At 70.2% G+C, this 115,343-nt stretch carries 100 protein-coding genes, 1 tRNA gene and 1 pseudogene (2 of these 102 cut by a window edge); 61 read left to right on the top strand and 41 right to left on the bottom strand.

Annotated features, from left to right (window positions below; all coding sequences use genetic code 11):
• The 6 genes from AB0J80_RS12640 to AB0J80_RS12615 form a co-directional block, all read left to right on the top strand.
• On the top strand, window positions 1-1,268 hold the 3' portion of the coding sequence (locus AB0J80_RS12640) for an ABC transporter substrate-binding protein (RefSeq protein WP_364704093.1). It extends 352 nt beyond the left edge of the window; 1,268 of the gene's 1,620 nt are visible here — the last part of the coding sequence; the start codon falls outside the window, past its left edge; its stop codon occupies window positions 1,266-1,268.
• A 437-nt stretch (window positions 1,269-1,705) separates the two neighbouring features.
• The gene (locus AB0J80_RS12635) at window positions 1,706-3,349 is read left to right on the top strand and encodes an ABC transporter substrate-binding protein (protein ID WP_364704090.1); all 1,644 of its coding nucleotides are present in this window, start codon (window positions 1,706-1,708) and stop codon (window positions 3,347-3,349) included.
• 136 nt (window positions 3,350-3,485) lie between these two features.
• A complete protein-coding gene (locus tag AB0J80_RS12630; protein ID WP_364704087.1) occupies window positions 3,486-4,412 on the top strand; it encodes an ABC transporter permease in 927 nt (308 codons plus the stop codon).
• Complete coding sequence (locus AB0J80_RS12625) at window positions 4,405-5,376, top strand: ABC transporter permease (RefSeq protein ID WP_364704084.1); 972 nt, start codon at window positions 4,405-4,407, stop codon at window positions 5,374-5,376. Before AB0J80_RS12630 ends, AB0J80_RS12625 begins: the two co-directional genes overlap by 8 nt.
• A gap of 9 nt (window positions 5,377-5,385) precedes the next feature.
• Entirely contained in the window at window positions 5,386-6,423 is a 1,038-nt protein-coding gene (locus AB0J80_RS12620) for an ABC transporter ATP-binding protein (protein WP_364704081.1), read from the top strand.
• The gene (locus AB0J80_RS12615) at window positions 6,416-7,438 is read left to right on the top strand and encodes a dipeptide ABC transporter ATP-binding protein (protein WP_364704078.1); all 1,023 of its coding nucleotides are present in this window, start codon (window positions 6,416-6,418) and stop codon (window positions 7,436-7,438) included. The genes AB0J80_RS12620 and AB0J80_RS12615 overlap by 8 nt, the downstream gene beginning before the upstream one ends.
• Window positions 7,439-7,933: 495 nt before the next feature.
• Here AB0J80_RS12615 and AB0J80_RS12610 read toward each other — a convergent pair whose 3' ends face one another.
• Complete coding sequence (locus AB0J80_RS12610) at window positions 7,934-8,266, bottom strand: chorismate mutase (protein ID WP_364704075.1); 333 nt, start codon at window positions 8,264-8,266, stop codon at window positions 7,934-7,936.
• A 500-nt stretch (window positions 8,267-8,766) separates the two neighbouring features.
• Window positions 8,767-10,590, bottom strand: a complete 1,824-nt coding sequence (locus tag AB0J80_RS12605) for a bifunctional metallophosphatase/5'-nucleotidase (RefSeq protein ID WP_364704073.1) — start codon at window positions 10,588-10,590, stop codon at window positions 8,767-8,769.
• Window positions 10,591-10,817: 227 nt separating this feature from the next.
• Here AB0J80_RS12605 and pcrA point away from each other — a divergent pair, with 227 nt between their 5' ends.
• On the top strand, window positions 10,818-13,238 hold the full coding sequence (gene pcrA, locus AB0J80_RS12600) for a DNA helicase PcrA (RefSeq protein WP_364704070.1): 2,421 nt from the start codon (window positions 10,818-10,820) through the stop codon (window positions 13,236-13,238).
• Window positions 13,239-13,260: 22 nt separating this feature from the next.
• Here pcrA and AB0J80_RS12595 read toward each other — a convergent pair whose 3' ends face one another.
• Entirely contained in the window at window positions 13,261-14,097 is an 837-nt protein-coding gene (locus AB0J80_RS12595; protein WP_364704068.1) for a M23 family metallopeptidase, read from the bottom strand.
• A 407-nt stretch (window positions 14,098-14,504) separates the two neighbouring features.
• Window positions 14,505-15,236 (bottom strand): M23 family metallopeptidase, encoded by a 732-nt coding sequence (locus AB0J80_RS12590; protein WP_364704066.1) that lies wholly within the window; start codon window positions 15,234-15,236, stop codon window positions 14,505-14,507.
• A gap of 410 nt (window positions 15,237-15,646) precedes the next feature.
• On the opposite strand from AB0J80_RS12590, the gene AB0J80_RS12585 reads away from it, so the two are divergent.
• The 8 genes from AB0J80_RS12585 to mdh all read left to right on the top strand — a co-directional run bounded on the left by AB0J80_RS12585 (window position 15,647) and on the right by mdh (window position 25,008).
• A complete protein-coding gene (locus tag AB0J80_RS12585) occupies window positions 15,647-16,051 on the top strand; it encodes a cobalamin B12-binding domain-containing protein (RefSeq protein WP_364704064.1) in 405 nt (134 codons plus the stop codon).
• Between the two features lie 1,054 nt (window positions 16,052-17,105).
• Window positions 17,106-18,284 (top strand): ADP-forming succinate--CoA ligase subunit beta, encoded by a 1,179-nt coding sequence (gene sucC, locus AB0J80_RS12580; RefSeq protein ID WP_364704061.1) that lies wholly within the window; start codon window positions 17,106-17,108, stop codon window positions 18,282-18,284.
• Between the two features lie 4 nt (window positions 18,285-18,288).
• Entirely contained in the window at window positions 18,289-19,170 is an 882-nt protein-coding gene (gene sucD / locus AB0J80_RS12575; RefSeq protein WP_364704059.1) for a succinate--CoA ligase subunit alpha, read from the top strand.
• Between the two features lie 449 nt (window positions 19,171-19,619).
• A complete protein-coding gene (locus tag AB0J80_RS12570) occupies window positions 19,620-21,029 on the top strand; it encodes a DUF6350 family protein (protein ID WP_364704056.1) in 1,410 nt (469 codons plus the stop codon).
• A gap of 140 nt (window positions 21,030-21,169) precedes the next feature.
• Window positions 21,170-21,787, top strand: a complete 618-nt coding sequence (gene purN / locus AB0J80_RS12565; RefSeq protein WP_364704053.1) for a phosphoribosylglycinamide formyltransferase — start codon at window positions 21,170-21,172, stop codon at window positions 21,785-21,787.
• Entirely contained in the window at window positions 21,784-23,340 is a 1,557-nt protein-coding gene (gene purH / locus AB0J80_RS12560; RefSeq protein WP_364704050.1) for a bifunctional phosphoribosylaminoimidazolecarboxamide formyltransferase/IMP cyclohydrolase, read from the top strand. The genes purN and purH overlap by 4 nt, the downstream gene beginning before the upstream one ends.
• 1 nt (window position 23,341) lies before the next feature.
• On the top strand, window positions 23,342-23,941 hold the full coding sequence (locus AB0J80_RS12555; RefSeq protein ID WP_364704048.1) for a pentapeptide repeat-containing protein: 600 nt from the start codon (window positions 23,342-23,344) through the stop codon (window positions 23,939-23,941).
• Between the two features lie 116 nt (window positions 23,942-24,057).
• Window positions 24,058-25,008 (top strand): malate dehydrogenase, encoded by a 951-nt coding sequence (mdh, locus tag AB0J80_RS12550; RefSeq protein WP_364704045.1) that lies wholly within the window; start codon window positions 24,058-24,060, stop codon window positions 25,006-25,008.
• Window positions 25,009-25,049: 41 nt separating this feature from the next.
• On the opposite strand, the gene AB0J80_RS12545 is transcribed toward mdh, so the two are convergent.
• From AB0J80_RS12545 to AB0J80_RS12535, 3 genes are all read right to left on the bottom strand, one after another.
• A complete protein-coding gene (locus AB0J80_RS12545) occupies window positions 25,050-25,901 on the bottom strand; it encodes an MBL fold metallo-hydrolase (protein ID WP_364704043.1) in 852 nt (283 codons plus the stop codon).
• 97 nt (window positions 25,902-25,998) lie between these two features.
• Window positions 25,999-26,853 (bottom strand): hypothetical protein, encoded by an 855-nt coding sequence (locus AB0J80_RS12540; RefSeq protein WP_364704040.1) that lies wholly within the window; start codon window positions 26,851-26,853, stop codon window positions 25,999-26,001.
• A 16-nt stretch (window positions 26,854-26,869) separates the two neighbouring features.
• A complete protein-coding gene (locus tag AB0J80_RS12535) occupies window positions 26,870-27,241 on the bottom strand; it encodes a VOC family protein (protein WP_364704038.1) in 372 nt (123 codons plus the stop codon).
• Between the two features lie 76 nt (window positions 27,242-27,317).
• Between AB0J80_RS12535 and AB0J80_RS12530 the strand changes: the two genes are divergently transcribed.
• Window positions 27,318-27,758: a MarR family winged helix-turn-helix transcriptional regulator gene (locus AB0J80_RS12530; RefSeq protein WP_364704035.1), complete on the top strand. Its 441-nt coding sequence runs from the start codon at window positions 27,318-27,320 to the stop codon at window positions 27,756-27,758.
• Window positions 27,759-27,992: 234 nt separating this feature from the next.
• On the opposite strand, the gene AB0J80_RS12525 is transcribed toward AB0J80_RS12530, so the two are convergent.
• Entirely contained in the window at window positions 27,993-28,247 is a 255-nt protein-coding gene (locus tag AB0J80_RS12525; RefSeq protein ID WP_364704032.1) for a hypothetical protein, read from the bottom strand.
• Window positions 28,248-28,359: 112 nt separating this feature from the next.
• Between AB0J80_RS12525 and AB0J80_RS12520 the strand changes: the two genes are divergently transcribed.
• Window positions 28,360-29,574: an NADP-dependent isocitrate dehydrogenase gene (locus AB0J80_RS12520; RefSeq protein WP_364704029.1), complete on the top strand. Its 1,215-nt coding sequence runs from the start codon at window positions 28,360-28,362 to the stop codon at window positions 29,572-29,574.
• A gap of 611 nt (window positions 29,575-30,185) precedes the next feature.
• On the opposite strand, the gene galT is transcribed toward AB0J80_RS12520, so the two are convergent.
• The 4 genes from galT to AB0J80_RS12500 all read right to left on the bottom strand — a co-directional run bounded on the left by galT (window position 30,186) and on the right by AB0J80_RS12500 (window position 33,996).
• Window positions 30,186-31,277, bottom strand: a complete 1,092-nt coding sequence (galT, locus tag AB0J80_RS12515; RefSeq protein WP_364704026.1) for a galactose-1-phosphate uridylyltransferase — start codon at window positions 31,275-31,277, stop codon at window positions 30,186-30,188.
• Window positions 31,274-32,050, bottom strand: a complete 777-nt coding sequence (locus tag AB0J80_RS12510; RefSeq protein WP_364704470.1) for a DeoR/GlpR family DNA-binding transcription regulator — start codon at window positions 32,048-32,050, stop codon at window positions 31,274-31,276. The genes galT and AB0J80_RS12510 overlap by 4 nt, the downstream gene beginning before the upstream one ends.
• A gap of 81 nt (window positions 32,051-32,131) precedes the next feature.
• Window positions 32,132-33,046 carry a glycosyltransferase family A protein gene (locus AB0J80_RS12505; RefSeq protein ID WP_364704023.1) on the bottom strand — a complete coding sequence of 305 codons (915 nt, stop codon included), beginning with the start codon at window positions 33,044-33,046 and terminating at the stop codon, window positions 32,132-32,134.
• Window positions 33,046-33,996 carry a sulfotransferase gene (locus AB0J80_RS12500; protein WP_364704020.1) on the bottom strand — a complete coding sequence of 317 codons (951 nt, stop codon included), beginning with the start codon at window positions 33,994-33,996 and terminating at the stop codon, window positions 33,046-33,048. The genes AB0J80_RS12505 and AB0J80_RS12500 overlap by 1 nt, the downstream gene beginning before the upstream one ends.
• A 63-nt stretch (window positions 33,997-34,059) precedes the next feature.
• On the opposite strand from AB0J80_RS12500, the gene AB0J80_RS12495 reads away from it, so the two are divergent.
• Window positions 34,060-34,839, top strand: a complete 780-nt coding sequence (locus tag AB0J80_RS12495) for a WecB/TagA/CpsF family glycosyltransferase (RefSeq protein ID WP_364704017.1) — start codon at window positions 34,060-34,062, stop codon at window positions 34,837-34,839.
• Here the strand turns inward: AB0J80_RS12495 and AB0J80_RS12490 are convergent.
• The 8 genes from AB0J80_RS12490 to cysC form a co-directional block, all read right to left on the bottom strand.
• On the bottom strand, window positions 34,808-35,824 hold the full coding sequence (locus AB0J80_RS12490) for a glycosyl hydrolase (protein ID WP_364704014.1): 1,017 nt from the start codon (window positions 35,822-35,824) through the stop codon (window positions 34,808-34,810). The genes AB0J80_RS12495 and AB0J80_RS12490 overlap by 32 nt on opposite strands.
• A 5-nt stretch (window positions 35,825-35,829) precedes the next feature.
• Window positions 35,830-36,561: a methyltransferase domain-containing protein gene (locus AB0J80_RS12485; RefSeq protein WP_364704011.1), complete on the bottom strand. Its 732-nt coding sequence runs from the start codon at window positions 36,559-36,561 to the stop codon at window positions 35,830-35,832.
• Complete coding sequence (locus AB0J80_RS12480) at window positions 36,558-38,108, bottom strand: polysaccharide biosynthesis C-terminal domain-containing protein (protein ID WP_364704009.1); 1,551 nt, start codon at window positions 38,106-38,108, stop codon at window positions 36,558-36,560. The genes AB0J80_RS12485 and AB0J80_RS12480 overlap by 4 nt, the downstream gene beginning before the upstream one ends.
• Entirely contained in the window at window positions 38,105-38,983 is an 879-nt protein-coding gene (locus AB0J80_RS12475) for a sulfotransferase (RefSeq protein ID WP_364704006.1), read from the bottom strand. Before AB0J80_RS12475 ends, AB0J80_RS12480 begins: the two co-directional genes overlap by 4 nt.
• Window positions 38,983-40,209: a hypothetical protein gene (locus tag AB0J80_RS12470; RefSeq protein ID WP_364704004.1), complete on the bottom strand. Its 1,227-nt coding sequence runs from the start codon at window positions 40,207-40,209 to the stop codon at window positions 38,983-38,985. The genes AB0J80_RS12475 and AB0J80_RS12470 overlap by 1 nt, the downstream gene beginning before the upstream one ends.
• Window positions 40,199-41,575: a hypothetical protein gene (locus AB0J80_RS12465; RefSeq protein ID WP_364704001.1), complete on the bottom strand. Its 1,377-nt coding sequence runs from the start codon at window positions 41,573-41,575 to the stop codon at window positions 40,199-40,201. The genes AB0J80_RS12470 and AB0J80_RS12465 overlap by 11 nt, the downstream gene beginning before the upstream one ends.
• Window positions 41,572-43,320, bottom strand: coding sequence for a Wzz/FepE/Etk N-terminal domain-containing protein (locus AB0J80_RS12460; protein ID WP_364703998.1), 1,749 nt, complete (start codon window positions 43,318-43,320; stop codon window positions 41,572-41,574). The genes AB0J80_RS12465 and AB0J80_RS12460 overlap by 4 nt, the downstream gene beginning before the upstream one ends.
• A gap of 111 nt (window positions 43,321-43,431) precedes the next feature.
• Window positions 43,432-44,955, bottom strand: a complete 1,524-nt coding sequence (gene cysC, locus AB0J80_RS12455) for an adenylyl-sulfate kinase (protein ID WP_364703995.1) — start codon at window positions 44,953-44,955, stop codon at window positions 43,432-43,434.
• Between the two features lie 155 nt (window positions 44,956-45,110).
• Here cysC and AB0J80_RS12450 point away from each other — a divergent pair, with 155 nt between their 5' ends.
• Window positions 45,111-46,397, top strand: a complete 1,287-nt coding sequence (locus AB0J80_RS12450; protein ID WP_364703992.1) for a glycosyl hydrolase — start codon at window positions 45,111-45,113, stop codon at window positions 46,395-46,397.
• A 10-nt stretch (window positions 46,398-46,407) separates the two neighbouring features.
• Here the strand turns inward: AB0J80_RS12450 and AB0J80_RS12445 are convergent, their stop codons facing one another.
• The 8 genes from AB0J80_RS12445 to ppc form a co-directional block, all read right to left on the bottom strand.
• Entirely contained in the window at window positions 46,408-46,710 is a 303-nt protein-coding gene (locus AB0J80_RS12445; protein ID WP_364703990.1) for a hypothetical protein, read from the bottom strand.
• 92 nt (window positions 46,711-46,802) lie between these two features.
• A complete protein-coding gene (locus AB0J80_RS12440; protein ID WP_364703987.1) occupies window positions 46,803-47,513 on the bottom strand; it encodes an ABC transporter permease in 711 nt (236 codons plus the stop codon).
• 1 nt (window position 47,514) lies between these two features.
• The gene (locus AB0J80_RS12435) at window positions 47,515-48,426 is read right to left on the bottom strand and encodes an ABC transporter ATP-binding protein (protein WP_364703985.1); all 912 of its coding nucleotides are present in this window, start codon (window positions 48,424-48,426) and stop codon (window positions 47,515-47,517) included.
• A complete protein-coding gene (locus AB0J80_RS12430; RefSeq protein ID WP_364703983.1) occupies window positions 48,423-49,286 on the bottom strand; it encodes an ABC transporter permease in 864 nt (287 codons plus the stop codon). Before AB0J80_RS12430 ends, AB0J80_RS12435 begins: the two co-directional genes overlap by 4 nt.
• Complete coding sequence (locus AB0J80_RS12425; RefSeq protein WP_364703980.1) at window positions 49,279-50,193, bottom strand: ABC transporter ATP-binding protein; 915 nt, start codon at window positions 50,191-50,193, stop codon at window positions 49,279-49,281. The genes AB0J80_RS12430 and AB0J80_RS12425 overlap by 8 nt, the downstream gene beginning before the upstream one ends.
• 72 nt (window positions 50,194-50,265) lie before the next feature.
• Window positions 50,266-51,345 (bottom strand): lipase, encoded by a 1,080-nt coding sequence (locus tag AB0J80_RS12420; protein WP_364703978.1) that lies wholly within the window; start codon window positions 51,343-51,345, stop codon window positions 50,266-50,268.
• An 87-nt stretch (window positions 51,346-51,432) separates the two neighbouring features.
• Window positions 51,433-51,855: a hypothetical protein gene (locus AB0J80_RS12415; RefSeq protein ID WP_364703975.1), complete on the bottom strand. Its 423-nt coding sequence runs from the start codon at window positions 51,853-51,855 to the stop codon at window positions 51,433-51,435.
• A gap of 191 nt (window positions 51,856-52,046) precedes the next feature.
• Entirely contained in the window at window positions 52,047-54,842 is a 2,796-nt protein-coding gene (gene ppc / locus AB0J80_RS12410; RefSeq protein WP_364703972.1) for a phosphoenolpyruvate carboxylase, read from the bottom strand.
• 174 nt (window positions 54,843-55,016) lie between these two features.
• On the opposite strand from ppc, the gene AB0J80_RS12405 reads away from it, so the two are divergent.
• The gene (locus tag AB0J80_RS12405; RefSeq protein WP_364703971.1) at window positions 55,017-56,591 is read left to right on the top strand and encodes a lysyl oxidase family protein; all 1,575 of its coding nucleotides are present in this window, start codon (window positions 55,017-55,019) and stop codon (window positions 56,589-56,591) included.
• Between the two features lie 5 nt (window positions 56,592-56,596).
• On the opposite strand, the gene AB0J80_RS12400 is transcribed toward AB0J80_RS12405, so the two are convergent.
• From AB0J80_RS12400 to AB0J80_RS12385, 4 genes are all read right to left on the bottom strand, one after another.
• Window positions 56,597-57,643 (bottom strand): glycoside hydrolase family 6 protein, encoded by a 1,047-nt coding sequence (locus AB0J80_RS12400; protein WP_364703969.1) that lies wholly within the window; start codon window positions 57,641-57,643, stop codon window positions 56,597-56,599.
• Window positions 57,643-59,592: a galactose oxidase early set domain-containing protein gene (locus tag AB0J80_RS12395; protein ID WP_364703967.1), complete on the bottom strand. Its 1,950-nt coding sequence runs from the start codon at window positions 59,590-59,592 to the stop codon at window positions 57,643-57,645. Before AB0J80_RS12395 ends, AB0J80_RS12400 begins: the two co-directional genes overlap by 1 nt.
• Window positions 59,589-61,409 carry a glycosyltransferase gene (locus AB0J80_RS12390; RefSeq protein WP_364703965.1) on the bottom strand — a complete coding sequence of 607 codons (1,821 nt, stop codon included), beginning with the start codon at window positions 61,407-61,409 and terminating at the stop codon, window positions 59,589-59,591. The genes AB0J80_RS12395 and AB0J80_RS12390 overlap by 4 nt, the downstream gene beginning before the upstream one ends.
• Window positions 61,410-61,487: 78 nt before the next feature.
• Entirely contained in the window at window positions 61,488-63,272 is a 1,785-nt protein-coding gene (locus AB0J80_RS12385) for a hydrogenase maturation protein (protein ID WP_364703962.1), read from the bottom strand.
• A gap of 192 nt (window positions 63,273-63,464) precedes the next feature.
• Between AB0J80_RS12385 and mfd the strand changes: the two genes are divergently transcribed.
• Genes mfd through AB0J80_RS12355 form a run of 6 tightly spaced genes read left to right on the top strand, consistent with a single transcriptional unit; the run spans window position 63,465 to window position 71,639 of the window.
• Window positions 63,465-67,103: a transcription-repair coupling factor gene (mfd, locus tag AB0J80_RS12380; protein WP_364703959.1), complete on the top strand. Its 3,639-nt coding sequence runs from the start codon at window positions 63,465-63,467 to the stop codon at window positions 67,101-67,103.
• A 13-nt stretch (window positions 67,104-67,116) separates the two neighbouring features.
• A complete protein-coding gene (locus AB0J80_RS12375; protein ID WP_364703956.1) occupies window positions 67,117-67,908 on the top strand; it encodes a hypothetical protein in 792 nt (263 codons plus the stop codon).
• Window positions 67,908-68,873 carry a MazG family protein gene (locus AB0J80_RS12370; protein WP_364703954.1) on the top strand — a complete coding sequence of 322 codons (966 nt, stop codon included), beginning with the start codon at window positions 67,908-67,910 and terminating at the stop codon, window positions 68,871-68,873. Before AB0J80_RS12375 ends, AB0J80_RS12370 begins: the two co-directional genes overlap by 1 nt.
• 10 nt (window positions 68,874-68,883) lie before the next feature.
• Window positions 68,884-70,500, top strand: coding sequence for a DUF885 domain-containing protein (locus AB0J80_RS12365; protein WP_364703952.1), 1,617 nt, complete (start codon window positions 68,884-68,886; stop codon window positions 70,498-70,500).
• A gap of 54 nt (window positions 70,501-70,554) precedes the next feature.
• Complete coding sequence (locus AB0J80_RS12360; RefSeq protein WP_364703950.1) at window positions 70,555-71,394, top strand: hypothetical protein; 840 nt, start codon at window positions 70,555-70,557, stop codon at window positions 71,392-71,394.
• Window positions 71,391-71,639, top strand: a complete 249-nt coding sequence (locus AB0J80_RS12355; protein ID WP_364703947.1) for a hypothetical protein — start codon at window positions 71,391-71,393, stop codon at window positions 71,637-71,639. Before AB0J80_RS12360 ends, AB0J80_RS12355 begins: the two co-directional genes overlap by 4 nt.
• Before the next feature lie 13 nt (window positions 71,640-71,652).
• On the opposite strand, the gene AB0J80_RS12350 is transcribed toward AB0J80_RS12355, so the two are convergent.
• Entirely contained in the window at window positions 71,653-72,351 is a 699-nt protein-coding gene (locus tag AB0J80_RS12350) for a hypothetical protein (protein ID WP_364703945.1), read from the bottom strand.
• Window positions 72,352-72,429: 78 nt separating this feature from the next.
• Window positions 72,430-73,047, bottom strand: a complete 618-nt coding sequence (locus AB0J80_RS12345; RefSeq protein ID WP_364703942.1) for a hypothetical protein — start codon at window positions 73,045-73,047, stop codon at window positions 72,430-72,432.
• Between the two features lie 171 nt (window positions 73,048-73,218).
• Here AB0J80_RS12345 and eno point away from each other — a divergent pair, with 171 nt between their 5' ends.
• The 5 genes from eno to AB0J80_RS12320 all read left to right on the top strand — a co-directional run bounded on the left by eno (window position 73,219) and on the right by AB0J80_RS12320 (window position 77,163).
• The gene (gene eno / locus AB0J80_RS12340) at window positions 73,219-74,502 is read left to right on the top strand and encodes a phosphopyruvate hydratase (RefSeq protein ID WP_364703939.1); all 1,284 of its coding nucleotides are present in this window, start codon (window positions 73,219-73,221) and stop codon (window positions 74,500-74,502) included.
• 109 nt (window positions 74,503-74,611) lie between these two features.
• Window positions 74,612-75,238, top strand: a complete 627-nt coding sequence (locus tag AB0J80_RS12335; protein WP_364703937.1) for a septum formation initiator family protein — start codon at window positions 74,612-74,614, stop codon at window positions 75,236-75,238.
• Window positions 75,239-75,739 carry a DUF501 domain-containing protein gene (locus AB0J80_RS12330; RefSeq protein ID WP_364703934.1) on the top strand — a complete coding sequence of 167 codons (501 nt, stop codon included), beginning with the start codon at window positions 75,239-75,241 and terminating at the stop codon, window positions 75,737-75,739. It begins immediately after the preceding gene.
• The gene (locus AB0J80_RS12325; RefSeq protein ID WP_364703932.1) at window positions 75,736-76,248 is read left to right on the top strand and encodes an amino-acid N-acetyltransferase; all 513 of its coding nucleotides are present in this window, start codon (window positions 75,736-75,738) and stop codon (window positions 76,246-76,248) included. The genes AB0J80_RS12330 and AB0J80_RS12325 overlap by 4 nt, the downstream gene beginning before the upstream one ends.
• A 9-nt stretch (window positions 76,249-76,257) precedes the next feature.
• Window positions 76,258-77,163, top strand: a complete 906-nt coding sequence (locus tag AB0J80_RS12320; RefSeq protein ID WP_364703929.1) for a Ppx/GppA phosphatase family protein — start codon at window positions 76,258-76,260, stop codon at window positions 77,161-77,163.
• 10 nt (window positions 77,164-77,173) lie between these two features.
• Here AB0J80_RS12320 and AB0J80_RS12315 read toward each other — a convergent pair whose 3' ends face one another.
• Together AB0J80_RS12315 and AB0J80_RS12310 are read right to left on the bottom strand one after the other, a co-directional pair.
• Window positions 77,174-78,208, bottom strand: a complete 1,035-nt coding sequence (locus tag AB0J80_RS12315) for a polysaccharide deacetylase family protein (RefSeq protein ID WP_364703927.1) — start codon at window positions 78,206-78,208, stop codon at window positions 77,174-77,176.
• 45 nt (window positions 78,209-78,253) lie between these two features.
• Window positions 78,254-78,661, bottom strand: coding sequence for a MarR family transcriptional regulator (locus tag AB0J80_RS12310; RefSeq protein WP_364703925.1), 408 nt, complete (start codon window positions 78,659-78,661; stop codon window positions 78,254-78,256).
• Between the two features lie 189 nt (window positions 78,662-78,850).
• Here AB0J80_RS12310 and AB0J80_RS12305 point away from each other — a divergent pair, with 189 nt between their 5' ends.
• The 25 genes from AB0J80_RS12305 (at window position 78,851) to AB0J80_RS12185 (ending at window position 104,746) form a co-directional block, all read left to right on the top strand.
• Window positions 78,851-81,775: a LamG-like jellyroll fold domain-containing protein gene (locus AB0J80_RS12305; protein ID WP_364703922.1), complete on the top strand. Its 2,925-nt coding sequence runs from the start codon at window positions 78,851-78,853 to the stop codon at window positions 81,773-81,775.
• A 37-nt stretch (window positions 81,776-81,812) separates the two neighbouring features.
• Window positions 81,813-88,136, top strand: a complete 6,324-nt coding sequence (locus AB0J80_RS12300) for an RHS repeat-associated core domain-containing protein (protein WP_364703919.1) — start codon at window positions 81,813-81,815, stop codon at window positions 88,134-88,136.
• A gap of 3 nt (window positions 88,137-88,139) precedes the next feature.
• The gene (locus AB0J80_RS12295; RefSeq protein WP_364703917.1) at window positions 88,140-88,613 is read left to right on the top strand and encodes a hypothetical protein; all 474 of its coding nucleotides are present in this window, start codon (window positions 88,140-88,142) and stop codon (window positions 88,611-88,613) included.
• A 283-nt stretch (window positions 88,614-88,896) separates the two neighbouring features.
• The gene (locus tag AB0J80_RS12290; protein ID WP_364703914.1) at window positions 88,897-89,499 is read left to right on the top strand and encodes a hypothetical protein; all 603 of its coding nucleotides are present in this window, start codon (window positions 88,897-88,899) and stop codon (window positions 89,497-89,499) included.
• 136 nt (window positions 89,500-89,635) lie between these two features.
• Window positions 89,636-90,283, top strand: coding sequence for a hypothetical protein (locus AB0J80_RS12285; RefSeq protein WP_364703911.1), 648 nt, complete (start codon window positions 89,636-89,638; stop codon window positions 90,281-90,283).
• A gap of 96 nt (window positions 90,284-90,379) precedes the next feature.
• Window positions 90,380-90,904, top strand: a complete 525-nt coding sequence (locus tag AB0J80_RS12280) for an SUKH-3 domain-containing protein (RefSeq protein ID WP_364703908.1) — start codon at window positions 90,380-90,382, stop codon at window positions 90,902-90,904.
• A gap of 160 nt (window positions 90,905-91,064) precedes the next feature.
• Entirely contained in the window at window positions 91,065-91,325 is a 261-nt protein-coding gene (locus AB0J80_RS12275; RefSeq protein ID WP_364703905.1) for a hypothetical protein, read from the top strand.
• Window positions 91,326-91,513: 188 nt separating this feature from the next.
• On the top strand, window positions 91,514-92,017 hold the full coding sequence (locus tag AB0J80_RS12270) for an SUKH-3 domain-containing protein (RefSeq protein WP_364703903.1): 504 nt from the start codon (window positions 91,514-91,516) through the stop codon (window positions 92,015-92,017).
• Window positions 92,018-92,228: 211 nt separating this feature from the next.
• Window positions 92,229-92,873 carry a hypothetical protein gene (locus AB0J80_RS12265; RefSeq protein ID WP_364703901.1) on the top strand — a complete coding sequence of 215 codons (645 nt, stop codon included), beginning with the start codon at window positions 92,229-92,231 and terminating at the stop codon, window positions 92,871-92,873.
• Window positions 92,874-92,932: 59 nt separating this feature from the next.
• On the top strand, window positions 92,933-93,187 hold the full coding sequence (locus AB0J80_RS12260) for a hypothetical protein (protein WP_364703898.1): 255 nt from the start codon (window positions 92,933-92,935) through the stop codon (window positions 93,185-93,187).
• 68 nt (window positions 93,188-93,255) lie between these two features.
• On the top strand, window positions 93,256-93,660 hold the full coding sequence (locus AB0J80_RS12255) for a DUF4259 domain-containing protein (RefSeq protein WP_364703895.1): 405 nt from the start codon (window positions 93,256-93,258) through the stop codon (window positions 93,658-93,660).
• A 51-nt stretch (window positions 93,661-93,711) separates the two neighbouring features.
• Window positions 93,712-94,575, top strand: a complete 864-nt coding sequence (locus tag AB0J80_RS12250; protein WP_364703892.1) for a hypothetical protein — start codon at window positions 93,712-93,714, stop codon at window positions 94,573-94,575.
• The gene (locus AB0J80_RS12245; RefSeq protein ID WP_364703890.1) at window positions 94,572-95,726 is read left to right on the top strand and encodes a hypothetical protein; all 1,155 of its coding nucleotides are present in this window, start codon (window positions 94,572-94,574) and stop codon (window positions 95,724-95,726) included. Before AB0J80_RS12250 ends, AB0J80_RS12245 begins: the two co-directional genes overlap by 4 nt.
• Before the next feature lie 49 nt (window positions 95,727-95,775).
• Window positions 95,776-96,105: a PadR family transcriptional regulator gene (locus tag AB0J80_RS12240; RefSeq protein ID WP_364703887.1), complete on the top strand. Its 330-nt coding sequence runs from the start codon at window positions 95,776-95,778 to the stop codon at window positions 96,103-96,105.
• Window positions 96,102-97,043 (top strand): hypothetical protein, encoded by a 942-nt coding sequence (locus tag AB0J80_RS12235; RefSeq protein ID WP_364703884.1) that lies wholly within the window; start codon window positions 96,102-96,104, stop codon window positions 97,041-97,043. Before AB0J80_RS12240 ends, AB0J80_RS12235 begins: the two co-directional genes overlap by 4 nt.
• A gap of 7 nt (window positions 97,044-97,050) precedes the next feature.
• Window positions 97,051-97,389 (top strand): hypothetical protein, encoded by a 339-nt coding sequence (locus tag AB0J80_RS12230; RefSeq protein ID WP_364703882.1) that lies wholly within the window; start codon window positions 97,051-97,053, stop codon window positions 97,387-97,389.
• A 68-nt stretch (window positions 97,390-97,457) separates the two neighbouring features.
• Window positions 97,458-98,141: a uracil-DNA glycosylase gene (locus tag AB0J80_RS12225; protein WP_364704469.1), complete on the top strand. Its 684-nt coding sequence runs from the start codon at window positions 97,458-97,460 to the stop codon at window positions 98,139-98,141.
• Between the two features lie 45 nt (window positions 98,142-98,186).
• Window positions 98,187-98,891 carry a DUF4129 domain-containing protein gene (locus AB0J80_RS12220; protein WP_364703879.1) on the top strand — a complete coding sequence of 235 codons (705 nt, stop codon included), beginning with the start codon at window positions 98,187-98,189 and terminating at the stop codon, window positions 98,889-98,891.
• Window positions 98,888-99,490 (top strand): hypothetical protein, encoded by a 603-nt coding sequence (locus AB0J80_RS12215; protein ID WP_364703876.1) that lies wholly within the window; start codon window positions 98,888-98,890, stop codon window positions 99,488-99,490. The genes AB0J80_RS12220 and AB0J80_RS12215 overlap by 4 nt, the downstream gene beginning before the upstream one ends.
• 13 nt (window positions 99,491-99,503) lie before the next feature.
• Window positions 99,504-100,514: a MoxR family ATPase gene (locus AB0J80_RS12210; RefSeq protein ID WP_364703874.1), complete on the top strand. Its 1,011-nt coding sequence runs from the start codon at window positions 99,504-99,506 to the stop codon at window positions 100,512-100,514.
• A 41-nt stretch (window positions 100,515-100,555) separates the two neighbouring features.
• On the top strand, window positions 100,556-101,878 hold the full coding sequence (locus AB0J80_RS12205; protein WP_364704467.1) for a DUF58 domain-containing protein: 1,323 nt from the start codon (window positions 100,556-100,558) through the stop codon (window positions 101,876-101,878).
• Between the two features lies 1 nt (window position 101,879).
• A complete protein-coding gene (locus AB0J80_RS12200) occupies window positions 101,880-102,443 on the top strand; it encodes a hypothetical protein (RefSeq protein WP_364703871.1) in 564 nt (187 codons plus the stop codon).
• Window positions 102,444-102,556: 113 nt separating this feature from the next.
• A complete protein-coding gene (locus tag AB0J80_RS12195; protein WP_364703869.1) occupies window positions 102,557-103,912 on the top strand; it encodes an NAD(P)/FAD-dependent oxidoreductase in 1,356 nt (451 codons plus the stop codon).
• A gap of 208 nt (window positions 103,913-104,120) precedes the next feature.
• Window positions 104,121-104,202, top strand: a tRNA-Leu gene (locus AB0J80_RS12190).
• Window positions 104,203-104,512: 310 nt separating this feature from the next.
• On the top strand, window positions 104,513-104,746 hold the full coding sequence (locus tag AB0J80_RS12185; RefSeq protein ID WP_364703866.1) for a hypothetical protein: 234 nt from the start codon (window positions 104,513-104,515) through the stop codon (window positions 104,744-104,746).
• A gap of 369 nt (window positions 104,747-105,115) precedes the next feature.
• Here AB0J80_RS12185 and AB0J80_RS12180 read toward each other — a convergent pair.
• Window positions 105,116-105,385, bottom strand: a pseudogene (locus AB0J80_RS12180) (recombinase family protein); the annotation flags it as partial.
• Between AB0J80_RS12180 and AB0J80_RS12175 the strand changes: the two are divergent.
• On the top strand, window positions 105,311-105,952 hold the full coding sequence (locus tag AB0J80_RS12175; protein WP_364703863.1) for a hypothetical protein: 642 nt from the start codon (window positions 105,311-105,313) through the stop codon (window positions 105,950-105,952). The pseudogene AB0J80_RS12180 and the gene AB0J80_RS12175 overlap by 75 nt on opposite strands.
• Before the next feature lie 193 nt (window positions 105,953-106,145).
• Here AB0J80_RS12175 and AB0J80_RS12170 read toward each other — a convergent pair whose 3' ends face one another.
• Both AB0J80_RS12170 and AB0J80_RS12165 read right to left on the bottom strand, forming a co-directional pair.
• A complete protein-coding gene (locus AB0J80_RS12170) occupies window positions 106,146-106,511 on the bottom strand; it encodes a hypothetical protein (protein ID WP_364703861.1) in 366 nt (121 codons plus the stop codon).
• A gap of 1,012 nt (window positions 106,512-107,523) precedes the next feature.
• The gene (locus AB0J80_RS12165; protein ID WP_364703858.1) at window positions 107,524-107,700 is read right to left on the bottom strand and encodes a hypothetical protein; all 177 of its coding nucleotides are present in this window, start codon (window positions 107,698-107,700) and stop codon (window positions 107,524-107,526) included.
• Between the two features lie 708 nt (window positions 107,701-108,408).
• Between AB0J80_RS12165 and AB0J80_RS12160 the strand changes: the two genes are divergently transcribed.
• Window positions 108,409-108,972: an NUDIX hydrolase gene (locus AB0J80_RS12160; protein WP_364703855.1), complete on the top strand. Its 564-nt coding sequence runs from the start codon at window positions 108,409-108,411 to the stop codon at window positions 108,970-108,972.
• Here AB0J80_RS12160 and AB0J80_RS12155 read toward each other — a convergent pair.
• Window positions 108,969-110,345, bottom strand: coding sequence for a helix-turn-helix transcriptional regulator (locus AB0J80_RS12155; RefSeq protein WP_364703852.1), 1,377 nt, complete (start codon window positions 110,343-110,345; stop codon window positions 108,969-108,971). The two genes, AB0J80_RS12160 and AB0J80_RS12155, sit on opposite strands and share 4 nt — an antisense overlap.
• Window positions 110,346-110,534: 189 nt before the next feature.
• The gene (locus AB0J80_RS12150; protein WP_364703849.1) at window positions 110,535-111,278 is read right to left on the bottom strand and encodes a hypothetical protein; all 744 of its coding nucleotides are present in this window, start codon (window positions 111,276-111,278) and stop codon (window positions 110,535-110,537) included.
• A 168-nt stretch (window positions 111,279-111,446) separates the two neighbouring features.
• Here AB0J80_RS12150 and AB0J80_RS12145 point away from each other — a divergent pair, with 168 nt between their 5' ends.
• From AB0J80_RS12145 to pglW, 3 genes are all read left to right on the top strand, one after another.
• Window positions 111,447-113,240 carry a prolyl oligopeptidase family serine peptidase gene (locus AB0J80_RS12145; protein ID WP_364703846.1) on the top strand — a complete coding sequence of 598 codons (1,794 nt, stop codon included), beginning with the start codon at window positions 111,447-111,449 and terminating at the stop codon, window positions 113,238-113,240.
• An 83-nt stretch (window positions 113,241-113,323) separates the two neighbouring features.
• Window positions 113,324-114,109 carry a hypothetical protein gene (locus tag AB0J80_RS12140; RefSeq protein WP_364703844.1) on the top strand — a complete coding sequence of 262 codons (786 nt, stop codon included), beginning with the start codon at window positions 113,324-113,326 and terminating at the stop codon, window positions 114,107-114,109.
• 190 nt (window positions 114,110-114,299) lie between these two features.
• On the top strand, window positions 114,300-115,343 hold the 5' end (the start) of the coding sequence (pglW, locus tag AB0J80_RS12135) for a BREX system serine/threonine kinase PglW (RefSeq protein WP_364703842.1). Its footprint extends 3,096 nt past the window's final position; the window shows 1,044 of its 4,140 coding nt (coding positions 1-1,044); its start codon is at window positions 114,300-114,302; its stop codon lies off the right edge, out of view.

Raw genomic sequence — 115,343 nt, 5'->3', positions numbered from 1 at the left:
ACTTCGGTGCCTACGGTCCCCATCAGCAGAGCGGTGGATCGTCGTTCGAACGCATCGACGGCTACGCCGACCTGCAGTCGCGTGACCCGGACGGGCCCGACGGGCCGCAGGCGGCGCCGGCCCCGAAGGCCCGTACCCTGCGCGGCCTGCGGAAGGTTGACGACACCACCTTCAAGGTGACGCTGTCCGGTCCCTTCGCCGGCTGGGCTTCGACGCTCAACGGCCCCGCGTTCTACCCCCTGCCGCACGCGGCCTTCAGCGCGCCCGGTGTGCTGGCGAAGGAATACGAACGCACCATCGTCGGCAACGGGCCGTTCCGGCTCAGCGGAGCGCTGGACGGCGGCGACGAGATCAAGATGACCCGCGTCGCCGGGTTCCCCGGCACGGCGCCCCAGATCGGCGCGGTGACCTGGAAGATCTACCGTGACCTCGGCGACGCGTACGACGACCTGGTGGCCGGCGACCTGGACGTGCAGCCCGAGATTCCGGTCAACCGGATCGCCGACGCCCGCGGGCGCCTGGGCGACCGCCTGGTCACCTCGCCGAACTCCCGGCTGACCTTCGTGGGGCTGCCCGTGCAGCGACCCGAGTTCGCCAAGCGGGAGGTGCGGCGTGCGCTGTCGCTGGCGATCGACCGCGACCGGCTCGCCGAACAGCTGTTCCACGGTGCGGAGACTCCGGCGGCGGCCTTCGTCTCACCGGTGGTCCCGGGCTACCGGGCGAAGACGTGTGTGTACTGCGCCTACGACCCGGCCAAGGCCAAGGCGCTGTACACGGCCGCGGGCGGCCCTGCGGCGATCACCATCGCCTATCACCGGGCCGGCGGCTACGAAGCGGGTATCGACGAGCTCTGCCGGCAGATCACCACCGCGCTCGGCGCCGGCTGCACGGCGGCGGGCCGCGACAGCGTCTCGGAGGTGCTGGTCGACGCGGAGAGCCGGCGCGGCGACCTGACCCGGATGACCTGGACCATGAATTATCCGCTGATGGAGAGTTATCTCGCCCCGGTCTACGGCACCGGCGGCTCGATGAACATCCATGGGTACACCAACCCCGCGTTCGACAGCCTGGTGGCGGAGGGCTCGGCCGCTTCCACGCCGTCCGCCGCGGTGGCGGAATGGCGGGAGGCGGAGAAGATTCTCGCCGAAGATATGCCGATCATCCCGCTGTTTTTCGGGCAGAACGTGTATGGCCACTCCCAAAGGGTGACCAACGTCGTAATAGACTCCACTCAGCGGATCAATCTGCTCAAAATCGGTTTGAAGTGACGACCTGCGCCGTGTAAGGGAGTTCCGTCGTGCGCGATCGCCGGGTAAAAGCCGCGCAGAGGGGCGAACCGGCGGGGCCGACATGGTCGGCAGGCGGGGGGTACCGGCGATCAGGGGTTCGCGCCGGGTATCGGGTTGATAACACGCCTTTCCGTGGATGGCGGGCGGGTGTCAGAGTTGCTTCGACCTCGCGCGGCTGCGACTTGTGCGAGTCTGCACGTGCATCGCCGTCAATGGCGCCCCGCCCGCGCGACTCGTCCGAGAGAAGCCCGCCGGCCGTCGTGGTCTACCGGGCGACCCCACCGAAGTCGAACGGTACGGAGACGTGGCCGGCGACAGCTCGCAGTCAACCGGACGGCATAAGCCGGAGGGTGGCGGGCGCGCGAATGCTCCGAACGAACCCAAAAGGTAGAAAAATCTAGAGGAGGCCTTGGACAATGAGAGTCTCGAAGCGGGCGGGCGTGGTCGCCGTGACCACCGCCGTCGCGCTCGTGGCGGCCGGCTGTAGCGGTAGCGACGGCGACACCAATAAGGCCAGCGGTGACACCGCCAACGGCGCGATCACCATCGACGGCACTCAGCCCGAGGTCGGTCTCGTTCCCGCCAACACCACCGAGACCGGTGGCGGCAAGATCATCGACTTCATGTGGACCGGTCTCGTCCAGTACCCGAACGACGGCGGCGCCCCGCAGAACGCGGTCGCCCAGGAGATCAAGACCACGGACTCGAAGGTCTACACGATCAAGATCAAGCCGGACACGAAGTTCCACGACGGGACCGTCGTCAAGGCGAAGAACTTCGTCGACGCCTGGAACTGGGCCGCCTACTCGCCGAACGGTGCCCAGAACGGCTCCTTCTTCAGCGACATCGCGGGCTTCACCGACGTGCACACCGAGGACCCGGACGGCGACGGCCCGCAGAAGGCCCCGGAGCCGAAGGCCAAGACGATGTCGGGTCTGAAGGTCATCGACGACACGACCTTCCAGGTCACCCTCACGGCGCCGTTCTCGATCTTCCCGACCAAGCTCGGCTACAGCGCGTTCATGCCGCTGCCGGACGTCTTCTTCACGCAGACGCCGGAGGCGTTCGGCAAGAAGCCGATCGGCAACGGCCCGGTCAAGTTCGTGTCGTGGCAGGACAACGTCGAGATCAAGCTGACCCGCTTCGACGACTACAACCTTGACGACAAGGTCAAGATCAAGGACGTCACGGTCAAGATGTACCAGGAGGACACCGCGGCGTACAACGACCTGGTGTCCGGCACGCTCGACTTCCAGCAGCAGATCCCGGTCTCCTCGCTGGCCGGCGACAAGTGGAAGGCCGACCTGGGCGACCGCGCCATCGAGGCGAAGATCCCGGTCATGCAGATCCTGGGCATCCCGCTCTACGACAAGCGCTTCCAGAACGCCAACCTGCGCAAGGCCATCTCGCTGTCGATCAACCGCGCCGAGATCGCCGAGAAGATCTTCTTCAACACCCGCAAGCCGGCCACCAGCTGGTCCAGCCTGCTCGCCCCGGGCCACACCGACAACGACTGCACGGTGTGCAAGTTCGACCCCGCGGCGGCCAAGGCGGCGCTGCAGGCCGCCGGTGGCTTCACCGGTGAGCTGGTGCTCTACTACAACGCCGACGCCAGCCACAAGGAGTGGATGGAGGCGACCGCGCAGAGCATCAAGACCAACCTCGGCATCAACGCCCGGGCCGAGGGCATCCCGACCTTCGCGGTCTTCCGCCAGCAGATCAACGACCACAAGATGACCGGCATCTACCGCGCCGGCTGGCAGCAGGACTACCCGGACGTCGAGAACTGGATCGGCCCGCTGTACGTCACCGGTGGTTCGTCGAACGACGGTCTGTTCAGTAACAAGGACGTCGACAAGCTCTACAAGGAGGGCACCGCGGCTCCCTCCGTCGACGCGGCGCACGCGAAGTTCGCCGAGGCGACCAAGATCATCGACCAGGAGGTGCCGGCGATCCCGATGTTCGACGTCACCCAGCAGTCGGGCGTCTCGGACCGCGTCACCGGAGTGAAGACCACCAACGTCGGAGAGATCGACCTCTCCTCGGTCCAGCTCAAGTAAGGCGGATTACTCAGGTCCGGTCTACCCTCCAAGGGGTGGACCGGACCTGAGTTCTTCTCATGCCGGAATCACGCCGACCCCCGCGGGTTCCGGGTTCGTCATGGGCGTCACCACGCCCCTTCCAGGAGAAACATCCATGGGCCGATACGTGCTGAGGCGGCTGCTGCAGCTCATCCCCGTCTTCTTCGGGACCACCTTCCTCATCTATTACCTCGTCTGGGCAGTCCCCGGCGATCCCTTCGCCGGCAAGTGCGGCGAGCGCCCGTGCCCCCAGTCGTACGTCGACTTCATGACGCAGAAGTTCAACCTCGACAAGCCGGTCATCGTGCAGTACTTCACCTACATGAAGAGCCTGCTCACCGGCGACTTCGGCCAGACCTTCGGCGGCCGGCAGATCGGTGACCTCATCGCGGCCGCGTACCCGAACACCATGAAGCTCGCGTTCGTGGCGCTGGTCATCGAAGCGGTGATCGGCCTGATCGCGGGCGTGCTGACCGGGCTGCGCCGCAACGGCTTCCTGGACAACCTGGTCCTGGTCACCTCGCTCTTCCTGATCGCGCTGCCGATCTTCGTGCTCGGCTTCCTGCTGCAGAAGTGGCTCGGCGTCGACCTCGGCATCATCAAGCCGACGGTGTCCAACCCGCCGAGCATCGGCGAGCTGATCGTGCCCGGTTTCGTGCTGGGCAGCGCGTCGATGGCGTACATCGCCCGGCTCGCCCGGACCAGCATCGCGGAGAACCGCCGGTCCGACTACGTCAGGACGGCGATCGCCAAGGGCCTGCCGATGAAGCGCGTGGTCGGTGTCCACCTGCTGCGCAACTCGCTGATCCCGGTGGTCACCTACCTCGGCACCGACCTGGGCGCGCTCATGGGCGGCGCCATCGTCACCGAGGGCATCTTCAACATCAACGGGATCGGCCGCGAGGTGTACCGCGCGATCGTCACGAAGGAGGGCGCGACCGTCGTCTCGATCGTCGTGATCCTCGTTCTGGTGTACCTGCTCTCGAACCTGCTCGTCGATCTCCTGTACGCCGCGCTCGACCCGAGGATCCGCTATGAATGATCCGCTGCCCAGCTCGCTCGTCACCTCGCCGCCGTCCGCCGAGCCGACCGTCGGTAACCCGGTCGAGCCCGGTGGTTCCGCCGCGAAGAAGGACAAGCCGCGCGGCCTGCTCAGCGACGCATGGCGTGACCTGCGGCGCAAACCGCTGTTCTGGGTCTCGGCCGCGCTGATCCTGCTCTTCGTGCTCATGGCCGTCTGGCCGTCGCTGTTCACGTCGGCCAGTCCGACCGAAGGTGTGCTCTCCCGCAGCCGCGTCGGTCCGTCGGCGGACGCGTGGTTCGGCTACGACGTGCAGGGTCGCGACGTGTACGCACGAGCCATCTACGGCGCCCGGGCCTCCATCGTCGTGTCACTCGCCGCCACGCTCGGCACCGTGCTGCTCGGCGGGATGATGGGCGTCATCGCCGGATTCCGCGGCGGATGGCTGGACGGGGTCATCTCGCGGCTCGGCGAGGTCTTCTCCGGCATCCCGTTCGTGCTCGGCGCGATCGTCATCCTGTTCACCTTCAACGGTCCGGGCAGCAACCGCGGCTCCTGGGCGATCATGGCGATCGTCGTGGCGTCGCTGGTCATCCTGACCTGGCCGGTGTCGATGCGGATCATGCGCTCGTCGGTCCTGGCGGTGCGCGACGCCGACTATGTCGTGGCGGCCCGCGCCATGGGTGCCGGCCCCGGCCGGATCATCTTCAAGCACCTGATCCCGAACTGCCTGGCCCCGCTGCTGGTGTACTCGACGATCCTGATCGGCTCCTTCGTCGGCGCCGAGGCCACGCTCTCCTTCCTGGGCGTCGGCCTGCGGACACCGGTGGTGTCCTGGGGCATCATGATCAACGAGGCGCAGAACTACATCCGGGTCTCGCCGTACCTGTTGTTCTTCCCCTCGGCCTTCCTGGTCACGGCGGTGCTGGCCTTCGTCATGCTGGGCGAGGCCGTCCGCGAGGCCCTCGACCCGAAACTCCGGTAGGAGATCCCCTTGTCCGAAGTCGTCATCACCGACCCCCAGTACGCCCGAGCGGGAAAACCCTCCGGCAGGCTGCTCGAGGTCGAGGACCTGCGCGTCGAGTTCCGGACCCGGGACGGTGTCGCCAAGGTCATCAACGGAGTCACCTACCACGTCAACGCGGGCGAAACCCTGGCAGTGCTCGGCGAGTCCGGTTCCGGCAAGAGCGTCACCGCTCAGACCATCATGGGCATCCTCGACTCGCCACCCGGCTTCGTCACCGGTGGCAAGATCCGCTTCCACGGCGAGGACATGCTCGCCATGAACGCGGAAGAGCGGCGCCGGATCCGCGGCAACGGCATCGCGATGGTGTTCCAGGACGCGCTGTCCGCCCTCAACCCGGTCTTCACCGTGGGCTTCCAGATCGCGGAGCAGTTCCGCATCCGGAAGGGGCTGAGCCGCAAGGACGCCAAGAAGCGTGCCGCCGAGATGCTGGACCAGGTCAAGATCCCGAACGCGAAGCAGCGGGTCAACGAGTACCCCCACCAGTTCTCGGGCGGCATGCGGCAGCGCGTCATGATCGCGATGTCTCTGGCCCTCGACCCCGAGGTGCTGATCGCCGACGAGCCCACCACGGCGCTGGACGTGACCGTGCAGGCGCAGATCATGGACCTGCTCGGCGAACTGCAGCGCGAACGGCAGATGGGCCTGATCCTGATCACCCACGACCTCGGCGTCGTCGCCGACGTCGCGGACCGGATCGCGGTCATGTACGCCGGCCGGATCGTGGAGGAGGCGACGGTCTACGAGCTGTACGCCAAGCCGGCCCACCCGTACACGATCGGCCTGCTGCAGTCGATTCCCCGGCTCGACGAGAAGGGGCAGGAGCTGCGCACCATCAAGGGCCTGCCGCCGAACCTCATGAACATCCCGTCCGGCTGCCCCTTCCACCCGCGGTGCCCCATGCGGGTGGACAACATCTGCATCCCCCACGTGCCCCCGTTGCTCAAGATCGGCGCCACCCGGGCCAGCGCCTGCCACTTCGCGGAGGAACTGGTGAACCGTGACTGAGACCATCCTGAGCGTCGACAACCTGGTGAAGTACTACCCGGTCACCCAGGGCGTCGTCTTCCGGCGCACCATCGGACACGTCCGGGCCGTCGACGGCGTGTCCTTCGACCTCAAGGCCGGCGAGACCCTCGGCGTGGTGGGCGAGTCCGGCTGTGGCAAGTCCACCCTCTCCCGGGTCCTGATGAACCTGGAGAAGCCGACCAGCGGCTCGGTGACCTACCGAGGCGACAAGCTCTCCGGCCTCAAGGGCGCCGCGCTGCGCCGCATGCGCCGGCAGATCCAGCTGGTCATGCAGGACCCGTACACCTCCCTGGACCCCCGCATGACGGTCGGCGACCTGATCGGCGAACCGTTCGAGATCCACCCGGAGGTGGCCCCCAAGGGCGAACGCCGCCGCAAGGTCCAGGACCTGCTCGAAGTGGTCGGCCTCAACCCCGAACACATCAACCGCTACCCCCACCAGTTCTCGGGCGGCCAGCGCCAGCGCATCGGCATCGCCCGCGCCCTGGCCCTACGACCGGAGATCATCGTCTGCGACGAGCCGGTCAGCGCCCTGGACGTGTCCATCCAGGCCCAGGTGATGAACCTGCTGGACCGACTCCAGGGCGAGTTCGGCCTGGCGTACATCTTCATCGCGCACGACCTGTCCGTGGTCCGCCACCTCTCCGACCGGGTCGCGGTGATGTACCTCGGCAAGATCGTGGAGATCGGGTCGGAAGAGGAGATCTACGAGCGGCCGACCCACCCGTACACCCAGGCCCTGCTGTCCGCGGTGCCGGTGCCGGACCCGACGGTCCGGCACACCAAGCAGATCATCCGCCTCACCGGCGACGTGCCCAGCCCGGCGAACCCCCCGTCCGGCTGCCGGTTCCGCACACGCTGCTGGAAGGCCCAGGACATCTGCGCCACCGACGTGCCGGAACTGGTCACGAGGCAGGGCACGGACCACCCGAGCGCCTGCCACTTCGCCGAGCAGCGCGAGATCGTGGTCACGCACGACGCGGGCACGGTCTGATCGAAACCGCGGTTCCGCCCAGGTGGGCGGGCGAAGGGGTCCGTCCGGTGGGCGGGCCCCTTTTGCTTTCAGAGCATGCTTACTTGGGTCGGTTCCGGTGGCGGGTTTCTTTCGCTTCCAGAGCATGGTGACTCGGGTCCGTCGTGGTCCGAGACGTCGCTCCCGCCAGAGACCGGGCCCGGGCGGCCAGTCGCCTGGCGGCTCCTGAACGGCCACCCGCACCCTGCCACCTGCGTGAGCGGCTGAGCTCAACCCGAAGAACCAGAGCGGACCGCGCCCGGCGCGCCCAGTCAGGCCGGTGCAAGTGGCTGAACCCGCCGTCGCCACCGGGTTGACCGTTTGGTTCGGGTGGGTCGTGGGTGGCGCCGAGCCGTCGTTGTCGGTGGTTGGCTGCCTGGTTCCCGTGGGCCGTGGGGTGGCGCGGACACGTCGTCGGCGGGTTGGCCGCTTGGTTCGGGCGGGTCAGCCGCCGTTGGCGGCGGGTTGAGCGCTTGGTCAGAGGGGGCCGCGGCCGGCGCGGAGGAGGAGGAGGGCGACCTGGGTGCCGTCGGGGCCGAGGGCCTCGCGGAAGCGTTCGACGATCTCGCGCTCGCGGGAGAGCACCAGGCGGGTGCCGCCGGAGGCCAGGCGGGTGCGGCCGACCTGCTGCGACAGGCGTGACCGCTCCTGCCAGAGGTCGATCAGGGCCTGGTCGATCTCGTCGATGCGTTCGCGGATCGCCTTGATCTCGCCGGCCGCCAGCTGGTCGCTGGTGCCGGTGGGCTGGTCGCCCGCGGACCGGCCGTCGGCGTCCACGCTCGCCGGCTGGTCGATCAGGTCTGCGCTCATGTCGTGCTCCTCGGGTGCTGACGCCCCGGTCGGCCCGGCCCGGGCAGCATCAAGCCCCGGGCTGGGAAGCCCGGGGCTCGGTGTAGGCCTGTCGTTCAGACGCGTCCTACGGTCGCCGGACTTCCGGTGCCGTAGTAAAAAAATCGGACGCGCTGGATCACGAAGCGAGTATGCCCCCGGCCCGGCCCGCCCCGCAAGGAAACGGCCCGAAGCGTGGGATGACGCCGCTCACCGGGCCTCGACCGCCCGCCCGGCCGGCCCTGGCGACCACGGGCCGGTGGGCTTCGGCGCCTGCTTGGGCGCCAACGCTCGGGCCCGGCTCCGGCGCCTGCTTGGCCGCCAACGCTCGGGCCCGGCTCCGGTGCCTGGTCGGGTGCCAACGGGCGGCCGGCACGGGGCGGTCGGAAACGAACGCCCCGTGCCGGCGGTGGCCGGTGGGCTCGGGTGGGGTGGTCCGGGGCGACCTTGGTGCGGATGGCCCCGGACCGGGGGGGCGTCGTTCAGTCGGCCTTGGTGATGCGGTTGGCCGGGCCCGGGGCGACCGGGGTGCCCGTGCCCAGGTAGCCGACCAGGGCGTCGACGTCGAAGCCGGGGGCCGTCGTGCGGTCCGTGCCCGCGGTCAGCTTGGTGAAGCCGTCGCCGCCGTTGGCCAGGAAGTCGTTCGTCGTTACCCGGTAGGTGGCGGCCGGGTCGATCGGCGTGCCGTTGAGGGCCAGCGCAGACACCTTGGAACCCGCCGGGGCGGTGCTCGACCAGCTGTAGGTGAAGCCGTTCGAGACCTGCAGGATGCGCTGGGTGGTCTGGCCGCCGAAGCCCACGAACTGCTGCTCGAGCACCTCCTTGAGCTGGGCGCCGGTCAGGGTCTGGGTGACCACCAGGTTGTTGAACGGCTGGACGGTGAACGCCTCGCCGTACGTGACCTTGCCGTCCGGTTCGCCGCCCGCGGAGGCCTCGGCGTCGAAGTCGGCGCGGATGCCGCCCGGGTTCATCAGGGCGAGCTGGGCGTTGTTGCTCTTCGTCCAGGCGAGCTGGGCGTCCGCGATGACGTCACCCAGGGGCGACTCGCCGTTGGCGCCGGCCGTACGCACGATGTCGCCCGTGATGGTGCCCACCACGCGGTTGGCGATCGGTGCTACCGCCGTACGGTATTTGTCAGCGACCTTCTTGGCCTTGGGGTCCACCGTGTCGGGGTTCTTGAGGTAGACGCCCGCGGCGTCCTTGAGCCAGCCGCCCTTGCCGTCCGGGACGCCGTTCTCGACCACCACGTTCTTCGCCGTGACCTCGGCGAACCGGCCGGTGCGGCGGTCGATGGTGTAGTCGATGTCGGTGATCAGCTGACCGTTGGTGCCGGCGCTGGTGACCACCGAGGTGCCCTTCGAGTTGGGCAGCGTGCACGAGTAGAACCGGTGGGTGTGGCCGGAGACGACCAGGCTGAACTCGGGGTTCAGGCCCTTGACGATGTCGACGATCGGGCCGCTGAAGTTGTTGCAGTCGTCGACGCCGGGGACCGGCACCTGCTCCGAGGCGCTCTGCTGGCCGCCCTGGTGGATGAGCAGGACCTGGGCCTTGATGCCGAACAGCTTCAGCAGGCTGCCCCACTTGTTCGCGGTCTCCACCTCGTTGGCGAAGCGCACGTCCTTGATACCCGCCGGGTTCACGATGCCCGGGGTGCCCTCGAGGGTCAGGCCGACGAAGCCGACCGGCTGGCCCTTGACGAACCTGATGTCGATCGGCGGCAGGATCGGCAGGCCGGTCTTCTTGTTGATCGTGTTCGCGGCGAGGTAGGTGAACTTCGCACCCTTGAACCCGTCGCCGTCCTGGCACCCGTCGACCGGGTGGCAGCCGCCGCGGTCCATGCGCAGGAGCTCGTCGACGCCCTCGTCGAACTCGTGGTTGCCGACCGAGGAGACCTGCAGGCCCACCTCGTTCATGAGCTCGATCGTCGGTTCGTCGTGGAAGGCGGCGCTGACCAGCGGGGTGGCGCCGATGAGGTCGCCGGCGCCGACGGTGAGCGTCTGCCGGCCCTCGGCGGCGGCCTCGGAGCGCAGCTTGCGCAGATACGTGGCGAGATATTCGACACCGCCCGCGGGCGTGCCGTTCACGACGGCGCCGGACCCGCCGGGCGGGTCGATGGCGCCGTGGAAGTCGTTGTAACTGAGGAACTGACCCTTGACGACCTGCCCGTGCGGCAGTCCGTAACTGACGCCGGCCGGGGCCATGCCGGGCTGGTACTGCGGGGTGGCTTGCGCTTGCTCGGAGCGTGTCATCGGCAGGGTGGCGACGACGGCCAGTGCGAGGGCGGGTGCGGCGAGATGACGCAGCACGGCCCGACCGCGACGGCGGGGGTGGTCCATAGTATTCGGTCTCCCGATTCGGGTAACGGTGCAACCAACCCCGACAGCCTGGTGTATCGACGCTGGTCAGCGCTACCACTTGTGGATGACAGCTTGGTTGCGCCCGACCGTTCGGAGGCGGATTGCCGGGGTTATCCACAGCCCCGCGCCGAGCCCGCAGAAGATTGTCGGACCCCCGGCATAGACTTGTCCGCGCGATGCGAGCCCTCCCAGAAAACTCCCAGCCTCTGTTCGCCGTGCCTCCGGTCCAGCAGGAGGCGCCCCGGCGGCCGGCGCCACGGCGCCTCGATCCGGAGACCCTGCTCACCGGCCTGAACGGGCCGCAGCGGGACGCGGTCACCCACGCCGGCTCACCGTTGCTCATCGTCGCCGGAGCCGGCTCCGGCAAGACGCGGGTGCTGACCCACCGGATCGCATACCTGCTCGCCGAGCGTGACGTGCATCCCGGGCAGATCATCGCCATCACCTTCACCAACAAGGCGGCGGGGGAGATGAAGGAGCGGGTCGCCGCGATCGTCGGCAACCGCGCCCGGTTGATGTGGGTCTCGACGTTCCACTCCGCCTGCGTCCGGATCCTGCGGGCCGAGCACGAGCACGCCGGGCTCAAGAGCACGTTCTCGATCTACGACGCCGACGACTCGCGCCGGCTGATGCAGCTCGTCGCCCGCGAGCTCGACCTCGACCCGAAGCGCTACACCGCGCGTGGCCTCGCCGCCCAGGTGTCGAACCTGAAGAACGAGCTGGTCGACCCCGCGGAGTTCAAGGACAAGGCGAAGGGCCCCAACGAGCGGGCGGTCGCGGAGGCGTACGAGCTCTATCAGCGCCGCCTGCTGGAGGCGCACGCGCTCGACTTCGACGACATCATCATGGCGACGGTCCACCTGTTCCAGTCGCACCCGCACGTCGCGGAGGTCTACCGGCGCCGCTTCCGGCACGTGCTCGTCGACGAGTACCAGGACACCAACCACGCGCAGTACATGCTGGTCAAGGAGCTCGTCGGACCCTCCGGCGGGGAGCTGCCACCGGGCGAGCTGTGCGTGGTCGGCGACGCCGATCAGTCCATCTACGCCTTCCGCGGCGCGACGATCCGCAACATCCTCGAGTTCGAGCGCGACTACCCCGACGCGCGCACCATCCTGCTCGAGCAGAACTACCGCTCGACCCAGACGATCCTGTCCGCGGCCAACGCCGTCATCGACCGCAACACCAGCCGCAAGCCGAAGCGGCTCTGGAGCGACCAGGGCGCCGGCGAGCAGATCGTCGGCTACGTGGCCGACACCGAGCACGCCGAGGCCGACTGGGTCGCCCGCGAGATCGACCGGCTGTGCGACAACCACGAGGTGCGCCCTGGGGACGTCGCCGTCTTCTACCGTACGAATGCGCAGTCCCGGGTTTTCGAAGAGGTCTTCATCCGCGTCGGCCTGCCCTACAAGGTCGTCGGCGGCGTCCGCTTCTACGAGCGCAAGGAGGTCCGCGACGCGCTGGCCTACCTGCGCGCCGTGGTCAACGACGACGACACGGTGAGCATTCGCCGCGTGCTCAACACGCCGAAGCGAGGCATCGGCGACCGCGCGGAGGCCTGCGTCGAGGCACTGTCCACACGCGACCGGATCTCGTTCGGGCAGGCGCTGCGGCACGCCAAGGACGCCCCGGGCATCTCCACGCGAGCCGCCAACAGCATCGCCGACTTCGTGCAGCTCCTCGACGACCTGCGCGAGCTCTCCCGCACCGCGCCGCCCGAGGAGGTGCTGGAGTCGGTCCTGCAGCGGTCCGGCCTGCTGTCCGAGTTGGAGGAGAGCCTCGACCCGCAGGACCAGGGCCGCGTCGAGAACCTCCAGGAGCTGGTCAGCGTCGCCCGCGAGTACACCGAACGCGTCGAGGCGCAGGCGGAGGAGGACGACACCCAGGCCGCGACCCTTGCCGGCTTCCTCGAGCAGGTCGCCCTGGTCGCCGACGCCGACCAGGTGCCCAGCGACGACCCCGAACACCAGGGCGTGGTCACCCTCATGACGCTGCACACCGCGAAGGGCCTCGAGTTCCCGGTCGTCTTCCTGACCGGCCTGGAGGACGGCGTGTTCCCCCACATGCGAGCCCTCGGCGACAACACGGAGCTCGAGGAGGAGCGGCGCCTCGCGTACGTGGGGATCACCCGCGCCCGCCAGCGGCTCTACCTGTCCCGGGCGGTGACGCGCTCCGCGTGGGGCCAGCCGCAGTACAACCCGCCGTCGCGCTTCACCGACGAGCTGCCGTCGGAGCTGGTGCGTTGGGAGCGGACGGCCGGCTCGTACACGTCCTGGTCCGGCACGGGCGGCGGCGTGGGCGGCCGAGGCGGCGACTACGGCCGCGACTACGGACGCGGAGGCGGCTTCGCCGGCGGCACCCCCAAGGCTCAGCGCCTGGCGGAACGGCTCGGCGTGGACGCGAGCAAGCTCACCACGGCCAGCGAGATGAAGCAGCCGCCGAAGGTGGCGGCCGGCGACCGCGTCAACCACCAGCGGTACGGGCTGGGACGGGTGGTCACGGTGGAGGGGCAGGGCCCGGGAGCCCGCGCCCAGATCGACTTCGGCGATCAGGTGATGTGGCTGGTGCTCCGGCACGCCCCGATCGAGAAGATCTAGGCGGTGCGAGGCTCCGGCGGCATCAGTCCTTGAAGGTCACGCAGCCCTGGATGTCGACGCCGTGCTCGTGCATCCACTGGGTCGGCTCGATGGGGTTGTGGTACGAGCCCTTGTGCACCTCGAAGTGCAGGTGCGGACCGGTGGAGTGGCCCGTCGAGCCCTCCTCGCCGATCTGGTCGCCGGCCTCCACGTGCTGACCGAGCTTCGCGGTGATCACCGACATGTGCCCGTAGTGGGTGAGGTACCCGTTCCCGTGGTCGATCAGGACCGCGTTGCCGTAGCCCTCGGCCGGGCCCGCCGCCACGACGACGCCCTTGCCGGCCGCGCGGATCGGCGTACCCGATGCTGCGGCGAGGTCGACGCCCGCGTGCAGGCGACCCCAGCGGGGACCCATGCAGGAGGTGACGGCGCCCTCGGGCATGGGGTTCACCCACAGCGGCATCGGCTTGGCCTTGAGGCGCTGCGCGGCGAACGGCGAGGCGGTGTTGGCCAGGTCCGCCGCCGCGGCGTCGCCCTTGACCTGTACGGGCGCGGCGGCCGCGGCGGGGATCGCGGTCGCGTCGGACGACGTTGTGGTGGTCGCGTCGGATGTTGTGGTGTTCGACGAGGCGCCGGCCGGGGAAGGTGAGGCCGGGAAGGGCTGCGAGGCCGCGTGGGTACGGGAGGTGCCGACCGCACCGGCCGCGGAAGTGCCGCCGCCCGCGGTGGTGACGCCGGTCACGCCGACGCCGGCCACCAGGGCGGCGGCCACGGCGTAGCGGCCCTTTTCGGTGATCGGCTCACGCGGGGCGCGGTGGCTGTGCAGCGGCTCGGTCCTGCGGTGCCGGCCGGGCGTGTTCCGAGGGGCTCGATGCTGCACGGTGGGTTGATCCTCCAGGCTCCGGCTTTGCGTCCGACACCTGCCTGTCGGCATGGCCCTGGAGACATTGAGCCCGTCCGCCGAGGTGCAACCGCCGCGGTTGCCGCCGGGTTGCGAAGGGCCCCCAGCGGCGTCGAACGGGGTGGTGGCGGTCACGTGCGGGGGACGGACCGTGACGGGGAAGGGCGCCTTGGAAGGGTCAGCGCCGGCGCCTGAAAGGGCGACTTCGTGGGAGGGGAGGAGCCGCGGGGAGTGATGCAGCCGGCGTGAAGGGAGAGAAGGCCGCGGCTCAAGCCGGGCCGTGGAGGACGGCTGTCCGGGAAGAAGCCGCCGAGAAGCGGGCGGGAACCCTGCGGCGGCTGTATGAGCGGCCGCTATGTGAGCTGTTGCTGCAGGTCCGGGCCCGGTCAGGAGGCCGCGAGGGCTCCGTACACCGACTCGATCTTCAGCTTGATGTCGACCCCGTGCGCCCGCAGGAAGACGATCGGGTCGGTGGGGGAGCCGTTCACGTAGACGCCGATGTGCAGGTGGGTCCCGTACGAGTGGCCGGTGTTGCCGACCTCGCCGATGACCTGTCCCGCCTGTACGCGGTCGCCGTCCTGGACCAGCAGGCGCCGGGAGTGGGCGTAGATCATCTCGGTGCCGTCGTCGTGCTTGATGATGATCGCGTAGCCGTAGCCGCCCTGGTATCCGGCCGAGGTGACCGTGCCCGCGTGGATGGCCTTGTAGGGGGTGCCTTCCGGGGCCGCGAGGTCGATGCCGGCGTGGAGCTCGCCGAAGCGGACACCAAACGGGGAGGTGAACTCGTAGTCCGAGAGCGGCAGGAGCCAGGCCTCGGCGGCGGCTTCCTCTTCGCTGATCTTGGGAGCTGTGCCGCGCTTCTCGCCGCGGGAGGCGCGGTCGTTGTCGGTCGAGCGGTCCGCGAGGGCGTCCTGGGCGACTGCGGCCTCTTGGAGGTTCTTCAGGACGTTGGGGCTGACGGCCTTGGCGTCGGGCAGCTGCGAGGCGGCTCCGATGGCCATGACCCCGGCGCCGACGAAGGCGGAGGTGACGACCGCGGCGTAACGGCTCCTCGGAGGGGTAGGCACGCGGCGACGGCCGCGATAGCGGTCGGGCTCAGACGACAAGCGCTGACGCACGAACAACCCTCCGTCGGTGGCAAAGAGCGGCAGCCACCGGGGGAAACTCTTGCTGAACGGTGGTTTGCCGGGCCGCTGGGCCGGGGTTAACCGGTTGACAGCCGGGAGCCACGGTAACGAAACGCAACGCCGGTCACAAGTCGCAGCGCCAATTCCCTGACAGTTCCCTCTAGGTATTGGGTAGCGATTGTCCGAGTTGGTCATCTTTTCGGAGGAGCGGCACGGTTGGCTCTCCGTAACGAGGAGTGAAACACAAAGTCATGTGACGGGGAATACGCTTAGCGGTGCTTGCACTGGATGGCCGGAGGGTTGCGGCGCCGGCCGGTAGTACGGGGCGGTGGCTACCAGGGTTCAACGCCGCCGGGTTACCGTTCGTTAAGGTTCGACTCGACGCGCCGAAGGGGTCGCAGATGGAAGCACGGATCAGGGTCGTCGTGGCCAAGCCGGGTCTCGACGGGCACGACCGGGGTGCCAAGGTGGTGGCCAGGGCCCTGCGTGACGCCGGCATGGAGGTCGTCTACACCGGGCTGCACCAGACGCCCGAGCAGATCGTGGAGACGGCCATCCAGGAGGACGCCGACGCGATCGGCCTCTCCGTACTCTCCGGCGCCCACATGACGCTCTTCCGCCGGGTGCTGGAACTGCTCGCCGAACGTGACGCAGCCGACATCGTCGTATTCGGCGGCGGCATCATTCCGGCCGACGACATCGCGGAACTCGAGAAGATCGGCGTCGCCCACATTTTCACTCCGGGCGCGACGACCGCATCCATCATCGAATGGGTACGCGCCAATGTCGCGACGCCGGTTTCCTGACGGATAATCACCGAATAACTGCGAAGAGTTAAGGGGAGAGGCCGGACGCACCCCTCACACGTCCGGCCCCTCATGCACGATGCCCCGCCGCCACCCCTCGACCGACAGGGCATCGGCCGCTTTCGTCGTCGCTCAGCGCTCCGACACCACACTCAACGACGCCTAGGGGGGTGGGTTACGGGGTGTTTTTCAGGGTCTTTTTTCAAGTACGCGGACACGGGTCGACAGGAGCAACACCGCCCGACCCCGCCTCCGGCGGCTACCGCGCCCAGGCCGTGACCACTCCCGGCCGTCGCCCGCCGCCGGCCAGGACCCGGCCCGCCCGCCAAGCGCCCCAGCCAGCCAAGATCGCGGCATCCCCAAGGAAGATCGCCACAGCCCGCGAGGGTGGGGTCGCCGCTCGTCGGGCGAGGTGGCGGGTCGCCGCGGTGGGATCGTTGCTCGCCCCGGGGCGAGGTCGCCGCGTGTCCCGGGTGAGGTCGCTGCAGGGCGCGGGCGGGTTCACCGGAGGGCGAGGGTGGCGGCGCGGAAGCCCGGAGCGGAGGTCGGCGGCAGGGGCGCTGAAGGCGGGATCGGGGTCATTCCGGCCGGGACTCCCGTCGCGGCCGAGAAAGCTGAGTCAGCTGGTCGCGGCTCGGGGCCGGGTGCGGCTGCGGCGTGTCGTGTTGCTCTTGGTGGAGGGGGCGATGGGCCGGAAGGGGCGGACGGCCTGGAGTGGCTACGGCCCGGGGTGCGGTAGCCGCCGGAGGCGGTCCAGCGCGGTGTTGCGGTTGTCTCACGCCGTCCTGCGTAGTTGAAAAGGGCGTCCGCGTAGCTCCTCGAAGAACCCTCCGCATAGCTGTATGAAAAAGAAACGCTGTGGAAGACCGCACACCCCGCCCCCGCGAGGGCGCAGCCGCTCTCCGGGTGGCTAGGCTGCGAAACGAGGCCCTCGCGCACCATCGGGGCCGACATTTTCCTCACGCTGGCGGCGACGCAACGACGCGCCGCGCACACAGGTCGGGACGCAGGTACGCGGCTTGCCGGGGCAAGCGTCGCGAGCGAAAGGAGACACGTGGACCTGTTCGAGTATCAGGGGCGCGACCTGTTCGAACGGCACGGGCTGCCCGTGCTGGGCGGCGGCGTCGCCGAGACCCCGCAGGAGGCGCGGGCGATCGCTGAGCGCCTCGGTGGCAAGGTCGTCGTCAAGGCGCAGGTCAAGGTGGGCGGCCGCGGCAAGGCCGGTGGCGTCAAGCTGGCCGACGGTGCGGACGAGGCCGAGGCCCGGGCGACCGACATCCTGGGCATGGACATCAAGGGCCACACCGTGCAGAAGGTGATGCTGGCCGAGACCGCGGACATCAAGGAGGAGTACTACTTCTCCTACCTGCTGGACCGGGCCAACCGCACCTTCCTCTGCATCGCCAGTGTCGCCGGCGGCATGGAGATCGAGACGGTCGCCGAGGAACAGCCGGACAAGGTCGCCAAGATCGCGATCGACGCGAACGAGGGTGTCACCGAGGCCAAGGCCCGCGAGATCGTCGCCGCGGCGCAGTTCCCGGCGGAGGTGTCCGAGCAGATCGTCGACATCGCGCAGAAGCTGTGGCAGGCCTTCGTGGCCGAGGACGCCACGCTGGTCGAGGTCAACCCGCTCGCCAAGGTCGGCGACGGCCGGGTGCTGCTGCTGGACGCGAAGATCACCCTGGACGAGAACGCCGGCTTCCGGCACCCCGACCACGAGGCGCTGGTGGACCAGTCCGCGGTCGACCCGCTGGAGCAGGCCGCCAAGGCCAAGAACCTCAACTACGTGAAGCTCGACGGCGAGGTCGGCATCATCGGCAACGGCGCGGGCCTGGTCATGTCGACGCTCGACGTGGTCGCGTACGCGGGCGAGGGCCACGGCGGCGTCAAGCCGGCGAACTTCCTCGACATCGGTGGCGGCGCCAGCGCGCAGGTCATGGCGAACGGCCTCGAGATCGTGCTCGGTGACCCGTCGGTGAAGTCCGTCTTCGTGAACGTCTTCGGCGGCATCACGGCGTGTGACGAGGTAGCCAACGGCATCATCCAAGCGCTCGCCCTGCTCGGTGAGCGTGGCGAGGCCGTCACCAAGCCGCTCGTGGTCCGCCTCGACGGCAACAACGCCGACGCCGGCCGGGCGATCCTGGACTCGGCGAACAACCCGCTCGTCGAGCGGGTGGACACGATGGACGGTGCGGCCGAGCGCGCCGCCGAGCTCGCGGCTGCGGGGAAGTGACGACATGGCTATCTGGCTCACCAAGGACTCCAAGGTCATCGTCCAGGGCATGACCGGCTCGGAGGGTTCGAAGCACACCCGCCGCATGCTGGCCGCGGGCACGAACGTGGTCGGCGGCGTGAACCCGCGCAAGGCCGGCACGACCGTGGACTTCGACGGCACCGCGCTTCCGGTCTTCGCCTCCGTGGGCGAGGCCATGAAGGAGACCGGCGCCGACGTGTCGGTCATCTTCGTGCCGCCGGCGTTCACCAAGGCCGCCGTGCTCGAGGCGATCGACGCCGAGATCCCGCTCGCCGTGGTCATCACCGAGGGCGTACCGGTGCAGGACTCGGCCGCGTTCTGGGCGCACAACATCGCGCAGGGCGAGAAGACCCGCATCATCGGCCCGAACTGCCCCGGCATCGCCTCCCCGGGCGCGTCGAACGCCGGCATCATCCCGGCCGACATCACCCCGGCCGGCCGCATCGGCCTGGTCTCCAAGAGCGGCACGCTGACGTACCAGCTCATGTACGAGCTGCGCGACTTCGGCTTCTCCACCTGCGTGGGCATCGGCGGTGACCCGGTCATCGGCACCACCCACATCGACGCCCTCAAGGCGTTCCAGGAGGACCCGGAGACCGACGCCATCGTCATGATCGGCGAGATCGGCGGCGACGCCGAGGAGCGCGCGGCCGACTTCATCAAGGCCAACGTGACCAAGCCGGTCGTCGGCTACATCGCGGGCTTCACCGCCCCGCCCGGCAAGACCATGGGTCACGCGGGCGCGATCATCTCGGGCTCGGCGGGCACGGCGGACGCGAAGAAGGAGGCCCTCGAGGCCGCGGGCGTCAAGGTCGGCAAGACCCCGAGCGAGACCGCGCGGCTCATGCGCGAGGTCATGAGCTGACTTTGGTACGGCCACAGACGCGCCGCCGCACGGACCTTCCGGGCCCGTACGGCGGCGCGTTCGCGGCTGTTGGGACTGTGGTCTTTTCGGCCGCGGTCGACGCCCGGCCCGGCGAGTCGTCGTTTCTGCGTCGCCGCAGGCCGTCCGGCGTGGAAAAGTAGTCGGCGATGCCGATCACTCCCGACCGTCCCGACGGTCGACCCGCCGGCTCGGAGGACCCGTTCGAGGACTCCGAGGCCGTCGACGACGCTGCTCGCGGCGCGCTCGGCCGATCGCCGGGCTCTTCGCCGGCGCCTTCACCGGGTTCTTCGCCGGTGTCTCGGCCGGGCAGCTCGTCGGGATCTCCGCCGGGCTCTTTGCCGGCCCGTTCGCCGGGCTCTTCGGCGGGGCTTCCGGGCGATGAGCTCGATGTCATCCGGGACCTGGCTCCGGCCGGAGTGCGACCGGCGGTGCCCGGCCACACGACCGTCCGGGTCGGGCCGACCGGCTCGCGTTCCGGGGCCGCGGCCGAGCCGGCGGAGCGGGAGCAGGACCGGCCGACCGTCACGGTCGACCCGCGCAACCATTCCACCGTGCGGGTGGACACCGGCAAGCACCCGACCGTCAAGCTTCCCGGCCAGCGCCGTCCCGCCGAGTCCCGCGGACGGGCGCCGCTGCCGGTGGCCGCCGCGTTCGCCACCCTGTGGGCTGCGCTGCTCTCGTACGTACCCGTCGCCGCGGTCATCGGGCTGGCTCGCACGCTCGAGGGTCAGGGCGGGCTCGGCGGAGCGGCGCATGCGGGGCTCGCCGGGTGGCTGCTCGGGCACGGCGTACCCATCGGCACCTCGATCGGCCCGCTGGGGCTGGCGCCGCTGCTGCTCACGCTGCTGGTCGGCTGGCGGCTCAACCGGGCCGGCCTGCACGTCACCCGCGCCATCGGGGCTCGGCGCAGCGGGTCGCCCCGGGCCGCCGTGCTGGTGGCGGTCACGATCGGGGTCGCGTACGGCACGCTGGGCCTGCTGGCCGCCCTCGTCGTCGACGGCCGTGGCACCGACGTCTCGCCCGGGCGGGCCGCGGTGCATCTCTTCCTCGCCGGGCTGACGTTCTCCCTGATCGGCTCGCTGCGCAGCACCGACGCCCTGGTCGTGGTCGCCCGGCGCATCCCCCAGCCGGCCCGGCACGGTCTGCGGACCGGGGTCGTGGCGGCCCTGCTGATCCTCGTCGCCGGCGCCGCGTTCGCGGGCCTGTCTGTTGCGGTCGGCGGCGGTCAGGCCGCGGACATGATCGGCGCCTACCGGACCGGGGTCGCGGGCCAGGCGGGCATCACCCTGATCAGCCTCGCGTACGGGGCGAACGGCGCCGTCTGGGCGGCCGCCTACCTGCTGGGGCCGGGTTTCCTGCTGGGCACCGACTCCGCCGTACGCCTGACCGAGCTCACCGTGGGCCCCCTGCCGACCCTGCCGCTGCTGGCGGGTCTGCCCAACGGCCCGATGGGCGCCAGCGGCGCGGCGCTGCTCGCGGTGCCGGTGCTGGCCGCCATGGCCGCGGGCTGGCTGCTGACGCGGCGGCTGATGGGTGTGCACCACGTCGTCGACGGCCACCTCCGGGACAACCGGCACCCGCTGCGTCCCGGGGATCCGGCGCCGGCCGAGCCGGCCTGGTCGCTGGTACTCGGTTCGGCGCTGCTCGCCGGGCCGGTGGCGGGCCTGGTGCTGGGTGTCCTCTCGTGGCTGTCCGGTGGGCCGCTCGGAGACGGGCGGATGGCGGAGATCGGCCCGGTGCCGTGGCACGTAGGGCTGATCGCGACGGTGGTCGTCGGCGTGTCCTGCTGTATCGGAGCGGCGGCGGGGCGGGCGTTCCGCGCGCCGGTGCACAGGTAGGGCGTTTCCGCTCGCAGTTCCGCTGGCCACTTTCCCTGTCCGCCTCCCAAGCCGCCTTCTTGTCCGCTTGCCTGGCCGCTTGCCCGGCCACGAACGGGCCCGTTTGCTGTCGCGGGCCGGCGCGGCGATAGGGTGCTCGCGTGACAGACCCCGCGCCCGCCCGCCTGGTCGTCCTCGTCTCCGGCTCCGGCAGCAACCTGCAGGCCCTCCTCGACGCCACCGCGGATCCCGCGTACGGCGCGAAGGTCGTCGCCGTCGGTGCGGACCGGGACGGCATCGCCGGCCTCGACCGTGCCGTCGCGGCGGGAGTTCCCACGTTCGTGGACTCCGTCAAGGCCTACCCGACCCGGGACGACTGGGACGCCGCCCTCGCCGCGCACGTCGCCGAGCACAAGCCGGACCTGGTCATCTCGGCCGGCTTCCTCAAGCTCGTCGGCAAGCAGTTCCTCGCCGCGTTCGGCGACCGCTACGTCAACACCCACAACGCGCTGCTGCCGGCGTTCCCGGGCATTCACGGCCCGCGCGACGCCCTGGCGTACGGGGTGAAGATCGCCGGCGCGACCCTCTTCTTCGTCGACGCCGGAGTCGACACCGGACCCATCATCGCCCAGGTCAGCGTGCCCGTGCTCGACGACGACACGGAGGAGACGCTGACCGAGCGGATCAAGGAAGCCGAGCGCCGGCAGCTCGTCGAGTACGTCGGCAGGCTGGTCCGCGACGGCTGGACCATCACGGACAGGAAGGTCACCATTCCATGAGCGCCGATGGCCGACGCCCGATCAAGCGGGCGCTGCTCAGCGTCTACGACAAGACGGGCCTCGTCGAGCTGGCCCAGGCCCTGCACGCGGCCGGGGTGCAGATTGTGTCCACCGGCTCCACCGCGTCGACCGTGGAGAACGCCGGGGTGCCGGTGACCCGGGTGGAGGAGCTGACGGGCTTCCCGGAATGCCTCGACGGCCGGGTGAAGACGCTGCACCCGCGAGTGCACGCCGGACTGCTCGCCGACCTGCGCCTGCCGGCCCACGAGCAGCAGCTCGCCGAGCTCGAGGTGCAGCCGTTCGACCTGCTGGTGAGCAACCTGTACCCGTTCACCCAGACGGTGGCCTCGGGCGCGAGCGTGGACGAGTGCGTCGAGCAGATCGACATCGGCGGCCCGGCCATGGTGCGGGCGGCGGCGAAGAACCACCCGTCGGTCGCGGTGGTGACGGCCGTGGCGGCGTACCCGTTGGTTCTGGACGCCCTGCGCGACGGCGGTTTCACGCTGACGCAGCGCAAGCTGCTCGCGGCTCGCGCTTTCGCGGACATCGCCGAGTACGACGTCGCCGTCGCCAACTGGTGCGCGACCACGCTTGCGCCGGCGGAGTGGCCGGAGTTCGCCGGTCTCGCCCTCAAGCGTGACAACGCGCTGCGGTACGGCGAGAACCCGCACCAGCAGGCGGCCCTCTACGTGGACCCGAACGCGCCCGCCGGGCTCGCGCAGGCGCAGCAGTTGCACGGCAAGGAGATGTCGTACAACAACTACGTCGACGCGGACGCCGCCTGGCGCAGCGCGAACGACTTCACCGAGCCCTGCGTCGCGATCATCAAGCACGCCAACCCGTGCGGCATCGCGATCGGCGCGGACGTCGCCGACGCGCACCGCAAGGCACACGCCTGTGACCCGGTGTCGGCGTTCGGCGGTGTGATCGCGGTCAACCGGGAAGTGACCCTGGAGCTGGCGAAGCAGCTCGACGGCATCTTCACCGAGGTCATCGTCGCGCCGTCGTTCGCCCCCGACGCGCTGGCGGTCTTCCAGGAGAAGAAGAACCTGCGCGTACTGGTCGCCCCGGCCTGGAACCCCCCGCCGGCGGAGATCAAGCAGATCGGTGGCGGTGTGCTGGTGCAGACGGCCGACCGCATCGACGCCGAGGGCGACGATCCGGCCACCTGGACCCTGGCGACCGGCGAGGCGGCGTCGCCGGAGGACCTGCGCGACCTGGCCTTCGCCTGGCGGGCCATCCGCTCGGTGAAGAGCAACGCGATCCTGCTCGCCCACGACGGCGCCACGGTCGGCGTCGGCATGGGACAGGTGAACCGCGTGGACTCGGCGCACCTCGCGGTGAACCGCGCCGGCGCCGACCGGGCCAAGGGCAGCGTGGCCGCGTCGGATGCGTTCTTCCCGTTCCCGGACGGGCTCGAGGTGCTGATCGCGGCCGGGGTGAAGGCCGTCGTGCAGCCCGGCGGATCCATCCGCGACAACCTCGTGATCGAGGCGGCGGCGAAAGCCGGCCTCACCGTCTACCTGACCGGCACGCGGCACTTCTACCACTGACGTGCAGGAGCCCGAGCTCGTCCGCAACCAGACCTTCTCCGGCAAGGACTGGGCGCTCGCCGAGGTGGAACGCGCGGTGTACCAGGACTGCGCGTTCCACGACGTCGACTGGTCGGAGGCGCGGCTGAGCGGCTGCACGTTCGCCCACTGCGAGTTCGGCAACGTCCGCTTCAACGCGGCCGAGCTGACCAGCTGCGCGATCATCCAGTCGACGCTGCGCAGATGCAACTTCTTCGACGCGACGCTGACCGACTGCAAGCTGACCGGCACGCAGTTCCTCGACTGTGGACTGCGCCCGCTGACCATCGACGGCGGGGACTGGAGCTTCGTGTCGCTGCGCGGCCAGAACCTGACCGCGGCGAAGCTGGGTGGCCTGCGCCTGCGCGAGGCGGATCTCGAGGGGGCCGACCTGACCCGGGTGGATCTCCGGGCCGCCGACCTGTCGAACGCCCGGCTGAAGGATGCGGTATTGAAGGGCGCCGATCTGCGGGGTGCCGATCTGGACGGGGTCGCGTTGCGCGAGGTGGACGTCAGGGGAGCGAAGATCGACATTGCCCAGGCGGGACACTTCGCCCGTGCGTACGGGGCGATCATCGGCTGACCGGCGGTGATCTCCCTCGAGTGGCCTACCTCGCGCGGTGAGGCCCTGCCCGGTATCGCGGCGTCAACCGACTGATACGGTCCGGAAAAACCGTCCCGCGGACTGGGAGTGAGAGCATGGGCAAGAAGGTCACCGTCGTTGGCGCCGGTTTCTACGGGTCCACGACCGCACAGCGTCTGGCCGAGTACGACATCTTCGAGACCGTGGTGCTCACCGACATCATCGAGGGCAAGCCCGAGGGGCTCGCGCTCGACCTGAACCAGTCGCGCCCGGTCGAGGGCTTCGAGACCAAGGTCGTGGGCGCCACCACCGGCCCGAACGGCGAGGGCTACGAGGCGATCGAGGGCTCGGACGTCGTCGTGATCACCGCCGGCCTGCCCCGCAAGCCCGGCATGAGCCGGATGGACCTGCTCGGCGTCAACGCCAAGATCGTCCGTCAGGTCGCCGAGAACGTCGCGAAGTACGCCCCGAACGCCGTCGTCATCGTCGTCTCGAACCCGCTCGACGAGATGACCGCGCTCGCCCAGATCGCCACCCAGTTCCCGAAGAACCGGGTCCTCGGCCAGGCGGGCATGCTCGACTCCGCGCGCTTCACGAACTTCGTCGCCGAGGAGCTCAAGGTCCCGGTCGCGAGCGTGAAGACCCTGACGCTCGGCTCGCACGGCGACACGATGGTGCCGGTGCCCTCGAAGTCCACGGTCAACGGCAAGCCGCTCACCGAGCTGCTGCCTGCCGACAAGGTCGAGGAGCTCGTCACCCGGACCCGCAACGGTGGTGCCGAGGTCGTGGCTCTGCTCAAGACCGGCTCGGCGTACTACGCGCCGTCGGCCGCTGCGGCCCGCATGGCGAAGGCGGTCGCCGAGGACTCCGGCGCGGTCATGCCGGTCTGCGCCTGGGTCGACGGCGAGTACGGCATCTCGGGCGTCTACCTGGGCGTCGAGGCCGAGATCGGCGCCGGCGGCGTCAAGCGGGTCGTCGAGACCGACCTGACCGACTCGGAGCTCGCCGGTCTCAAGGAGGCCGCCGAGGCGGTGCGTGCCAAGCAGGCGGACGTCGCCGACCTCTGATCGACCCCTCGATGAAGGCCGGGCCGTTTCGGTCCCGGCCTTCATCCTTTTTCCGTACGGCTCCACGCCGTCCCCAGATGCGACACACCCAGCACGGTGCCACGCGAGGCCGCGCGCTCCAACGCGCTCAACCGTGACCGCCGGGCCATCTCAGCATCCAGGTCGAAGACGTAGGCGAGCTCGGGCCGCACCAGCTGGACGGCGTGCACGAGAAGATCACCCGTCACCAGCAGCGACTCGTCGCCCGACTCCACCATCACCGACTGGTGTCCGGGCGTGTGGCCCGGCGTCGCGATGATGTTCACCTCGGGCGACAAACGGACGTCGCCTTCGATGACCTGGAGCCGGCCCTGCTGCCGTAACGGTGTCAGCAGCACTTCGTTCTGCCGCGGAAAGGGGTCCTCCTCCTCGGCCGCGTTGAGGGTCGCCGCCGCGGCGGCAGCGACGTAGGCGTCGACGTCCGCCTTCTGCACGATCACCCGTGCGTTGTGGAAAGGCGAGTCACTTGGCACCGCCCAGCCGATGTGATCGGTGTGCAGGTGGGTCAGGACGATGGCTGTCACGTCCTTCGCATCGATCCCCGCGCCGGCGAGCGCATCGGGTAGCCGTCCCGGCACCGGAGTCCAGTCCGCCGCCAGCGATCCGGCCGGTCCGATGCCCGCGTCGACGAACGTCACCGGACCGCTGTCACCCCGCCGGATGGCGAAGCTGCGGAAACGCAGCCACCACCGGCCGTCCGGAGCGAGCGAGCCGGGGTCCATCGCGTCGGCGGCGGCCCAGTCCTCCGGGGTCGCATCCGGGATCAAATGCTCGCGTAGATCGAAGTGCGGGCCTTCGGCATCGTCGAGTGCCATGACGGTCAAGGGCCCGATCCGGGCGGTGGCAGCGGTCATGGAGGGGACCTTATCGACGCCGGGAGGGCGGCGGCCGTTATCCACAATGCATGGTTGTCCACAGGCGGCCCGGTCCCGGCCGGCCGACTCAGGACAATCAAGCCATGCGAGAACGAGCAGGAGAATCGCCGAGTGCGCGCAGGTGGACGGCCGCCCACGTGCGGTACGGACGCCAGGCCGGAGACACCGCCTCGAGGGTGGCGTCGGCCCCGTACCTGCCGGAGATCTGGGCGGCGAGACGGGTCTCGTGTCGTGGCAGCCCATCGGGATGGTTGGCTCCGCGCAGGACGACGAGCTCGGCGGCGAACGGCCCCAGTCCCTTGACCTGAAGCACCTCGGCGACGGCTGCCTGTGAGTCCAGGGCGCGCAGGCGGGTGCCGTCGAGCAGTCCGTCGAGTGCGGCGTCGGCGACGGCATGCAGGTATTCGGTCTTCCGGCCGGGAAGGTCGAGGTCGAGCCCGCGCAGCCGGGCGGGCGCCGGGAACGCTCCGGCGTCACCGTGCCGTTCGATGAGGTCGGCGCGGAGCCGGGCTGCCAAGGGGATACGCAGGCGTTGGGACAGCACGGCCCAGGCGGCGGCCTCGTACGGGGAGTGGAAGCCGCACGGCCGCAGACCGGGCAGGGCCTGCTGTGCCGCGCGGATGATCGGGTCGCGCTCGCCGACGCCCGGCCATCCCCGCGCGTCGACGTCGAGGGAGAGGAACCGGGCGACCTGGGCGGCGGCGACGTCGAGATCTCCCGTACCGGTGACGGTGATGTGTGCCGTGCGATCGTCCTGCCGGACCGTCGCTGTCGCGGGTCTCCAGTCGTGTTCTGCCAGGAAGGTGGTCCGCAGTGTCGCAGCGGCGGTCTGGTCGCGCAGGGCGGCCGGGGGGAAGCCTTCCCAGAAGTGGCGGCTGGTGGCCAGCGACCACGGGCCGGCCACCTCGCGTGCGGTCACGTGCTCCTGCATGGCCCTGTCCTTCGCGTCACGCCTGGTCATGGATGGTGATGGCGTAGCCGTCGGGGTCGCGGAGGGTGAAGGTACGCCCGAAGGGGCCGTCGACGGGCGCGGCGACGATCGGCACACCGGCGGCGGCGAGGTCGTCGTGCAGCGCCTGAGCGTCGTCCGCGTGCAGCCACAGTGCGATGCCGGCGCCGGGCTGCGGGGTGACGGCGTCGAGGTCCACGCCGGGCAGCGGTTCGCGCACGGCGAAGGCGATGGGGGAGGTGGCGAAGACGATCGCGTGCGGCGGGCTGACCGGGGCGCGGCGGAGGCCGAGGCGAGTCTCGTAGAAGTCGGCGGCGGTGTCGAGGTCGCGCACCTGTACGGCGATGAAGTCGGGTCCGGTGACCGGCATGTCGGCTTTCCCTCTCTGGAATGTCAGGGTCCTGACATGCAAGAGAGTATGTCAGGATGCTGACATGGTGCAAGGCGTGGGTGATCTGGACCTGTCGGTGGGATACGCATTGAAGAAGGCCGCCGCGGCGCTGCGCGCGGCGATGGACGCGGGTCTGCGCCCGCTGGGGCTTTCGGTGCCGCAGTACGCGTGCCTGGAACTGCTCGGGCGGCGGCCGGGGATGTCGTCGGCCGAGTTGGCGCGAGGGGCGTTCGTCACCCGGCAGTCCATGCATGCCGTCCTGCTCGGGTTGGAGGAGCGTGGGCTGCTGGCCCGGGCCGCGGCTGCCCCTCAGGGCCGCGCCTTGCCGACCCGGCTCACCGACGCGGGGCGCGACATCCTCGCCGAGGCCAGCGGGATCGTCGCAGCCATCGAACGGCGGATGGTCGCGGGGCTGTCCGCCGACGGGCAGGAACGTCTGCTGGCCGATCTCGCCATGTGCACGGCGGCGCTCGACGAGGGCGGAGCCGCCGCTTGAGCGCATCCTCGCGTGGCGCGACCTCGCGCGGGCGCGGCGCGTCTTCGGGGGCCGCGGTATCACCCGGGCTGTGCGCTTCCTCGGCGGGTGCGACAGTCCCTGGGTGCAGGGTTGGGCGGGCGAGAAGCGGCGCGCAGGGTTGGGCGGGCGAGAAGCGGCGCGGGTATCACCCGGGCTGTGCGCCTCCTCGGCGGGTGCGACAGTCGCCGGGCGCAGCGTCAAGCAGGCGAGAAATCAGGAGTGGGCGACGCCGAGCCCGAGCAGGATCAGACTGAGGGCAGCGGCGAGGATCGCGGCAGTCGACCTGGCGGCGAGCTGCGGCGACTGCTCGCGCAGCACGTAGGCCGCGACCGGCACGACCGCCGCGGCCACCAGCCAGAGGCTGTTCATGGTGACAGCGAGCAGCAACGCCGCCATGGCCGCCGCGATCAGGATCACTCTGGTCCGGGGCGGGTTGGGACGTTCGTCACGGTGCTCGGTGCGGGCCATCGGGGGAAAGCGTAGAACCCTCGCGCCAGGCCGGGCCCGGCGGCGATCTTCAACCAACAGGCAGTACGCTCGTACTGCTAAGCATGTGTCCTGCGGAGAGGAGCGCCGGCCGATGGCGAAAATCAAGGTCAACAACCCGGTCGTGGAGCTCGACGGCGACGAGATGACCCGGATCATCTGGAAGCAGATCCGTGAGCAGTTGATCCTGCCCTACCTCGACGTCAACCTCGAGTACTACGACCTGTCGATCCAGCACCGCGACGAGACCGACGACCAGGTGACGATCGACGCGGCCAACGCCATCAAGCAGCACGGCGTCGGCGTGAAGTGCGCGACGATCACGCCCGACGAGGCCCGCGTCGACGAGTTCGGGCTGAAGAAGATGTGGCGGTCGCCGAACGGCACGATCCGCAACATTCTCGGCGGTGTCGTGTTCCGCGAGCCGATCATCATGTCGAACGTCCCCCGGCTCGTACCCGGCTGGACCAAGCCGATCATCATCGGCCGGCACGCGCACGGCGACCAGTACAAGGCGACCGACTTCGTGGCGCCCGGCGCCGGCAAGCTGACCCTGACGTTCACCCCGGCGGACGGCTCGCAGCCCATGGAGTTCCTGGTGAGCGACTTCCCGGCCGGCGGCGTCGCGATGGGCATGTACAACTACGACGAGTCGATCCGCGACTTCGCGCGCGCCTCGTTCCGCTACGGCCTCGCCCGCAACTACCCGGTCTACCTGTCGACGAAGAACACGATCCTCAAGGCGTACGACGGGCGTTTCAAGGACCTGTTCGCCGAGATCTTCGAGACCGAGTTCGCCGAGGACTTCAAGAAGGCCGGCCTCACGTACGAGCACCGCCTGATCGACGACATGGTGGCCGCCGCGATGAAGTGGGAGGGCGGCTACGTCTGGGCCTGCAAGAACTACGACGGCGACGTGCAGTCCGACACGGTGGCGCAGGGCTTCGGCTCGCTCGGCCTGATGACCTCCGTGCTGATGACCCCGGACGGCAAGACCGTCGAGGCCGAGGCGGCGCACGGCACGGTCACCCGGCACTACCGCCAGTGGCAGAAGGGCGAGAAGACCTCGACCAACCCGATCGCCTCGATCTTCGCCTGGACCGGCGGCCTCAAGCATCGCGGTGTGCTCGACGGGACGCCGGCTGTCACCGAGTTCGCGGAGACGCTGGAGAAGGTCTGCGTCGAGACGGTCGAGGGCGGCCAGATGACCAAGGACCTGGCCCTGCTCATCAGCCGGGACGCGCCGTGGCTCACCACCGACGAGTTCATGAACGCTCTGGACGAGAACCTGGCCCGCAAGCTGGCCTGATGCTGTGACGAACGAGGCCCGCCGGCCGTTGCCGGCGGGCCTTCGTGCGCCCGGGGGCGGGCGCCGGTTTCCGCAAAACCGACCGGTCACACAAATGTGATGTTTAGGATGCGTAACCAGGGGGTACGCGGCTCGTTTCCCCTAGCAGAACGGATGACGGTCGCGTCGCACGAGGAGTCGCCCGCCGGTCCGGCAGCCTTGTCCCGGGCGCCGATCGGTTTCCTCGAGCGGGGTGCGGCCTGTAGGCGGAACGCCTGCCGTCCCTTCCCTGCGGGGGGCCTTGTCCCGGGCCCCCCGCCCCCTAAGCTGCCTCACGCCCCCGGTCCGGCTGCGGTGGGCAAACCTCACTGCGGTGGGCGAACCTCAAGGGCATCGCCGGGGAGAAGGGCCTGGAGTACCGCGCCCCGCGAAAGTCTGTGTCGAGGACTCGCGCAAGCCGGCGGTGGCGGCCGTCGATGACGTGAGTCTGCTGCGGCCGGGCGTTCGCGGAGGGCGACGGCGTGTCCCTCATGTTCCCGCGGGGGACAGGAGATTCGGTCAGCTGTGCGCCGGCCGGCCCGTGTGGGCCGGGAACGGGCCGGTGGGCACGGGAGAGCCGAATGATCCGGCGCTCACCCGGCATCGCGGAGGATCTGGGCCGCTTTCTCGGGGACGATGTCGTTGACGAAGGCGCCCATGGCGGACTCCGAGCCGGCCAGGAACTTCAACTTGTCCGCCGCCCGGCGGATGCTGAAGAGCTGCAGGTGCAGGTAGCCGAGGTCGCGTCCCTCGCCGGTGACCGCCTGGTGCCACGCCGCTATGTACGGCATCGGCTTGCCGAACAGGGCGTCGAAGCGCTTCAGCACGTCCAGGTACAGCGTGGCGAACGCGTCCCGCTCCTGCGGGGTCAGCGCGGGGATGTCCGGGACCTGGCGGTTGGGGGCGAGCTGCACCTCGAACGGCCACCGGGACGCCGCGGGGACGTAGGCGGTCCAGTGGGCGTTGGAGCCGATGACTCTGATCTCCGCCTTCTGCTCCGCGGCCAGGACGTCCGCGTACAGGTTGCGGCCTCCTGTCTGGTCCGCGTGGCGTCGGGCCGCCTCGAGCATGGCCGTCGTGCGGGGCGGCACCATCGGGTACGCGTAGATCTGGCCGTGCGGGTGGCTCAGCGTCACGCCGATCTCGATGCCCCGGTTCTCGAACGGGAAGACCTGGGCGACGCCGGGCAGCGCCGACATCTGCTCCGTACGGTCGGCGAGGGCGTCGACCACTGTGCGGACGCGTTCGGGGGAGAGGGCGCCGAAGGAGCTGGTGTGGTCGCTGGTGAAGCAGACCACCTCGCAGCGGCCGACGCCCGGGCGGACCGGGACCATGTCCGTCAGCTCGGTGATCTCGTCCGGCTTGACCCGGTCGCTGAACGACGGGAACTGGTTCTCGAAGACGACGACGTCGTAGTCCGGGGCCGGGATCTCGCTGGCGAAGTCCGGTGTGGACGGGCAGAGCGGGCACTTGTCCGACGGCGGCAGGAAGGTGCGGGTCTGGCGGTGGGCCGCGACCGCGACCCATTCGTCCACGAGGGGGTCGTAGCGCAGCTGCGAGGTCGGCGGCGGGGGTGGCAGCCGGCGGGTGTCCTGCCACCGGGTCCGGTCCTCGGCCGGGGTCTCGTCGAAGTAGACGAGCTCGCGGCCGTCCGACAGCTTGATCGCCGTCCGCTTCTCGATCACTGGGCGCTCACCACCACGAGCTCGTTCACCTGTTCTGCGAGGATCGCCCGGGCGGTCTCGTCGAGTCCTTCATCCGTGATCACCACGTCGGCGCGGTGCAGGGGGACGATCGACGAGATGCCGACCGTGCCCCACTTGGTGTGGTCGGCCAGCACCACGAGCCGTTCCGCGGCGTCGACGAGCGCCCGGTTGACGTCCGCCTCCATGAGGTTCGGCGTCGTGTAGCCCGCGCGCTCGCTCATGCCGTGCACGCCGAGGAACAGCATGTCGAGGTGGAGGGTGCCGATCGCCGCGACGGCCACCGGGCCGACGAGTGCGTCGGACGGGGTTCTCGTGCCGCCGGTCAGCACCACCGTCTGGTCGGGGCGCCCGGCCCGGTAGAAGACGTCGGCGACCGGGATCGAGTTGGTGACCACGGTGAGGGCCGGCACGTCGACGAGGCGCTGGGCGAGGCCCGCGGTCGTGGTGCCGGCCGACAGCGCGATCGCGTCGCCGGGCGAGACCAGGGCGGCGGCGCGCATGGCCATGGCCGCCTTCTCGGTGCGCTGGCGCACCGACTTGGCCGCGAAGCCCGGTTCGTGCGTCGAACCGGGGCTCACGGTGGTGGCCCCGCCGTGTACCTTCGCGAGAAGGCCCCGGTCCGCCAGGGACTCCAGGTCGCGGCGGATGGTCATGTCGGAGACGCCGTACTCGGCGGCGAGCTCGCTGACGCGGACGCCGCCGGCCGCACGGACCCGGTCGAGGATCGCCGCCTGGCGCTGCTGGGCGAGCATCAGCAACCCGCCGAAGTTAACCGCACTATTTCGAACACGCCCGAACACTACCTGGCGATCGGGTGTGCGCAAAAGAGTGTGTTAGATGCCGCGTCCGCGTTTGTGGAGCGCGGAGAGGACGTTTTCCACCTTCACGGCCCCGGTCATGGCCGCCAATGCGATGGCCGTACGCGGCTCTTTCCAGTTGGCGCGGACCGCTTCCTTGCTGAACTGCCAGGCCTGGGAGCGGTTCCCGGTCGCCGCGGACCAGCACGCCAGCTGCCCGTAGACGCGGGCCGCGCCGGGGCGGCAGCCGCTGATCTCGGGATGGCGTTGCATCATCCAGCGCAGCGAAGAGATCTTCGTCGCATACTCGTACGCGTAGTGCGAGGTCCTGCCCCACAGCACGCGTACGAGCGGCTCGTCGAGGTGCACGATCGGTGTCCGCCGGGCCGCCCGCAGCAGCAGGTCCCAGTCCTCGTTCTGGCTGCCCGGCGCGTCCTCGGCGACCAGCCCGATGGCGTCCTCGCTCAACGCCTCCCGCCGCACGAGGAACGACGACGAGTGCAGCATCGCCATCCGGGAGCGGGCCAGCTCGTCGACGGTGACGCGGCTGCGCCCGGCCAGGCGGGGGGTGCACTTGCCCTCGTACTCGACCTCGATCGCACACGTCGCGAACTCGGCGTCGTCCTCGGCCACCAGGGCGGCGACCTGGCGGCGGAGCTTGTCCGGAGCCCAGCGGTCGTCGTCGTCGCAGAAGGCCACGAGCTCCGTGTCCAGCGCCAGGATGCCGGTGTTGCGGGCGCCGGCCAGGCCCGAGGTACGCCAGTTCGTCAGCACCAGCACCTGGATGCCCTCGGTGGAGGCGAGCAGGTAGTCGGGCTCCGTCTGGTCGTACACGACAACGATCTTGATCTCGCCCGGGTAGCGCTGCTCGCGGACCGCGGCGATCGCCTTGCGCACGAGCTGCGGGCGGTTGCGGGTGGGGATCACGACGCCGACGGACGGCCAGTTCATCACGCCTCCTGGGGTGCTTCTACGGGGTTGAGCGGGTAGCCGTACGCGCGCAGCATCGGCGCGCACACCGCGCCGACGAGCCGCCGCTGGTTGCCGGGCAGGGCGCGTACCCAGGCGTCGTCGCGGCGCAGCGGCAGGCGCCCGACGGTGAAGCGCATGGGGTTGCCGGCCGCGCTGTGGCCGACGCGCAGGTCCGCGTACCCGTCGCCGAGGAACGCCAGGTCGGCGTCCTCGGCCGGGACGCCGGCGTAGTCGGCCAGCTCGCGCAGGGTTGCCCGGGGGTCGCTGAGGAACTGCTCGTAGCGGATGCGCCGGACCGGCACGCCGCGGCGCGCGAGCAGCCCGAAGGCCGCGTTGTGCGCGTTCCACAGCAGAGCCGAGCGGCCGGGGGAGTAGCGGGTCATCTCCTCGCTGCCGTCCGTCTCCGGGCGGGCGACGGTCTTGGTCCACGAGTACGCGACCCCGCGCGCGTCCCGCACCACGTGCACGACCCGCAGGTCCACGTCCTCGGCCCAGCGCAGCACGTGAGCCAGCGCGCTGTGCTTGGAGGAGTCGATCACGGCCTCCGCGCCGGAGACCTCGGCGGCGGCCGCGTAGACCCGCGAGTAGTAGCTCGCGTACTCGCGGACGTCCGCGAGCTGGGCCGCGGGCAGCTGGGCCGCGGCGAGGCGGGGGATGAACCGGGTGCGTTCCACGGAGTCGCGCAGCGCGTGCACGCGGTCGACGTCGACGTTGTGCCAGCCGCCGAAGGCCTGCTCGCCGACCCGCCGCCAGAACGTGCAGGCGGCGAAGCGAGCGCCGCAGCCGCACCGCTCGTTGTCGCGGATGTCGCGCTGCCAGAGGTGGACGATCTCGCCGAGGGCGCACACCGAGGGCAGCTCGCCGAGCAGGCGTTCGACGAGCGTTGTTCCGCTTCGTCCTAATCCGCCCAGATAAACAACGCGTGCCACTTCTGCCCACCTTCGCTCGTTTCGCTCCTATAACGAGCGAACAAGTGCGAAGGAGGCGTGGAGTTGTCCATCGAGACTTTCGACCGGGTGGAGCTCGACGGCACCGGGTTCGACCCGATCACCGAGGGCGAGGTGGTGGCCCTCGTCCGCGAGGCGATCGAGGCGCGGCGCGGCGGCCGGATCCTCACCCCGAACATCGACATCCTGCGGCAGTCACGGGTGGACCGCGAGGTCCGGGAGTACCTCGACGACGCGGACCTCATCGTGGCCGACGGCATGCCGCTGGTCTGGGCCAGCAAGCTGAGCGGCACGCCGCTGCCCGAGCGGGTCGCCGGCAGCAGCCTGATCTGGTCGCTGTCGCGCGGGCTGGGACACGACGGCCGCTCGATCTTCGTCGTCGGTGGCACGCCCGCGGCCGACGGCGTCAAGGACGGTGCCACCCGCGCCGCCGACCGGCTCGCCGCCGAATGCCCCGGCCTGCGCGTCGCCGGAACGCTGTGCCCGGACTACGGCTTCGAGCAGGACGAACAGGCGTACGCGGACTTCTGCGCGAAGGTCGCCGGCGCCGAGCCGGACCTGGTCTTCGTCGGCCTCGGCTTCCCCAAGCAGGAGGCCGTCATCACGCGGTTGCGCGCCGAGCTGCCGCAGGCCTGGTACGTGGGCTGCGGTGCGGCCGTGAACTTCGTGGCGGGCGACGTCGAGCGGGCGCCGCGCTGGATGCAGCGCACCGGCCTGGAGTGGGCACACCGGCTCGGCACCGAGCCGCGCCGGCTGGCCGGGCGCTACCTCAAGCACGACGCCCCGTACGCGCTCAAGCTCCTGGCCCAGGCCCGTCGACGTTGAACCAGGGATCCTTCGTGAGGCGCGTGAACGCCTTGAAGGCGGGACGGTCCCCGGCGAGCTGGAACTGCTGCTTGGGACCGTTGCCGTCGGGGTCGGACTCGAAGTAGACGACCGCCTTGATCTGCTTGTTGGCCTTGAAGGTCCGCCGGGCGTCCTGGAGCCAGGCCGCCCGGCCCGCCGATCCCCATGCCTTGGCGACGCCGAACTCGCCGATGATGATCGGTTTCGGGCGCTGCGCGGCCCACTGCAGGAACGGGCCCATGAGCTGACCGATGGGCTGGAAGACGTTGCCCGCGTACACGTCGACGCAGGTCCAGTCGACCTGGTCGTCGCCCGGGTAGAAGGCCGGCGCGTCACCGCGGATGAAGCCCTCGGCGGTCGGGCACCACACCCAGGAGACGTTCCTGGCGCGCTCCTCGGCGAAGATCTCGCGGATGCGCTTGTACGCGGCGATGTAGTCCTCCGGCGACCACATCGTCGCGCGCAGGTTGGGCCGGTCCATCTCCCACCGGATGCGCAGCAGCACCGGCTTCTTCACCTTGCGGATGGCCCGGGCCTGCTTGCGGATCAGCTGGTCGTGCTCTCCCGCGGTGATCGACCGGTTGTCCCCGGTCGCCCAGCTCACCATCAGCGTGGCGCCCCGGTCCAGGAACTCGGCGTCGGACGCGGTGCCGACCATCTGCTCGAATCGCCGGTACGTGTTGAGGATGTCCAGCGGCCGGCCGAGCTCGTCCTCCAGAGCGTCGACCGCCTCGACCCGGCCCGCGTGGGTCAGCGCGTCCGGCTTGATCCACGCGCCCAGGTAGGCACCGGTCGACGGCGCCACGAACGGTCCGGCCTCGAACGGCCCCGGGTTCACCGCGACCGCGACCGGCGGGCTGGTCAGGTCCGGCGACGGCGTGGGCTCGGGCTCGGCCCGCCGGTGCGAGGTGCAGCCGGCGAGCACGAGCGCGAGCAGCCCCGACAGGGCGACTGCACGGCGCACGGCGGTTACTTCTTCCGGCGCGCCGTGTACAGCACGTTGACCGCGAAACCGTCCGTGCCGGGCAGGGCGCGGGCCGCCGCGTCCGCGGCCCGGGCGAGCGGGTTCTTGCTCAGCGACTCGGTCAGCATGGAGAAGCCGCGCCGTTCCACGACCTCGAAGCCGTGCCGGTCGAGCAGCTGCTCCACCTCGGCGTGCGAGAGCTCGGCGAACCATCGTTCGCCGGAGTGCCGCCGGGCCCGCAGGTGCCGCAGCGAGCCCGCGTTGCCGTGGTTCTCCACCACGAGCACGCCGGCGTCCGGGGTGGGCAGCACCTTCGCGGCGAAGGCGATGGCCCGCTCGCGTACCTGCTCGTCGACGTTGAGCAGCAGCCGGAACATCGTGACGATCGCCGGGTGCCCGGCCGGGACCGGGTTCGGCACCGGGCCGTCGGCGGGGATCTGGTGCCACTGCGCCCGCGAGCCGACCTCCTCCGCCTTCGCCATCATCTCGGCCGACGTGTCGTAGCCGTGCGCCTCCCGGACCAGGCCGTGCAGCGTCCGGATCGCGCGGCCGGTCCCGCAGGCGAAGTCGTGCTGCACGGGCAGCCTTGCGCCGAACTCCCGCTCGACGAGCTTGCGCAGGTACGCCTGCTGCCGCTCGTTGATCTGCGAGGCGTAGCTGTCCGGCGCGTACGTGACGTGCTCGTACTTGTCGACGGCTTCGGTGTCCTGGAACACCTTGGTGTAGTCGGTGGTCAACCGGTCCTCCTTGACATGAGCTTGCGAGGCTTGAAGGCGTCGAGCGCGAGCCGGTCGCGCAGCAGCCAGGCACCGGCGCCGAACGCGGTGACGGCCAGGCCGGTCGCGAGCACCAGGCCGGCCGGGCCGGTCCCGGTCACCGCGGTCACGACCCTCGGGAGTACGCCGAAGCACGCGACCGACAACGCGCCGGCGGTCAGCGTGCCGCGGCCGAACGGGTGCAGCCGCGCGGCGCGAGCGACCTGGACGAGAGGCAGCAGGTTGTTGACGACCAGTGCGCAGGCCAGCCCGATCGCGGCGCCCAGTGCGCCGTACCGGGGAATCAGCAGCACGTCCAGGCCCACCGTGACGACCAGGGCGACCAGGACGTTGTAGAGGTTCCACGAGGTGCGGCCGGCCATCGCGAGCACCATGTCGACCATGCCGCAGCCGGTGGCGACGAGCATCGCGCAGGCGAGGACCACGACCACCGGCGTGCCGCTGCGGTAGTGGGCGCCGAACAGTCCGAGGTAGAGCGGGGCGAAGAGGATCACGAGCAGGTTGATCGGCCAGGTCACCAGCACCAGCCAGCCGGTCGCCGTGCGGTAGAGGTGGTTGGCGGTGTCCCGGTCGCCGACCGCCAGCGCCTCGGCGAGCCGCGGTTGCACCGACTGCGAGATCCCCTGATTGGCGAACTGGATGAGCACCACGAACCGGCCCGCGACCGCGTAGACGGCGGCGGAGGCGAGCCCGCCCAGCGCGGCGACGAGCAGCACGTCCACCCGTTGCAGGGCCAGCTGCGCGACGCTGGCCAGCGCGCGCGGCCCGGTGAAGCGCCAGAACTCGCGGCGCAGGTCGAGGCGCTCGCTGCGGCGCGACCGGAAGCTCTCCGGCTTGCCGGCCAGGTAGATCTTGCGCAGGGCCAGCGCCGCGAGGATCGATACCGGCAGGTACGGCACCGCCCAGGCGAACGCGAACGCCGGGAGCGACGCACCCGCCCAGAGGGCAGCCACCCCGGCCACGCCGACGCACAGCAACTGCAGCGTGCTGCGCAGGACGCGGTCGAGGGTGACGGTCGGCCGCATCGCCTTGTACCCGCGGGTGGCGGTCAGCAGGGCGTCGGTCAGCGCCTGCAGCGGCAGGAACAGGGCGAGGATCCGCAGCCCCGAGGCCACCTCCGCCGAACCGCCCGCGGTCAGGTCCGCGATCCAGGAGGCACCGAACCACATGCCCGCGGCCAGCAGGACCGCCAGCACGAGCACCGGGGTCAGGCCGGTCCGCAGGCAGGCGCCGAGGAGGTGGTCGCGCCCGGTGGCGCGCAGCCGCGCCGGAAAGTACACCAGTCCGGTCTGGGTACCGAGCTTCGCCAGGCCGCCGACCAGGACGAACGCGGCGGTGGCCGCGAAGAAGGCGCCGGCGTGCTCGGCGCCGAGGGCCCGCGCGACCACCCAGGTGACCATCACGCCGGTGCCGCCGGCGAGCGCCGAGCCGACCATGTTGGCCAGCCCGCCGCGAGCGACACCGCGGGTGCCCTTCGGCGTCGCGGGAGCCTCCGCCACCGCCGTCATGTCTGGCGCCAGATCGGGATCCGCCCGAGCCAGGTCATCAGGGCCTCGTCGTGCGACGCGTAGTGACTGCTCAGCTCGCGGCGGATGCCGGGGTCCATGTCGGACTGCCGGGGACGGGCGTTGTGCCGTTCGAACGGGGGATGACCGAGGTTGATCGGCAGCCCGAGGAACGCGCAGACCTCGTCGTAGACCTGCTCCGGCTGGCTGAAGAACCGCTCGCTCTCCACCACGTGGATGCGCTCGCGGCCGACGTGCTGCGCCATGACGCTCAGGTAGCGGGCGTACTCGCCGCGGGCCCGGTAGGCCTGGTGCTGGTGGGCGAAGGAGTAGTACTTCGGGTCCGCCGCGAGCCGGTCCTCCTGGCGGTGCAGCCGGGCCGGCTCGAGGGCCAGTGCGTTGCCGAAGTCGCGTTCCTGCTCGAAGCCGCGCGCGACCTCGTGGTGGTGCTGTGAGTACGCCCGCTCCACCGGGTCGCGGACCAGCACCACGAGCTTCGTACCGGGCAGGTCCGCGGCGATCCGGGCGGCCGCCTGCGGGTGGTACATGTAGTACGGGCTCGACTCGAACGTCTGCGCCGGCACGCCGTAGCGCTCCTGCACCTTCTCCGCCTGGCGCTGCAGTGGGAAGTGCCCCTTGTACCAGGACATGCCGCGCTCGTACGACACGTCGAAGTAGTGCACGCCTTTGTGCAGCACGGCTTTCAGCACCGCGGGATGCGCGGCGAGCGCCCGGTAGAGCGACGTCGTGCCGCAGCGCTGACCGCCGCAGATCAGGAACGAGGGCGTCATCCGGCTGGGCGCCGTCAGCCGGCCGTAGGACCGCGACCCCAGGTGCACGACCCGCTTGACCGGCGCCGGAACCTTACGAACATCCATCAGAGTTCCTCGACCCTTCGAATCAGTACGGGCAGCAGCCAGGTCCCCAGCACCCCGAGCCGGGCACCGGCCTCGGCCTGGCGGTCGGTCAGGTAGCGGACGGCCAGGTCGACCAGGTAGAGCAGCGCGGTCAGCTCCCGGGCCTCCGGGGCGACGCCGAACGGCTGCAGCAGCTCCCCGGCGCGGCGTACGGTCGCCTCCACGGCCGCGGCCGCGTCCCCGCTGGACTGGATGCGCCGCTGCAAATCGTGGTGCACGGCGTCGAAGCCGACCGGCACACCCTTGGCGAACCGCTCCCAGTCCCACACCAGCAGCGCGTCGGCGAGGTTCGCCATGTTCCAGGGCGCCCAGTCGCCGTGCCATGCGCCGTACCGGAGGGTCGTGCTCCCGGCGTGCGCCGCGAGGAGCTCGGCCGCGGAACCGAGAGCCCCGCCCTCGGGCCGGTCCGCCACCGCGGCGAGCCGGCCGCGCAGCTCGGCCCAGTACGCGCTCCCGACCAGCGTCCCCGTCGTGTACCCGCAGCATCCGGCGATGTCGAGCATCGCGGCGGTGAGCCGGCGCGGGGTCAGCGGCGCCCGCGGCAGCCACACCGGCAGCGCCGACTGGATCAGCACCTGGGAGCCGCGCCACTGGCCGGCGTGCAGCACCGTCGGCACCGTGAGCTTGGTGAGCCCCACCTTGCCGAGCGCGGTGAGCGCGGCGGTCTCCGCCCGGACCAGGCGCTGGGTCAGCGGGCCGGTGCCGAGCTTGCCGAAGCCGAACGTCTCCCCGTCGGGGCTGATGAGCTGCAGCACCGGCTTGCGGTTGGCCCGGGCCGGTCCGATGTGGATGCTGACGGACAGCTCCCGGCCCAGCGCCTCGCGCAGGTGGCCGTCGATGCTCTCCGCCGCCGGCCCGGTGACGCGGATACGGTCGCGCAGCAGCACGCTCGACGCGCCGGTGCGCAGGGCCGCCACCACGGCGTCGCGCTTGAGCCTCGCGGCCCGGGACTGCGGCTCGGCGTAGCGGCGGACGGCGGCCGCGGAGACCCGGCGGGAGGTGGTGGGGACCAGCAACCGCGGGCGGCGTGCGTCCGGCACGACCAGGTACTCCGCGATCGGCTCGCCGCGCCGGTCGTCGGTGGCGCAGGGTTCGGGATACAGCAGGGCGAGGACCTCCGCCAGGTACTGCGTACGCAGCGCCGAGTCGCCGGCGGTGAGCTCCGCCGGCGCGGTCTTAACGGGCATGTGCGTCCCCCTCGAAGTGGTTGCGCCACAGCAGCGCGTAGGCCAGGAACATGAACGCCAGGGGGGTGGGGATCGCGTTGTACCAGAGCATCGCGGAGAACGAGCTCACGATCGCCGCGCTGCCGGCGATGCCGATCGCCGTACGGTCACGGCGGAAGCGCCACAGGCCGTAGCCGAAGAAGCCCAGGTACGCGACCGTGCCGACGGTGCCGTGGGCGTACATCAGCTGCCAGAGCTGGCCGTTGCCGCCGACGGTGAAGTTGCCGCAGCGCTCGCACTCGGAGCTCTCGCCGACCGCGATGGAGTTGCGGCCCCCGATGGTGTTGCGGGTGGAGCCGTAGCCGATGATCGGCGACTCGACGAAGCCGTCCAGGGCACGCTGCACGAGGAACGAGCGCACGCCGTTGGACTTGCCGTTGTCGAGCCGCGCGTCGACCACGTCGCCGAGCGGGGTGGCGAGCAGGGCGACGACCAGGCCGGCGGCCGCCAGCGCCACGGCGCCGATGATCCACAGCCGTCCCATGAGGACGTACCGGACGGCGACGTAGAGGACCACGACGCCGATGCCGATCCACAGGCCGCGGTTCAGCGAGACGACCGCCGGCACGATCGCGATCGCCAGGCCGAGCAGGGCGAGCAGCTTGGTGCCGGCGCGGCGGGTCGCCCACGCGGCCACCACCAGCCAGCCCATCAGCAGGCAGAAGTTGTTGCCCCACGTGTTGGTGTAACCCCACGGCGCCGCCGGGCGGGGTTTCTCGCCGCCGACCAGGTCCATGATCTGCGCCGCGTACGGGTGCACCAGCGACTGCACGAACCCCTTGGCGCGCACGTTGCCCGGCAGCAGCCACTCGACCGGTGAGGTGAACTCGAACCGGCCCGCCACCATGCCCAGCAGGCCGCCCGCGACGGTCACCACGAACAGCCAGCCGAGCAGCTTGACCAGGCGCCTGCGGGGCAGCTCGGCCTCGGTGAGGTTGCCGGTGTAGACGAGCAGGACGGTCAGGGACGCGTACATGGCGAACCGGTAGACGACCGCGACCAGGCGGTCGGTCGCATGCTCGACCACCGTCCCCGTCGGGTCGGCGCCCAGCGCCGCGATGCTGATGACGACCGCCGCGAGGAACAGGGCCCACCAGCCGAAGCCGGGCGGCAGCCGCAACGGCCGCCCGGCGGCGCGCCGGCGCAGCAGCAGGACCAGCATGGGCGCCGCCATGATCGGGAAGATCAGCACGCCGAGGCCGAGCGCCCACCACAGCGGATACCAGGCGAGGATGCCCGCGACCGGCCACGCCGGCAGCCAGATGGGTCGTTCCGGTGCCGTGCTGTGTGCCGCCCGCTGCGTCGCGCCCGGGACGACCAGCGTCACTTGTCGTCCGGCTTCTCGGTGGTCGTGACCGCCGACGGCGACGGCTTGGCGGCGGGCGTCAGGTCGATGACCGCCGTGACCTCCTCGGTGCCGTCGCCCTGCCGCGGCGGCCGCACCGGGCCACCCGGCTGCAGGCGCAGCGGCTGAGTCCTGTCCCCGTCGAGGACCGCCGTCTCGTCCGGCTTCTGCGCGCTCAGCGCCACCACCGGCAGGTTCTCCGTGGCCGTGGCGCGCGGCACGGCGGACAGCTGCGGCAGGACCACCGCGCCCAGCAGCGGCGTGCCGACCCGGCTCAGCTGCTCGGCGGCGTCCAGCAGCGCCGGGCGCTTCGAGCGGCGCAGCTCGACCGCGAGGATGGCCGCGTCCGCGAGGCTGGCGAGGCTCTGCGCGTCGGCGCTGCTGCTGGTCGACGGCGCCTCGATGACCACGTACCCGGTCTGCCGGCGCAGCGCGTCGAGGGTGTCCCGCAGCCGCTGCGACTGCATCAGCCCCGCCGCGGTGGCGGCCCCGCCGGTGGTGATGACCCGCAGCGACGGGATCCGCGGGGTGCGCTGCAACGCCTTCGCCAGGCCGATCCGGCCGGCGAGCAGGTCGGACAGCCCGGGCATCGCGGCGACCCCGAGCATCCGCGCCAGCGGCGCGGCATCGACCACGCTGTCCGGCAGGTGCGCGCCGATCAGGACGACATCGCTTCCGGTACGGGCGAGAGCCGCCGCCAGGTTCGCGGCGACGAGCGTGGTGGCCGAACCACGGCTGGCACCGGTGACGACGATGATCTGGTCGCCGGCGTTGAGGCTGGCCAGCACCTCGTTGCGCAGCCGGTTGAAGACCCGGCCGCCCGGCCCGTACGGCTGCAGCACGTCGTCGAAGTGCGGGGTGGTCCGCTCGTCCAGGGCGGCGAGCACCGGAATGCGGCCACGGTCACGGACGTCGGCAGCGGTCCGCAGGCGACGGTCGAAGCGCTCCCGCACGAACGCCAGGCCGAGCCCGGCCAGCAGCCCGATCATCGTGCCGCCGGCGACGTTCAGCATCGCGTTGGGGCTGGTGGGCTCCTCCGGCAGCCGGGCGTCGCTGATGATGCTGCCGGCCCCGACGGTCGCCGTGGTCAGCACGTTGAGCCGGCCGGTCAGGTTGTTCAGCTGGTTCTGCGAGTTGTTCCGCAGGCTCTCCAGGTTGCTCCGCTCGGAGCTGCCGCTCTGCGCCTTGGCCAGCCGGTTGTTGATGCTGGTCAGGTTGGTGGTGAGCTGCCGGACCTTGAGGTTCAGCGTCTTGATCTGCTGGTCCAGCCCGGACCGGGCGGTCTCCTCGCGGTTGCGCAGGTACGCCTCGGCGAACGCGTGCGACCCGGCCTGGGCGTCCTTCGGGTTGTCCGCCTCGAAGCGGATCACCAGCACCGTGGTGTTGGCCGGCACCTCGACCGAGACGCTCTTGGCCAGCTCGATCGGCGAGACGGGGGAGCGCAGCAGCGCCGCCGCCTTCGCCGCGACCGCGCCGGACCCGACGAGCTGGGCCTCGGTGTCCAGGTTGATCGAGCCCTTGGTACGCCCACCCGAGGCGTTGGTGTCCCCGTCCACGGGCTGCACCAGCACCGAGGTCGAGGACTCGTAGACCTTCGGCAGTGCCTGGGTGACCGTGGCCCCGACGGCCAGGCCCGCGCCGGTCGCGGCGAGCACGAGCCACCAGTGCCGGCGGAACACGCCCAGGTAGTGCGAGAGGTCGGCGGACACCGGGCGAGTCGCTTCCATCGGTACGGCGGCCCTTTCGCAGGCGGAGTGTGAGTTGTCGGCTATCGGGCGTTTCGCCCCCGAGGGGTAAACGGCCCGTACGCCGATGCGTAACTACTCCGCCGCGACCGGTTACTTCATCTCCGGCTCCACCCAGCCGTTCTCCACGAGGTACGCCAGCACGAGATCCACTGCCTCGGGCACCGTCATGTCGGTGGTGTCCACGACCAGCTCCGCGTCGGTGGGCGCCTCGTACGGGTCGTCCACACCGGTCATGCCGCGCAGCTGGCCGGCCCGGGCGCGGGCGTACAGGCCCTTGCGGTCGCGCTGCTCGCACACCTCCAGCGGGGTGGCGACGTGCACGAGGATGAACCCGGCGCCGGCCTCGACGGCCATCTGGCGCACGGCGGCGCGGGCGTTCGCGTACGGGGCGATCGGGCAGGCGACGGCCATGCCCCGGTGGCGCGCGACCTCGGCCGCCACCCAGCCGATCCGCCGCACGTTGCGGTCCCGGTCCGCGCGGCTGAAGCCCAGCCCGGCCGAGAGCTCGCGACGCACGACATCGCCGTCGAGGAAGGTGATCGTCCGCTCGCCGCTCTCGCGCAGCGTGTCGGCCAGCCCGCGGGCGATCGTGGACTTGCCCGAGCCGGAGAACCCGGTGAAGAAGACGACGAGGCCGCGGTGCCGGCGCGGCGGACGGACCCGGGCGAGCTCCTTGGCCACGGCCGGCGGCGTGTGCCACTCGGGCAGCGGGAAGCCGCGGTCCAGCAGGTCGTTGATCTCGGCCGCCGGCATCGCGAGACGGCGGTTGCGCGGCGGGATGTCGTCGCGCCAGCGCCACTGACCGTCCCGGTTGTCGTACGCGAGCTCGCGCGGCACCAGCACCCGCAGGCCGCCGCCGGAGAGCATGTCCCCGGTGGACAGCACGTGGGTCACGCCGTACGCGGTGGCCACCTTGGCCCGCAGCAGCGCGTCGCGCATCTCGTCGCCGCGGGTCATCAGCGGGACCGCGACGATCGTCGCCGGGGGCATCCGGTCGCGGGCCGCGAAGACCGCCCGGACCAGGGCCTCCGGTGGCAGGCCGTCGGGGCCGGGCCCGGTGACCGGAATGAAGATCAGCAGGTGGGCTGCGAGGGTGCGCGCGGCGTGGGCGATCTGCGCGAGCTGCGGGCGGTGCAACGGGCGGTCGGCGATGACCCCGAGTACGCGTCCCGGCGGCAGTAGCGCCTTGACCTCCTCGGGTGTCCGCCGGAGACGCTGGAACGGCCCGTGCCCGCCGTCGCCCATCCGGCGTACCGTGCCACCGATCGCGTAGCGGTCCTCGGTGGTGGGCCAGGCGTCGGTGATCTCGATGGCGGCCACCGGCGCGCCCTCGGGGTCGGTGAGTACCACCGTGCGCCGCGACGGGTCGTCCAGGTCGAGGCCGGTGGCCAGCTCGGCCGGGATCTCGCAGGTCACGGCGACCGGCCACGGCGTACCGTCGGCGAGCCTGCCGCGGCGGCGCAGGGACTGCAGGTCGGCGCGCCCGAGAAAGCCGGTCAGCGGCGCGTACGCCCCGGAGAGCAGCAGCTCGAGGTCGGCCAGTTCGTGCGCGCGCGGCGTGTACGACGGCGCGTCACGCAACACGTCCTCGGGCAGCACAGAACCGTCGTTCACCTAAGACTCCCCCTGCAGTGACTTGAGGGACAGTTTCGCAGCCGCATCCCGCCGGGTCGAGCCGGGCTCGCCCCTTCCGGCCGCCCGGGGTGCCGACGCGACCGCGAGCGTCGGGTAGTCGACAAAACGGACTTTAGGTCCGATACTGGGCGATCGTGAGACGTCGACCCCGCCGCAACCTGGTCCTGCACCTCGCCGCCATCACGGCCGTCTTCAGCATCTCGGCCGTCGCCACCCTTTCGTGGGCCTGGACGGGCGGCGTCGACCAGCTCAGCCTCCCGTACGGTCCCGACCCGGTCCTGATGCCCGGCCCCGCCGTGACCAAGGCGCCCGGAGCCCCGCGAGAGACGTCGGCCCCCGCCGAACCCGGCGTGCCGATGCTCCCGGCGTCGCCCGGTGCCTCCGGCTCGGCCCGCCCGTCCGCCACGACGTCGTCGGCCGCTCCCGGCACCCGTGCGGCTCCCCAGGCCCCGGCGCCGGCGGGCTCCTGCCGTACCGGAAAGAAGCTCGTCCCGACCTGCGGCGTCCTCTGGGGTGTCGCACCCGGGGCCTTCACGGACGTCCGCGGCAAGGACGCGCTGGCCGCCTTCGAGGAGAAGACCGAACGCCACCAGGACATCTTCCACGCCTACCACCGCGGCAACGGCCAGCTCTTCCCCACCAAGGACGAGATCGCCATCGCCCGCGAACCCGGCCGCGAACGCCTGCTCTTCCTCAACTGGAAGCCGCGCGGCGCCTCCTGGGCCAAGATCGCCAAGGGTGATCCGGCGACCGACAAGTTCCTCGACAAGCTCGCCGCCCACATCAAGAAGGACTTCCCCGAGCAGTTCTTCTTCACGGTCCACCACGAGGCCGAGGACAACATCAGGGAGAAGTCCGGCTCCGGCTACACGGCCAAGGACTACGCCGCCATGTACCGCCACGTCGTCACCAGACTCCGCACGCACGGCGCCGACAACCTCGTCACGGTGCTGGTACACATGGCCTACGTGCCGCACACCAGCAAGAAATGGTTCGGCGACATGTACCCCGGCGACGACGTCGTCGACTGGATCGGCTTCGACACGTACGCGTACAGCGACCCGGGCTACGGCCACGGCGACTTCGCGGAGCTGCTCAACCGCCAGTCCTCGGCGCGACCCACCTGGCCGGGCTTCTACAACTGGGCGACCGAGGTACACCCGGACAAGCCGCTGATGGTCGCGGAATGGGGGGTGTGGTCGTCGAAGAAGAACCCCGGTCACAAGGCCGAGTTCTACCGGGAGGTCGGCAAGCAGATCCCGCGCTTCCCGGGCATCCGCGCGATGGTGCACTTCGACACGCCGCACAACCAGGAGGGCCGCGAGTCCTCGGTCGACGCGACACCGGAGTCGCTGGCCGCCTATCGCAAGCTGGGCCGGCTGCCCATCTTCCAGGTGCAGGTCGTGCCCGCCCTCTCCTGACGCCTCTGTCTCAGTGGTAAAAGGCGTGCGCGGTTGCCGGAGCCGTGCCGGCACGCCTGTACGCACGCATGATCGCGACAGTCGCCTTGCTGAACAACCGGCGGTCCACACCGGCCGCGGTGCCGGACAGCTCGTCGGCGACCAGGTCGAGCACCAGATCGCCGATCGGCTGACCGGTATGGTCTGCCGGCCGGAACCTCCGGGTCGGAACCTCGAACGTCACGAAACCAGTCTTCCCGTCGGCCTCCCACCGGTAGAGCACGATCTCACCGGTCAGGTCACCTTGAGCCCAGATGCCGATCGAGGCGGTCATCGCCCCCACTCCCAAGAGTCACCGAGCACGTCAGTATGAGCTAGCTCTGCGGTCGAGGTGCCCGGGTTCACGGAACCCGGGCACCTCGACCGTCAGCTGGTCTCGCCGGCCATCGAGAAGGACCGCAGCCGGTCCACCGAGAACAAGGCGCAGCCCACCACGAAGATGGCCGCCATCACCGCCGCGACCGGCAGGGAGACCTTCGACTCCAGCAGGCCCGTCGGCGTGATCTTGTCGGCGATCGTGATGACGTACTGCTCGATCGACAGCACCCGGGTGCCGCTGACGAAGCGTCCCAGCAAACCCTCCCAGACCAGGATGTAGACCAGGCCGAGCAGGACCGGGCGCCGGGTCAGCAGGCTGAGCAGCAGGAACAGTGCCGAGTACGCGAACGCGCCCACCGCAGCGGCCACGGCAAGGGCGCCGCCCAGCTGTACCGATTCGGCGAGCCAGCCCGCTACGAACAGCGGGATCGCTGAGGTGAGGGCGCTCACGCCGACCGCCACGCCGAGCTTCGCGGCGATGATGTCGCGGCGGGGGAGTGGCTTGGTCAGGATGTGCACGATCGTGCCGTCGTCCACTTCGGAACCGAGGACGCCGGTGCCGACGATCAGCGACACGACCGGCAGCAGCACCGCCAGGCCCAGGCCGACGAGGACGGGGGTGCCCCAGTCCGAGGGCCTGACGTCGTACGCCCGGCACAGCGCGGCCAGGCCGACCAGCAGGAGCGGCAGGGGGAGCAGGAGCAGGAGCCGCCGGCGGCCGAAGAGGCCCCGGGCGGTGATCCACGCGACCGTCGACATGTCAGGCCTCCAGCAGGTAGGAGAAGACGCTCTCCAGGGATTCGTCGGACGGGATCAGCTTGCGCAGGCGGATGCCCGACTCGAGGGCGATGCGGGGCAGGGCGCGGGTGAAGCTGCCGTAGTCGCCGGCTCGGACGGTCATGCCGCTGGGTTCGATCTCGACGCCGGTGACCGACTTCTCGGCGATGAGGGCGACGGCCAGGCGGCGGTCGTCCGAGGACTGCACCGCGAAGACGTGCGGGCGGTTGGTCATCAGGCGGCGGATCTTGCGGTAGTCGCCGGAGGCGGCGAGCCGGCCCGCCACGATCACCTGGACCGTGCCGGAGACCTGTTCGACCTCCTCGAGGATGTGCGAGCTGAACAGGATGGTGTGGCCCTTGTCGCCCAGGTCGTGCAGCAGCGCCATCATGTGCATGCGCTGTCTCGGGTCCATGCCGTTGAAGGGCTCGTCGAGCAGCAGCACCTGCGGGTTGTGCACGAGCGCCGCCGCGACCCGGGTGCGCTGGCGCATGCCCTTGGAGTACGTCTCGATGCGGCGGTCGGCGGCCGGGGCCATCTCCACCAGGTTCAGCGCCCACTCGGTGGCCGCCTTCGGGTCGGGCAGCTTCTGCATCTTCGCCGACGCCAGCACGAACTCGCGGGCGGTGAGGAAGCCGTGCACCGCCTCGCGTTCGGCGACCAGGCCGAGCTGTCGGTAGACGTCCGGGTTGCGCCAGGTCGGCGTGCCGTCCAGGGTCACCGTGCCCTTGGACGGGGCGAGGAAGCCCGCCATCATGTGCAGGACGGTGGTCTTGCCCGCGCCGTTCGGGCCGAGCAGGCCGGTGACGCCCGCCTCGAGGGTCATGGTGATGTCGTTGACGGCGACGACGTTGCCGTACCAGCGGGAGACGTTCTGCAGGTCGACGATGGTCACAGCGCGGCCACCCTCCGGTAGCGGGCGAGTAGGAGCAGCAGGCAGGTCGCGACCAGCGTGAGCGCCTCGATGGCGTACACGGGGCCGAAGCTGCCGATGTTGAGGCCGGTGTTGGCGGTCGGGACCAGCCACTGGCCGACGCCGCTGACCAGGGTCATCGGGCTGGCGAGGCCGGCCATCTCCTGCGCGTCGGTGGACGGCAGGATCGACAGCACGCCGACCACCGGGGTGGTCATCAGGAACACCGCGACGATGCCGCCGGCGGCGAACGCGCGCTTGCCGGTCAGCGAGGCGATCAGCAGGCCGATGCCGGTGAACACCAGCGCCCAGAGCAGGCTGTAACCCCAGCCCGGAAGCAGGTCGCCGAGCTCGTTCCAGACGTCCGACATGCCCTTCTTGGTGGTGAAGGCCGCACCCAGGAACATGATCAATTGGGGTACGGCGAGCAGCGCCCAGACCGCCGTCACCATGGCGGCCACCTTCGCGCCGATGTAGTCCGCGGCCCGCAGGGGCCTGCTGAAGTAGAGCGGCAGCACCCCGGCGCGCAGGTCCCGCGAGACCAGCTCGGGCGCGACGATGGCCACGAAGAAGATGATCAGCCAGCTCATCGCGTCGGCGAACTGGATGTAGTTGAGCGGCACCACGCCGGTCTGGGACCGGACGGCCGCGAGGATCACCGCGACCAGGGTGACGATGCCGACCACCAGCCACGGGAAGATCTTGGCCTTGGCCGACCGGCCCAGCCCGTACGCCGCCCGGAGCCCGTGCACGTAGATCGCACCGAACACCGCGCCCCGGCCCAGCCGCGGACCGGTGTAGCGCTGGTAGCCGATGTCATGGATGACGCTGGACTCAGACATCCGCGGACTCCCTGGGTGCGAAGAGCTCGGCCACCCGGTGGCGTCGCTGGTCGAGGCGGTGCAACGGCAGGTCGAGGTCGGCCACCGCACGCAGGATGCGGTCGTACGTGTCCTCGTGGTCCAGCGGTACGAGCAGGAGCCGCCCGTCCACCTGAGGGTGGAGGCCGAGGCCGGTGAGCGCGGCCGCGAGTTCCTCCGTACCCTCGGAGACCTCGACCGCGAGCACGTCGCTGGCCGCGGTCATGGCCGAGATGCGGTCGGCGCGCAGCAGCCGCCCGCCCTCGATCGCGATGAGCGAGTCGCAGATCCGCTCGACCTCGCCGAGCAGGTGCGAGCAGACCACGACCGAGATGCCGAACTCGTTCCCGATGCGGTGCACCAGAGCCAGCATGGCGTCGCGGCCCGCCGGGTCGAGGCCGTTGGTCGGCTCGTCGAGCAGCAGCAGGTCGGGGTCGTGCACCAGCGCCTGGGCCAGCTTGACCCGCTGCTTCATGCCGGTGGAGTAGCCGCCGATCTGCCGGTAGCGCTCCTCGTAGAGCCCCACGTGCCGCAGCGCCTCGGAGGCCCGCTCCCGGGCGGCGGTGCGCGGCAGGCCGCTGATCCGGCCCAGGTGGGTGACGAACTCGGCCGCGGAGACGTCCGGCGGCAGCGCGTCGTGCTCGGGCATGTAGCCGACCTTGGCCCGCACCCGGTCGGGGTCGACCGCCGGGTCGACGCCGAAGACCCGGACCTGCCCGCCGGAGGGCGGGATCAGGCCCAGCATGATCTTGATGAAGGTCGACTTGCCGGCGCCGTTGGCGCCGACCAGGCCGATGATCCCGGGCTCGACGGAGACGCTCAGGTCGTGCAGGGCGGTCACCCGCCCGCCGTACGTCTTGGTCAACCCTTGGGTTTCGATGAGGCTCACGCTGTCAGCCTAGGAACAGCGGTCACCTGTACGGATCAGGTAATGACCCGGACTCACCCCTGAGTCGTGTCTCTATCCCAGGTGGGAGAAGGTGACCTCGGGGAACCGCGGCGAGGGCCCGTCCAGCAGCGGCCGGGGCAGGTGGCGCAGGTGCCGGTCGAGGAAGGCCGCGGCGTACGCGCTGGTGATCTGCGTGCTGCGGGCACCGGACAGCATGCCCGGCTCGACACCACCCACCTGGTCGGCGAGCTCCGGATAGTCGATGAACGAGAAGTGCCCGGTGCCGGCGACGGTGACCCATCGCTTCCAGCCGGTGAGCTGCGGCCAGCCCTCGTCCCACCAGTGGTCGCCGCCGGGCAGGTGATCGCTCTCCGTTCCGAGCAGCAGGAACGGGCGGTCCAGCCCGGCGGGCGGCACGAACAGCGAGCCGTCGAGGTCGAAACCCGCGGCGATCCGCCGGTCGGCCTGCATGGCGGCGACCGCGGCGGCACCACCGATCGAGTGACCGCCCATGGCGATGCGTCGTGGGTCGATCAGCGACCGCCAGGCGGAGCCGCGGTCCAGCAGGCGGTCGAGCACGAACGAGACGTCGGCGGCCCGTCCCCGGGCCACCCCGGCGTAGTCGTCGGTGTCGCAGACGAGGCAGGTCGCGACCCGGCCGTCGGGGAAGGTGACCGCGAACGACTCGTACGCGTGGTCGATCCCGGCGACGACGTAACCGCGGCTGGCCAGGTCCTCCGCCAGGCCGGTCAGGCTCGACCGCGGCAGCGAGAACCCGGGGGAGAGCACCACCAGCGGATGCCGTCCGGGTCCCGGCCGGGCGTCCGGCCCGGCATTCGTCCGTACGGTGCTGAGCGCGTCACCCGGGAACTCGGTGCGGTGCAGCCCCTGGAGGATCAACTCCGACTCGCGCGGCGTGACGTACGGCGCGGTCGCGGTGACCTTCGAGGCCGCCGGATACCAGAGCGACACCATCAGCTCGCGCCGCCGGGAGGGCACCCAGGGGTCGGCGCGGGAGTCGTCGCGCAGGTAGGTGGTCGTGACGCCGACGGGTAGCGGGCCGGTCGGCGGGCTGAGGCTCAACGTGGGCGGGGCGGGCGCGGCGGGCGCGGCGCTGCTGAAAGCCATCAGAGCCGCGAGAAGGAGTCGCATTCGGACAGTCTTGCGAGAAGCGCTGGCCGGAACATCCGGCACATCCCCTGAGCTTGCCGCCTGCGTCGCTGCCTACGCGATGCACGGTCAGTCGATCAGCCAGCCGCTGATCGAGTGGATCACCGGGGTGGAAGCAGCTACTGCGGTGAGCAACATGGCGATGGTGCTGCCGATCAGGGCGACGGACAGTGCGCGACGGCCACTGGTGTAACCGAACAGGAAGGAAACGGCAGAGGCGATCAGTGCCACGGGCAGGACCATCCACGCCGAGGACAGTGTCGTGGTCACCGGGCTTGCCCAAGCCCAGCCGGCCATGATGTCGGCGTTGCCGGTGAAGGCATCATTGGCCGCGGGCACGTACCAATGGCCGGCGAGTTGGGCGGCACGTGCCAGCGCGAGGTACACGCACACGGCGAACCACGCCGCGTAGCCATATTGCGCCACGACGAGAAGCCACACGTCACTTCGGCTGCGGACCGGAACCGCGCTGCGCGCTGCCGCCAAGGTCATCGGAGCACCGTAGCAGCCGTTCGTGAGCGCAGCGTCCGCTCTTTGGCCGAATCCCGTGCGCTCGTGGGTCCCCTCCGATCCGACTGGCGGCAACTTGCCGCTGCCCTGGAGAGCCCTGAGTCCCGCGAAGCACATCCCGCCGAGCGGGGGCCGGGCACCAGAGGGTGCCCGGCCCGTTCGCGGCGCGGTGCTCAGCCGGTGTTGCGCATGCCGGCGGCGATGCCGTTGACGGTCGTCAGCAGCGCCCGCTCCAGCGCCGTGGAGTCCGACGGCGCGCGGCGTGAGCCCGGAGCGGTGGCCGGCTGCCGGTCGCCGTCGCCGAGGTCGCGGTACTGCCTCAGCAGGGCCACCTGCAGGTGGTGCAGCGGCTCCAGGTAGGTGTCGCGGACGCTGAGCGTGCGGGACAGCTCCGGCTGCGCCGAGAGCAGGCGCTCGTTGCCGGTGATCGCGAGGACCTCCTGGACCGTCTTCTCGTACTCCTGCTCGATCGTGCTGAAGATCGGCTGCAGCCTGGCCGGCACCAGCGTCTCCACGTAGCGGCGGGCGATGGTCAGGTCAGTCTTGGTCAGCATCATCTCCACGTTCGAGATGAACGTGCGGAAGAACTGCCAGTCGGCGAACATCTCGCGCAGCACGTCCGCGTCGCCGTTCTCGCGGACGGCGGCCAGGCCGGTGCCGACGCCGAACCAGCCGGGCACGATCTGGCGGGTCTGGGTCCAGCCGAAGACCCACGGGATGGCCCGCAGGCCGCTCAGGCCGGCGTCCGCGTTGGGCCGCTTGGCCGGGCGGGAGCCGATGTTGAGCGCGCCGAGCAGCTCCGTCGGCGTCGCCGCCCAGAAGTACGCCGGCAGGTCCGGGTTCTCCACCAGCCCGCGGTAGCGGCGGAAGGCCGCGGCGGAGGCCGTGTCCATGGCCGCGTCCCAGCGGGCCAGCGACTTGAGGTCGACCGAGGGCTCCTTGTGCAGCAGGGTGGCCTGCAGCACCGCGGCGACGGTCAGCTCCAGGTTCTCCCGGGCCAGCGCCGGCAGCGTGTACTTGTCGGAGATGACCTCACCCTGCTCGGTCACCTTGATGGCGCCGTCGAGGGTGCCGTACGGCTGGGCCAGGATCGCCTCGTGGGTGGGGCCGCCACCCCGCCCGACCGTGCCGCCGCGGCCGTGGAAGAGGCGCAGCCGGACGCCGTGCCGGGCGGCCACGTCGCGCAGCGCGCGCTGGGCCTTGTGGATCGACCACTGGCTGGTGGTGATGCCGCCTTCCTTGTTGCTGTCCGAGTAGCCGAGCATGACCTCCTGGAGGTCGCCGCGGGCCCGGACGATCTCCCGGTAGGCGGGCAGGGAGAGCATCTCGTCGAGCAGCTCACCGCCGGCGTCCAGCTCGGCCGGGGTCTCCAGCAGCGGCACGATGCCGATCCGCGCGCGGCCGTTGTGCGTGTCGATCAGGCCCGCCTCGCGCGCCAGCACGGCGGCGGCGAGCACGTCGTCGACGCCGAGGGTCATCGAGATGATGTACGACTCGATGACGTCCGAGCCGAAGCGGTCCTGGGAGTCGCGGATGGCGTTGAAGACGTCGAAGGTCTTGCGGGCGGAATCGGTGAGCGGGGTGTCCGCCGACGACAGCGGCCGGCGTCCGCCCAGCTCGGTGGCCAGCAGCTTGGTCCGCTCCTCGCGGCTCAGCGCCGCGTAGTCGCCGACCTCGCCGACCTGCGTGTACATCTGGGCCAGCACCTCGTGGTGCTTCTCGGCGTGCTCGCGCACGTCGAGCGTGGCCAGCTGCAGGCCGAACGCCGAGACCGTCCGGATGGCCGAGGCGACCGTGCCGACGGCGGTGAGCTGGCCGGAGTTGCGTGCGAGCGAGGCCCGGATCAGCTCGAGGTCGGCGATCAGCTCGTCGCTGCCCAGGTAGTCGCGGCCCGGCACGTGGGCGGTGCCCTGGCGCAGTCGCAGTCGCGTGTTGGCCAGCTTGGCCTTCACACAGCGCACCTTGAGCCTGTACGGCTCCTCGGCGTTGGTCCGCCGGAACCGGGGCGCCACCTCGGGCAGCGCGTCCAGGTCCGCCGCGAGGCTGGCCGACAGGTCGAGGGAGACGCCACGCAGCCGCCGGGAGACCGACAGCTCGTCGATGAGCGCGTCCATCGCGGCCTCGGTGGCCTGGATGCCGTGCTCGTGCTGGATGATCAGCACGTCCTTGGTGACGGCCGGGGTGACGAACGGGTTGCCGTCGCGGTCGCCGCCGATCCACGAGCCGAAGGTCAGCGGGCGGGCGGTCGGCGCGGTCTCGACGCCGAGCTGGCGCAGCGTCTCGGCGAGGTCGTCGAGCACCTGCGGGGCGGCCTCGGCGTACAGGTCCTTGAGGTAGTAGACGGCGTTGCGGGCCTCGTCGGTCGGGTCCGGCCGGTCCAGGCGCAGCTCGTCGGTCTGCCAGAGCAGGTCGATCAGCTCGGCGAAGCGGCGGGTCGAGGCGGTGGTGTCCGAGGCGCCGTAGAGGACCGCGGCGCTGGCCTCGGCGTCCAGCGAGTCGGCGAGCTGGCGCAGCTTCGACAGGATCGAGCGGCGCGCGGCCTCGGTCGGGTGGGCGGTGAACACCGGGCGTACGGCCAGCCTGCGCGCGGCCGCGGCGATCTCGTCGGCCGGCACCCCGCGCTCGGCGATGCGCTTGGCGGCCTGGTCGAGCCAGCCGCCGTCGCGGGCGCGGCGGCGCTGCAGGTCCCGCGACCGGTGCACCTGCTCGGTGATGTTCGCGAGGTGGAAGTACGTGGAGAAGGCGCGGGCCAGCTTGGTGCCGGTCGTGACGTCCATGGCCGCGAGCCGCTCGGCGGCCGCCGGGGCGTCCGCGCGGACCAGGGCGCGGACCTCCTCGACCAGGTCGAGCAGGGGCTTGCCCTCCTGCCGGGCGAGGGTCTGGCCGAGCAGCGTGCCGATGCGGCGGATGTCGGCGCGCAGGGCGGCGTCGGGGCCGTCGGGGTCGAGCTGGCCGTGCTGGTCTGTCACCGGGGCGCTCCTTTGCAAGACACGTGCGGAGGACAGCGCTGTCCCGACTCCCCGCGATCGTATCGGTGCCGTGCTGCGGCGGGGTGCTTTGAGGTAAGTCTCATATCTCCTTACGTCTGCTTCACACCTTTCCGGCTTACCTGTGCCCCACGAAACCTCTGGGGGAGGAAATGCATGACTAGCAGGACTCGGCTGCTCACGGCCGGTGCCGTCACGGCAGCGGTCGCGCTCGCGGGCGCGGGTGTCGGAGTGGCCTCGGCGGCCAGCGACCCGCCGGCGCTGACGTTCACCCTCGCGACGCCGAACGTCACCGCGGAGCGCTACGTCTGGGACGGGGAGGCGAACCTCTACCTCGACCTGGGCGTCAACGTGATCGCCGGCAAGAACCCGTTCGAGATCCGCGCGACCCGCAAGTCGTACGCGGACCCGATCGTGGCCAAGCAGTATGTCGTCAAGAACGGCAGGCGGACGGCGGTGAGCCTGCCGGCCGGAATGGTCACCGACTGGAACGGGCTCAAGAACTTCACGACGGTCACCATCAAGAACGCCTCCGGTGCCCAGGTGGCGAAGTACGACACGGACTTCTGCCCGAACTCGTACGCCTCAGCGCGCACCCGGCGGGACGCTCCGGCCGAGACTCCGTACCCCCAGGGCTGCAGCGGGTACAACCCGTTCAACCTGGGCGCGGTGTGGGGTATCCAGGCCGGCTGGAACGGCCAGGTCGCCAGCATGCCGCAGGCCAGGAGCCTCGACCTCGCCGACGGGAAGTACAAGGCGACCGTCACGTTGAACAAGAAGTACCGCGACTTCTTCAAGATCAAGGCGGCCGACTCCACGCTCACCGTCAACGTCACCGTCAAGACGGTCGAGGAGAACGAGCGCGGCGCCGCGCTGGCCCAGGCCCGGATCAAGGCCGCCCGGGCCGGCGAGGACACCTCCGAGAAGGCAGCCCTCGCCGAGCACGGCGAGCACGCCGGCCAGGGCGACCCGAAGCTGCAGATCTCGGCGTACAAGCCGGGCTTCCGGCCGCCGGCCAAGGCGCCCAGGGCGGTCCAGAGGGCGAGCATCCCGCGCGGCCCGCGGCCCGACCTCCGTTCGCTGCCCGCGTGGGGTATCTCGCTGGCGCAGGAGAACGGCAAGACGTTCGTGAACTTCGGCGCCACGGTGTGGAACGGCGGAACGTCGCCGCTGCTGGTCGACGGGTTCCGCCGCACCGGCACCGAGCTGATGGACGCCTACCAGTACTTCTTCGACGCCAAGGGCAAGCAGGTCGGGTCGGTCGCAGCCGGCACGATGGAGTGGGATGCCCGCGAGGGGCACCGGCACTGGCACTTCACCGACTTCGCGCAGTACAACCTGCTGCGTTCGGACAAGAAGCTGGCCGTCCGCAGCGGCAAGGAGGCCTTCTGCCTGGCCAACACCGACGCGGTCGACTACACCATCCCGAACGCGAAGTGGCGGCCGGACAACACCGACCTCTCCAGCGCCTGCGGACAGAACACGGCCGTGGCGGTGCGTGAGGTGCTCGACATCGGCAACGGTGACACGTACACGCAGGACCGGCCGGGCCAGTCCTTCGACGTCACCGACCTGCCCAACGGCACGTACTACATCGAGGTCAAGGCGAACCCCGCCAAGAAGCTCACCGAGCTCAGCACGTCGAACAACACCGCGCTGCGTGAGATCCGGCTGGGCGGCACGCCGACCAACCGCACCCTCAAGGTGCCGTCGGTGCACGGGCTGGACTAAGAGCCCTACCGGGCGAGTCCGAGGGCGTACTCGGGCCACCATTGGCCCGCGGCGGGAGCACCGCTTCCGCAGGCGCCGTCGGACTCGCCCGGTCGTTTCACCCACAGGTACGCGTCCACGAGCGGCTCCCCGGTCCGCGTCGTCGGCGGGTCGCCGAGCGCACGCCCCGTGGGGTTGCACCAGTGCCGGTCCCCGGCGCCCTTCTGCGCCGGCCCGTTGCCGTTGCGGCTGGTGTCCACGACGAAGTGGGCGCCGCCGAGCAACCCCGACAGCCGGGTCCCGTACGCGATGTTGTCGGCCGTCGTCTCGAAGTTGGCCACGTTGAGCGCGAACCCCGAGGCGCGGCCGATGCCGGACTGGCGCAGCGCGGAGAGCATCTCGGCGGGCTCGGTGATCCAGCCCGGGTTGCCCGCGTCGAGGTAGACGAGGACGCCGGGGGTCGCCCGCAGCGCCCCGACCGCCTCGGCGAGCAGGCCGTACCGTTCCCGCGTGTCCTCGGCGTCGAGGCAGCCCCGGACCGCCTGGGGGATCGCGTCCGGTTCCAGCACGATGAGCGCGCGGTGCCCGTGCAGGGACGCCGCTATGTCGCGTACCCATCGCCGGTAGGTCTCCGCGTCGGCGGCCCCGCCCGCCGACTGGCCGGAGCAGTCCCGGCCGGGGATGTTGTAGAGCGTCAGGACCGGCAGCTTGCCGGCCGCCGAAGCCGCCGTCACCAGCTGCCGGACCCGGTCGGCGTATCCGGGGCTGTCGTCGGCGAACCACGTCGCCACCGGACGGTCGGCGATGCGGCGCAGCACGGTGGCCTCGGCGTGCCTCCCGGCCGCCTCCCATTCGCGGACCTGCTCCGCGGCCGCACCGTTCGGGTCGACGTAGAGGCCGGGGAGGGGCGGCGGCGCGGACGCGGAGGCCCGCACCGCCGCGGGACCGGCGACGACCGGCCAGTCCTCGCCGCGCATCGAGAGCACCACGATGGCGGCGAGGACGACGACGAGGGACAGGCCGGCGGCGACCAGCGGCCACCGGCCGCTCGCGTGGACGGCGTGCCGGGGCATCAGCGCACCTGGATCCAGCGGGCCGTCGAGGGCACACCCTTGTCGTCGACGAGGAACAGCATGTACCAGCCCGACGGCACCAGACCCCGCTTCTTCGGTACGGACAGCGCCAGGCCGCCGGTCGCCGGGGTGATGTCGAGCGCCACCGAGCGCTGGTCGAGGTCGGTGACGTGGGTGACGGCGCTGGGCCGCATCAGCCGGGCGGCGCGGATCCGCCCGGCGTCGCGGGTGGCGACGGCGAACGTCGTGCCGCGCTGCACGGCCTTCGGTCCGGCGCCGATCACCGGACGCCGGCCCCGGAACAGGTAGGGCGGGGAGTAGACCTCGATCCGCTGCTCGAACGTGCCCGGGTTGCGCCCGCTCGGGTCGTACAGCGGGTCGGAGCCCATCGTGATGACCCGGCCGTCGGGCAGCAGCAGGGCCTCCGAGTGGTAGTTGCGCCCGACCGTGGAGTCCGCCGCGGTCTCGAACCGGCCGGCGGCGGGTCGGTAGATCTGCGCGTTGAACAGGTCGCTGCGGGTCTTGTCGCCGTACCGGCCGCCGCGGTATCCGGACGAGCCGCCGGTGGTGAGGACGGAGTCGTCGGGCAGCAGCACGGTGCTCAGGTAGCGGGCCGGCTGCGGCAGGTCCGGGCCGGGCGTGTAGGCCGGCGACGGCTCGTCGAGGTCGGCGATAGCGGTGCGGGCGGTGGAGACCGCGGACTCGCCGACCTCGCCACCGCCGAAGATCATCACGCGCTGGTCCTGGGCCGGGGGCAGCAGCACCGAGGAGCTGGTCTCGGTCATCCGCGGGTCGCGCAGGCCGGGCACCTCGCGGAAGCTGTTGTTCCTGAGGTTCCAGAGCCCGGGGGTACGGCCCTCGGTGTCGGAGCCGTAGCCCGCGTTCGACCCGGAGAAGAAGAGCTTGCCGTCCGCCATCAGGTGCAGCGCCGGGTACGTCGGGAAGACCCGCTTGAGCTCCGGCGCGTCCACCCAGCGCTTCTGGTCCTTGACGTAGCGCTCGTTGCGCCCGGGCAGCATCCGGCCGAACTCGTCGAGGCCGGAGACGGCCAGCACGTCACCGCCGGGCAGCTCGGCCAGCGTCGGGTACCAGCGGTGCTGCACCATGTCGCCGGTGCGCACGTAGCGCTCGGCCCGCGGGTCGAACTCGTACGACGTCTTGTCGCCGCCGTACTCCTGCTTCTCGCGGGTGATCTTGTCGGCGAGGCCGTAGACGTTCTGCTTGTCCTTGCCGGTGAGACCGGCAACCGTGTACTGCGCCGGATTGTCCACGATGGGCCCGTCGCCGGCCTCGACCGCGTCCACCCAGACCTCCGCCTCGCCGGCGTGGGTCATCACCTCGTCGCCGTGCTTCATCGTCATCGCGGCCGGCACGGTCAGGTCGGTGCGGGTGCGGTACTGGGTGCCGTTCTTCGCCACCAGCGTCGTGCCCTTGGGGAAGGTACGCGGGCCGCCGGCCGGGTCCTCGTTCTTGATCTTCATGACCCCGGCCGCGTGGGTGATGTCCTTCTCCAGCACCTCGTAGGACTTCGTCCCGCCGGCGATCAGCAGGTTGCCGTTGGGCAGGAACGTGTGCCCGGCGCAGAACACGTCGGTCGGCGTGGGGACCTCGTTGAACGCATCCTTCGCGGGGTCGTACAGGACGGTCCGGAACGTGCCGGCCTCGAAGTTGTCGCGGTTGTTGCCACTGCCCGCGACGATCAGGACCTTGCCGGTGCTCAGCATCGCCGCGTGGATCGCGTTGACCCGGAAACCCGGCGGTACGGGCAGCCGCGACCAGTGGCCGTACTTCTCCTTGTACGACTGCCGGTTGATGGTGAAGTCGTGGTAGGCGTCGGCGCCGAAGGCGACCATCGGCCGGTTCACGAACACCAGCACGCTGAGGACCAGCAGGGCGATCCCGGCGCTCAGCAGGCGCCGGGGCGTCGACGGGCGGGGACGGGGCTTCATGCGTACGACTCCACGGGTTCTTCGGTGGTGCTCTTGTCGGGTTGCGGTGCCTTGGCTGCCTTGCGGCGCTTGAGCTCCTGCCCCGCCCAGATGGCCGGCGGGCTGAGGCAGAGGATCAGGTTGAGCCCGGGCCACAGCCACATCGCGCCGTCGACGTGGCCGCCGATGGGGGCCGCGATGAGCAGCGAGACGTAGAACGCGGCCCAGCGCAGGCTCTGCTGGAAGGTGAGGAGCCGGTCCGGGCTGGCCGAGTCGCCCTTGGGCGTCACCACGAAACCGGTGGTGCGGCGCAGCACGGCACCGATGAACGAGGACACGTAGACGGGCGTGGACAACGTCGAGATCACCATGCCGGCGAGCCCGGACGACCCGGCCTCCTCGTGCGGGCTGGTGTTGTGCCGGCGGTTCCACAGGTAGAGGCCGACCTGGAACAGCGCGGCGTCGACGTAGAGCATGAGCCACACCTCCTGCGGCACCTGGACGCCCTTGGCGCCGAGCACGAGATAGCAGACGGCGTTCAGGGCACCGAGCAACCAGGCCAGCGCGGTCAGCGGGTAGTACGACATCAGCAGCGCGTAGTGCAGCCCTCGCCGGAAGCCCAGCCGCCAGGCGAACCGCGCGAACGAGGTGACCACCACCTCGTCCGTCCCGCGCGACCACCGGTGCTGCTGCGAGAAGTAGTCCGTCCAGGACGACGGGCCTTCGCCGACCGCGAGCACGTCCGGCGTGTAGACGGAACGCCACCGCTCGCCCGTCTCCGGATTACGCCCACTGTGGACGACCAGGCTGGTGGCCATGTCCTCGGTGATCGAGTCCTGCAGGCCGCCGATCGCGCGCAGCGCCGCGATGCGCACGGCGTTGTTGGTGCCGACGAGCATCGAGATGCCGAGCCGGTTTCCGGCCCGCTGCAACAGCGAGTGGAAGAGGTACTGCTGCGACTCGGCCCAGCGGGTCACGACGTTGTCGTAGTTGCCGTAGATCTGCGGGCCCACCACGAAGGCCACGTCCGGGTCGCGGAAGTAGCCGAGCAGCCGCTCGCAGAAGTTCGGCATCGGCACGTGGTCGGGGTCCACGGACACGAAGACGTCGTAGTCGTCGCCGTGCGCGTCGACCCACGAGTTGTAGTTGCCGTGCTTGGTCTTCGCCTTGTACGCGCCCGCCTCGGTGTTGTACCGCGCGACGCCCTTACGGCTGAAGTGCTTGACCCCGATCCTGGCGCACATCGCCTTGACCGCGTCGTCGTCGCCCTCGTCGAGCAGCCACACGTCGTACGGCCCGCTGTGGCGGATCCTGCGCGCCGCCCGCAGCGTGCGTTCCACCATCTCGACGGGTTCCTTGCCGGGCACGATCGTGGTGAGGAACGCGACGCGCAGGCCGGCGTCGGGCACCATCGGCACGGGATCACGCGCCCACAGCGTGGCCAGGCACAGGGTGAAGACGTTGACGAGGCGGAACAGCTCGATCAGCCCGGTCGCCGCGATCATGAACACGGTCGCGGCGTAGAGCCACAGGGACATGCCGGGGTCGGGAACCTCCATCGAGGACAGCAGCCAGCCGAAGAAGGTCGACTCGAAGGCGAAGGCGAACAGCGTGATCAGCACGGTGAGCACCGGGCGGCGCCGGGCCAGCGGTCGCATCCGCACCTGCTGCGGGCCGTCCCCGGGCATCTCGGCCGGGCCGGCCAGCACGCTGTAGCCGCTGTACTCGTAGCGGCCCGGCAGCAGCTCGGTCGGGGCGTTGAGCGCCCGCACCAGCGACGGGTCGACCGGCGTGCGTGGCGCGGGGATCTCGGGGGAAGGTGGGGCAGGGTCGCTCATCGCGTCCTCTCGGATCGAACCCGGGCAACAGGAAACGAGCACGGCGGAACACCGCCGTGCTTCATGAATCGAGGACTGTCAGGCAGACAGCGGTACGGCCGAACGCACCCGCATCGGGGCCTCGGCGGCCGGAGCGGCGTTGCGCACCCGGCCGAGCTGGCGCGGGCGGGCGGCGTCCTTCGCCGAGGCGAGCAGGAGCCGGGCCGGGGTCGCCGTGGCCCGCGCCTTGGTGACGAAGGCGCGGCGGGCGGCCGCGAAACCGGAACGGTCGCCGAACATGTCGCTGCTCATCTCGGCGAGCTCGCGCGCCTCGAAGACGTCCAGCGGCACCCGGTCACCGGCGAGCCGCCGCGCCTTGGCCGCCTGCATCTTGCGGGCGGTGCGCGCGTCGGCGTGCTCGTGTGCCAGCGCGGTCAGCCACTCGCCGTACGCCTCGGGATGGCGGGGCCCGATCTCGTCGACCAGCCCCAGTGACCGGGCCTGCTCGGCGCTCACCGGCAGCTTGTCGTCGATGAGGCGCTGGGCGGCCTCCGCGCCGACGCGCCGCGGCAGGGTGTACGTGTGCAGCTCGGAGCCGTACAGACCCATGTCGTAGTACGGGTTGAGCACCACGCCGTCGCGGGCGGCCACGATGTCCGCGCCGAGGCCGAGCATGGCGCCGCCGGCTCCGGCGTTGCCCGCGTACGCCGCCACGACGACCTGCCGGGTGCAGCGGATGAGCTCGGTGCAGACCTCGTTGATGGCCCGGATGTTGGCCCACGCCGCGACGGCGGGGTCGGCGGCGGCCTCGATGACGTTGAGGTGGATGCCGTTGCTGAAGGCGTCGGTGCCGCCGCGCAGCACGAGCACCCGGGTGTCCTGCCCGGCGGCGTGCCGGAACGCGGCGAGCAGGCGCCGGCAGTGGCCCGTGGACATGGCCCCGTTGTAGAAGTCGAAGGCCAGCCAGCCGACCGGCCCGGTGCGCCGGTACCGGATCTGCCGGTACGACGGCGCCTCCGGTTCCACCCCGGCGGGCAGGGGCGACTGCGGTACGCCGCGCAGCCGCTTGCCGAGCAGCGTGGTGGCCGGCAGCTTGAACCGGCCGGGCTCCGACGCGTCGCGCAGGTGGCCCAGCCAGACGCTGCCGTCGCCGGTGGCGACCAGCACCGCGCCCTGCCGGCGGGCGGCGATCGTGCCGGGCCGGACACCGCGGGTCAGCCCCGGGTGCACGTCGTACGCGAACACCTCCAGGCCGGCCAGCTGTGTGCGTACGCCCGGAGCGCCGTCCGCGGCCCGGATCCGCCGGATGACGTGCTCGGTCGGCGCGGTCCAGTCGAAGGCCCGGTCGGCCTGCTTCATGGCCGGCCGGGGCCGGGCGCCCTGCACCTCGACCGTCAGCTCGGTGGAGGCGGTGGGGCGGAACGCCGGATCCGCGGCCTTGGCCACCACCTCCAGCGCGCACTCGAGCGCGGCGTCGGCCACCGGGCCGTTGTACAGGGAGGACTTGCGGGGCGCGGCGGGCATGGGGAACGTCCGGGTCGCCCAGATCGGGCCGGCGTCCAGCTCCTCGACGGCCTGCAGGGCGGTGACGCCCCAGGCGGGCGCACCCTCGGCGATGGCCCAGTCGAGCGAGGACGGACCGCGGTCGCCCACCGGGCCGGGGTGCAGGATCACGGTGGGGACGTGCTGCCAGACCTCTGCGGGGACCCGGTCCTTGAGGAACGGGCACAGGATGAGCTCGGGCCGGGCGGCGCGGACTCCCTCGATGATGTCCTGCGAGCCGGTGGCGAGCAGCACGCCGACGTCGTGGCCGGCCTCCCGCAACGCGCACCACACCCGCTGACTCAGCCCGTTGAACGCGGACACGAGAAGAAGAACCCGCACATTGCCTCCCCAGACAACACTTCCCCCGAACAAACGGGCAGTGTTGACTACCTGTTTGCCGCTATGTCGGACATGTTGTCCGATAGTGGTCCGTCACACCGGGCACGCCGGACGGCGGACTAAGCTTGGGGGCATACCCCCCGTCCAACTGGCGTCGGGGTTTTTCGATGTGCCTTCGAGAGAGTCTTTTTCATGCAACTCAGTGGCCTCGTCCCGGCCGCCCTGCGTGACCGCGGGCTGGCGCGGGCCCGCGACCTGGCCCGCAAGGGTGGGGTCGACTCCGACGCGCTCGACCTGACCGCGCCCGCCTCGCTGCGCCCCTTCGTGGTCGCCGCGGTGGCGGGACCGGCCGAGATCGGCGGCGCCGGCCGTCCCGTGCTCGCCGTCACGGCGACCAGCCGGGAAGCCGACGACCTCGCCGACGCCCTCGGCTGCCTGATCTCCGCCGAGAACGTCGCCGTCTACCCGTCGTGGGAGACGCTGCCGCACGAGCGGCTCTCCCCGCGCTCCGACACGGTCGGGCGCCGGCTCGCCGTCCTGCGCCGGCTCGCCCACCCCGCGGAGGACGGCGGCAGCCCGCTGCAGGTCGTCGTCGCGCCCGTCCGGTCGCTGCTGCAGCCCCAGCTCAAGGGCCTGGGCGACCTCGAGCCCGTCGAGCTGCGGCCCGGCGGGGAGGCCGAGCTCGAGCAGGTCGCGCGGCGGCTGTCCGACATGGCGTACGCCCGGGTCGACCTGGTCACCAAGCGTGGCGAGTTCGCGGTGCGCGGCGGCATCCTCGACGTCTTCCCGCCCACCGACGAGCACCCGTCCCGGGTCGAGTTCTGGGGCGACGAGGTCGAGGAGATCCGCACCTTCGCCGTCGCCGACCAGCGCACCATCGACCCGGCCGAGCGCCTCTGGGCGCCGCCGTGCCGCGAGCTGCTGCTCACCCCGCAGGTGCGCGCCCGCGCGGCCGAGCTCGCCGAGCAGCACCCGGAGCCGGCCGAGATCCTCGACAAGCTGGCCGAGGGCATCCCCGTGGAGGGCATGGAGTCGCTCGCCCCGGCGCTGCTGCAGGGCACCGACAGCATGGAGCTGCTCGTCGACTGCATGCCGGCCGGCACCCACGTGCTGCTCTGCGACCCCGAGCGGATCCGCACCCGGGCGCACGACCTCACCCGTACCTCCGACGAGTTCCTCGAGGCCAGCTGGGCCGCGGCGGCCGTGGGCGGGCAGGCGCCGATCGACGTCGGCGCCGCCGCGTTCCGCACCCTCGCCGACGTGCGCGCGCACGCCGCCACCCTGCACCAGCCATGGTGGACCATCTCGCCGTTCGGCCTGGCCGAGGCCGACGAGAAGCCCGCCGCCGACATGCCCTGGCTGGAGACGCCGGAGGTCGAGGTCAGCCCCGACACCGGCGACGCGGTCGCGCTCAAGGCCCAGCCCGTGCCGCTCTACCACGGCGACACCGCGCGCCTCGCCGCCGACCTGCAGCGCTGGGCAGCCGACCGGTGGGCCATCGCGCTCGTCTTCGAGGGCCACGGCACCGCCCAGCGCGCCACCGAGCTGCTGCGCGACGCCGGCCTCGGCGCCACCCCGGCCGACTCGATCGCCACCGCGGTCGAGCCCGGTCAGCTCCTGATCACCTGCGGCGGCCTCAACCACGGCTTCATCGACGACAGTTCCAAGCTCGCCGTCATCACCGGCAACGACATCAGCGGCGGCCGCGGCGCGTCCACCAAGGACATGCGCAAGATGCCCAGCCGGCGGCGCAACACCATCGACCCGCTCGAGCTCAAGCCCGGCGACTTCGTGGTGCACGAGCAGCACGGCATCGGCCGCTACGTCGAGCTCGTGCAGCGCACGGTCAACGGCGCCGACCGCGAGTACCTGGTCATCGAGTACGCCCCCAGCAAGCGCGGCCAGCCCGGCGACCGGCTCTTCGTCCCCACCGACCAGCTCGACCAGCTCTCCCGCTACGTCGGCGGTGAGTCGCCGTCGCTGCACAAGATGGGCGGCGCCGACTGGCAGAAGAGCAAGGCCCGCGCCCGCAAGGCCGTCCGCGAGATCGCGGCCCAGCTCATCCAGCTGTACGCCGCCCGCCAGGCGTCGAAGGGCCACGCGTTCGGCCCGGACACGCCGTGGCAGCGCGAGCTCGAGGACGCGTTCCCGTACACGGAGACCCCGGACCAGCTGGCGGCGATCAGCGAGGTCAAGCACGACATGGAGCTGGCCGTACCGATGGACCGCCTCATCTGCGGCGACGTCGGCTACGGCAAGACCGAGATCGCCGTCCGCGCGGCCTTCAAGGCCGTGCAGGACGGCAAGCAGGTCGCCATCCTGGTGCCCACCACCCTGCTGGTCCAGCAGCACTACAACACGTTCGCCGAGCGGATGAGCCAGTTCCCGGTGAACATCAAGCAGCTGTCCCGGTTCCAGACGCCCAAGGAGGCGGCGCTGGCGCTGGAGCAGGCCGCCGACGGGACCGCCGACATCGTCATCGGCACCCACCGGCTGCTGGCCAACTCGACCCGTTTCAAGAACCTCGGCCTGATCATCGTGGACGAGGAACAGCGCTTCGGCGTCGAGCACAAGGAACAGCTCAAGGCCCTGCGCGCGTCGGTGGACGTGCTCACCATGTCGGCCACGCCCATCCCGCGCACCCTGGAGATGGCGATCACCGGGATCCGGGAGATGTCGACGATCGCGACCCCGCCGGAGGAACGGCACCCGGTGCTCACGTTCGTCGGCGCGCAGGACGACAAGCAGGTCGCCGCCGCGATCCACCGGGAGCTGCTGCGCGACGGCCAGGTCTTCTACCTGCACAACCGGGTCGAGTCGATCGACCGGGCCGCCCGCAAGCTGCGCGAGCTGGTGCCCGAGGCGCGGGTCGCGGTGGCGCACGGGCAGATGAGCGAGGAGCAGCTCGAGAAGGTGATGGTCGGCTTCTGGGAGAAGGAGTTCGACGTCCTCGTCTGCACCACCATCGTCGAGTCCGGCATCGACATCGCGAACGCCAACACCCTCATCGTCGAGCGGGCCGACCTGCTCGGCCTGTCCCAGCTGCACCAGATCCGCGGGCGGGTGGGCCGGGGGCGGGAGCGCGCGTACGCGTACTTCCTCTATCCGCGCGAGAAGCCGCTGACCGAGCAGGCCCACGAGCGGCTCGCCACCATCGCCCAGCACACCGAGCTCGGCGCCGGCATGTACGTGGCGATGAAGGACCTCGAGATCCGCGGCGCCGGCAACCTGCTCGGCGGCGAGCAGTCCGGCCACATCGAGGGCGTCGGCTTCGACCTGTACGTCCGCATGGTCGGCGAGGCGGTGCAGGCGTTCAAGGGCGAGCGGCCCGAGGAGGAGACGGAGGTCAAGGTCGACCTGCCGATCGACGCGCACCTGCCCACCGACTACATCGCCGTGGAGCGGCTGCGCCTGGAGATGTACCGCAAGCTGGCCGAGGCCCGCGAAGACGCCCGCCTCGACGAGGTGGTCGCCGAGATGACCGACCGGTACGGCACGCCGCCGGAGCCGGTCGCCAACCTCATCGCGGTCGCCCGGTTCCGGCTGGTGGCCCGCGCGTACGGCCTCACGGACGTCTCGGTGCAGGGCAAGCACCTGCGCTTCTCGCCGCTGCCGCTGCCCGACTCGAAGCAGATGCGGCTCAAGCGCTACCACCCCGACTCGGTCTACAAGCAGGCGAACGACCAGGTCAGCGTGCCGCGGCCGAGCACCCGCCGGATCGGCGGGGAGCCGCTGCGCGACCAGGCGCTGCTGCAGTGGTGCACGCAGCTGCTCAAGGATGTGTTGGGTGACATTCCGGCCCCCGTGTCAGGAGTCACAACCGGAGCGTGAGAGAGTCATGACCATGCAGCGTGCTCGCCGACTCGCATCCACCGCCGTCGTCGCCGTCCTCGCCGTGACCGGCCTGACTGCCTGCCAGCAGTCGCCGGACGTGGCCGCGTACATCGCGGACGGGACGATCACCGAGGAGCGAATCCAGGGCATTTACGACCAGGTGCGCGACCAGCTGACCGCCGCCCGGGAGAAGGCCGCCCAGCAGCAGGCGGGGGCGGACGGCGCCTCGGCCCAGCCGCTGCCGCCGCTCACCATGCCGATCAAGCAGCAGGACGTCCTCAACACGCTGCTCAGCGTGGACATCCTGCGCAAGTCGGCGCAGGCGCACGGAGTGCAGGCCGCCGACGCACCGACGGTCGAGCAGGTGGCCCAGGCCCGCAACTACTCGCCCCAGTGGGAGTACACGCAGCTCTACGCGGAGACCTACCGCCTGCGTACCGCCCTGCAGGGCGCGATGAAGCCGGCCCAGCTCACCGACGACGACCTGCGCGACGTGCACCAGCGGCTGATCAAGGGCGGCGCCGCCGACCCGAGCACCACGTTCGACCAGTTCAAGCAGACCCTCTCGGAGCAGAACAGGGCGCTGCTGCAGAACTACGTGGCGATGCGCACCGAGCTCGAGAAGATCGTCAAGGACGACAAGGTCAAGCTCAACCCCCGCTACGGCGCCCAGCAGGTCGCCCTCCTGTCCGCGCAGTCGGCGGACGGCAACGACGTGCCGCTGGTCGTGCTGACCCTCGGCGGTGACGACGCCGGGGACCCGTACGTCACCGACGTCTCCACCGTGACGACCGTCGCCTGATGCCGGAGGCCGCCCGGATCGTCCTGCTGGTCACCTCGCCGAGGGTGCCCGCCGGACTGCTCACGGCGGCGGCCTGGGACCTGGTCCGGGCCTGGCCCGTGCTCGCCGCGGCCGACAGCGACCAGGCGGCGGCCCTGCGCGCGACGGGGGTCACCGTCACGGTCGTCGAGCCCGACCCCGAACGCCTGATCTCCGCGCTGGCCACGCACTCCACCGTCGTATGGCTCGCCGGCGCGGCCGGTGACGAGGACTTCGCCCGCCGGCTGGGGCTGCGGCTGGCGCGCGAGCCCTCGCTCGCCGAGCTGGAGCTCTGCTACGGCTCTTGGGATCCGCCCGGCGCCCGGCTGCTCGACGCGGTGGCGGTCATGGACCGGCTCGTGTCGCCCGGCGGAGACCCGTGGAAGCGGCAACAGACGCACGAGAGCCTCGCGCAGTACCTGCTGGAGGAGAGCTACGAGGCGTACGACGCCATGGTCTCGCACGACCTCGCCGCGCTGCGCGAGGAGCTGGGCGACGTGCTGCTCCAGGTCGTGTTGCACGCCCGGCTCGCCGAGGAGCTGCCCGAGGACGAGCGCTGGACGATCGACGACGTGGCCGGCGGCCTGGTCGACAAGATGGTGCGCCGCAACCCGCACGTCTTCGCCGGCGAGACGGTCGACGGCGTCGAGGCGATCGTCGACAACTGGGAGCGGATCAAGCAGCAGGAGAAGGCGCGGGACTCGGTCCTGGACGGCATCGCGCTGAGCCAGCCCGCCCTCTCGCTCGCCGCCAAGATCCTGCACCGGGCGAGCCGAGCGGGGCTGGACGTGCCCCTGCCCGACGGTCCCGACCTGGGAGCCACGCTGCTGCGGCTGGTGGCCCGGGCCCGCGAGGACGGCCACGACCCCGAAGCCCTGCTCCGGCAGGCCGCCCTGACCTACTCCGCCGCCGTGCGGTCGCGCGAGAATGTCGGACCCGCCGAGTAGATTGCGCTCCATGCCGGAGTTCGTCCCGCTCGCCGAGCGCATCGTCGACGCCATCCTCGACAGCGACCCCGCCCTGGCCTCCTACGCCGGAGACCACCGCTACGACGACCGGCTCCCCGACTACTCACCCGGAGCGGTCGCCGGTCGCGTCACCATGCTGCGCGACGCGGCCGACGCCCTGGCCGGCATCGACCCGGACGCCTTCGACCAGCAGGACCAGGTCGACCACGCCATCCTCACCGCCATCGTCGAGCGCGGCATCTTCGAGCTGACCGACGTGCGCGAGCACGAGTGGGACCCGCTGGCCCACAACCCCGGCCCGCTGCTGCACGCCCTCATCGCCCGCCCGTTCGCCCCCGCCGACGAGCGGCTGGCGGCCCTCGGCGGCCGGCTCTCCGCCATCCCCGACGCGCTTGCCACCGCCCGCGCGGTCCTGCGCGACGTGCCCCGCCTGCACGCGGAGGTCGCGACCGGCCAGTTCGCCGGCGCGGCGGCGCTGATCCGCGGAGAGCTGCCGGGCCTGCTCGCCCAGGCACCCGGGCTGCGCTCCGCCGTCGAGCCGGTCGCGGCCGCCGCCCTGGACGCGCTCTCGGAGTTCGACGGCTGGCTGCGAGCCCGCCTCGACAGCGGCGAGCCGGGCCGCGACCCCCGCCTCGGCCGCCCGCTCTGGGAGGCGCGGCTGTGGCACACCCTCGACACCGAGCTGCCCGCCGCCGAGATCCTCACCCGCGCCCGCACGAACCTCGACGACATCGGCGCCCGGCTCCGCGAGGCGGCGGCAGAGCTGGTCGGCGGCCCCGCCACCGACACCACCGTCCGTCGTGCCCTCGACACCCTGGCGGCCCAGCACCCCGACGACGCGACCATCGTCGACCTGGCCAAGGTCACCATGGTCGAGGCCACCGAGTTCGTCCGCGACCACGACCTCCTGACCCTGGTCGACGACCCCTGCCTGATCGAGGAGATGCCCGAGTTCGCCCGCGGCGTGGCGGTGGCCTACTGCGACCCGCCGGGGCCGCTCGAGACGGCCCAGGTCCCGACCTTCTACTGCATCGCCCCGGCCCCGTCCGACTGGCCGTCCGAGCGCGTCGAGTCCTTCTACCGCGAATACAACGACCACATGATCCGCAACCTCACGGTCCACGAGGCGATGCCGGGCCACTTCCTCCAGCTCGCCCACTCCCGCCGCTTCCGAGCCGCCACCCGCGTCCGCGCCCTCGGCTTCTCCGGCCCGTTCGTCGAAGGCTGGGCGGTGTACGCGGAAGAGCTGATGGCCGGACTCGGCTTCGGCGGCCTCCCGGTCCGCCTCCAGCAACTGAAGATGCAGCTCCGGATGACCCTCAACGCGGTGATCGACCAGCTCGTCCACTGCGAGGACCTACCGGAGTCGGAAGCGATGCACCTCCTGACGGCCCAGGGCTTCCAGGAGGAGGGCGAGGCGGCGGGCAAATGGAAGCGGGCACTGCTCACGTCGACGCAGCTCTCGACGTACTTCGTGGGCTACACGGAGGTCTCGGCGATCGCCGCAGCCCGCCCGTTCGGCGCAACCCCCAAGGCCTGGCACGACGCGATGCTGGCCCACGGCTCACCGCCGCCTCGCCACCTGGGCTTCCTGCTCGGTGTGTGATCGTCAGCTGTCGGTGCGTTTCGTCGACACGCATGGTCGCGGTAAGGTTGTAACGTGCCGACGTTACCGATCAGCAAGAAGCAGCTGGACAAGCTCGGCGATCGGCTGCGGGATGCGGCAAGCCCGGCGGCAGAGGACTTCGAACTTTTGGAGCAGGTTCTCGGGGCCTACGACGAGGCGCTTCAGTGCGTACGAACTCGGCTCCTGGAACTCGGCTTCGAGCCGACGGTCCGGCTCAAGACGACCGGCACCATCGTCGACAAGCTGAGACGCGACCGTAGCTCGAGCTTGAAGACGATTCAGGATCTGGCCGGTGCCCGCATCGTGCTTGCGGGAACCCTCCGCACCCAGGACGCCGCCGCCCAGACGATCATGGAGTCTTACGCCGCTGGTCCGGTCCTGCCGCTCCTGGTCGATCGACGGGCGGATCCGCGAGCGGGGTACCGCGCGCTCCATGTGATTCTGCGGCTCGACGGGATCCCGGTCGAGGTTCAGATCAGAACAGAGTTGCAGGATTTGTGGGCTCAGCTGTTCGAGAGGCTTGCCGACACCTGGGGCCGGCAGATCAGATACGGGGGCCCGCCCAACAGTGACGGATCCGAGTCCCGCGTCCAGGCCCGCCGCCGCACCGTCGCGGTCATGATGCGGATCAGCGAGGTGATGGCGAGGAGTGAAAGTCTCAGTGCCGCGCTCGAGGAACTGGACGTTCCGACACTCCTGCAGACCGCGGGTGTTGATGCTTCCGCCTCGGACGAGGAAATACCGGCGAAGTTCCGCGAGGTACGCTCCCAATATCTCGAGGTTTCGGCACAAGAGATCCGTCTCGAAGCCGAGGTGCGGGAGATGTTGACGATGGTGGCCGAGGTCGTGGGGAAAGAGGTGACTTCCGGATGAAGTACTTCTTGGTGGTCTTCGACCGCGTTCGTGGAGAACTGCTTCGGGAGGAAGAATTCCTCGACCGCGCCGGCGCGCTCAAGGCTCGCTTCGCCATCGAGCGCAGCGAGGGACTTTCGGCAGACGTGGAGGTGGTGATCCTGGGCGCCGAGTCCCTGGAGGCGCTTCGGCGTACTCATGCGCGCTACTTCCAGACGGTGGGGCAGCTGGCTCGAAGCGGCCTCACCCGTCTCACGGGAGCGTGAGCTAACCGAGCTCTCAGGCGCCGCGGCGGTCGATGAGCTTGGCTGCCTTCGGCATTTCGAAGACGTCGTCCGCCACCTTGTCCGCGTAGCTGGTCATCGCCACCTCGACGCGGGTCTGGTTGAGGACTCCGCTGAAGCTGCCCAGCACCCCCTCGTTGGTGATGCAGGTGCTGAAGTCGCGGGCCGCGGCGCCGTCGACGCCGGTCAGGGTGAGGCAGGTTGCGTGCCTGCCTGCGATTGTCGTGTCGTGTTGGTCGATTTCGAGGTCGGCGTCCAGGACCGCCCTGTTCAGGAGGTTCAGGACGGTCGCGGGGGTCACCATGCCCTTGGCGTCGGCGCTGCGGAACACGGCCGGGGGTGGCGGGCTCGTCGGGGTGGGCGGGCTCGTCATGGTGCAGGTGGCCGGTTTGGCCGCGGTGCGGCACTCGGTGGTGGCGTCCGTGGTGACCAGGAGTTTGCCGCCCGGGTAGACGTACGCCGCGCGGGCCGGTTTCTGGGCTTGGGCGATGGTGGCCGTCTCGCCGCCGGCGAGCTGGTAGGTCGCCTCGTAGGTGCGGGAGGCCTGGCCGGCGAGCTGGGCGGCGACGTCGGCCACCAGGTCGCTGCGGGTCAGGCCCTGCCCCGGCGTCTCGTCCAGGTCCGAGCAGCCCGCCGCGGTGGCGAGCAGGAGGGCGGCCGCCGTGAGGCGGAGGCGGGGCTTCGGGGCGAGCACGTGCACCACCTTGGCCGATCCCCGCAACCCGGCGCAAACCGGTAATCGAGTGGTTGCGGAGAGCGGCGGGGATGCGGGTCAGGATCGCGTACGGCTGAGCAGTTGCTGGCGCATCACGTAGCGGCGGATCACCCGGGCCATCGACTCGTCGGTGTCGAAGATGGCGACGATCTCGACCGACATCGGGCCCGGCGGCACCTGCTGGGGCAGCATCGCCACGCGGGAGGCGACCGCCGGGATGTCGACGATCTCGTTGCCGAGCTGCATCCAGAGCTGGAGGTCCTCGCCCGCCGTCACGTTCGTGCCCTCGAAGTGGGCTCGCATGCTGTGCTCGCTGATGTCGCGGATCCAGCCGTGGGCGTCCTTCCAGCCGGGGCGGCGCATGATGATGCGCTCGCCACCGCCACCGCGGACGTAGTTGCGGTGCTGCTCGACCTCGGCCTCGCCGGCGGGGTGCACCTCCACCCGGTTCTCGTCGATGCCGACGACCGCGCAGGGCAGGGCGTACCTGCCCCGGGGCGCGGCCGACCAGCGCAGGGTGACCTCGTCGCCCACGTGGGGGACGGCCACCAGCGGCGCGGACAGGGTCAGGCCCGCGTCCTCCGCGTGGAGCACGCGGACGCGGGCGGCCTGCTCGTCGGAGGCGGTCATCTCGACGTACGAGCCGGCATCGGGGAGGTGCGCGGAAGTAGTCATGGCAACACCGGTGATCGGCAGCGGGGGTGCCGGCCTGAGGCAAGTGACCGCCGAAGTTCACCGGCCGCCGCCACGGCCGCCGTCGCGGCTCGATACCCTCAGGGTCGTGGTCGGCCGCAGGGTCGCGGTCTGAGGAACTTATCCGTACGAACATGAGGAGCGACACGACAGATGGCCACCATTGAAGCGATCGTCGCCCGGGAGATCCTCGACTCGCGGGGCAACCCGACCGTCGAGGTCGAGGTCGGTCTGGACGACGGCACCATCGGCCGCGCCGCGGTCCCGTCCGGTGCGTCCACCGGCGCGTTCGAGGCGATCGAGCTCCGGGACGGCGACAAGGGCCGCTACCTGGGCAAGGGCGTCGAGAACGCGGTCAGCAACGTCGAGGACAAGATCGCCGACGAGCTGATCGGGTACGAGGCCAGCGAGCAGCGGCTGATCGACGAGAAGATGCTCGACATCGACGGCAGCTCCGACAAGTCCGAGCTGGGTGCGAACGCGATCCTGGGCGTCTCCCTGGCCGTCGCCAAGGCTGCCGCGCAGAGCGCCGAGCTGCCGCTGTTCCGCTACGTCGGCGGGCCGAACGCGCACCTGCTGCCGGTGCCGATGATGAACATCCTCAACGGCGGCGCGCACGCCGACTCGAACGTCGACGTGCAGGAGTTCATGATCGCCCCGATCGGCGCCCCGTCCTTCCGGGAGGCGCTGCGCACCGGTGCCGAGGTCTACCACGCGCTGAAGTCGGTGCTCAAGAAGAAGGGCCTGTCGACCGGCCTGGGCGACGAGGGCGGCTTCGCCCCCAGCCTGCCGACCAACGCCGCGGCGCTGGACCTGATCGCCGAGGCCGTGCAGGCCGCCGGCTTCGCCCTCGGCACCGACATCGTGCTGGCGATGGACGTCGCGGCCACCGAGTTCCACAAGGACGGCGCGTACGTCTTCGAGGGCTCGCCGAAGTCGACCGACGAGATGATCAACTACTACGCCAAGCTCGCCGAGACGTACCCGATCGTCTCCATCGAGGACCCGCTCGACGAGGGGGACTGGGCCGGCTGGACCGCGCTCACCTCGCAGATCGGCAACAAGGTCCAGATCGTGGGCGACGACCTGTTCGTGACGAACCCCACCCGCATCGGCCGGGGCATCGCGGAGGGTGCCGCCAACGCGGTCCTCGTCAAGGTCAACCAGATCGGTTCGCTGACCGAGACGCTGGACGCCGTGGACATGGCACACCGGGCCGGGTTCAAGACGATGATGAGCCACCGGTCCGGCGAGACCGAGGACGTCACCATCGCCGACCTGGCCGTGGCCGTCGGCAGTGGCCAGATCAAGACCGGCGCGCCGGCGCGTTCGGACCGGGTCGCGAAGTACAACCAGCTCCTTCGCATCGAGGAGGAGCTCGGCGACGCCGCGCGGTACGCCGGAGCGGGCGCGTTCCCGCGTTACCGCACCGCGTAACACTCCGTCGACAGATCATGGAGTTGTGGCTCCGCGTTCCGTGGGCATAGTGTCCTGGAGCAGGTGCCGCAACTCCATGGTCTTTGGCGAGTGCCGGGGGAGGGCAGGGATGACGCAGCGCCGCACACCGAGTGGTCAGGGGCCGTCCCGCCGCCCCACCGGCCACGCGGGACGTCCGGGGGTCCGCAGTGGCGCCCGGCCCACCCGCACCCGCGACACCGGGGCGACGCGCATCGAGCCACGGCGCATCCCCACCGCCCGGACCACCGGCAGCCTCAGCCGCTCCGGCAGCAGGCCCGCGGCCGCGCGCCGGGCCGCCGCCGCGGGAGCTACCAAACGCACCGTCGCCACCCGGCCCAAAGCCTTCACCGGGCGCGCCACCGTCCTCATCGTCGTGCTGGTCGCGCTGGCCCTCGCGTACACGTATCCGGTTCGCGTCTACCTCGCCCAGGAGTCCCAGATCGCGCAGATGCAGGCCGACCAGGCCGCGCAGCAGGCGCGGATCAAGGGCCTGGAGGAGGAGGTCGACAAGTGGAAGGACCCGGAGTACGTCCGCATCCAGGCCCGTGACCGGCTCTTCTACGTCAAGCCGGGCGAGGTGCCGCTCCTGGTGCTCAACGACCCGGCCGGTGCGGCCCGGGACGCGGGGCAGGACACCGCGGCGGGCAGCCCCGACCGGTGGTACGACACACTGTGGGGAAGCGTCGCCGCCGCCAATGCAGAATCCCGAGAGTAGATGACGACTCCTTCCGAGACCGATCTCGAGATCGTCGCCGAGCAGCTCGGCCGCCGCCCCCGCGGCACCCGCGCCGTCGCGCACCGTTGCCCCTGCGGCAATCCCGACGTGGTGGAGACCGAGCCGCGCCTGGACGACGGCACCCCGTTCCCGACGATGTTCTACCTGACGTGCCCGCGCGCCACGGCCGCGTGCAGCCGGCTGGAGTCCGCCGGGGTCATGCGGGACATGCAGGAACGGCTCTCCACCGATCCCGAGCTGGCGAAGCGGTACCAAGCCGCGCACGAGGACTACCTGGCCCGCCGGGAAGCCGTGCAGCACGTGCCGGAGATCGAGAAGGTCTCCGCGGGCGGCATGCCCGACCGGGTCAAGTGCCTGCACGTCCACCTCGGTCACGCGCTCGCGGCCGGTTCCGGGGTCAACCCGTTCGGCGACGAGGTACGCGCGGCGGTCGAGCCGTGGTGGGCCGGCGGGCCCTGCGTCACCCCCGAGGAGCCGTGACACCGGTGCCGGTCGAGATCCGCCGGGCCCGCACGTCCGACGTGAAAGCCATCCGCGCGCTCGTGGACACGTACACGGCCGACCGCCGGCTGCTCAGCAAGGCGACCGTCACGCTGTACGAGAGCGTCCAGGAGTTCTGGGTGGCGGTGGACACCGGCGAGGACCGGGTCGTCGGCTGCGGCGCTCTGCACGTGATGTGGGAGGACCTGGCGGAGATCCGTACGGTCGCGGTCGACCCGGCCTACCGCGGCCAGAAGATCGGCCACCGCATCGTCACGGAGCTGCTCGGCGCCGCCCGCGAGCTGGGTGTGGCGCGCGTGTTCTGTCTGACGTTCGAGACGCGTTTCTTCGGCACGTTCGGCTTCGCCGAGATCGACGGCGCCCCGGTCCCGCACGCCGTCTACGAGCAGCTGCTGCGCTCGTACGACGAGGGTGTTGCGGAGTTCCTCGACCTCGAACGGGTGAAGCCGAATACGCTCGGCAACAAGCGGATGTTGCTGCATCTATAGGAGTCCAGCGTGAGAGTCGCCGCCATCGACTGTGGCACCAACTCGGTTCGCCTGCTGATCGCCGACGTGGCGAGCGGCTCGCTGACCGAGGTCGCCCGGCGGATGGAGATCGTCCGGCTGGGCGAGGGCGTGGACCGCACCGGCCGGCTCGCTCCCGAGGCGATCGAGCGCACCCGCAAGGCCCTCCTCGGGTACGCGGCGGAGATCGCGGAACTGGGTGTCTCCCGGGTCCGCATGTGCGCCACGTCGGCCTCGCGGGACGCCTCCAACGCCGAGGACTTCCGCTCGATGGTCCGCTCGGTCCTCGGCGTCGACCCCGAGGTGATCACGGGCGAGGAGGAGGCCCGGCTGTCGTTCGCCGGGGCCGTGCACGGGCTCAACGCCGAACCGCCGTATCTGGTCGTCGACATCGGGGGCGGCTCGACGGAGTTCGTGGTGGGCTTCGAACAGGTCGACGCCGCGGTGTCCGTCGACATCGGCTGCGTGCGGATGACCGAGCGGCACCTGCACACCGACCCGCCCACGGCGGCGGAGGTCGCGGCAGCGGAGCGTGACATCACCACGGCCGTCGACAACGCGCTGCGCAAGGTCTCCGGTCACGGCGCGATGACCCTCATCGGCCTGGCCGGCTCGGTCACCACGGTGGCGGCGCTGGCCCTGCGCCTGCCCGAGTACGACGCCGCCCGCATCCACCACGCCCGGATCCCGTTCGACGACGTGGCGACGGTGACGGCAGACCTGCTCGGTTCGACCGTGGCGGACCGGCGGGACCTGCCGGTGATGCACCCGGGCCGGGCGGACGTGATCGGAGCGGGAGCGCTCATCCTGCGCGTCATCATGCAGCGCGCGGACAAGGCGTCGGTGGTAGCCAGCGAGCACGACATCCTCGACGGGATCGCCTTCTCCCTGGCCTGACACCGGGGCGTCACCTCAGGGGCGCCAGCCTCAGGTGCTTGGCCCGTACCGTATCGATGATCTTCTGCAGGCCCGGCGCGGTGTGCTTCCCGTGGCCGTGCATCAGGATCACGCCGCCGGCCGTCACCGGCGCGGAGCGGTAATCGCCGTACTTGATCCGCTCGACCATCCGGGCGGTGCTGGGGCCGTCCCAGTCGTAGGTGTCGGTCGTCCACCGGCACAGGCGGTAGCCCTTGGCCTGGGCGATCTGCTCCAGCCGGGTCGTGAACGCGCCGGCGCCGAACGGGGGCCGCAGCAGTCTGGGGCTGCCCGTGGCGGCGGTGCCCTTGTCGATCTGCTTCCCGACGCTCGTCTCACCCATCCGGCTCAGCGCCGGATGGGTGGAGGTGTGGTTGCCCACGACGTGGCCGGCGTCCTTGATCTTCTTGAACAGGGCCGGGTTCTCCCGGGCCCAGTCGCCACGGAAGAAGAAGCGAGCCTTGACGTTGTTCCGCTTGAGCGTCGCCAGGATGGAGGTGACCTGCGCGGCGCTACCGCCGTCGTCGAAGGTCAGCCAGACGTCGTTCGAGGTGTTGCCGCAGCGTTCGATCCGCTGGATGGCCGCCGGCGACATCGGTGCGGGCGACTTCTTGCCGTCCGCCTTGACGGGCCGCGCTCCGGACCCCGACACGGTACGGGTCACGCCGTCCTTGGTGAGCTTCGCGGTGCCCCGGACCGTGAAACTGCCGGGAGTGACCGGAAGCTGGAGGTAGCAGGTCCGGCTGGCGGTGTGCCGCACCGGGTTCTGCCAGACCGCACCGGCGCATCGGACCTTGCTGGCGCCGCTGCCCGTCGCCGAGATGGTGACCTTGCTTCCCGGCGGAACGTTGTACGCCGTCACGATGGCGGGAACCGTGCCGCCCGGGCTGTCGTACTGAACGGTGCTGACGCCGATGCGCGGCGCGGCGGCAGCGGCCGTGGTCTGCGCCTGCGATGTGCCGACACCCGCACCGGAGAGCAGGAGGCAGCCGACGGCGACCGTACCGATGGTTCCCAACCGGCGCATGACACTCCTTCTTCCGGGACCCGCGCACTGTACTGGTGCGGCGGGCTAAGTGAGAAGACGGGCGAGCAGGTCGCCGAAGGTCTGCAGCTCGTCCTCGGAGAGGGGCGCGAACGACTCGATCAGCGCTCCTCGCACGATGTCGGTTCCGCGCAGGCGCACGTCGTCGCCCTTGTCGGTGAGCCGGTGCCGCACGGCCCGGCCCGGCCCGGGCACCCGTTCGATGAGGCCGCGGTCGATCATGCGGGTGGCCAGCGTGCCGAAGGACTGGTCGCGCTGGAAGGTGAGCTGCGCGAGGTCGTGCAGCGACGCCTCGGGGTTCTCGTGCAGGTGCCGCAGGGCGTCCCACTGCACGATGGAGACGCCGAGCGGGGCCAGCCGGTCGTTGATGGTGCGGTGGTGGCGCATCTGCAGGCGCTTGACGGAAAGACCGATCTCACCGATGTCACGGGTCACGGCGGGAAGATTACCAGCGTGCTTATCTCAGCATCCTGACGAGGACAAGTCACCTCAATGCAGGTAGAAGTTTAAATCTTTCCTTGTGATCCGAGGCACATCGATGATCTTTGGGGCAGCGCGGCGTCCCGGCCTGCGGTTACTTTCTCTCCGCTCGATCATCTTCGAGCGTTTCACGGGGAGAAATCTGTGGTCGTTCTTCGTTCGCTGCACCCTGCCCTCCTGTCGGCCGTGCTCGTTCCGGCCGTGGTCGCCGGCCTCGCCGTCGGCTCGCCCGCCGCTGCGGCCCTGCCCCCGGCCCAGGCTGATCCGGCGACGGAGACCGCCGCGCCGACGCCGGCCGAGTCGGCCTCCCGCCAGGCTCGCGAGACCGGTCAGCCGGTCGAGGTGGTCGCCGAGCGCGCCGAGGACGAGCTGCTCTGGGCCAACCCGGACGGCTCCTTCACCTCGCAGATCACCGCCGGCCCGCAGCGGGTCCGGCAGGCGGACGGCACCTGGTCGGCGATCGACACCACCCTGGTACGCCACCCCGACGGCTCGATCGGGCCCCGCGCCGCTGCGGTCGACCTGGCGTTCTCCGGCGGTGGCACCGGTGACCTGATCCGGCTCGCCGAGGACGGCAAGGCGCTCGCATACGGGTGGCCCGGCACCCTTCCGGCCCCTGAGCTGGCCGGCGACACGGCGACGTACGCCGAGGTTCTGCCCGGCGTCGACCTGAAGGTGAGCGCATCGAGCGTCGGCTACTCGTACGTGATGGTGGTGAAGTCGGCGCAGGCCGCCGCCAACCCGGCGCTGGCCAACCTGGCCCTGAGCGTACGTGGTGAGGGTGTCACCATCCGCGAGTCCGAGTCCGGCGGGGTCGCGGCGGTGGACGGCGCCGGCGAGGTCGTCTTCGAGGGCGCCCAGCCGTCGATGTGGGACTCGGCGGGCACGGCCGCCCCGGCACCGGCGAAGAGCAGCAAGGCGCGGTCCGCCGCGTCCGAGCCCGCAGTCGCCGCCCAGAGCGGCCCGGAGCCGGTCGACGAGTCGGCCGCCCCGAGCGCCGGGGACCGGGTCGCCGACGTCGACGTGCGGCTTTCCGCCGGGGCGCTGACCCTGGTGCCGGACGCCGAGCTCCTGACCGGCCCGGCGACCGTCTATCCGGTCTACATCGACCCCGACGAGACCGTGAAGCGCACCGACTGGATGTACGTCAGCAGCGCGCACGCGAGCACCGAGTACTACAAGTTCGACGACGACGAGGGCGTCGGCCGCTGCTCCAACTGGGGCGGGTACGTGTGCAGCGGCAGCCCGTACACCAACCGGATGTACTTCAAGTTCACGCCGGTCAAGGCGGACTGGGCGGACCGCGTGGTCAGCAAGGCCGTCTTCCGCGTGTACGAGACGTGGTCGTTCTCCTGCACGGCGAGCTGGGTCGACCTCAACCTCGTCGACGCGGGCAAGGTGAACTCCGGCACCAACTGGAACAACAAGCCGACCGACGGTGACCTGATGGTCGACCGGAAGGTGGCGTACGGCAGGGGCAAGTCGTGCGACCCCGACGCCCCCGCGTCATGGGTCGAGTTCGCCGACAACAAGGACGAGAGCAACGAGAACCTGACCCCGACCGTCCGCACGAAGCTCAAGGACGGCGCGCCGATCGCCCTGTCCCTGAACGCCCACGACGAGGGGGACGGCAACAGCTGGAAGCGGTTCCGCGGTGACAACGCGTCCCTCGAGGTCACCTTCAACACCAAGCCGGGCAAGCCGTACGACGAGCAGACGACCAGCCCCACGACGGGTTGCGTGCGTGGTGCCTCCCGGCCCTTCATCCGCGACGCGACGCCGCAGCTGCAGGTGACCGCCGCCGACGACGAGAAGAGCCAGAACCTCAAGGTCACCTTCGAGGTGCAGGACCTCGCCGACACCAGCAAGAACGCGTACAGCGTGAAGATCGACCCGCAGAGTCAGCAGGGTAAGTTCTACGCCCCGGTGCCCGCCGGCAAGCTCAAGCACGGCCACTCCTACCGGTGGCACGCCTTCAGTAACGACGGTGCCGTCGACGGTCCCGACTCCGACTGGTGCGAGCTCTCGATCGACCTCGAGGAGCCGAGCGTGCCGCCGGTGGTCACCTCGGACGACTTCCCGGCCGAGGGACGCGGCAAGCCGGTGGGGCAGAGCGGGGTGTTCACCTTCGCGGCGGGTGCCAACAAGGACTCGGTCTACGGCAACGACGTCGACTACTACAAGTGGTCGCTGACGACGGACGTACCGACCAACACCGTGAACAACGCAGCTCTCGGTGGCACCGGCACCACGCCGCCGGTCACGCCCACCAGCTTCGGCCCGAACGTGCTCTACGTGCAGAGCTACGACCGGGCGGGCAACCCGAGCGAGATCTTCCGGTACGTGTTCCGGCCGACCCGCGCGTGCGACGACCCGGCCGCCGACACCTGCGCCGCCGGCGTGTGGAAGCTCGACGAGACGACCGGCACGACCGCGGCCGACAGCTCGGGCAAGGGACACCCGCTCACGGTCACGGCGGCGACGCGGGCTCCGGGCCAGCTCGGTGCCGCCGACCCGGCCGACCAGGCCCTGCACCTCGACGGCACCAGCGGATTCGCCTCCGGCGCCGCGGTGGTCGACTCCCGGCAGGGCGTCACGGTCTCGGCCTGGGTGCGGCCCACGAACTTCGCCCACAACGGTACGGTGCTCAGCCAGGCCGGCACCTACGGCAACGGCTTCGCCCTCGGCTACTCGTCCGCCGCAAAGCGCTGGGTCTTCGGCCGGCACAAGGCCGACAAGGCGAACCCCGCGGCCACCGACCTGGTGCAGGCGACGGCGGCGACCACCGAGGCGCCCGAGCTGAACCGGTGGACCTACCTGACCGGCGTCTTCGATCCCGCGGACAACACCCTGCGGATCTATGTGGACGGTAAGGAACAGGGCACCGCCAAGTACACCGGCACCATCTGGAACGGCGCGAGCAGCCTGCAGGTCGGCCGCGCCCGATCGAACGACAAGTGGGTCGACCTGTTCGCCGGCGACGTGGACGACGTCCGCGTCTTCGCCGGAGTCCTCGACCCCGCCGACATCGACGGCCTCTGGTTCGCCAGCCGGCCGCCGGTCGCCTGAGCCTCGTCACCGTCCCGGCATGCGGAAGGAAACATCGATGCGTGGGGTCACCAACCGCCGGCGTGCTGCGCTGGTCGGACTCGCCGGTCTGCTGCTGACCACGTTCGCGGCCGTACCGGCGCGCGCGGACGAACCGGTCGACGAGGCAGCCCGCGAGGCACGCCGCCCGAAGACCCAGGAGTCCGTCTCCATCGACGTGGGCACGGAGGGCATGCAGCCGGCGCTCAAGCCCGGCGGGGACGCCGCGGCCGAGCCGGTGGAATGGCCCGCAGCCGCCGCGACCACCGTGCCGGTCGCCGGCACAGCCGCTGACGTCGCTCCGGGCGGACTGCCGGTCACCGTGGCGCCTCCGGCCGACGCACCCGCGGCCGGCAAGCCCGCCGCGGTCCGCGTCGAGGTTCTCGGTCAGGCGGCTGCCGCCCGTGCCGGCGTGGACGGCGTCCTGCTGTCGGTCTCGCGTACCGATGGCAAGGCGGCTGCCGGAGAGGTCAGCCTCGGCATCGACTACAGCTCCTTCGCGCACGCGTACGGCGGTGACTGGGCCTCCCGGCTGCGGCTGGCGAGCCTGCCCGCGTGTGCGGTGACCACTCCGGACGTACCCGGATGCCGGGTCGCCACCCCGCTGGCCGGCCGCAACGACCAGGAGAAGGAGAAGGTCGTCGCGGACGTGCCCGCGCCGGCCGCGCCCGGCGCGGGCAAGCAGCGGGTGGCCGCGGCGAGCGCCGGAAGCGTCGGCCTGCTGGCGCTGTCCAGCGGTGCGAGCGGCGCGACCGGCAGCTACGCCGCGACCTCGCTGGCGCCCTCCGGCAGCTGGCAGAACTCCGGCAACACCGGCGGCTTCAACTGGCAGTACCCGCTGCGCGTACCGCCGGCGCTGGCCGGTCCCTCGCCGCAGCTGGCGCTCGGCTACTCCTCGGCGAGCGTGGACGGCCGGGTCGGCTCCACCAACAACCAGCCCTCCTGGATCGGTGAGGGCTTCGACATGGCGGTCGGCTACATCGAGCGCTCGTACCGGTCCTGCACCGACGACGGCCACGACGAGCTCGGCGAGGAGAAGTTCGACCTCTGCTGGCACTCCGACAACGCCACCATGTCGTTCGCCGGCCGCAACGGCGAGCTGGTCAAGAAGTCCGGCGACGAGTGGCGGCTCAAGTCCGACGACGGCACGAAGATCACCAAGGAGACCGGCGCGTCGCACGACGGGCACGGCAAGGAGTACTGGGTCGTCACCACCACGGACGGCACGCGCTACTACTTCGGCAAGGGCAAGCGCTCCGCGGACGACACCGAGAACACCAACTCGGCGTGGCAGGTGCCGGTCTACGGCGACGACGCCGACGAGCCATGCCACGACGACAAGTTCGCCGACTCGCGCTGCCTGCAGACCTGGCGCTGGAACCTCGACTACGTCGTCGACGCCCACGGCAACACGATGACCTACTACTGGGGCATCGAGACCAACCGTTACGGCGCGAACCGGGACGACAAGTCCGTCGAGTACGACCGCGGTGGCTACCTCAAGCGCATCGAGTACGGCGAGCGCGCCGGCAGCGAGAACGACACCACCGCGCCGATGCGCGTGGTCTTCTCCGTCGCCGAGCGCTGCAAGGGCGACGACGCCGACTGCGAGCCCGGCGACCTCAAGAAGGACACGGCCACCCGCTGGCCCGACGTGCCGTTCGACCAGATCTGCACCGACGACGAGAGCTGCGAGGAGCAGTGGTCGCCGACGTTCTTCACGCGCAAGCGCCTGAAGTCCGTCACCACCCAGGTCTACAAGGGCGGCGCCTACAGCGACGTGGACGTGTGGCAGCTCGACCAGTCGTACCCGGACCCGGCCGACGCCTCGACCGCGGCGCTGTGGCTCGACTCGATCACCCACATCGGCAAGGGTGCCGGCGCCGACATCACCCTGCCCAAGACCACCTTCACCAAGGTGCCGCTGGACAACCGGGTGGACCGCGACGGCGACGACCGGTTGCCGTTCCGCAAGTTCCGGATCGCCGCGATCCAGTCCGAGTCCGGCGGCCTCATCTCGGTCAACTACGCCAAGCCCGACTGCACCCCGGGCGACCTGCCCAAGCCCGAGACCAACACCCGCCGCTGCTACCCGTCCTTCTGGTCGAAGGAAGGCCAGATCGGCGAGGACACCGACTGGTTCCACAAGCACGTCGTGGAGTCCGTCGTGGAGAACGGCCGTACGGGCAACAGCGTCGCCAAGGTGACCAGCTACGAGTACCTCGGCGGGGCCGCCTGGCACTACGACGACAGTGAGCTCACCAAGTCGAAGAACAAGACGTGGGGCCAGTTCCGCGGCTTCAAGACCGTCCGCACCATCGTCGGCGGCACGGGCACGGCCGACCGGCTGCGCACCGAGGCCACGTACCTGCGCGGCATGGACGGCGACCGCAAGGACAAGGATGGCGGCCGCAAGTCCGAGACGGTCACCGCCAGCGACGGCACGACGGTCACCGACAACGACCGCTACCAGGGCTTCCTGCTGGAACAGCGCACCTTCGACGGCGTCTCCGGCGGTGAGATCTCCGGCCTGGTCAACACGCCGTGGCTCTCCGAGCCGACCGCTACGGAGGGCGCCGACGAGGCGCGCCTGCTGTCGATCCGCAAGGCGACCACGCGGACCACCCTGGACGGTGGCAAGGTCCGCCGCACGTCGGTCCAGCACGACTACGACGCGTACGGCATGCTCGAGTCCTCCGACGACGCCGGCGACCTCGACGTCACGGGCGACGAGTCGTGCACCCGCAACTGGTACAACCGTAATGTCGCCAAGCGGCTGCTGACGCTCGTCAGCCGGGTCCAGACGGTCTCCGTGCCGTGTTCCGCCACCCCGAAGTTCCCGGACGACGCCGTCTCGGACGTGCGCACCTGGTACAGCGGCGGCGCCTTCGAAGACGTCCCGGACAACGGCGACGTGACCAAGACGGAGCAGGCCGAGTCGTACGTCAACGGCCAGCCGAAGTACCTCACGGTGGCCCGCTCGACCTACGACAAGTACGGCCGGCTGCGGTACTCGTACGACGCCGAGGACAACAGGACCGAGACCAAGTACTTCCCGGCCGACGGCGGCCCGGTCACCGGCATGTCCGTCATCAACCCGCTGAACCAGGCGACCACGTCGACGGTCGAGCCGGGCTGGGGCCTGGTCACCGAGACCAAGGACCCCAACGACCAGCGCACCGCGTTGCGCTACGACGCCCTCGGCCGCCTCGTGAAGGTCTGGCTGGCCGGTCGCACGGTCGACGACGACGTCCCGGACATCGAGTACACGTACTCCATCCGTACCGATGCTCCCGTGGCCGTCACGACGAAGACCCTGTTGCCGAACGGCGGCATCCGCACCTCGTACGCCCTCTACGACGGCCTCCTGAGGCCGCGGCAGACGCAGGACCCGTCGCCGAACACCGGCCGCATCATCACCGACACCCAGTACGACTCGCGCGGCCTCGAGGTCGAGAAGGCCGGCCCGTTCTACAACAAGGACGCGCCGGGAACGACCCTGGTCGACACCTCCAAGGCCGAGGGCAAGCTGCCCCTGACCCAGACGATCTACGACGCCGTCGGCCGGGCCAAGGAGTCCATCTTCAAGGTCGGCCAGGTCGAGAAGTGGCGCACGTCCACGACCTACCACGGCGACCACACCGACGTGACCCCGCCGAAGGGCCAGACGCCGACCACCACGTACACGAACGCCCAGGGCCTCACCACCCGCCTGCTGGAATACAAGGGCGCCAAGGCGGAGGGCGCGGCCGACACCACGCTGTACAGCTACGACAAGGCCGACCGCCTCAAGCAGGTCCAGGACGCGGCGGGCAACCTCTGGAAGTACGGCTACGACCTGCTCGGCCGCCAGATCACGGCCTCGGACCCGGATGCCGGCGACACTTCGACCAGCTACAACAAGCTGGATCAGGTGACGTCCACGACGGACGCCCGCAAGCGGACGCTCGCCTACAAATACGACGATCTCGGCCGTCCGGAACTGCTCGAAGAGGTCCCGGCCGACCCGGCTGCGGCCCGCATCAAGCTGGCCACCTGGACGTACGACACGGCCAAGCTGGGCAAGGGCCGCGCCGCCACGGCGACCCGCTACGTGGGCACCAACGCCTACACGTCCTCGATCTCGGAGTACGACGTAGCGGGCCGACCCAAGACGACGTCGGTCACGATCCCGGCCTCGGAAGGCGCCCTCGCCGGCACCTACAAGGCCGAGGCGACCTACAACGTCGACGGCAGCCCGGAATCCATCACCAGCCCGGCCGCGGGTGACCTGCCCGCGGAGACCCTTCGCTACGGCTACAGCTCCCGAGGCGTCCCGACCTTCATCACGGGTACGTCCGGCTACGTCCGCGACACCACGTACTCGGACTTCGGCGAGGCGCTGCAGTACACGCTCGGCACGAGCACGGCATCCAAGTACACCTGGCTGACGCAGGCGTACGAGGAAGGCACCCGCCGCCTGCTCAACGCCCGCGTCGACCGCGAGATCGTGACGGGCACCGACACGGACGCGACGTACTCCTACGACCCGGCGGGCAACGTCCTGAGCATCGCCGACAAGCCCAGCCAGACCGGCACCAAACCCGACATCCAGTGCTTCCAGTACGACTACCTGCGCCGGCTGAAGGAGGCGTGGTCCCAGGCGACCACCTGCGCGGCGACGCCGTCGGAGACGGTCCTGGGCGGCGCGGCGCCGTACTGGCAGAGCTTCACGTACGACGTGGCGGGCAACCGTACGCAGGAGATCACCCACAAGACGGTCTCCACCGGCACGGACGTGAAGAAGGTCTACACGCCCTACGGGGTGGGCGCTAAGCCGGCGCACGCGGTCAAGCGCACGGACATCACGACCACGACCGCCGGCAAGACCGTCACGACGGCGGACACGTACGAATACGACCCGGCCGGCAACACGACCAAGCGCAACATCTCCGGCAAGCCGGGCGAGGAGTACCGCTGGGACGCCGAAGGCCGCGTCTCCGAGGTCCTCAAGAACGGCACGGTGGTCGCGTCGTTCGTCTACGACGCCGCGGGTAGCCGCCTCATCCGCCGCGACCTGGCAGGCAAAGCCACGACGCTGTACCTCGGTGGCCTGGAACTCAAGCTCGACACGACGACCCAGGCGAAGACCGCGACCCGGTACTACACCTTCGGCGGCAAGACGATCGCCATGCGCACCAAGGCCGGGGTCACCTGGCTGGCCGGCGGCCAGAACGGCACCGCAGAGATCTCCATCAACGCGGCCGACTCCAAGGTGACCCAGCGCCGAACCCTGCCGTTCGGCGGGGTGCGCGGCAGCGCCGGAACGTGGCCGGGGGAGAAGGGCTTCGTCGGCGGCACCAACGACGCCGTTACAGGGTTGACGCACCTCGGTGCCCGTGAGTACGACCCGGCCAGCGGCAGGTTCCTGTCGGTCGACCCGGTGGTCGACTTCACCGACCCGCAGCAGCTAAACGCCTATGCATACGGCCGCAACAACCCCCTGGTCTTCCCGGACCCCACGGGTCTGTGGTGGGGCTGGAGCAACGTCGGTCACCTGGCCCTCGACGTCGTCGGATTGATTCCGGTGGTCGGCGAGGTTGCGGACGTGGCCAACGGCATCTGGTATGCGGCCGAAGGCAACTACGTGGACGCCGCGCTGTCGTTCGCCTCGGCGATTCCCGTTGCCGGCTACGGAGCGACGGCAGCCAAGGGCGCCAAGTATGCGGATGAGGCCATCGAGGCGGTCGACGTCGTCGTCGACACGGCGAAGACGGCCAACAAGGCAGAGGACGCGGCGAAGGTCGCGGACAATGTTGTGCCGCCAGCTGCTCCGAAGGCGGCTACGCCACCGAAGCCGGCCCCGCCGGCCAAACCCAAGGATGCGCCGAGCGGGGCGAAGGACACCTCGCCCAAGAAGGCCGACGGCGACAACCCTGGCGGCGGCAAGGGGGACGGCGGGGCCAAGAGTGACAGCGGCGCCAAGAGTGACAGCCGTGGTTCCGGCGGTTCGAAACTCAAGCCCGACGAGATTCACCTCTACCGTGCAGTCCAGGACGGGGAACTGAAGGGCATCCACTCCAGCCGGGCGTTCGAGAACCCTGCCGGTATTGAGACGAAGTACTTCTCGTTCACGGAAGAGGGCGCCAGCGCGTACGCCCGTGAGGCATACAAGAACTGGCCCCATGAGGGCCCGTACACGATCGTCCGGACCGTGATCAACAAGAACGACATACCCGAGGAGGCGCTGCTTCCGCACCTGGCCGACGCCGGCGGTGGGATCGGTGGCGTTGCGCTTCCGACTTCCGTACTGTCGCGGCTGGGGCGGCCTCGCATCCTTCCCCACGGACTATTGGGCGGGTGAGACGTGCAATTCATCATCGCGGCAACTCAGGGACCGATGTTGGAGAGCTGGCGATCAGGTCTGGCTCACGTCGCCGGCGTGGACTTCCGCGAAGGCTACGGAACCGACGTCGCCCATGGTGCCGACGCTGTGCTTCTTCCGTTCCAGCTGGCTACCGATCGCTATGGCGGTAAGCCGGTGATTGGCTTCGCGGAAGTCCTCTCCAATGCCAGAAACGACGGATACCCGGGGAAGGTGGTCACCACGCCGCCTTTCCCGGCGGGACCGGTGGTCACTGACAGCGACGTGCTGTGCGATCGGCTCTTCTTCACATTCTCTGCCTGCTTCCTGGCTGTGCAGCGCCATAATGCTGTCTCCCGGGCCGAGCGGATCGCGGTTCTTCTCATCCACCTGGAGGGAGCGGCAATCATCAAGTTTCCGGAGGAGGTCGCGGTTTCCGCGTTCAAGCGCGCGGTAGCCGCGTTCGACATCGGATGATGTAAGACGACGCTGTACTTGGGCGGCCTGGGATTGAAGCTCGACACGGCAACGCAGGCCGAGACAGCGACCCGCTACTACACCTTCAACGGCCAGACGGTCGCGATGTGCACCAAGGCGGCGGTCACCTGTGAGTCGACCTGCTGGACAAGGTTCGACCCAGGCGACGTGGCTACGTCGCGAGACGCTCGGGTCGCACGCAGGTGTGAGGAGGTAGTCGGCAAGACGTTGGGCACGCCGCCGATAGCCGGATTGAGATGAAGAAGTGTTAGAAGGGTTCTTGGTGAGCTACCGGTCCGACAGCGAGCGGACCGGTAGCCTGGGGTGGCGTGATCCTTTTGGGGCTTCTCGTCCTCAGCTCGCCGAGCTGTTCGCCACGTGGGGCGGTGCGAGTTTCAACTCGGGGCTGTACCGAATCCATTCGTCGAGAACGTTCGAGGCGGCATCGCGGGCGATCGAGACTTACCTGCCGAAGATGCACCGTACAGCTGTTCCCTTTGGTTTCGACTGGCTCGGTCGGAACTATGCGATAGCTCCTGGCGGAGGAAGCTCGCCCGTCTTGATCGTCGATCTGGGCGAGGGGCGCGTCTTTGAGGTTCCGGTCGATCTTGAAGCTTTCCATGACGTCGAATTGGTCGACTATCCAAACGAGGCTTTGGCTGCAGATTGGTTCTCGGACTGGCGGTCTTCTCATGAAGGAGTGGCGCTTTGCTTTTCGGAGTGTGTCGGATATCGAACCCCGATATTCCTTGGCGGCACGGACGACGACGAGAACTTGGAAGTCTCTGACATTGATGTGTACTGGTCAATGACGAGTCAGCTCTATGGCAAGGTGAAGAACCTCCCTGAGGGGACGCCCATCGACGGTATTTCAATCGAGGAGTGAAGTGTGCGCTACGGCGTCGGGCCGTTGCACTGATGACTTCTTACTCGGTGGCAGGTCGGGAATGCGGGCTAGGCAGGATTTTGTAGCCGTCCGCTGGGTTGACGTCGAAGTGCTCTGAAGGGGTAGAGAGGAGCGCATGCCCGTGCCGGCGGTGAATGACGAGGTAGCCGTCGTGGTCACGGCGATCAACCCGTGGGGGGTCGAGGTCGCCACGCTCGGCGACGACGAGCGGGGGTTCATCGACAACCTGAAGCTGCCCGCCGACTCGACTCCGGCGGTGGGAGACGAACTGGCGGTGGTCGTGCTCGACGACGAGCGCACACCGTTCCGCGCCAGCCTCCTCGACGCCGATTTCGCGATCGCGCGGAAGCCGTGCACCGCCTACGACTACCGGTTGCTGAAGGCGCCATGGGGCATCCGGATCACCTTCATCGCGGAAGTGGAACCGTTCTCCGACCGACGCACAGCTACCCCTGTAGGTCATGGCGTCCGCGTGAAGCATGGCCTCGACGAGGAGCAGGGCGCCGCGGTGGCTGCCGGTCTCGCCAACTGCTCCAGGAAGCGGACGATGCGGAGATCGCGGGAGGCGACTTCGCTGCCGAATACACATCACCATCCGGAGCCACTTATCGCGCGAACAACAAGTCCGGTACACAGGTTCCGGACGGTATGGCCGACGAATTGGCACACTTCGACCATCCGCACCTCGGTTGCGCTGAGATGCAGTGCCTGGCGCAGGCGTACGCTGCGGAGGGCCCGACGGCGATCCGCGGAGGGAACATGACCGTGGTCCATGTGAGCGACCAAGCCAAGGGCGCACACGGCGATCTTGCGCGTCCCTGTGGTGGATGTGCGCGAGTTCTGAGAGGTCTGTACATCAGTGTCAACGGGGGATGAGGCGCTGCGTCTTGAGTCGGCCTCACCTGAGCTTCTCGCTGCTCTCGAAGCAGCGGGATGGGATCGGGACCGGGACGTTGCGATAGACCATGTGGTGGAAGAGCTCGCCGCTCAGGGCTATGAGATCAACACCTACGCGGCGGCTTTCCTTCGCAGCCTGTGCGGCCTTCGTATAGATCCGGCGAACGAGGACGGGCCCAACTTTCAGAACACCGAGCAGTTGATCGTCGATCCTCTGGGCGTGGGCCGACGGCACCGACCGGAGGCTGTCGAAGTAGAGAGCCTGATCGGTGAGTCCGTGTTCCCGGTTGCTTGGTGGCTGTCCTACTCCTACGTACACGTGGCTGCGTCGGGCCGGATGGTCGCCTTCTCGTCAGGGTTGACATGGTCTTTAGGCAATACTCCCGAGCAGGGTCTCGACATGGCTGTCAGGGCCTCGGAGCCGCTAGTTTGTATCGGATCGCGGAGTGGCCAGGCCAGATGGCCGAAGCCCCCGGCCTGGACGTAACCCTGCGCACCGGATGAGGAGTGCGTCGTGATGGATGTGCCCGAAGGTGCTCTCACGCGGCGTGCTCTTCCATTCGTGCAGGGGAACGGCCGGCGCCTTGCCTGCGATCGGGCTCGGCGGTCCGCGGAAAGGGGGGACGCCTGCCCGTGGAATGGATTCCATGAACTGGCCGGACCCTGAGCTGAACGCCATCGCGACCCGCGAGGACCTCGCTCGCTACCTCAGCGGGCTGGCGGCCGAGATCCGCGATGGAGCGGTGACTGCCGAGAACTCCGCTACCGATGCGTTCGTCGATTCCGCCGGGCGCTGGACCAAGTCGATGGACGCCTTCTTCGAGAACGTCTTGAAGGAGCCGGTCCCCGACGCTCCGGACTGGGCCATGGTCGCCGCGATTTTCCGCGCCGCTCTGGTGTACGAATAGGCGAAAGGCGCTCGTCCGCCTGCCGGCGGTGTGTTACCTCGGTCGCTGCACCGCCGGCACGCATCACCGCGGCTGCGCGTTTCAAGGGCGATCACTGATGCTCTCCGACATCGAGTTCATCACCGTGCGTAGTGCGACTGGAATGGCCGTGCCTGCATGCCTGTCGTGTCAGAGTGTGCTCGTAAGCGGTGGCGCAACGGACTTGTCGAGGTGACGGGCTGGTAAAAGAGCTTGAACCGGACGTGACTCAATGGCTCGCGAGCTCAGGTCGGACCCCTGACAGGAAGATGGATGTCACCGACCTCATCGCGCGTCTTCGCGCCGTGGGTTTCGACGTGGCGCCCGCTGCCGAGGCGTTTCTGCAGGGCTTCGCGTACATGTCGGTCGATCATGAGCCAAGTGTCATGATCGACGGAGTGAAGACGACCTGCTGGACAAGGTTCGACCCAGGCGACGTGGCTACGTCGCGAGACGCTCGGGTGGCACGCAGGTGTGAGGAAGTGGTCGGCAAGACGTTGTGTCCGGTGGGGATCGACGGGTTCCACCTGACCCTCTATATCGCCCGGGACGGAGGCTTCTACGCGAGCCGCGACGCCTCGGTCTTCGCTTACGCGGACTCGACGAGCGAAATGTTCCGAGCGATGCGGCATGGTGTGCGCCCTCGCCACATGGCTGACTGGACGTTTGCGTAGTCACTGGAGAGCTCCTTTCTGCGCGACGCTGGGAGTAGGCCTGGGCTGGTGAAGCGACTGAGGCCTGCTCCCGGCGGGTCGTCCTCTTACGAGAGCAGCGCGGCCACGCGGACGCCGTTCTCATCCGAGAGTCTCCGCGGAGGGCTTTGACCAGCCGGACAGCCTTCGTCGCGCAGATGGACCGCAACCTCGAGCGGATCAAGGAGGCGTCGTGATGGATGTGCCCGAAGGTGCTCTCACGCGGCGTGCTCTTTCGTTCGTGCAGGGGAACGGCCGGCGCCTTGCCTGCGATCGGGCTCGGCGGTCGGCGGAGAGGTGGCTCGAGCAAGGGGTCGACCGAGGTCTTGTGCAGAGGGCGCTGGACTACGAGCACCGCTGGGGAGATCTGTACCTCCCGCCGTCGCTGGCCTACAACGGAGGACCGCAGTACCTAGGTCCGGACCTCCTGCTCGGTTCTTGGGCTGATGGCGGATACCTGGAGGCCGGCCCCGCCCGATACTCCGTTTCGTACGATTTCCTGCTCGGGCCCGACGGCGTCCTCGGCGTCGGCGACGTCGATTTCGTTCCGCTCTATGCATCGGTGGAAGGTTGGATCGAGTCGCTCGCACTGGAGTCCCTGCTCCGCGGACTGGCTACCGAAGTGCGGAGGTTCACCGGGCCGGCAGTCTCCGGACTCGACCTGTCGGCGACGCGCCCGGTTCCTGGAGTCTCCGGGCTCTCTGACATCTGGTTGATGGACGATGAACGAGTCGTCTTCCTGTGCCGGGGCTACAGCCTCCTGGCGAGCGTTCCGGCAGACGCGTTCGCCGTCGTATATGCGGGAATCCCGGAGCTCGAGTTCAATCTTGATCTGTGATCGGTTCGGCGCGAGGGCTGCGGTTCGCATCGGTAGTAGGTGTCCGTCAGGAGGCTGAGATGGGTACGTTCGACGCCGAGGCGGTGTCGGTCGAGGTTCGGGAGTCCGGGCTGCTGGAGAGCACCGATGACATGCTCGTGCGCTCTCTGCGTGAGCGTGGTTTGAGCCTCGTCCACTCGGCGATCGTTCTTGCGAAGACGAGGCGCATCTCTTTGTCGGAGGCCAAGGAGGCCTTGGCGGACAGCGGAGTATGGTCGGCCGAATTCTCTGTCAACCGCCCCGTCCAGGACGAGATAGAAGGCTCCCTCGGGTAGCTGGTCGTGCCTGTGCAGTTGCCAAGGAGCCCACGTCGGGCGGCTCGGAGTCTTCCGAGAGGAGCGGGATGGGTACCTGGGGCACCGGCCCTTTCGACAGCGACATGGCCGAAGACCTCGTCGACCAACTGGCCACTCTTTCCGCGGCGCAGCGCGCAGAGGTGATCGAGGCAAGGCTCGAGAAGGCAGTGTGCGACGAGTTGTCGTCAGAGATACTCGCTGCGGCGGCGGTCGTGGCAGCGAACGTTCCGGCTGGGGCGTTGCTGCCGTGGAACGAAGACTATCCGGGAATTGCGTCCTGGCTTCGTCCCCACGATGTCGGTCACCTCGCGCTGCTGGCAGACCGTGCCCTGGAGGTCACCTTTCCGGCTGGCGGATGGTTCTCGCGCAGCTGGCCCGATGAGGATGACCGGCGAGAGTCCTGGGATGTCCTCGAGCAAATCCGGAGTGTTCTGCGCGGGCGGATGTCCTAGGGTGCCGTCCAAGGCATCAGGCCTGGCGTCATTTGCGGAGTAGGTGACACGGTGTTCGTCGGCCCGGCTGAGCTCCTTCGGAGGTGGAGCCAGTTCCTCGACGACCGCCTTCGCGGGGTACGGCAAACCCGGCGCTGCACCTACAGCGCTCTCGCGGCCCGGGACATCATCGAGCACCTGGCCGAGAAGAGCGGTCATCCCGCGGTGGTACGTTTGGTGGAAGCGGTCAGGAGCCTGGAAACCTCTCGCCTCGGTCGAGAGCTGGCGGATCGCCAGTGGTGGGCTGCGGTCCCAGCGCCCCCGACGCGACCGCCGACCTTCGACTCATCGGAGGGCACGGCCGTCGCCGGCCGGATCTGGGAACAGTCGGTCGAGGCCGGCCTGACACCTGTTGATGTGCTGAGCTTCGCGTCCGTTCGCGGTCACCTCTCCGCGCGACTGCGCTTCGATGTGGTCGCGCCGGATCGCCCGGTGTTCCGTCCCTTCGTCGAACTGACCATCGAAGGCGTGGAACGCATGTATTACGACCTTCTCGGCACGCAGCCTCCAGAAGTCTTCACGCCTACCTTCACGGCAGCCGTCGGCCGCTTGCGGCCGACCGGAATCCACATATCGCTGCACGAGGGCATGGCTGATGCCGACGCGGCGATCGCCCGTCACATATCGGCCTTTGCCGACGTTGACACCTCCTTCACCGGCTTCTCCTCGATAGAGCATCTGCTTCGCGAACCTCGGTTCCACGGCGACCTGCACTCCGCATGGCGCCTGCCGCTCGGCCTGGCACTGGAGGGCCGGCAAGGCGAAGCGCGACAGGCCGCCGGGGCATTGGTCCGGCGGCCGCACACCCGGGCGGGCCTCGAGGCTCGGCGCTTCGCGGACGCTCTCGAAAGAATGGGCTGCCCGTGCCGGCGGTGAACGACGAGGTGCCCGTCGTGGTCACGGCGATCAACCCATGGGGAGTCGAGGTCGCCACGCTCGGCGACGGCGAGCGAGGGTTCATCGACAACCTGAAGCTGCCCGCCGACTCGACTCCGGCGGTGGGAGACGAACTTACGGTGGTCGTGCTCGACGACGAGCGCACGCCGTTCCGCGCCAGCCTCCTCGATGTCGATTTCGCGATCGCGAGGAAGCCCCGCACCGCCTACGACTACCGGCTGCTGAAGGCGCCATGGGGCATCCGGATCACCTTCGTCGCGGAGGTGGAGCCGTTCTCCGACCGACGCACAGCGATCCCCGTAGGTCATGGCGTCCGGGTGGCGCACGACCTCGACGAGGAGCAGAGCGCCGCGGTGGCTGCCGGCCTTGCACTCGTCGCCAAGGAGATCTCCGCAGCCACAGCAGGCAGCCCGGTGGACATAGTCGTGCACTCCGTTCACTACGCCGAAACCGACTTCCAGATCGAAGGCCTGACCGCCGCGGCCGTGGGATGGGCCACCGAGCGGTTCGCCCTCCCGCCGCGCCGGCCGGCGGTGCACTTCGATCGAACAACCAACCGCTACGTGTTCGACTGGTCTCCGAAACTGCACCGGCTCTACGGAGCGCGCGCCTCGAACGTCGATGCAACGGCGGTCGAACCCGGCTTCGCCGACTTCCGCACACTGATCTATGCGGACGGCGGCGTCGACCTCGACGATGTCGAGCTCGGGGTGGGGATCGAAGCGCTTTCGGCCGACGGCTCCCTGCGGGACGTCTGCGTGTTGGGCGCCGGCCTCGAGGGCTGGCAACGCTTGTTCCGGGCCGTCCCAGCCGCCCCGTGGCCGTATGAACTGGAACGAAACGGTGAGCGGCTCGCGGCCGAAGAGTTCCACGTCGAAGCTCACTTCGCCGAGGTGGCGGCCGGCTCCGACATCTCCGTCCGCCTCTCGGTGCAGGTCGGATCGGTGGGGTTCGACAGCTTTCTCTTCGAGCCGGAGGAGATCGAGTTCTGCTGCACGCCGGCGAACCCCGAAGATACGACGCGCTTCATGGCCTGGCTCGCCGAGGTCTGTTCCCGGCGGGTCATCCTCACCTACGAGAGCAGCACCGGCCACGCCGACGCCGTGCCCATCCGGGAAGTTCTGCCCTGACCAGGCATCGATTGGACACTACTTCGTACCGCGCAGTAGTGTGCCTGCCGTGGATACGACCCAGCTCCTCAAAGGGGTTCTGGATCTCGCCGTGCTCGCCGCCCTGCGGGACGACGACGGCTACGGTTACGACATCCTCCGCCGCCTTCGTGCCTCCGGGCTGACCGAGGTCGGCGACGCCAGCGTCTACGGCACGCTGCGGCGGCTCTTCAATGCCGGCTACCTCAACACGTACGTCGTGCCGAGCGTGGAGGGGCCGCACCGGAAGTACTACGCGCTCAATGCCGCCGGCCGGGCCGAGTTGCAGCGGTCGGGCAAGATCTGGCACGAGTTCGCATCAACGATGGACGATCTGCTACGCGAGCGGGAGACGGCGTGAAACCCACGGCTGACGACGAGATCACCGCGTACGTGTTCGCGGTCCGTGCGGCTCTCGGTGACCTGCCCGAGGCTCAGCGTGACGAGCTGCTCGAGGACCTGCACGAGCACCTGACCGAGGTCATGGCCGACGGGGAGGGGACGCTCGTCGACCGGCTCGGCAGCCCGGAGGCGTACGCGGCCGAGCTGCGGGGCACGGCTCCCTCCTTCGTCGGTGGCTTTCCCGACCCGCCGCCGAGCCGGTACAACCCGCTGACGGACCTGCGCGACCAGGTGATGCCGCAGCTGCGTGAGCAGATCATGCCGAAGGTGCAGATGGCCGACGCGCGGGTCGGCAAGCTGATCGGGTACGACAACGTCAGCGACTTCCTGAAGCTGCTGCGCCCGGCCTGGTGGATTCTGCGCGGCTATCTGGCCGCCATGGTCGTCGCCGCGATGCTCGATGAGAGCGGGCAGCCGATCGGCCTGCTGCCCCGCATCGGCGGCAACGACTTCGTGGCACTCGTGTTCCTCGGGGCCGCGGTCTTCGGCTCGGTCTGGCTGGGCCGCCGGTATCCGCGGCTGCCGCGCGTTCCCCGGATCGCCCTGTACGCCGGTTCGGCGGTTCTGGTGCTGGTGGCGCTGGCCGGCTTCTTCGAGGCGGACAGCAGCACCCGGGACTCGTACTACTCGGACGTCAACTACGAGAATCCGTACAGCGGGGTCGAGGACGTGTTCGTGTACGACGAGCAGGGCCGGTTGATCACCAACGCCCGCCTGTTCGACCAGAACGGCGAGCCCATCCACCTGGGCAACGCGTACTGCTCCGACGACGAGGGCAACTACGTCGAGACCGACGGCGGCGTGTACCCGTACTGTCCCAGCAGGGCGCCGTTCCGCATGCCCGGCTCCTCGCCCAGCCCGAGCCGGAGCGCCTCGCAATCGCCGACCCCTCGTTGACAGTCATGTGAGACAACGGCACTGGGCCGCCGCCCTCGTCGCTCTCGGCACCGCCGTCACCGTGCTGGGGGTCACCGCGGGCGGCGACGACGCGAAGGATGCCGCCGTCGGGGACTGCCTGGCCACCTCCGCGAACGTGCGGCCGGGGCAGGACACCGACGCCGAAGCGACGGTCGTCGGCTGTGCGAAGGACGCCGCCGCGTACGCCGTGGTCGGCCGGATCGACGGTGTCAGCGATGCGCGGAGCCGTTCGTGCGAGTCGTTCTTCGCCGCGGACGAGGAGTACTTCGTCTACAGCAGCACCGCCGGCGACGGCTACCTGCTGTGCCTGCGGCGGGCCGGCTGAGCGATGCTGGACGCGTGCTCAGCCGTACCCCTGAGGACGTCGCCGCCCACGCGGCCGCGGCGCCCGGCCTGACGTCTCTCGACGCTGACGTCGCGGATTGTTTCGCGTGCCCGCGGCTGGTCGCGTGGCGTGAGGAAGTTGCCGTCACCAAGCGTGCCTCCTTCCGCGACCAGACGTACTGGGGGCGTCCCGTGCCCGGGTTCGGTCCCGCCGACGCCTCGATCGGCATTCTGGGGCTGGCCCCGGCCGCGCACGGCGGCAACCGCACCGGCCGGATCTTCACGGGTGACCGGTCCGGCGATGTGCTCTTCGCGGCGCTGCACCGCGCCGGGCTCGCCAACCAGCCGACCAGTGTCGCGGCGGACGACGGGCTTGCGCTGCGGCACACCAGGATCTTCTCGGCGGTCCGGTGCGCGCCGCCGGACAACAAGCCGCTGCCCGCCGAGCGGGACACCTGCGCGCCCTGGCTGCACCGCGAGGTCTCCCTCATCAGACCCACACTGCGGGTGGTGGTCGCGCTGGGCGGGTTCGCCTGGGCCGCGTGGTGGCCGATCCTGCGCCAGGTGTACGCCCAGAGCCCGCCCGTACCGAAGCCGGTTTTCGGCCATGGCGCGCACGTGGTCATGCCCGGCCTCCCGGACCTGCTCGGCTGCTATCACGTGTCGCAGCAGAACACGTTCACCGGCCGGCTCACCCCCGCCATGCTCGACGACGTCTTCGACAGTGCGAAACGGCTCGCGGGCCTGGCATGATTCGTGTCCTGCCGACTTTCCCGCCGATGGATCAGGGCCTGAGCATTGGAACTCGCCGCATTGCGTCGCTGGTGGCCGCTCGCCGCCGTCCTCGCGCTGCTCTTCCTCGCCTCGCTCGCGGCCACCCGGTCGGCGCCGCAGCTCGAGCGCTTCAATCCGGACGCCGGGGCCGAAGCCGAGGTGACCGCCGCGCCGTTGCTGCCGCCGAGTCCCGAGCCGACCCGGTCCGCCAGCGCTGAGCCGGTCGAGGCGGCCCGTGGCCTGCCCGACTGGGTCGGCACGGTGGCCTCGATCGTCATCGGTGCCGCAGTCCTCGCCGTGCTCCTGCTCGTCGTCTGGGCGGTGCTGCGGGAGCAGGGCAAACGGCGGGCGCGACGCACCGGCCGCCGGGTCGCTGCGCGGCCGGAGGCGCGAACGGCCGAGGACCTGGTCGCCGCCCTCGACGCCGGCCTGCAGGAGCTGTCCGACACCGACCGCGACCCGCGCCGCGCGGTGATCGCCTGCTGGGTCCGGCTGGAGCAGGCCGCGGCGGCGGCCGGCACCCCGCGGCACGCCGGTGACAGCCCCACCGACCTGGTGGCCCGCCTCCTGGCCGAGCAGCGGGTCGAGGCCGCCGTGCTGACCCCGTTCGCGCACGTCTACCGGCAGGCGCGGTATGCGACCCACACCGTCGACGACCAGATGCGCCGCCAGGCCGTCAGCGCCCTGGAGCGGCTGCGCGCCGATCTCGGGGCGGGGGTGCCGTCGTGAGCCGCGACCCGGACGGCGGGCTCGAGGACCTGTTCGGCGGTGTCGCCGATCCGGCGCCGGCCGAGGAACCGGCCATCGCGGAGGAGAAGCCGCGCTCGCGCACCTGGTGGATCGTGCGCAACGTGGCGCTGGTCGCCGTCGCCACCGTGGTCACCGTGGCCGTGCTGCGGTCGCAGGGCATCAAGGTGTCCGTGCTGCTCGTCGTGGCGGCGTTCGCCGCGTTGCGACTGCTGATGGTCGCGGTGTCCGAAGTGGCGCCGCCGCCGCTGCCGCGCCCGAAGGGCCGCCGGGGTGAGGAGAACGGCGACTACCGCTGGGCCGGCAACGACACGCTGCGCGTCGCCGTGCGCCGCTGGGAGCAGCAGCTGGACTGGGCGCAGCACGACGCCGAGCGCTTCTCGCGTATCGTCCAGCCGGCACTCGCCGAACTCGCGGACGAGCGCCTGCGGCTGCGGCACGGCATCACCCGCGCGTCGGATCCCCGGCGGGCGCGTGAGCTGCTGGGCGAGCCGTTGTGGCAGGTGCTGGACGATCCGGGGCGGCGGTCGCCGAAGACCCGGGAACTGTCGACGTACGTCGACGCGCTGGAGAAGATCTGAGAAGGGTGGATCGGTGACGGACGCGAGCGTGGAGGCCCTGCCGCCCTATGAGGTGGGCCGGCTGGCCGGCGCGGTCCTCGACTCGGTCGGCAGCGTGGTGGTCGGCAAGCGCGACGCCCTCGAGCTCGTGCTGGCCGGCATCCTGGCCGGCGGCCACGTGCTGCTCGAGGACCTGCCCGGGCTGGGCAAGACGCTGACCGCCCGCTCCTTCGCGCAGGCGCTCGGCCTGGACTTCCGCCGGCTGCAGTTCACCCCGGACCTGCTGCCCGCCGACGTGACCGGCTCCTTCCTGTACGACCAGCGCAAGGGCGACTTCGCCTTCCGGGCCGGTCCGGTGTTCACCAACATGCTGCTCGCCGACGAGATCAACCGGACGCCGCCGAAGACCCAGGCCGCGCTGCTGGAGGCGATGCAGGAGAAGCAGGTGTCGGTCGAGGGCGTCACCTACCGCCTGGACCCGCCGTTCCACGTGCTCGCCACCGCCAACCCGATCGAGTACGAGGGCACGTACCCGCTGCCGGAGGCCCAGCTCGACCGCTTCATGCTGCGCGTCTCGTTCGGCTACCCGACCCAGGACGAGGAGTGGGACGTGCTGCGCCGGCGCATGTCCCGCCGCCGGGAGGACGCGCAGCTGGCGCCGGTGGTGAACGCCCACACCCTGCAGTCGATGCAGGCGGCCCTCGAGTCGGTCGCGGTCGAGGACTCGATCGGCCGGTACATCGTGGCGCTGACCGCCGCGACCCGCGAGCACGCCTCGGCGCTGGTCGGCTCGTCCCCGCGCGGCTCGCTCGCCCTGCTGCTCCTCGCCCGGGCCCGCGCGGTGATGGCCGGCCGCGACTACGTCGTGCCCGAGGACGTCAAGGACGTCGCCGTGCCCGCGCTGGCGCACCGGATCACTCTGCGGCCGGAGATGTGGCTGCGCCGCGTGGACCCGTCGTTCGTGGTCCAGGAGGTGCTGCAGAACGTCCCCGCCCCGGCCAGCGGCGCGCTGCCGACGTACGCCGGCGGGTACGCCGAGCAGTGACCGTCACCGATCAGCCCCCGCTGCGGACCGCGGTGCCTCCCGTGGAGGCGGCGGCCGAGGAGGGCTGGGCGCCGCCGGTCTGGGTGCCCACCCGCGCCCTGGGCCGCACGGTGCTGCTCACCGGCCTGCTGCTGGTGCTGGGTGTCGCGCTCGGCCGGGTCGATCTGGTGCTGCTCGGCGCGCCGTTCGCGATCGGGGCGGCGGTGGGCCTGCGCCGGATGCCGCGGTCCGCGCCGGAGCTGCGCATCGACGCGGACGAGGACCACATCGTCGAGGGTGGCGAAGTCGCGGCGTCGGTCACGGTCACCAACCCCGACGTCATCACGTACGACCTGGTCGTGGTCCGCACCCGGACGTCGCCGTGGCTGCGGCTCGAGGACGCCGACCGCCCGTTCGCGATCAGCGTGGCGCCCGACGGCTGGACGGCGGTGGAGCTGCCCGGCACGGCGAACCGGTGGGGGCGCCACGACGTGGGTCCGGCGGCCGCCCGCGTGGCCGCGTGCGGCGGCCTGCTCGCCTGCCGTCCGGTCGTGATCCCGGCCCGCGGCGTGCGGGTCTACCCGGAGACCGAGCCGTTCGCGGCCACCGAGGCGATGCCCGCGGCGGCCGGGCTGGTCGGCAACCATCGCTCGCGGCGGCCCGGCGAGGGCGGCGAGCTGGCGGGGGTACGCCCGTTCGCGCCCGGTGACCGGCTGCGCCGCATCGACTGGCGGGTGTCCCTGCGTACCCGTGACCTGCACGTGGCGTCCACCCTGTCGGACCGCGACGCCGAGGTCCTGCTCCTGCTCGACGTGCTGGGGGAGGCGGGTGTCTCCGGCGGGGTCAAGGGCGAGGCGTCCGTGCTCGACACCACCGTCCGCGCGGCCGCCGCGATCGCCGAGCACTACCTGCAGCGCGGCGACCGCGTCTCGCTCGCCGAGTACGGCTCGAGCGCCCGCCGGCTGCGCCCCGCCACCGGCCGCCGTCAGTACCTCACAGTCCTCGAATGGCTGCTCGACGTCCGGGCCGACACCACCGACCGTGAACCGTACGAGCACGTCTTCGGCGCGCACAACGTCTCCTCGGACGCTCTCGTGGTGGTGCTGACCCCGTTGGTCGACCCGAGAGCCGCCGACATGCTCGCGGGCCTGGTCCAGTCCGGCCGCTACACCGTCGCCGTCGACACCCTGCCGGACGGTGCCGCGCCGCCGCAGCGCAGCCAGTGGACGCCGCTCGCGACCCGGCTGTGGCGGATGGAGCGGGAGAACGTGCTGGGGCGGCTGCGGGAGCACGGCGTACCCGTGGTGACCTGGGCCGGCGCGGGCAGCCTCGACCTCGTCCTGCGCGATGTCGCCCGCCTCGCCTCGGCGCCGAGGGGGCGGTGACGTGCTGAACGGCATCGCCGGTCGCATCGACCGCACCCGCACGGCGGTGGCGCGCGCCACGCTGCTGCCCCTGCTCCTGCGCGGCGGCATCGGACTCGCGTTCTTCGCCGCCATGCTCGTGGCCTGGCCGGTATCGCTGGTGCTGAGCCGCTACGCCGTCCTGCTCATGGTCGTGGCGATCTACCCGGCCTTCGCCCCGCGCGGCCGCGGTGTCACTCTCACCGCCCTGGTCGTGGTCGGCGGCTGGATCCTCGACACCACCTGGTACGACGCCCGCGTCGCACTCTGGCGGGTGCTGGCCGTGGCGACGCTGTTGTACGCGGGCCACAGCCTGGCGGCGCTGGCGGCGGTGCTGCCGTACGACGCGATCGTCAACCTGGACGTCGTGACGTCCTGGCTGGCCCGCGCCGGCATGGTGATCCTCGGCTCGGCCGTGCTGACCGTCGTCGCCCTCGGGCTGACGGCCGAGCTCGCCGGGGGAGCGTTCGTCCTGGCGACCCTCGTGGGCCTCGCGGCGGCCGTCGGCGTGACCCTGCTCCTCGCCCGCCTGCTGCGCCGGCCGTAAGGTCATTCTCAGCGAAATGAAACCGAAATACGGGCGTCACGACTCTTGACTTCCGGACTTGTCCTTGGTCACAGAACGAGGCATCGAGCGGCCCCGACCAGGATGATGAAGATGTGAAACCGCAACGCATCGTGGTGGTAGGCGCAGGACACGTCGGCTTGTACGCGGCCCTTCGCCTGTCGAAGAAGCTCAACGCCCGCCGGGCCGAGGTGATCGTCATCGACCCTCAGCCGCACATGACGTACCAGCCGTTCCTCCCGGAGGCGGCGGCCGGCAACATCTCGCCGCGCCACTCCGTCGTGCCGCTGCGTCGCGAGCTCAAGCGCTGCCACATCGTCTCCGGCGAGGTCACGAAGATCGAGCACGCTCGCAAGACGGTGACCGTCCAGCCGATCGAGGGCCCGATCAAGGAGATCACGTACGACCACATCATCGTGGCGCCGGGCTCGGTCTCCCGGGTGCTGCCGATCCCCGGCCTGCGCGAGCGCGGCATCGGCTTCAAGACCATCGGCGAGGCCATCTACCTGCGCAACCACATCCTCGACCGGCTCGACGTCGCGGCCGTGACGCCCGACCCCGAGGTGCGCAAGGCGTCGCTGGCCTTCGTCTTCGTGGGCGGCGGCTACGCCGGCGTCGAGGCGCTGGCCGAGATGGAGGACGTCGTCCGCGACGGCCTCAAGTACTACCCCGAGCTCAACAAGGACGAGGTCCGCTTCGTCCTGGTCGAGGCGTCCAACCGGATCCTCCCCGAGGTCGGCCCCGAGATGGGTGCGTACGCGGCCCGCCAGCTCCAGAAGCGCGGCATCGACATCCGCCTCGAGACCCGCATGGAGTCCTGCGTCGACGGCGAGGTCCGCCTCTCCGACGGCGACGTCTTCCGCGCCGAGACGATCGTCTGGACCGCCGGCGTCAAGCCGTCGCCGATGCTCGACCACACCGACCTGCCCCGCGGCCCCCGCGGCCACGTCACCTGCCTGCCGACTCTGCAAGTCGTCGACGGCGACACGATCCTCGACGGCGCGTGGGCGGCCGGCGACTGCGCCCAGGTCCCCGACCTCACCAGCCCCGGCGCCTGGTGTTCCCCGAGCGCCCAGCACGCCGTCCGCCAGGCCGCGGTCCTCGCCGACAACATCCGCCAGGTCGTCTACGGCGGCGCCCCCAGGAACTACAAGCACAAGTACGCGGGCAGCGTCGCCAGCCTCGGCCTCTACAAGGGCGTGGCCAAGATCTACGGCGTGAAGCTCAAGGGCCTCCCCGCCTGGCTGATGCACCGCACGTACCACATGAGCCGCATCCCCTCGTTCAACCGCAAGGTCCGGGTCCTGGCCGACTGGACGCTGGCCTTCGTCCTGAAGCGCGAGGTGATCTCGCTGGGACAGCTGCACGAGCCCCGCGAGGAGTTCACCCACGTCACACCGAAGGTGACGGACGACCGCACCGCAGAGCCCGTGGGCGCCGGCACGCGCTGACGGCAGTCCCGGCCGCCCGGTGGTTCACCGGGCGCCGGCGGTCCTGGCCCGCCCGGTGGTTCACCGGGCGGGCTACCGGCCGTCTTGCCCGCCGCCCGCCTGCCGATACGCGGCCGGTGTGGGGTTCACCTGCCTCGGTGGCCGTTTTCAGCCGGTCCGGCGTCGTGCCGGGTGGGTGGGACCGGATACGGTGAGCACCGACGCACCGGCCCGGGTGGTGGAACGGCAGACACGGCCGCCTTAAAAGCGGCTGCCCAAAAGGCGTGCGGGTTCGAGACCCGCCCCGGGCACCCAAAGCATCCGCACGGAGATCATCAGCCGTCGTTTGGGGTCCGTTGTGCGCCCCACTGGGGGCACGCAAGGGTTCCGCAATGCCCCCCGAGGCGAGAATCTCGTGCACGGTGCCGCTGAGCATGGCTGCGGTTTCTCCGGTGATCGTGACCCGCAGGTCCAGTTCGCTGGTGCGGTCGTCGTAGCGCAGCTCGAGATGGAAGGCATCGAAAGGCGTCGCCTTTGCGCTTCCGGTAGGCGGCTGATGGCGAGGTTTGTGGTGGGTATTGCCTCCAGCAGCGCCGGGTCGGTCGCCGGCTGGAGCTTGCCTTGCTCGGTGAGTTCGGTGAGCAGGTCCGTCTTCTTGCGCACGTCGGCGAGGATCGTTCGGAACCGCTCCTGGATTCCGGACCGCCACGCTTGGTCGAAGTTGTCGTCTCCGGAGGGCTCGAATTGCTCGAGCTCGCTGATGAGGTTGGTCTGACGGCGCTGAAGAGTCGCGATCTCCGTGGTGAGCGCGGCCGCGCGTTCGTCGCCGTCGTTACGGGCCGCGGGCCGGTCTAGCTCCACGGCCAGGAAGTCGGCGCGTGCTTCGCCGAAGATCCGTCGCTCGAAGAACTGGTTGACCAGCGGCATGATGTCGTCTTCCCGGACCGTCACGTGCGCCGGGTGGGCGTCGAACCACGGCAGGTGCTCGTGATGGTGGGGTTTTGGGCTGCACCGGTAGTAGGTGAGCTGACGGACCGTGTGGCCCCACATACGTCGATCGCAGAGCGCGTGGCGCAAATAGCTCCGGAGCAGGTAGGTCCGTTTCGCCAACGGGTTCCGCGTGGCGTCGGATCGTGAACCTTTGCGGAATCGGCCGACCGTGCTGGCCGCTTCGAAGATCTCGCGAGTGACCAGGGGCTCGTGGGTCGGCAGAGCGGACCACACCCAGGCGGAGGGCGGGTTGACCTTGCCGCGGATGCCGCGTTCCGGCCGCGGGCGTTTACGGCGGTTCCACACCATGTAACCGGTGTGCTTGGGGTTGTCGAGCACTTCGCGGACGTTGCTGGCCGTCCAGGCGCCGACCCGGTGACGGCGGCCTTCTCCGATAATCGGGTCCGGCGGCGGGTACCGGTCGGGGTCGTGATTGAGCCGGTCGGCGATGGCCTGGTAGCCGATCCGATCCAAGGCCCGCAGGAGGAAGATCCGGGTGACCACCGGCCCGCGGACCGGATCTGGGACCAGACGGTGCTTGGTCCGGCCTTGCTCGGCCTTGTTCTTGACGGGGTGGCGTGTCTTGACGGCGGCGTAGCCGTACGGAGGTTTGCCGATGTTGAAGCCCTGGTTGGTGTGAGCTTTGGTGCCGCCCCAAGACAGCTCCAGCATGTTCAGCACGTACCACTCGGCGATGGCCTGCTTGATGCGCCGGGTCAGGGTGGGCGTTGCCCGGCGGAACGGTGCGGCGCGTTTGTCGAGCCCCGGAACTGCGGACGGGTCGATGCCCTCGTCGGCGGCCAGCAGGGCGACGCCGGCCTGCTCGAGCTCGTACTCGATCTTCGTGCTGAAGTACGTGGTCCTCGCCACCCGCTCGATCGACTCGCAGACCACCGCCACGAACCGCCGATCCGGGCGCTGAGCCTCGGCGAGAAGGTCGGCGATCCCGCCGACGCGGGGGATAGGGATGTCGAACTGCTCGTGTGCGGTGCCGGTGCCTCGGCGTTCGACACTCTTGCGACCGGACTCGACGTCGTAGAACTTCGCCACGATCACGAACCCGGGCGGTAGCGCATTGCGCGAGCTCTCCAGCTGGCGGGGGAGGGAGAGAGTGGGATCCTGCGCGTCGTCGGTCGAGGTACGGCCCATCCACGCGATCGGCACCGCCGCCTGCTGGAGAGTCTCGGGGACGTTCTGGTCGGCGACGATACGAAGCCAGTCCAGCAGGGTCGCCTCGTCGCCAGCGTCGACGGGGTGCGATACCTCAGGCGGTGGTGCGGTCATGTCGTCCTCCGTCTGTTTCGTCGGGTGGGTGGCTGGCGAACCACTCGAGCGCGTCCCGGACGGCTGCCCCTTGCCGCTTGATGAGCTCCTCGGCGGCGGTTCCGTGAACCACCACGAACGTGATCTTCACGCTGAGCGGATCGATGCCGGGGTGCTTCGTTGCGCCGGCCCAGGCCGCCGCACCGTAACGTGACTCAACTACCGGCGGGCTCGGCTTGTCGGCTCTGTCGCCGCGCGACAAGGCGCTGTCGTGCTGGCCGATCGCGGCGTCACGGGTGACAAGGAATTCGCGCGGATCCTGACGTCCCGGGCCGCGACCACTGTCGCCGCTGTCATGGGATGTCACGGCCGTCGGTCCAGACGTCCGAAGTCCACCGACGTGGTGTGGGTGATCTGTCGTGGAGTGCAGGCGGCGCTGTCGCGGACTGCCGCCAGCGGCTCATGGCCTGTCGCGTAGGTGTGGATCTCGTGTGCCGTCGTGCGCGCCTCTGTCGCTACGGTGCCGCCCGGGGCGGTGCGCCAGAGGATGATCGGTACCGTGTCGTGAGCAGTCATCGGCGGGTCGCCCCCGTGCCGACTGGCCGTGTTCGCACTCCACAAAGGCGTCGTTGCGGCTCGGTACGCGGCGTCCGGGAGCCGTCCCGGGCCAACAGCCACCCAACAGAGCCCCGTTGTTGGGCGGGTGCGGGTTCCAGCGGTGACCAGCCAACAGCGCACCGACCTGCACTGTTGGCCGTGTTGAATCACGTGATCATGCCCGACAAGGTCATGCGATCTGCTCGCGGTCCTGTTGGGTCGGCGTTGGGCGGCCCAGCCGCGACGGACGCCGCGTTGGGCACCCAACCTGAGGCATTGGCAGACAGGACATCAAACCGCTCGGCGACCCATGTCCACGCTCGGGGGGATCGCGTCGGCGTCGGCTTGATCGGGCCGCGTTCGCTCCCGACCGCACGCTTTCGACCTTGGCGGACGACCAATGCCCGTCCGCGGAGCTCACGTGCAAGTGCGAAAGTCGGCGCCGACATCCCCGTGCCAGCCGCCGGTCTGAACCGCTATACGCAACTGCCCGACCGGCGCTGCCGCCGGGGCCCTGGCCCAAGATTGCGCTGTCAGTGAGCCCGGTCTGTCGGCCTGAGCCCGGTCTGTTGGCCGGCCCACGTGGCGGCCCGGACCCGGCACCGCCCGGCCGACCCCAGGCCGGCTCTGCAGGTCCAACACCGCAGCTAGGAGCCGCTGTACCAGCTACCCGAGCGACCCGACTCTTCCCTATAGGGGAAGTCTCCCGACCGGGGAGGTGACGTCGGTCCGCTCTCGCCGTGGGTGCCGTCGCAGACGCGACAACGACCTGCAGAGCATCGTCAGGCCGACCGTCGCGTCGTGCAGTTGGCGGGAGCAGGCGGGTGTGCGTCGAGCCAGCCGAGAATGCGGTCGTAGATCGAGTTGTCGCGGCCGCTGGCGGGATGCCCGTCGCGTCGATCGTCGATCATGTCGATCGCACAGGACTCGAGGTAGAGCCGCAGCGATCGGCGATGCACCGACCCTTGTTCGGTTAGCTCGACCTTGCCGGGTGCGCACGGCCAGGGTTCACCGCAGGCCAGGCAGTCCCACGTTGGTCGGTCGGGCTGGTGTGGCGTCCTCGGAATGAGCATCAACGGCCGCCGTTCGCGCGGCGCCGCTGAGCCGGTGTGAGTGCTCCGGCTCGGCCGACCTGGTTGTAGGACTGCGTTGGCAGCGCCGACCAGCTTGGCGTGCTCGAAGCTCGTGGCGGGGTAGTCGCTGTGGGCAGGTCGGCGGTGGTCATCGCGCCGCAGTGCGGGCACCACCGGCTTTTGACCTTGAAGCTGATCAGGCCCGCGAGAAACCCCAGCAGGAGTGCGCTCGTCGCCGCTACTGCCACCACTGGGGTTCACCTCCGCGAGAGAGATGATTCGTGGTCGTCGCCATGTCCGGCCTTCCGTGATAGGCGTGGGCACGCCGATGTGCGACGTAGTGTCGCGGTGGTCCCGCCGGTCCGCAGGTGTTGGTTGTGGTGCGGCGGGGACCGCGTGCCCGGTCTCGATTCCAGGGTGGCGGCCGGCGTGATGCCGGTGGTCGCCGTGGGCTTCGTTGCTGTTCACCAGGTGTTTCCGTCACAGCGTGGCGGTCGGGTGACCCGGAAATGAAGGCGACGGGCGTCAGCCGCTGTCAGCCGACGCAGCACGTATCGGAGTACCACCCGGAAGGCGTACGGCTACTGTGCGCTGATGAGCGTTGAGCCGAAACGTGCCAGTGAGTGGACCATCCACGGGGAACGCGTCGTTGACGACACCCGCCGGGCGGTGCTGAGCATCGCGGACGTGGAGCTACCCGACGGCGTCCGCTTCGAGCAGTACGTTCTGCGGGTCCCGGCCGCCGCGATGGTCATCGTGCTCGACGACGACGAACGCGTGCTGATGATGTGGCGGCACCGGTTCATCGTGGACCGTTGGGTCTGGGAACTGCCCGGCGGCTACCTCGACCCGGCCGAGGACTCCATGACCTGCGCCGCCCGCGAGGTCGAGGAAGAGACCGGCTGGCGGCCACGGAGGATCGAGAAGCTGATCAGCTTCCAGCCGATGGTGGGCACCATCGACCAGGAGAACGTCGTCTACCTGGCCCGCGGCGCCGACTTCACCGGTGCCGCCCCGGACATCAACGAAGCCGAGCGCCTCGGCTGGATCCCGCTCGACGAGATCCAGCAGCACATGGACAACGGCACCATCGTCGGTGCCGGCTCTGTCTCAGGGCTGCTTGCCTTGCTGTTGCGGAAGGCGACCGGCGAACTTTAGGCGCTCGCCAAGACCGGTCGAGCCCGCTCGGCGAACTCCTGCACCGCGGGTAGCCCGACATGCCTGGAGAGCCGATTGGCGAGGTCGATCAGGTAGTCGCGGGACCGCGAAGAGTACAGCCCTTCCGCGGCTTCGACCGCGTCGACACCGACCCGGGCGGCTTCCTCCGGCTCGCCGTTCTGCGCATGCGCCACGGCGAGCAGGACGAGGTTGAACTGCCGTCCCCGCGCGTACTGCCGGCCGTCCATGTCCAGCGACCGGGTAGCGAACCGCGTAGCGATATCGCCCCTACCCAGAGCGGTGAAGCAGTGACCGAACTTGGCCGCCAGGTACGACTCGTCGAAGTAGCCGATCCACTGCGGCTCGCTGGTCCGGTCAGCCTTGTCGAAAATCGCCTCGGCCCTGTTCAGCGCCGCCGCGCAGGCCTTCTCGTCGCCGCCGACGGCATGACCTTGAGCTTCGAGGACCGCCGATTCCGCCTCAATCGCGGCGATGCCTGCCTCGGCTGCTGCGCGGCTCGCGGCCTTGGCCAGATCGACCGCCTCGCTGGAGGCCCGCAGGAACGCGGCCTGATGGCTCATCGCCGCCAAAATCTCAGCTCCCAGCGCCCGGTCACCGGCGCCCGCGGCGAGGCGCAGAGCCTGGATCAGGTATCGCTGGGCCAGGCCGTGCATCCCGGCGTCGTACGAAGCCCAGCCCGCGAGCTGGGTCGTCTCCGCGACCGCGGACAGCAACTGGCGGCCGGTCACCGCGTCGTAGCGGCTGTTGATCAGCTCGGTGACGTCGGCGTTGAGGAACCGGACCAGGCTGTCGCGGATGTGGCCGCCACCGAACTGGTTATCCAGCGTCCGGTACGTCGAGGTCATTCGGCGCACGGTCTCGACGTCGGCGACCCCGATCAGCCGCTCACCGGTGCCGGCCGGTCGCTCGTCGAGCGAAGACATCAGCCATCGCATCGCCGCAGGCAGGAAGGCCGTCGCACTGAAGCCCACCTGCTGCAGAAGGTTCCGCCGCTGCATATCGCTCCGCCAAAGATCAACAGCGACATCTATGCCGTGCCGCCAGTCCGGCGCGAACTCTAGCCCGGACGGCGTGGCCACCACCGCGTGTTCGAGAGCGACGGGCCGGTTATCGGTGTCGGCTGACACCTCGGACACCATGGCGGACAACTGCCCGCCCGCTTCGAGCGCCTGATCGAGCAGCACCGCGACCGACACGCTCGGTCGTTTGAGCCCCGATTCGAGATCCCAAAGATGGCCGTGCGAACAATGGATCATCCCGCCGAGCCTGCGCAGCGACAATCCATGTTGCTCACGCAATTCTTTGAGCTTGCGGCCGAAGTCGGGATGGGCGACAACAGTCCGCCGCGGCATCGGCCACCCCCAACGAATCGATGAACGGCCACTCGGTCCGGAACCCGGGCATCACCGGACACGATAGCTCTCGGTTGGACGATCGGGGCCCACGCGATTGGGTGGATCAGGCAACGTGCCCATCGGATGCAACCATGGCCCGGGTCTGCGTAGCGGGGCGCGCCATCTCTCTGGCGGCCATTGCTGTGACTATCGGTACTGCCGCTGCTGCGCCGCCCGTACGCTGTCCTTCACCTCGAGAGGGAGGTCAACCACCGCGATCGTCACGCCGAGGTCCTGCAGCGCATGGGCCGCCCATGACTTCGACGTCGGAAGAAACGGTCTGGCAGCAAGCGGATCACCTAGGCAGAGAAACAGCCGAGGTCTTGGCTCGATTTTGGTGGCGATCCAGGTCAACTTCAGTGTGTCGGCAAGAACCTTGTGCTTCTGCGCGACCTTGGGCGGCCCTTGGTGAGCCCAGCACTCCACCAGCACGGACCGTTCGGCGTCAGCCCCGTCGACCTCGACTCGGGTGCCGTCGGCTACCACGATGCGGGCCGGCTCAAGCACCACGCCCAACTGAAGGCCGAGAAGGTCGAGCATCACGCGCTCGGCGTCGCGCTGCTCGCGGGAATGGCCCGGAGGAGAGTCAAGCATCGGCTCTCTGGCCATGTCGATCGGCTCCGAGGCGTCGGAGATGCCACGACTCCCGGCGGCCTGATCCCCTTCTCCTGGAACGAGCGCGATGTCAGCACCGATTAGCTCGTTGACCAGCTTTTCGCCAGCCAACCGATATCGGCGGACGATCCCGTCTTTTTCCAGCGCTCGACAGATCTGGTTGACCTGCTGCCTCGGATGAACGTCGGCGGCAGTCGAAAGCCGATCATCGTCCAGCGGCTGTCCGCTACGGCGTAATGCCTCCAGGATCCGGTGGCGATTCGATGCTGCCGACATCGCGCGAGTATCAACCAGCGGCTACTCGATCTCAATGCCTGGGCTCGCGGCATCGGCGCCGATTGCATTCCGATCATCCGATGGGTCGGAGGTTGTCGCCAGCTGTGGAGCGCGGACACTGGCGGTGTCCGCATCGGTTGCCGGCTTGCGGGACGAGTGGAGGCGTTGGTGATCGACGACGGGTGGCAGTCAGTGCCGACGGCTCTCGACGTGGCCCGCGCGGGTGTCTCGTACGACTGGCTGACCAGCATCGGCGACCGGCTGTACTGGGTGGAGTCGTCTCCGGACGACGGCCGCCTTTCGGTGGCGACATGGTCGGCCGGGTCGGTTGCCCTTCTGCCCGGCGAGGTGGGCAGCGGCTTACACGCCTACGGGGGTATGCCGTACGCGGTCTTGCCGTCGGGTGAGGTCGTGCGGGTGAATGGCGAGTCGGGGCAGCTCGCCGGCGCGGTCACCGTGTCTGCCACCGCGCATAGCTATGGGGATCTGACCTGGTCGGGCGTTGAGCTGCTGGGGGTCCGGGAAGATTCCAGGGGAGATGACCTGGTGGTGATCGAGACGTCGTCCGGCCGGCTGCGGGTGCTGAAGGCGACGGACGGGTTCCTCGCTTCACCGCGGGTGTCCGGGGAGCGGCTGGCCTGGGTGCGCTGGGATCGGGGTGTGATGCCGTGGGATTCCAGCGAGGTGTGGGCGGCGAGCTACATGCCGGATGGGCAGCCGGTGGGCCCCGTGCGCGTAGCCGGCGGGCCGGACGAGTCGGCGTTCCAGCCGCAGTGGGGTGCCTATGGGTGGCTGTATTTCATGTCGGACCGGACCGGGTGGTGGAATCTTTACCGGTGGCGCGACGGGCGGACCGAGCCGGTCGCGCCGGTTAAGGCTGAGTGCGCGACCGCGCCGTGGGAGTCGAGCTACGCCAACTACGCGATGCTGCCGGACCGGCGGATCGTGATGACCGTCCAGCGGGGCCCGGTGCACGAGCTGGCGGTGGTGTCCTTCGGTGCGCTGGTGCGGCTGCCCGTGCCGTACACGTCGATCAAGCCGTTCCTGGCGGTCGTGGGTGACCGGGTCGCGGTGATCGGCTCTTCGCCGACCCGGATGCAGGAGATCGCGTTGGTCAGTACAGATGGCTCCGGTCGGGTCGAGGTGGTCCGGCCGGGTCCGGATCACCGGTTCGCTGATGTGTCGGTACCGCAGCTGCTTCGGGTCGAGTCCGACGGTGCCCAGGTGACGGCGGTCCTCTACCCACCGTCCGGGGACGCCGGGCCTGCGCCGGTCATTGTGCGCCCGCATGCCGGGCCGACCTACCACAGCGATCTTCGGCTGGATGGTGAGGTGCAGTTCTTCACCAGCCGGGGGTTCGCGGTGGTCGATGTCGACTATCGGGGCAGCACCGGCTACGGACGTACGTTCCGGAAGGCTCTCGACGGGCAGTGGGGCCGTTTCGACGCGGCGGATTGTCGTGCCGTCGCCGAGCATCTGATCGACACCGGCCGGGCGATACCGGGTGCGGTGTTCATTTCCGGGGCCAGCGCGGGCGGCTACACGGCGTTGCGGGCCGTCAGCGAGGAGGGGCCGTTCGCTGTGGCGGTGGTCCGGTCGGCGATCGTCGACCCGCAGCGGTGGACGACGACGGCGCCGAGGTTCCAGCGCCCGCACGCCGCGATCCTGGCCTCGCCCGACTCGGCGGTCCGAGCCGATCAGGTGCGCCGGCCGGTGCTGCTGGTCCACGGCGTACGGGATGAGATTGTCCCCATCGGCGACACGACGGCCCTGGCGGACGGGCTGCGCGGGCGCGGCCTGTTGGTCGGCATGCTGACGCTGGAAAACGTCGGGCACTACGTGTCTGGGACCGGGCTGGTGGCGGCGCTGGAGGCGGAGCTCGACGCCTACCGGAGCGTGCTTGAGGACGCCGGCCTGGCGCGCGCTGCACCGACACCATCACAGTCCAAGATCTGTCACTAACCTAAAGTAGCCGCCCAACTACTTTCGATTACCTTCGATGTATGAGTACTGGCTTGATCAGTCGGCTTGCTCGAGCTCGCGTCATGCCTCCCGAACCGCCCATACTCTTCCCGAGCCCACCTGAATCGATCCGGACGATCCTGGTTGCCGGCCAACGACACCTGGCACGGACGCGGATCTGGAGGATCGGCGGAGTGCACTCCGACGACGAACACGTCGTAGCGCGCCTGGGCTGGGAGACGGCCGAAGACTCCGATCTGTACGACCCAGACCTCGGCGACTTCAAACATGAGGCGGTGCTCCGCGGGCGGACCGTGACCTTCGTCGTCCGACTGGCCGACCTTGCTGTCGTCTACGAACGGCGTCGGGCGGGCATGTCGGAGCAGGACTTCGCGACCGGGCTGCGAATCGTCCTACGGGCCTTCGACGGCCACCGCCGATGGGACGTCGTTCCGGTCGACACGAAGGCGACCTTCGACGAGTGGCTTCGAGGGGTCGACCTGGTAAACCGGTTCCGCTTCAGGGCAGAGGGCCCCAACCTCAAAGGGTCTGTCACCCTACGGACGCTGCTCCGTCCTCGACCGGGGGTGCTGACGATCGACTTCCGATCCTGTGACGGGATCGACGTCAGCGACGAGGCGCTGCGAGAGCTGGTCTCGCTCGCGGAGAGCGGAGCCGGCGAAGTCCTCGCGGTCGGGCGACGGAGCGGCCACGAAACAGCCGAAGTGCTGAAGGCATGGGAGAGTTCAAGCTCCGCCGAGCGGGTGGTACAAGAGGTGCCGGTCGACGACGAGGATGACTCCGAGGCGGCAAGCGCCTCGCGACTGTTGGGAGTCCTCGCCACAGTGCCACCCAACCCGTCCTGGTGATCCACCAGGTCCGACGATCAGATCAAACCGCTCGACGAACGTGCCCGTCTCGTGGGCGGCGGCGTGGCTGGGTAGTACGGCCCCAGTTTCCCTCGATACGGTTACCCGCTGCCGGGGTCGGGCCGGACGCTAGCCTTATGCCCTTGGCGTGACGTCGCGGTTACGCGTCGCCAAGCAGATGGGGGCTGTGGTGCGACTGGATTCACCGCGCTGGGAGGAGATCAACCCCAGCGGCTACCAATGGGAGAAAGACGGCCTACGCGAGCTGGCCTCCTATCTGCCAGACCAGGACCCGTTCCACGTATGGGCGAACGTCGAGTTCGTCGCCACCGACGGCTCCCTCAACGAGATCGACGCACTGGTGCTGACCCGCAGCGCTCTCTACATCGTTGAGCTCAAGCACTGGGAGGGCGAGATCGAGGGCGGCGGCACCCAATGGGTACGCCGGATGCCCGGCCGCCGCCTCGAACCGTGGGATAACCCGCTGATCCTGGCCAACCGTAAGGCCAAGCGGCTGGCGAGCCTGCTGAAGTACTACGCCAAGCAGCACGGCAGGGAGCACCTGGTGCCGTTCGTGGGCGCCGCTGTCTTCTTGCACGCCCGCGGCATGCGCTCCCGCCTGGATCAGATCGGCGCACAGCACATCTACGGGCTCGACAATCATCCCGAGTCGGGCCTGCCGAGCCTGCGGCAGTTGCTGCTGGAGCGGCCCCGGCCGGGTCACGCGATTGACCCAGTGCGCGGTCAGCAGGTCGTCGACCTGGTTCGCGGTGCGAAGATCCGTCCGTCGGTCGCCGACCGGAAGATCGGTCAACTGCTGCTGTTTGCGAAACCCTTCGCAGAGGGCATCGGCTGGCAGGACTTCCTCGCCAAGCACGTCATCGACCAGAACACGACCCGCCGGGTCCGGTTCTACCTGACAAGCCGGGCCGCTAGCGACGACGTGCCGGTTATCAAGCGGGCCGCCGAGCGTGAATTCCGGCTGCTGCAGGGCATCCAGCATCCCGGCGTCGCCCAGGCCCTCGACATCGCCGACCACGCCTTCGGCCCGGCGGTCATCTTCAGTCACGACCCGGAGTCCGTACGGCTGGACCAGTGGCTGCTGCAGCATGAGGCCACCATGACCATGGCGCAGCGGTTGCAGCTTGTCGGTGGTTTGGCCGAGATCATCGCGTACGCGCACAGCCGTCGCCTGGCGCACCGGGCGCTCAACCCGCAGGCCATCTACGTCCGC

The sequence above is a fragment of the Actinoplanes sp. NPDC049548 genome, assembly GCF_040676695.1.
Lineage (GTDB): Bacteria > Actinomycetota > Actinomycetes > Mycobacteriales > Micromonosporaceae > Actinoplanes.
The sequence above is the reverse complement of the archived record's forward strand: the minus strand, read 5'-3'. Positions and strand labels throughout refer to the sequence as shown.

Excerpts from the sequence above, each read along its gene's own strand:
- AB0J80_RS12610 (WP_364704075.1), bottom strand. The coding sequence starts at position 8,266 with ATGAGCGCAGACCTGATCGACCAGCCGGCGAGCGTGGACGCCGACGGC.
- AB0J80_RS12160 (WP_364703855.1), top strand. The coding sequence starts at position 108,409 with ATGAGCGTTGAGCCGAAACGTGCCAGTGAGTGGACCATCCACGGGGAA.
- AB0J80_RS12505 (WP_364704023.1), bottom strand. The coding sequence starts at position 33,046 with ATGAACTGGCCGTCCGTCGGCGTCGTGATCCCCACCCGCAACCGCCCG.
- AB0J80_RS12430 (WP_364703983.1), bottom strand. The coding sequence starts at position 49,286 with ATGTCTGAGTCCAGCGTCATCCATGACATCGGCTACCAGCGCTACACC.
- AB0J80_RS12140 (WP_364703844.1), top strand. The coding sequence starts at position 113,324 with ATGCCTCCCGAACCGCCCATACTCTTCCCGAGCCCACCTGAATCGATC.
- AB0J80_RS12155 (WP_364703852.1), bottom strand. The coding sequence starts at position 110,345 with ATGCCGCGGCGGACTGTTGTCGCCCATCCCGACTTCGGCCGCAAGCTC.
- AB0J80_RS12285 (WP_364703911.1), top strand. The coding sequence starts at position 89,636 with ATGCCCGTGCCGGCGGTGAATGACGAGGTAGCCGTCGTGGTCACGGCG.
- AB0J80_RS12545 (WP_364704043.1), bottom strand. The coding sequence starts at position 25,901 with ATGACCGCTGCCACCGCCCGGATCGGGCCCTTGACCGTCATGGCACTC.
- AB0J80_RS12335 (WP_364703937.1), top strand. The coding sequence starts at position 74,612 with ATGACGCAGCGCCGCACACCGAGTGGTCAGGGGCCGTCCCGCCGCCCC.
- AB0J80_RS12420 (WP_364703978.1), bottom strand. The coding sequence starts at position 51,345 with ATGCGACTCCTTCTCGCGGCTCTGATGGCTTTCAGCAGCGCCGCGCCC.
- pcrA (WP_364704070.1), top strand. The coding sequence starts at position 10,818 with ATGCGAGCCCTCCCAGAAAACTCCCAGCCTCTGTTCGCCGTGCCTCCG.
- AB0J80_RS12440 (WP_364703987.1), bottom strand. The coding sequence starts at position 47,513 with ATGTCGACGGTCGCGTGGATCACCGCCCGGGGCCTCTTCGGCCGCCGG.
- AB0J80_RS12355 (WP_364703947.1), top strand. The coding sequence starts at position 71,391 with ATGAAGTACTTCTTGGTGGTCTTCGACCGCGTTCGTGGAGAACTGCTT.
- AB0J80_RS12470 (WP_364704004.1), bottom strand. The coding sequence starts at position 40,209 with ATGCCCGTTAAGACCGCGCCGGCGGAGCTCACCGCCGGCGACTCGGCG.
- AB0J80_RS12460 (WP_364703998.1), bottom strand. The coding sequence starts at position 43,320 with ATGGAAGCGACTCGCCCGGTGTCCGCCGACCTCTCGCACTACCTGGGC.
- AB0J80_RS12405 (WP_364703971.1), top strand. The coding sequence starts at position 55,017 with ATGACTAGCAGGACTCGGCTGCTCACGGCCGGTGCCGTCACGGCAGCG.
- AB0J80_RS12395 (WP_364703967.1), bottom strand. The coding sequence starts at position 59,592 with ATGAAGCCCCGTCCCCGCCCGTCGACGCCCCGGCGCCTGCTGAGCGCC.
- AB0J80_RS12365 (WP_364703952.1), top strand. The coding sequence starts at position 68,884 with ATGCCGGAGTTCGTCCCGCTCGCCGAGCGCATCGTCGACGCCATCCTC.
- AB0J80_RS12400 (WP_364703969.1), bottom strand. The coding sequence starts at position 57,643 with ATGCCCCGGCACGCCGTCCACGCGAGCGGCCGGTGGCCGCTGGTCGCC.
- purH (WP_364704050.1), top strand. The coding sequence starts at position 21,784 with ATGAGCGCCGATGGCCGACGCCCGATCAAGCGGGCGCTGCTCAGCGTC.
- mdh (WP_364704045.1), top strand. The coding sequence starts at position 24,058 with ATGGGCAAGAAGGTCACCGTCGTTGGCGCCGGTTTCTACGGGTCCACG.
- mfd (WP_364703959.1), top strand. The coding sequence starts at position 63,465 with ATGCAACTCAGTGGCCTCGTCCCGGCCGCCCTGCGTGACCGCGGGCTG.
- AB0J80_RS12585 (WP_364704064.1), top strand. The coding sequence starts at position 15,647 with ATGGAAGCACGGATCAGGGTCGTCGTGGCCAAGCCGGGTCTCGACGGG.
- AB0J80_RS12415 (WP_364703975.1), bottom strand. The coding sequence starts at position 51,855 with ATGACCTTGGCGGCAGCGCGCAGCGCGGTTCCGGTCCGCAGCCGAAGT.
- AB0J80_RS12630 (WP_364704087.1), top strand. The coding sequence starts at position 3,486 with ATGGGCCGATACGTGCTGAGGCGGCTGCTGCAGCTCATCCCCGTCTTC.
- sucD (WP_364704059.1), top strand. The coding sequence starts at position 18,289 with ATGGCTATCTGGCTCACCAAGGACTCCAAGGTCATCGTCCAGGGCATG.
- AB0J80_RS12635 (WP_364704090.1), top strand. The coding sequence starts at position 1,706 with ATGAGAGTCTCGAAGCGGGCGGGCGTGGTCGCCGTGACCACCGCCGTC.
- AB0J80_RS12445 (WP_364703990.1), bottom strand. The coding sequence starts at position 46,710 with ATGACCGCCTCGATCGGCATCTGGGCTCAAGGTGACCTGACCGGTGAG.
- AB0J80_RS12150 (WP_364703849.1), bottom strand. The coding sequence starts at position 111,278 with ATGTCGGCAGCATCGAATCGCCACCGGATCCTGGAGGCATTACGCCGT.
- AB0J80_RS12345 (WP_364703942.1), bottom strand. The coding sequence starts at position 73,047 with ATGACTACTTCCGCGCACCTCCCCGATGCCGGCTCGTACGTCGAGATG.
- AB0J80_RS12330 (WP_364703934.1), top strand. The coding sequence starts at position 75,239 with ATGACGACTCCTTCCGAGACCGATCTCGAGATCGTCGCCGAGCAGCTC.
- AB0J80_RS12255 (WP_364703895.1), top strand. The coding sequence starts at position 93,256 with ATGGGTACCTGGGGCACCGGCCCTTTCGACAGCGACATGGCCGAAGAC.
- AB0J80_RS12480 (WP_364704009.1), bottom strand. The coding sequence starts at position 38,108 with ATGACGGCGGTGGCGGAGGCTCCCGCGACGCCGAAGGGCACCCGCGGT.
- AB0J80_RS12370 (WP_364703954.1), top strand. The coding sequence starts at position 67,908 with ATGCCGGAGGCCGCCCGGATCGTCCTGCTGGTCACCTCGCCGAGGGTG.
- AB0J80_RS12510 (WP_364704470.1), bottom strand. The coding sequence starts at position 32,050 with ATGCTCGCCCAGCAGCGCCAGGCGGCGATCCTCGACCGGGTCCGTGCG.
- AB0J80_RS12475 (WP_364704006.1), bottom strand. The coding sequence starts at position 38,983 with ATGGATGTTCGTAAGGTTCCGGCGCCGGTCAAGCGGGTCGTGCACCTG.
- AB0J80_RS12540 (WP_364704040.1), bottom strand. The coding sequence starts at position 26,853 with ATGCAGGAGCACGTGACCGCACGCGAGGTGGCCGGCCCGTGGTCGCTG.
- AB0J80_RS12390 (WP_364703965.1), bottom strand. The coding sequence starts at position 61,409 with ATGAGCGACCCTGCCCCACCTTCCCCCGAGATCCCCGCGCCACGCACG.
- AB0J80_RS12315 (WP_364703927.1), bottom strand. The coding sequence starts at position 78,208 with ATGCGCCGGTTGGGAACCATCGGTACGGTCGCCGTCGGCTGCCTCCTG.
- AB0J80_RS12300 (WP_364703919.1), top strand. The coding sequence starts at position 81,813 with ATGCGTGGGGTCACCAACCGCCGGCGTGCTGCGCTGGTCGGACTCGCC.
- AB0J80_RS12535 (WP_364704038.1), bottom strand. The coding sequence starts at position 27,241 with ATGCCGGTCACCGGACCCGACTTCATCGCCGTACAGGTGCGCGACCTC.
- AB0J80_RS12375 (WP_364703956.1), top strand. The coding sequence starts at position 67,117 with ATGCAGCGTGCTCGCCGACTCGCATCCACCGCCGTCGTCGCCGTCCTC.
- AB0J80_RS12625 (WP_364704084.1), top strand. The coding sequence starts at position 4,405 with ATGAATGATCCGCTGCCCAGCTCGCTCGTCACCTCGCCGCCGTCCGCC.
- eno (WP_364703939.1), top strand. The coding sequence starts at position 73,219 with ATGGCCACCATTGAAGCGATCGTCGCCCGGGAGATCCTCGACTCGCGG.
- AB0J80_RS12275 (WP_364703905.1), top strand. The coding sequence starts at position 91,065 with ATGAACTGGCCGGACCCTGAGCTGAACGCCATCGCGACCCGCGAGGAC.
- AB0J80_RS12520 (WP_364704029.1), top strand. The coding sequence starts at position 28,360 with ATGGCGAAAATCAAGGTCAACAACCCGGTCGTGGAGCTCGACGGCGAC.
- AB0J80_RS12525 (WP_364704032.1), bottom strand. The coding sequence starts at position 28,247 with ATGGCCCGCACCGAGCACCGTGACGAACGTCCCAACCCGCCCCGGACC.
- AB0J80_RS12260 (WP_364703898.1), top strand. The coding sequence starts at position 92,933 with ATGGGTACGTTCGACGCCGAGGCGGTGTCGGTCGAGGTTCGGGAGTCC.